The sequence below is a fragment of the Streptomyces sp. NPDC008092 genome (assembly GCF_042957285.1).
GTDB lineage: Bacteria > Actinomycetota > Actinomycetes > Streptomycetales > Streptomycetaceae > Streptomyces.
In genome coordinates, this window is sequence record NZ_JBIBHY010000007.1 from 1 (window position 1) to 112337 (window position 112337).

At 72.1% G+C, this 112337-nt stretch carries 106 protein-coding genes, 1 rRNA gene and 1 riboswitch (1 of these 108 running past the window's edge); of the genes, 64 read left to right on the top strand and 43 right to left on the bottom strand.

The annotated features are described in order from the left end of the window. From rrf to ACFZB3_RS23070, 11 genes are all read left to right on the top strand, one after another. Window positions 1-95, top strand: a 5S ribosomal RNA gene (rrf, locus tag ACFZB3_RS23020); the annotation flags it as partial. Window positions 96-207: 112 nt separating this feature from the next. Further along, entirely contained in the window at window positions 208-816 is a 609-nt protein-coding gene (locus ACFZB3_RS23025; protein WP_391377884.1) for a CDP-alcohol phosphatidyltransferase family protein, read from the top strand. A 127-nt stretch (window positions 817-943) separates the two neighbouring features. Beyond that, window positions 944-3439 (top strand): sugar phosphate nucleotidyltransferase, encoded by a 2496-nt coding sequence (locus ACFZB3_RS23030; RefSeq protein WP_391377885.1) that lies wholly within the window; start codon window positions 944-946, stop codon window positions 3437-3439. Between the two features lie 106 nt (window positions 3440-3545). Beyond that, window positions 3546-4457 (top strand): DUF881 domain-containing protein, encoded by a 912-nt coding sequence (locus tag ACFZB3_RS23035; RefSeq protein WP_391377887.1) that lies wholly within the window; start codon window positions 3546-3548, stop codon window positions 4455-4457. Then, on the top strand, window positions 4454-4786 hold the full coding sequence (locus ACFZB3_RS23040; RefSeq protein ID WP_046727248.1) for a small basic family protein: 333 nt from the start codon (window positions 4454-4456) through the stop codon (window positions 4784-4786). The genes ACFZB3_RS23035 and ACFZB3_RS23040 overlap by 4 nt, the downstream gene beginning before the upstream one ends. Window positions 4787-4791: 5 nt before the next feature. Beyond that, window positions 4792-5628: a DUF881 domain-containing protein gene (locus tag ACFZB3_RS23045; protein WP_391377889.1), complete on the top strand. Its 837-nt coding sequence runs from the start codon at window positions 4792-4794 to the stop codon at window positions 5626-5628. 190 nt (window positions 5629-5818) lie between these two features. Continuing rightward, a complete protein-coding gene (locus ACFZB3_RS23050) occupies window positions 5819-6649 on the top strand; it encodes an FHA domain-containing protein (protein ID WP_390047467.1) in 831 nt (276 codons plus the stop codon). Between the two features lie 40 nt (window positions 6650-6689). Continuing rightward, entirely contained in the window at window positions 6690-7427 is a 738-nt protein-coding gene (locus tag ACFZB3_RS23055) for a MerR family transcriptional regulator (RefSeq protein WP_391377891.1), read from the top strand. A gap of 91 nt (window positions 7428-7518) precedes the next feature. Beyond that, window positions 7519-7992, top strand: coding sequence for a bifunctional nuclease family protein (locus ACFZB3_RS23060; RefSeq protein WP_026253112.1), 474 nt, complete (start codon window positions 7519-7521; stop codon window positions 7990-7992). 307 nt (window positions 7993-8299) lie between these two features. Beyond that, window positions 8300-8944: a MerR family transcriptional regulator gene (locus ACFZB3_RS23065; RefSeq protein WP_391377893.1), complete on the top strand. Its 645-nt coding sequence runs from the start codon at window positions 8300-8302 to the stop codon at window positions 8942-8944. A gap of 73 nt (window positions 8945-9017) precedes the next feature. Continuing rightward, entirely contained in the window at window positions 9018-10382 is a 1365-nt protein-coding gene (locus ACFZB3_RS23070) for a DNA polymerase IV (RefSeq protein ID WP_391377895.1), read from the top strand. A gap of 170 nt (window positions 10383-10552) precedes the next feature. Here the strand turns inward: ACFZB3_RS23070 and ACFZB3_RS23075 are convergent, their stop codons facing one another. Beyond that, window positions 10553-10933: a PRC-barrel domain-containing protein gene (locus ACFZB3_RS23075; protein ID WP_391377897.1), complete on the bottom strand. Its 381-nt coding sequence runs from the start codon at window positions 10931-10933 to the stop codon at window positions 10553-10555. 113 nt (window positions 10934-11046) lie between these two features. After that, window positions 11047-11140: riboswitch (glycine riboswitch) on the top strand. A 177-nt stretch (window positions 11141-11317) separates the two neighbouring features. On the opposite strand from ACFZB3_RS23075, the gene gcvP reads away from it, so the two are divergent. Continuing rightward, the gene (gene gcvP / locus ACFZB3_RS23080) at window positions 11318-14203 is read left to right on the top strand and encodes an aminomethyl-transferring glycine dehydrogenase (RefSeq protein ID WP_391377899.1); all 2886 of its coding nucleotides are present in this window, start codon (window positions 11318-11320) and stop codon (window positions 14201-14203) included. A 47-nt stretch (window positions 14204-14250) separates the two neighbouring features. On the opposite strand, the gene ACFZB3_RS23085 is transcribed toward gcvP, so the two are convergent. The 3 genes from ACFZB3_RS23085 to modA are packed head-to-tail and all read right to left on the bottom strand — an operon-like array spanning window position 14251 to window position 17043. Further along, window positions 14251-15348: an ATP-binding cassette domain-containing protein gene (locus ACFZB3_RS23085; protein ID WP_391377901.1), complete on the bottom strand. Its 1098-nt coding sequence runs from the start codon at window positions 15346-15348 to the stop codon at window positions 14251-14253. 25 nt (window positions 15349-15373) lie between these two features. Further along, window positions 15374-16222: a molybdate ABC transporter permease subunit gene (gene modB, locus ACFZB3_RS23090; RefSeq protein ID WP_391377903.1), complete on the bottom strand. Its 849-nt coding sequence runs from the start codon at window positions 16220-16222 to the stop codon at window positions 15374-15376. Further along, window positions 16219-17043: a molybdate ABC transporter substrate-binding protein gene (gene modA / locus ACFZB3_RS23095; RefSeq protein ID WP_391377905.1), complete on the bottom strand. Its 825-nt coding sequence runs from the start codon at window positions 17041-17043 to the stop codon at window positions 16219-16221. The genes modB and modA overlap by 4 nt, the downstream gene beginning before the upstream one ends. 207 nt (window positions 17044-17250) lie before the next feature. Here modA and ACFZB3_RS23100 point away from each other — a divergent pair, with 207 nt between their 5' ends. Further along, window positions 17251-17739 (top strand): molybdopterin-dependent oxidoreductase, encoded by a 489-nt coding sequence (locus ACFZB3_RS23100; protein ID WP_391377907.1) that lies wholly within the window; start codon window positions 17251-17253, stop codon window positions 17737-17739. On the opposite strand, the gene ACFZB3_RS23105 is transcribed toward ACFZB3_RS23100, so the two are convergent. Next, complete coding sequence (locus ACFZB3_RS23105; RefSeq protein WP_391377909.1) at window positions 17654-20392, bottom strand: molybdopterin cofactor-binding domain-containing protein; 2739 nt, start codon at window positions 20390-20392, stop codon at window positions 17654-17656. The genes ACFZB3_RS23100 and ACFZB3_RS23105 overlap by 86 nt on opposite strands. After that, window positions 20389-21234: an FAD binding domain-containing protein gene (locus tag ACFZB3_RS23110; protein ID WP_391377911.1), complete on the bottom strand. Its 846-nt coding sequence runs from the start codon at window positions 21232-21234 to the stop codon at window positions 20389-20391. Before ACFZB3_RS23110 ends, ACFZB3_RS23105 begins: the two co-directional genes overlap by 4 nt. A 185-nt stretch (window positions 21235-21419) precedes the next feature. On the opposite strand from ACFZB3_RS23110, the gene ACFZB3_RS23115 reads away from it, so the two are divergent. After that, window positions 21420-22907: a helix-turn-helix domain-containing protein gene (locus ACFZB3_RS23115; protein WP_391377913.1), complete on the top strand. Its 1488-nt coding sequence runs from the start codon at window positions 21420-21422 to the stop codon at window positions 22905-22907. Between the two features lie 5 nt (window positions 22908-22912). Here the strand turns inward: ACFZB3_RS23115 and ACFZB3_RS23120 are convergent, their stop codons facing one another. The 4 genes from ACFZB3_RS23120 to ACFZB3_RS23135 all read right to left on the bottom strand — a co-directional run bounded on the left by ACFZB3_RS23120 (window position 22913) and on the right by ACFZB3_RS23135 (window position 26389). Further along, on the bottom strand, window positions 22913-23308 hold the full coding sequence (locus ACFZB3_RS23120; RefSeq protein ID WP_391377915.1) for a TOBE domain-containing protein: 396 nt from the start codon (window positions 23306-23308) through the stop codon (window positions 22913-22915). Window positions 23309-23374: 66 nt separating this feature from the next. Continuing rightward, on the bottom strand, window positions 23375-23896 hold the full coding sequence (locus ACFZB3_RS23125) for a hypothetical protein (RefSeq protein ID WP_391377917.1): 522 nt from the start codon (window positions 23894-23896) through the stop codon (window positions 23375-23377). A 104-nt stretch (window positions 23897-24000) separates the two neighbouring features. Next, on the bottom strand, window positions 24001-25956 hold the full coding sequence (locus ACFZB3_RS23130; protein WP_391377919.1) for an amino acid transporter: 1956 nt from the start codon (window positions 25954-25956) through the stop codon (window positions 24001-24003). Window positions 25957-26125: 169 nt separating this feature from the next. Next, the gene (locus tag ACFZB3_RS23135; protein WP_391377922.1) at window positions 26126-26389 is read right to left on the bottom strand and encodes a hypothetical protein; all 264 of its coding nucleotides are present in this window, start codon (window positions 26387-26389) and stop codon (window positions 26126-26128) included. A 609-nt stretch (window positions 26390-26998) separates the two neighbouring features. Between ACFZB3_RS23135 and ACFZB3_RS23140 the strand changes: the two genes are divergently transcribed. Continuing rightward, entirely contained in the window at window positions 26999-28411 is a 1413-nt protein-coding gene (locus tag ACFZB3_RS23140; RefSeq protein WP_391377924.1) for a hypothetical protein, read from the top strand. 7 nt (window positions 28412-28418) lie between these two features. Here ACFZB3_RS23140 and ACFZB3_RS23145 read toward each other — a convergent pair whose 3' ends face one another. After that, window positions 28419-29978: a Na+/H+ antiporter gene (locus tag ACFZB3_RS23145; RefSeq protein WP_391377927.1), complete on the bottom strand. Its 1560-nt coding sequence runs from the start codon at window positions 29976-29978 to the stop codon at window positions 28419-28421. Between the two features lie 207 nt (window positions 29979-30185). Between ACFZB3_RS23145 and ACFZB3_RS23150 the strand changes: the two genes are divergently transcribed. The 3 genes from ACFZB3_RS23150 (at window position 30186) to ACFZB3_RS23160 (ending at window position 35482) form a co-directional block, all read left to right on the top strand. Continuing rightward, on the top strand, window positions 30186-32684 hold the full coding sequence (locus ACFZB3_RS23150; protein ID WP_391377929.1) for an ATP-binding protein: 2499 nt from the start codon (window positions 30186-30188) through the stop codon (window positions 32682-32684). Continuing rightward, entirely contained in the window at window positions 32681-33475 is a 795-nt protein-coding gene (locus ACFZB3_RS23155; RefSeq protein ID WP_391377931.1) for a DUF4118 domain-containing protein, read from the top strand. Before ACFZB3_RS23150 ends, ACFZB3_RS23155 begins: the two co-directional genes overlap by 4 nt. A 183-nt stretch (window positions 33476-33658) precedes the next feature. Next, window positions 33659-35482: an NAD-binding protein gene (locus ACFZB3_RS23160; RefSeq protein WP_391377933.1), complete on the top strand. Its 1824-nt coding sequence runs from the start codon at window positions 33659-33661 to the stop codon at window positions 35480-35482. On the opposite strand, the gene ACFZB3_RS23165 is transcribed toward ACFZB3_RS23160, so the two are convergent. Then, window positions 35460-35960 carry a hypothetical protein gene (locus ACFZB3_RS23165; RefSeq protein ID WP_391377937.1) on the bottom strand — a complete coding sequence of 167 codons (501 nt, stop codon included), beginning with the start codon at window positions 35958-35960 and terminating at the stop codon, window positions 35460-35462. The genes ACFZB3_RS23160 and ACFZB3_RS23165 overlap by 23 nt on opposite strands. Window positions 35961-36273: 313 nt before the next feature. Between ACFZB3_RS23165 and ACFZB3_RS23170 the strand changes: the two genes are divergently transcribed. From ACFZB3_RS23170 to ACFZB3_RS23200, 7 genes are all read left to right on the top strand, one after another. Beyond that, window positions 36274-38115 (top strand): amino acid permease, encoded by a 1842-nt coding sequence (locus tag ACFZB3_RS23170; RefSeq protein ID WP_391377940.1) that lies wholly within the window; start codon window positions 36274-36276, stop codon window positions 38113-38115. 298 nt (window positions 38116-38413) lie between these two features. Next, entirely contained in the window at window positions 38414-38503 is a 90-nt protein-coding gene (gene kdpF, locus ACFZB3_RS23175) for a K(+)-transporting ATPase subunit F (RefSeq protein ID WP_016434100.1), read from the top strand. A 7-nt stretch (window positions 38504-38510) separates the two neighbouring features. Continuing rightward, window positions 38511-40175: a potassium-transporting ATPase subunit KdpA gene (gene kdpA, locus ACFZB3_RS23180; protein ID WP_391377942.1), complete on the top strand. Its 1665-nt coding sequence runs from the start codon at window positions 38511-38513 to the stop codon at window positions 40173-40175. A 29-nt stretch (window positions 40176-40204) separates the two neighbouring features. Continuing rightward, a complete protein-coding gene (gene kdpB / locus ACFZB3_RS23185; RefSeq protein WP_391378849.1) occupies window positions 40205-42304 on the top strand; it encodes a potassium-transporting ATPase subunit KdpB in 2100 nt (699 codons plus the stop codon). Between the two features lie 5 nt (window positions 42305-42309). After that, a complete protein-coding gene (locus ACFZB3_RS23190; RefSeq protein WP_391377944.1) occupies window positions 42310-42978 on the top strand; it encodes a potassium-transporting ATPase subunit C in 669 nt (222 codons plus the stop codon). Next, the gene (locus ACFZB3_RS23195; RefSeq protein WP_391377946.1) at window positions 42978-43661 is read left to right on the top strand and encodes a response regulator; all 684 of its coding nucleotides are present in this window, start codon (window positions 42978-42980) and stop codon (window positions 43659-43661) included. The genes ACFZB3_RS23190 and ACFZB3_RS23195 overlap by 1 nt, the downstream gene beginning before the upstream one ends. Window position 43662: 1 nt before the next feature. After that, a complete protein-coding gene (locus tag ACFZB3_RS23200) occupies window positions 43663-46203 on the top strand; it encodes an ATP-binding protein (protein WP_391377948.1) in 2541 nt (846 codons plus the stop codon). A gap of 30 nt (window positions 46204-46233) precedes the next feature. Here ACFZB3_RS23200 and ACFZB3_RS23205 read toward each other — a convergent pair whose 3' ends face one another. Further along, the gene (locus ACFZB3_RS23205) at window positions 46234-46770 is read right to left on the bottom strand and encodes a universal stress protein (protein ID WP_391377950.1); all 537 of its coding nucleotides are present in this window, start codon (window positions 46768-46770) and stop codon (window positions 46234-46236) included. Between the two features lie 312 nt (window positions 46771-47082). Between ACFZB3_RS23205 and ACFZB3_RS23210 the strand changes: the two genes are divergently transcribed. The 10 genes from ACFZB3_RS23210 (at window position 47083) to ACFZB3_RS23255 (ending at window position 57654) form a co-directional block, all read left to right on the top strand. After that, window positions 47083-47439, top strand: coding sequence for an SAV_915 family protein (locus ACFZB3_RS23210; protein WP_391377952.1), 357 nt, complete (start codon window positions 47083-47085; stop codon window positions 47437-47439). A 23-nt stretch (window positions 47440-47462) separates the two neighbouring features. Next, window positions 47463-48797: a diaminopimelate decarboxylase gene (gene lysA, locus ACFZB3_RS23215; RefSeq protein ID WP_391377954.1), complete on the top strand. Its 1335-nt coding sequence runs from the start codon at window positions 47463-47465 to the stop codon at window positions 48795-48797. A gap of 250 nt (window positions 48798-49047) precedes the next feature. Then, on the top strand, window positions 49048-49140 hold the full coding sequence (kdpF, locus tag ACFZB3_RS23220; protein WP_391377956.1) for a K(+)-transporting ATPase subunit F: 93 nt from the start codon (window positions 49048-49050) through the stop codon (window positions 49138-49140). After that, the gene (locus ACFZB3_RS23225) at window positions 49137-49904 is read left to right on the top strand and encodes a potassium-transporting ATPase subunit KdpA (RefSeq protein ID WP_391377958.1); all 768 of its coding nucleotides are present in this window, start codon (window positions 49137-49139) and stop codon (window positions 49902-49904) included. Before kdpF (ACFZB3_RS23220) ends, ACFZB3_RS23225 begins: the two co-directional genes overlap by 4 nt. Then, the gene (locus ACFZB3_RS23230; RefSeq protein WP_391377960.1) at window positions 49874-51691 is read left to right on the top strand and encodes an amino acid permease; all 1818 of its coding nucleotides are present in this window, start codon (window positions 49874-49876) and stop codon (window positions 51689-51691) included. The genes ACFZB3_RS23225 and ACFZB3_RS23230 overlap by 31 nt, the downstream gene beginning before the upstream one ends. 100 nt (window positions 51692-51791) lie before the next feature. Further along, entirely contained in the window at window positions 51792-53297 is a 1506-nt protein-coding gene (locus tag ACFZB3_RS23235; RefSeq protein ID WP_391377962.1) for a family 43 glycosylhydrolase, read from the top strand. A 148-nt stretch (window positions 53298-53445) separates the two neighbouring features. Next, window positions 53446-54738: an extracellular solute-binding protein gene (locus tag ACFZB3_RS23240; RefSeq protein WP_391377964.1), complete on the top strand. Its 1293-nt coding sequence runs from the start codon at window positions 53446-53448 to the stop codon at window positions 54736-54738. Window positions 54739-54746: 8 nt separating this feature from the next. After that, entirely contained in the window at window positions 54747-55742 is a 996-nt protein-coding gene (locus tag ACFZB3_RS23245) for an ABC transporter permease subunit (RefSeq protein WP_391377967.1), read from the top strand. Next, window positions 55739-56572, top strand: coding sequence for an ABC transporter permease subunit (locus ACFZB3_RS23250; RefSeq protein ID WP_391377969.1), 834 nt, complete (start codon window positions 55739-55741; stop codon window positions 56570-56572). Before ACFZB3_RS23245 ends, ACFZB3_RS23250 begins: the two co-directional genes overlap by 4 nt. A 29-nt stretch (window positions 56573-56601) precedes the next feature. After that, window positions 56602-57654, top strand: coding sequence for an endo-1,4-beta-xylanase (locus ACFZB3_RS23255; RefSeq protein ID WP_391377972.1), 1053 nt, complete (start codon window positions 56602-56604; stop codon window positions 57652-57654). Between the two features lie 108 nt (window positions 57655-57762). Here ACFZB3_RS23255 and ACFZB3_RS23260 read toward each other — a convergent pair whose 3' ends face one another. Further along, complete coding sequence (locus tag ACFZB3_RS23260; RefSeq protein WP_181807334.1) at window positions 57763-57969, bottom strand: DUF5999 family protein; 207 nt, start codon at window positions 57967-57969, stop codon at window positions 57763-57765. A gap of 276 nt (window positions 57970-58245) precedes the next feature. Beyond that, window positions 58246-58830 carry a hypothetical protein gene (locus ACFZB3_RS23265; RefSeq protein WP_391377974.1) on the bottom strand — a complete coding sequence of 195 codons (585 nt, stop codon included), beginning with the start codon at window positions 58828-58830 and terminating at the stop codon, window positions 58246-58248. A gap of 558 nt (window positions 58831-59388) precedes the next feature. Between ACFZB3_RS23265 and ACFZB3_RS23270 the strand changes: the two genes are divergently transcribed. Together ACFZB3_RS23270 and ACFZB3_RS23275 are read left to right on the top strand one after the other, a co-directional pair. Then, the gene (locus tag ACFZB3_RS23270) at window positions 59389-60909 is read left to right on the top strand and encodes a glutamate--cysteine ligase (protein WP_391377976.1); all 1521 of its coding nucleotides are present in this window, start codon (window positions 59389-59391) and stop codon (window positions 60907-60909) included. Window positions 60910-61122: 213 nt separating this feature from the next. Next, window positions 61123-61923: a CPBP family intramembrane glutamic endopeptidase gene (locus ACFZB3_RS23275; RefSeq protein ID WP_390644357.1), complete on the top strand. Its 801-nt coding sequence runs from the start codon at window positions 61123-61125 to the stop codon at window positions 61921-61923. Here the strand turns inward: ACFZB3_RS23275 and ACFZB3_RS23280 are convergent. Together ACFZB3_RS23280 and argG are read right to left on the bottom strand one after the other, a co-directional pair. Continuing rightward, complete coding sequence (locus ACFZB3_RS23280; protein ID WP_391377978.1) at window positions 61913-62725, bottom strand: PhzF family phenazine biosynthesis isomerase; 813 nt, start codon at window positions 62723-62725, stop codon at window positions 61913-61915. The two genes, ACFZB3_RS23275 and ACFZB3_RS23280, sit on opposite strands and share 11 nt — an antisense overlap. Before the next feature lie 364 nt (window positions 62726-63089). After that, window positions 63090-64538, bottom strand: a complete 1449-nt coding sequence (gene argG, locus ACFZB3_RS23285; RefSeq protein WP_361299571.1) for an argininosuccinate synthase — start codon at window positions 64536-64538, stop codon at window positions 63090-63092. Between the two features lie 190 nt (window positions 64539-64728). Here argG and ACFZB3_RS23290 point away from each other — a divergent pair, with 190 nt between their 5' ends. Then, on the top strand, window positions 64729-65364 hold the full coding sequence (locus ACFZB3_RS23290) for a helix-turn-helix transcriptional regulator (protein ID WP_391377981.1): 636 nt from the start codon (window positions 64729-64731) through the stop codon (window positions 65362-65364). 78 nt (window positions 65365-65442) lie between these two features. Here the strand turns inward: ACFZB3_RS23290 and ACFZB3_RS23295 are convergent, their stop codons facing one another. Together ACFZB3_RS23295 and ACFZB3_RS23300 are read right to left on the bottom strand one after the other, a co-directional pair. Continuing rightward, window positions 65443-65871: an SRPBCC family protein gene (locus ACFZB3_RS23295; protein WP_089105600.1), complete on the bottom strand. Its 429-nt coding sequence runs from the start codon at window positions 65869-65871 to the stop codon at window positions 65443-65445. A gap of 114 nt (window positions 65872-65985) precedes the next feature. Beyond that, the gene (locus ACFZB3_RS23300; RefSeq protein ID WP_391377983.1) at window positions 65986-66177 is read right to left on the bottom strand and encodes a hypothetical protein; all 192 of its coding nucleotides are present in this window, start codon (window positions 66175-66177) and stop codon (window positions 65986-65988) included. 200 nt (window positions 66178-66377) lie between these two features. Between ACFZB3_RS23300 and ACFZB3_RS23305 the strand changes: the two genes are divergently transcribed. Further along, complete coding sequence (locus tag ACFZB3_RS23305) at window positions 66378-67001, top strand: Clp protease N-terminal domain-containing protein (protein ID WP_391377985.1); 624 nt, start codon at window positions 66378-66380, stop codon at window positions 66999-67001. 46 nt (window positions 67002-67047) lie between these two features. Beyond that, the gene (locus tag ACFZB3_RS23310) at window positions 67048-68025 is read left to right on the top strand and encodes an EamA family transporter (RefSeq protein WP_391377987.1); all 978 of its coding nucleotides are present in this window, start codon (window positions 67048-67050) and stop codon (window positions 68023-68025) included. A 109-nt stretch (window positions 68026-68134) separates the two neighbouring features. Here the strand turns inward: ACFZB3_RS23310 and ACFZB3_RS23315 are convergent, their stop codons facing one another. Then, the gene (locus ACFZB3_RS23315; protein WP_391377989.1) at window positions 68135-68824 is read right to left on the bottom strand and encodes a pyridoxamine 5'-phosphate oxidase family protein; all 690 of its coding nucleotides are present in this window, start codon (window positions 68822-68824) and stop codon (window positions 68135-68137) included. 36 nt (window positions 68825-68860) lie between these two features. On the opposite strand from ACFZB3_RS23315, the gene ACFZB3_RS23320 reads away from it, so the two are divergent. Then, window positions 68861-70189 (top strand): aminotransferase class I/II-fold pyridoxal phosphate-dependent enzyme, encoded by a 1329-nt coding sequence (locus tag ACFZB3_RS23320; protein WP_391377991.1) that lies wholly within the window; start codon window positions 68861-68863, stop codon window positions 70187-70189. A gap of 160 nt (window positions 70190-70349) precedes the next feature. Here the strand turns inward: ACFZB3_RS23320 and ACFZB3_RS23325 are convergent, their stop codons facing one another. Further along, complete coding sequence (locus tag ACFZB3_RS23325; RefSeq protein WP_391377993.1) at window positions 70350-71294, bottom strand: EamA family transporter; 945 nt, start codon at window positions 71292-71294, stop codon at window positions 70350-70352. Between the two features lie 74 nt (window positions 71295-71368). Here ACFZB3_RS23325 and ACFZB3_RS23330 point away from each other — a divergent pair, with 74 nt between their 5' ends. Further along, the gene (locus ACFZB3_RS23330) at window positions 71369-72271 is read left to right on the top strand and encodes a LysR substrate-binding domain-containing protein (protein WP_391377995.1); all 903 of its coding nucleotides are present in this window, start codon (window positions 71369-71371) and stop codon (window positions 72269-72271) included. A gap of 21 nt (window positions 72272-72292) precedes the next feature. Here the strand turns inward: ACFZB3_RS23330 and ACFZB3_RS23335 are convergent, their stop codons facing one another. After that, window positions 72293-72760 carry a pyridoxamine 5'-phosphate oxidase family protein gene (locus tag ACFZB3_RS23335; protein ID WP_293994619.1) on the bottom strand — a complete coding sequence of 156 codons (468 nt, stop codon included), beginning with the start codon at window positions 72758-72760 and terminating at the stop codon, window positions 72293-72295. Window positions 72761-72849: 89 nt separating this feature from the next. Here ACFZB3_RS23335 and ACFZB3_RS23340 point away from each other — a divergent pair, with 89 nt between their 5' ends. Continuing rightward, the gene (locus ACFZB3_RS23340) at window positions 72850-73497 is read left to right on the top strand and encodes an isochorismatase family protein (RefSeq protein WP_391377998.1); all 648 of its coding nucleotides are present in this window, start codon (window positions 72850-72852) and stop codon (window positions 73495-73497) included. Window positions 73498-73500: 3 nt separating this feature from the next. Here the strand turns inward: ACFZB3_RS23340 and ACFZB3_RS23345 are convergent, their stop codons facing one another. Continuing rightward, window positions 73501-74001 (bottom strand): Rieske 2Fe-2S domain-containing protein, encoded by a 501-nt coding sequence (locus ACFZB3_RS23345; RefSeq protein WP_391378000.1) that lies wholly within the window; start codon window positions 73999-74001, stop codon window positions 73501-73503. A gap of 317 nt (window positions 74002-74318) precedes the next feature. Next, window positions 74319-75119, bottom strand: coding sequence for a helix-turn-helix domain-containing protein (locus ACFZB3_RS23350; RefSeq protein WP_391378002.1), 801 nt, complete (start codon window positions 75117-75119; stop codon window positions 74319-74321). 242 nt (window positions 75120-75361) lie between these two features. Between ACFZB3_RS23350 and ACFZB3_RS23355 the strand changes: the two genes are divergently transcribed. The 7 genes from ACFZB3_RS23355 to ACFZB3_RS23385 all read left to right on the top strand — a co-directional run bounded on the left by ACFZB3_RS23355 (window position 75362) and on the right by ACFZB3_RS23385 (window position 81527). Beyond that, window positions 75362-76126 (top strand): HipA family kinase, encoded by a 765-nt coding sequence (locus ACFZB3_RS23355; protein ID WP_391378004.1) that lies wholly within the window; start codon window positions 75362-75364, stop codon window positions 76124-76126. Between the two features lie 29 nt (window positions 76127-76155). Then, entirely contained in the window at window positions 76156-76572 is a 417-nt protein-coding gene (locus ACFZB3_RS23360) for a DUF3037 domain-containing protein (RefSeq protein WP_391378852.1), read from the top strand. A 137-nt stretch (window positions 76573-76709) separates the two neighbouring features. Next, window positions 76710-77471 (top strand): 3-oxoacyl-ACP reductase FabG, encoded by a 762-nt coding sequence (gene fabG / locus ACFZB3_RS23365; RefSeq protein WP_089105586.1) that lies wholly within the window; start codon window positions 76710-76712, stop codon window positions 77469-77471. Between the two features lie 31 nt (window positions 77472-77502). Continuing rightward, the gene (locus ACFZB3_RS23370) at window positions 77503-78264 is read left to right on the top strand and encodes a glucose 1-dehydrogenase (RefSeq protein ID WP_391378006.1); all 762 of its coding nucleotides are present in this window, start codon (window positions 77503-77505) and stop codon (window positions 78262-78264) included. Window positions 78265-78475: 211 nt separating this feature from the next. Then, a complete protein-coding gene (locus ACFZB3_RS23375) occupies window positions 78476-80053 on the top strand; it encodes an ABC transporter substrate-binding protein (protein WP_391378008.1) in 1578 nt (525 codons plus the stop codon). Between the two features lie 93 nt (window positions 80054-80146). Continuing rightward, window positions 80147-80833: a uracil-DNA glycosylase gene (gene ung, locus ACFZB3_RS23380; RefSeq protein WP_391378010.1), complete on the top strand. Its 687-nt coding sequence runs from the start codon at window positions 80147-80149 to the stop codon at window positions 80831-80833. A 193-nt stretch (window positions 80834-81026) separates the two neighbouring features. Further along, complete coding sequence (locus ACFZB3_RS23385) at window positions 81027-81527, top strand: hypothetical protein (protein WP_391378012.1); 501 nt, start codon at window positions 81027-81029, stop codon at window positions 81525-81527. Between the two features lie 15 nt (window positions 81528-81542). Here ACFZB3_RS23385 and ACFZB3_RS23390 read toward each other — a convergent pair whose 3' ends face one another. Continuing rightward, window positions 81543-82016, bottom strand: coding sequence for a hypothetical protein (locus tag ACFZB3_RS23390; RefSeq protein ID WP_391378013.1), 474 nt, complete (start codon window positions 82014-82016; stop codon window positions 81543-81545). 112 nt (window positions 82017-82128) lie between these two features. Continuing rightward, window positions 82129-82641, bottom strand: coding sequence for a DUF664 domain-containing protein (locus ACFZB3_RS23395; protein WP_391378015.1), 513 nt, complete (start codon window positions 82639-82641; stop codon window positions 82129-82131). 105 nt (window positions 82642-82746) lie between these two features. Between ACFZB3_RS23395 and ACFZB3_RS23400 the strand changes: the two genes are divergently transcribed. Further along, window positions 82747-83658, top strand: a complete 912-nt coding sequence (locus ACFZB3_RS23400) for a Gfo/Idh/MocA family oxidoreductase (protein ID WP_391378017.1) — start codon at window positions 82747-82749, stop codon at window positions 83656-83658. Here ACFZB3_RS23400 and lnt read toward each other — a convergent pair. Together lnt and ACFZB3_RS23410 are read right to left on the bottom strand one after the other, a co-directional pair. Beyond that, on the bottom strand, window positions 83576-85150 hold the full coding sequence (lnt, locus tag ACFZB3_RS23405) for an apolipoprotein N-acyltransferase (RefSeq protein WP_391378019.1): 1575 nt from the start codon (window positions 85148-85150) through the stop codon (window positions 83576-83578). The genes ACFZB3_RS23400 and lnt overlap by 83 nt on opposite strands. A 76-nt stretch (window positions 85151-85226) precedes the next feature. Beyond that, a complete protein-coding gene (locus tag ACFZB3_RS23410) occupies window positions 85227-85712 on the bottom strand; it encodes a nuclear transport factor 2 family protein (protein WP_391378021.1) in 486 nt (161 codons plus the stop codon). Window positions 85713-85969: 257 nt separating this feature from the next. Between ACFZB3_RS23410 and ACFZB3_RS23415 the strand changes: the two genes are divergently transcribed. Continuing rightward, window positions 85970-86827 (top strand): phosphotransferase, encoded by an 858-nt coding sequence (locus ACFZB3_RS23415; RefSeq protein ID WP_391378023.1) that lies wholly within the window; start codon window positions 85970-85972, stop codon window positions 86825-86827. A gap of 83 nt (window positions 86828-86910) precedes the next feature. Further along, complete coding sequence (locus ACFZB3_RS23420; protein WP_391378025.1) at window positions 86911-87651, top strand: SDR family oxidoreductase; 741 nt, start codon at window positions 86911-86913, stop codon at window positions 87649-87651. A 12-nt stretch (window positions 87652-87663) separates the two neighbouring features. On the opposite strand, the gene ACFZB3_RS23425 is transcribed toward ACFZB3_RS23420, so the two are convergent. Next, complete coding sequence (locus ACFZB3_RS23425) at window positions 87664-87843, bottom strand: hypothetical protein (protein ID WP_362585333.1); 180 nt, start codon at window positions 87841-87843, stop codon at window positions 87664-87666. 306 nt (window positions 87844-88149) lie between these two features. Beyond that, window positions 88150-88974 carry a helix-turn-helix domain-containing protein gene (locus ACFZB3_RS23430; RefSeq protein ID WP_391378028.1) on the bottom strand — a complete coding sequence of 275 codons (825 nt, stop codon included), beginning with the start codon at window positions 88972-88974 and terminating at the stop codon, window positions 88150-88152. 133 nt (window positions 88975-89107) lie between these two features. Between ACFZB3_RS23430 and ACFZB3_RS23435 the strand changes: the two genes are divergently transcribed. Further along, window positions 89108-89815: an alpha/beta fold hydrolase gene (locus ACFZB3_RS23435; protein WP_391378031.1), complete on the top strand. Its 708-nt coding sequence runs from the start codon at window positions 89108-89110 to the stop codon at window positions 89813-89815. Between the two features lie 53 nt (window positions 89816-89868). Beyond that, a complete protein-coding gene (locus ACFZB3_RS23440; protein WP_391378033.1) occupies window positions 89869-90243 on the top strand; it encodes a DUF4440 domain-containing protein in 375 nt (124 codons plus the stop codon). A gap of 42 nt (window positions 90244-90285) precedes the next feature. On the opposite strand, the gene ACFZB3_RS23445 is transcribed toward ACFZB3_RS23440, so the two are convergent. Next, window positions 90286-91161: an undecaprenyl-diphosphate phosphatase gene (locus ACFZB3_RS23445; protein ID WP_391378035.1), complete on the bottom strand. Its 876-nt coding sequence runs from the start codon at window positions 91159-91161 to the stop codon at window positions 90286-90288. 321 nt (window positions 91162-91482) lie between these two features. On the opposite strand from ACFZB3_RS23445, the gene ACFZB3_RS23450 reads away from it, so the two are divergent. Both ACFZB3_RS23450 and ACFZB3_RS23455 read left to right on the top strand, forming a co-directional pair. Next, a complete protein-coding gene (locus tag ACFZB3_RS23450) occupies window positions 91483-92658 on the top strand; it encodes a Gfo/Idh/MocA family oxidoreductase (RefSeq protein WP_391378037.1) in 1176 nt (391 codons plus the stop codon). After that, on the top strand, window positions 92655-93584 hold the full coding sequence (locus tag ACFZB3_RS23455; protein ID WP_391378040.1) for a DUF6807 family protein: 930 nt from the start codon (window positions 92655-92657) through the stop codon (window positions 93582-93584). Before ACFZB3_RS23450 ends, ACFZB3_RS23455 begins: the two co-directional genes overlap by 4 nt. 70 nt (window positions 93585-93654) lie before the next feature. On the opposite strand, the gene ACFZB3_RS23460 is transcribed toward ACFZB3_RS23455, so the two are convergent. Further along, the gene (locus tag ACFZB3_RS23460) at window positions 93655-94125 is read right to left on the bottom strand and encodes a winged helix-turn-helix transcriptional regulator (RefSeq protein ID WP_391378042.1); all 471 of its coding nucleotides are present in this window, start codon (window positions 94123-94125) and stop codon (window positions 93655-93657) included. A 115-nt stretch (window positions 94126-94240) separates the two neighbouring features. Between ACFZB3_RS23460 and ACFZB3_RS23465 the strand changes: the two genes are divergently transcribed. Then, the gene (locus ACFZB3_RS23465) at window positions 94241-95413 is read left to right on the top strand and encodes an acetyl-CoA C-acyltransferase (RefSeq protein ID WP_391378043.1); all 1173 of its coding nucleotides are present in this window, start codon (window positions 94241-94243) and stop codon (window positions 95411-95413) included. Between the two features lie 142 nt (window positions 95414-95555). Here the strand turns inward: ACFZB3_RS23465 and ACFZB3_RS23470 are convergent, their stop codons facing one another. Continuing rightward, window positions 95556-96320, bottom strand: a complete 765-nt coding sequence (locus ACFZB3_RS23470) for a VTT domain-containing protein (RefSeq protein WP_391378045.1) — start codon at window positions 96318-96320, stop codon at window positions 95556-95558. Between the two features lie 51 nt (window positions 96321-96371). Between ACFZB3_RS23470 and ACFZB3_RS23475 the strand changes: the two genes are divergently transcribed. The 3 genes from ACFZB3_RS23475 (at window position 96372) to ACFZB3_RS23485 (ending at window position 98743) form a co-directional block, all read left to right on the top strand. Continuing rightward, window positions 96372-96539, top strand: coding sequence for a hypothetical protein (locus ACFZB3_RS23475; protein ID WP_361299625.1), 168 nt, complete (start codon window positions 96372-96374; stop codon window positions 96537-96539). 95 nt (window positions 96540-96634) lie between these two features. Continuing rightward, window positions 96635-97804: an elongation factor Tu gene (tuf, locus tag ACFZB3_RS23480; RefSeq protein WP_391378047.1), complete on the top strand. Its 1170-nt coding sequence runs from the start codon at window positions 96635-96637 to the stop codon at window positions 97802-97804. Between the two features lie 93 nt (window positions 97805-97897). Continuing rightward, window positions 97898-98743, top strand: coding sequence for a fused MFS/spermidine synthase (locus ACFZB3_RS23485; protein WP_391378049.1), 846 nt, complete (start codon window positions 97898-97900; stop codon window positions 98741-98743). Here ACFZB3_RS23485 and ACFZB3_RS23490 read toward each other — a convergent pair. Together ACFZB3_RS23490 and ACFZB3_RS23495 are read right to left on the bottom strand one after the other, a co-directional pair. Next, a complete protein-coding gene (locus tag ACFZB3_RS23490; RefSeq protein WP_391378051.1) occupies window positions 98705-100033 on the bottom strand; it encodes an MFS transporter in 1329 nt (442 codons plus the stop codon). The two genes, ACFZB3_RS23485 and ACFZB3_RS23490, sit on opposite strands and share 39 nt — an antisense overlap. 129 nt (window positions 100034-100162) lie before the next feature. Next, window positions 100163-101179, bottom strand: coding sequence for a hypothetical protein (locus ACFZB3_RS23495; RefSeq protein ID WP_391378053.1), 1017 nt, complete (start codon window positions 101177-101179; stop codon window positions 100163-100165). A gap of 134 nt (window positions 101180-101313) precedes the next feature. Between ACFZB3_RS23495 and ACFZB3_RS23500 the strand changes: the two genes are divergently transcribed. Continuing rightward, window positions 101314-101751, top strand: coding sequence for a DUF4442 domain-containing protein (locus ACFZB3_RS23500; RefSeq protein ID WP_391378854.1), 438 nt, complete (start codon window positions 101314-101316; stop codon window positions 101749-101751). Window positions 101752-101854: 103 nt separating this feature from the next. On the opposite strand, the gene galU is transcribed toward ACFZB3_RS23500, so the two are convergent. Next, window positions 101855-102805 carry a UTP--glucose-1-phosphate uridylyltransferase GalU gene (gene galU / locus ACFZB3_RS23505; RefSeq protein ID WP_391378055.1) on the bottom strand — a complete coding sequence of 317 codons (951 nt, stop codon included), beginning with the start codon at window positions 102803-102805 and terminating at the stop codon, window positions 101855-101857. Window positions 102806-103219: 414 nt separating this feature from the next. Between galU and ACFZB3_RS23510 the strand changes: the two genes are divergently transcribed. Next, entirely contained in the window at window positions 103220-105106 is a 1887-nt protein-coding gene (locus tag ACFZB3_RS23510; RefSeq protein WP_391378057.1) for a ricin-type beta-trefoil lectin domain protein, read from the top strand. Between the two features lie 28 nt (window positions 105107-105134). Here ACFZB3_RS23510 and ACFZB3_RS23515 read toward each other — a convergent pair whose 3' ends face one another. Genes ACFZB3_RS23515 through ACFZB3_RS23530 form a run of 4 tightly spaced genes read right to left on the bottom strand, consistent with a single transcriptional unit; the run spans window position 105135 to window position 108934 of the window. After that, window positions 105135-105824 carry a DUF169 domain-containing protein gene (locus ACFZB3_RS23515; RefSeq protein WP_391378059.1) on the bottom strand — a complete coding sequence of 230 codons (690 nt, stop codon included), beginning with the start codon at window positions 105822-105824 and terminating at the stop codon, window positions 105135-105137. A 40-nt stretch (window positions 105825-105864) separates the two neighbouring features. Next, the gene (locus ACFZB3_RS23520; protein WP_391378061.1) at window positions 105865-107430 is read right to left on the bottom strand and encodes a hypothetical protein; all 1566 of its coding nucleotides are present in this window, start codon (window positions 107428-107430) and stop codon (window positions 105865-105867) included. Further along, window positions 107430-108059 carry a hypothetical protein gene (locus ACFZB3_RS23525; protein ID WP_391378063.1) on the bottom strand — a complete coding sequence of 210 codons (630 nt, stop codon included), beginning with the start codon at window positions 108057-108059 and terminating at the stop codon, window positions 107430-107432. Before ACFZB3_RS23525 ends, ACFZB3_RS23520 begins: the two co-directional genes overlap by 1 nt. Beyond that, window positions 108056-108934 (bottom strand): alpha/beta fold hydrolase, encoded by an 879-nt coding sequence (locus ACFZB3_RS23530; RefSeq protein ID WP_391378065.1) that lies wholly within the window; start codon window positions 108932-108934, stop codon window positions 108056-108058. The genes ACFZB3_RS23525 and ACFZB3_RS23530 overlap by 4 nt, the downstream gene beginning before the upstream one ends. 444 nt (window positions 108935-109378) lie before the next feature. On the opposite strand from ACFZB3_RS23530, the gene ACFZB3_RS23535 reads away from it, so the two are divergent. Next, window positions 109379-110038, top strand: a complete 660-nt coding sequence (locus ACFZB3_RS23535; RefSeq protein ID WP_391378067.1) for a DUF1707 domain-containing protein — start codon at window positions 109379-109381, stop codon at window positions 110036-110038. A 31-nt stretch (window positions 110039-110069) separates the two neighbouring features. Here ACFZB3_RS23535 and ACFZB3_RS23540 read toward each other — a convergent pair whose 3' ends face one another. The 3 genes from ACFZB3_RS23540 to ACFZB3_RS23550 all read right to left on the bottom strand — a co-directional run. Beyond that, complete coding sequence (locus ACFZB3_RS23540; protein WP_391378069.1) at window positions 110070-111347, bottom strand: DUF6980 family protein; 1278 nt, start codon at window positions 111345-111347, stop codon at window positions 110070-110072. Window positions 111348-111433: 86 nt separating this feature from the next. Then, entirely contained in the window at window positions 111434-112222 is a 789-nt protein-coding gene (locus tag ACFZB3_RS23545) for an enoyl-CoA hydratase-related protein (protein ID WP_391378072.1), read from the bottom strand. Window positions 112223-112254: 32 nt separating this feature from the next. Further along, window positions 112255-112337 carry the 3' portion of an alpha/beta fold hydrolase gene (locus ACFZB3_RS23550; RefSeq protein WP_391378074.1) on the bottom strand. It continues 811 nt past the right edge of the window, so the window shows 83 of its 894 coding nt (coding positions 812-894); its start codon lies off the right edge, out of view — the gene reads right to left on this strand; its stop codon occupies window positions 112255-112257.

A 112337-nucleotide genomic window follows, 5' to 3' on the forward strand; every position in this document is an offset into this window, starting at 1 on the left:
AAACGCCCGGTTACATTCCGAACCCGGAAGCTAAGCCTCACAGCGCCGATGGTACTGCAGGGGGGACCCTGTGGGAGAGTAGGACACCGCCGAACTCCTTTTAGAGCTCTGGCTCTTGGGCAACAAGCCCAAGAGCCAGAGCTTTTTTGCGTTGAGGTAGGGTCAGGGAGCAAAGTTGGCTCGTTTCCCACCACAGGAGGCCCCCGGGTGGAGGTCCAGGAGACGCGTGTCCAGACGGACCGTGTCCTCACCATCCCGAACATCCTCAGCATGGCGCGTCTGGTCGGCGTACCCGTCTTCCTGTGGTTGATCCTCAGGCCTGAGTTCGGCGGGCCCAAGAGCGACGGCTGGGCCCTGCTGGTACTGCTCTTCAGCGGCGTCAGCGACTACCTGGACGGCAAGCTCGCCCGGCGCTGGAACCAGATCAGCAGTCTCGGCCGGCTGCTCGACCCCGCCGCGGACCGGCTCTACGTGCTGTCGACGTTGGTCGGGCTCACGTGGCGCGAGATCCTGCCGCTCTGGCTGACAGCCGCGCTGCTGCTGCGTGAGCTGGTTCTGCTGGTGATGGTGGGGATCCTCCGCCGGCACGGCTATCCGCCACCCCAGGTGAACTTCCTGGGGAAGGCCGCCACGTTCAATCTGATGTACGCGTTCCCGCTCCTGCTCCTGAGTGACGGAAGCGGCTGGATCTCGTCACTCGCTGCTATTTTCGGATGGGCGTTCGCAGGGTGGGGTACAACGCTCTACTGGTGGGCAGGAGTGCTCTACGTGGTGCAAGTCCGCCGCCTCGTCCGCGCGGACGCCACAGCCGATTGAGCTCGGCGATTGTCCGGACGTAGTGGCCCCTCGATTGCTCTCGATGGCCCGCGGCGGAAAAGTGCGGGACAATCTGGACGGGTGAAGTCGGCTAGACCGTCATCTCTTAGAGGAGGACGCTTCCGACATGAAGGCCGTCGTGATGGCCGGTGGTGAAGGCACACGCCTTCGCCCCATGACCTCCAGCATGCCCAAGCCACTCCTTCCGGTCGTCAACCGACCGATCATGGAGCATGTGCTTCGGCTGCTCAAAAGGCATGGGCTCACCGAGACCGTCGTCACTGTGCAGTTCCTGGCATCGCTGGTCAAGAACTACTTCGGGGACGGCGAGGAGCTCGGTATGGAGCTCACCTATGCCAACGAGGAGAAGCCACTCGGTACCGCCGGAAGCGTCAAGAACGCCGAAGAGGCGTTGAAGGACGATGCTTTCCTCGTCATCTCCGGCGATGCGCTGACCGACTTCGACCTCACCGAGCTGATCAACTTCCACAAGGCAAAGGGCGCGCTCGTCACGGTCTGCCTGACGCGGGTGCCCAATCCGCTGGAATTCGGCATCACCATCGTCGACGAAGAGGGCAAAGTCGAGCGCTTCCTCGAGAAGCCGACCTGGGGCCAGGTCTTCTCCGACACGGTGAACACGGGCATCTATGTCATGGAGCCCGAGGTATTCGACTATGTCGAGGCCGACGTTCCCGTCGACTGGTCCGGCGATGTCTTCCCGCAGCTGATGAAGGAAGGCAAGCCGATCTACGGCTACATCGCCGAGGGCTACTGGGAGGACGTCGGTACTCACGAGTCGTACGTGAAGGCGCAGGCCGACGTCCTGGAGGGCAAGGTCGACGTCGACATCGACGGCTTCGAGATATCCCCCGGTGTATGGGTCGCCGAGGGGGCGGAGGTGCACGCGGACGCCGATCTGCGCGGGCCGTTGTACATCGGTGACTACGCCAAGGTCGAGGCCGGCGCGGAAATCCGGGAGCACACCGTCGTCGGGTCCAACGTCGTCGTGAAGAGCGGCGCCTTCCTGCACCGGGCCGTCGTCCACGACAACGTGTACGTCGGGCAGCACAGCAACCTGCGGGGCTGTGTCGTCGGGAAGAACACCGACATCATGCGGGCCGCGCGGATCGAGGACGGGGCGGTCATCGGTGACGAGTGCCTGATCGGTGAAGAATCGATCGTTCAGGGCAATGTCCGGGTCTATCCCTTCAAGACCATCGAAGCCGGCGCCTTCGTCAACACCTCGGTGATCTGGGAGTCCAGGGGGCAGGCGCACCTGTTCGGCGCCCGGGGCGTTTCCGGGATCCTGAACGTCGAGATCACGCCGGAACTGGCCGTACGGCTGGCCGGCGCGTACGCGACCACCCTGAAGAAGGGGTCCACCGTCACGACGGCCCGTGACCACTCCCGCGGTGCCCGTGCGCTCAAGCGGGCGGTGATCTCCGCGCTCCAGGCCAGTGCCATCGACGTACGCGACCTGGAGAACGTGCCGCTGCCCGTGGCCCGGCAGCAGACCGGGCGGGGCAGCGCCGGCGGGATCATGATCCGGACCTCGCCCGGGGTGCCGGACTCCGTGGACATCATGTTCTTCGACGGGCAGGGCGCCGACCTCTCCCAGGCCAGCCAGCGCAAGCTGGACCGGATCTTCGCGCGGCAGGAGTACCGGCGCGCGTTCCCCGGCGAGATCGGCGACCTGTACTTCCCGGCCAGCGTCTTCGACTCGTACACCGGGTCGCTGCTGCGGAACGTCGACACGACCGGGGTCGCCGAATCGGGCCTCAAGGTCGTCGTGGACGCCTCCAACGGCAGCGCCGGGCTCGTGCTGCCGAGCCTGCTCGGCAAGCTCGGTGTGGACTCGCTGACCATCAACCCGGGCCTGAACGAGGCGAGGCCCACGGAGACCGCCGACCAGCGGCGGGCCGGGCTGGTACGGCTCGGCGAGATCGTGGCGTCGTCCGGGGCCGCGTTCGGTGTGCGGTTCGACCCGGTCGGTGAGCGGCTGTCCCTGGTGGACGAGAAGGGCCGCATCATCGAGGACGACCGTGCGCTCCTTGTGATGCTCGACCTGGTCGCCGCCGAGCGGCGCAGCGGCCGGGTGGCGCTTCCGGTCACCACGACCCGGATCGCCGAGCAGGTGGCGGCGTACCACGGTACCCAGGTCGAGTGGACGACCACCTCTCCCGACGACCTCACGCGCGTGGGGCGTGAGGAGGGCACCATCTTCGGTGGTGACGGCAAGGGCGGATTCATCGTCCCGGAGTTCAGCAGTGTCTACGACGGTACGGCCGCGTTCGTACGCCTGATCGGTCTGGTGGCGCGGACGCAGCTCACGCTCAGCCAGATCGACGCCCGGATCCCGAAGGCGCACGTCCTCAAGCGGGACCTGGCCACACCGTGGGCTGTCAAGGGGCTGGTCATGCGGCGTGTCGTCGAGGCGGCCGGTGATCGGTTCGTCGACACGACCGACGGGGTGCGGGTCGTCGAGACCGACGGGCGCTGGGTGATGGTGCTGCCCGACCCGGCCGAGGCGGTCACCCATCTGTGGGCCGAGGGGCCCGACGACGCGTCGGCGCAGGCTCTGTTGGACGAGTGGTCGGCGACAGTGGACAGCGCCGGACGGTAAAACCGCTGCACGCGTGCGTGCCGGACATGTGTCCCCACGGGGGCCGGTCCGGCACGCCGGTGGGGCCGTTCGGAGGTACTGGTCGCGACGTGCGACGATGTGCGGCATGCCGCAGCAACCCCCCGTTCGGAGCAGCGCCGCCCGGCCGTCGCGTCCGGACGCCTCCATGTCGTTGATCACCAACGTCATGGACCACAGCCTCGACGACGGGTACGCCGAGGCGGCCGCCCGGAAGCGGGCCCAGGGGGAGGGCGGCGGCATGCCGAAGACCCTCCGGGCCCGGCTGGGCCTCGCCGGCGGTCTGGTGCTGGCGGCCCTCGTGGTGACCGTGGGAGCGGCGCAGGCGCGCGTGACGGCGCCCGTGGTGGCCAAGGAGCGCCAGGAGCTCATCGACAGGATCGACCGGGAGACGGCGGCCGCGGACAAGCTGGAGACCGGTGTCGACAAGCTCCGGGACGACGTCAGCGCCCGCCAGCGCGCCGCACTGAACGAGAGCGGCGGCAGCGGGCAGGCGGACCTGGTGGACGTCCTGTCGGGCGCCACGGCGGTGCACGGCCCCGGTGTGAAGCTGGTGGTGAACGACGCCAAGGAGGCCTCCTCGGGCGGCGACGCCGGCAATCCCCGGGAGACCTCCGGGTTCTCCGACACCGGCCGGGTGCGGGACCATGACATGCAGCGCGTCGTGAACGGGCTGTGGGCCTCGGGCGCCGAGGCGGTCTCGATCAACGGGCAGCGGCTGACCGCCCTGTCCGCGATCAGGGCCGCGGGGGACGCGATACTTGTCGACAACAGGCCGCTGGTACCGCCGTACACGGTGCTGGCGGTGGGGGACGGGCAGAAGCTCGGCTCCAGGTTCCAGGACAGTCCCGACGGGCTGTATCTGCATGCCCTGGAGGAGAACTTCGACATCCGGGCGACCATCTCCACGGAGAGTGACGTCCGGTTGCCCGCCGCGCCCAGCGTGATCGTACGTACAGCACAGCCGTACACCGAGAAGACTGAGAAGGGCACATCGTGATCGCCGTACTTGGCCTCGTCGTGGGCGTCGTGGCCGGACTGTTGGTCCGGCCTGAGGTTCCGGCGGTCGTCGAGCCGTATCTGCCGATCGCCGTCGTCGCGGCGCTCGACGCCGTCTTCGGCGGTCTGCGGGCCATGCTGGACGGGATCTTCGACGACAAGGTCTTCGTGGTGTCCTTCCTGTCGAACGTGGTGGTGGCCGCGCTGATCGTCTTCCTCGGCGACAAGTTGGGTGTGGGCTCGCAGCTGTCCACGGGGGTCGTGGTCGTCCTTGGTATCCGCATCTTCTCCAACGCCGCGGCGATCCGACGGCACGTCTTCCGGGCGTGAGCGGCATGGGCGAGCACGAGAAGGAGCCGGAGCACCGGCTGCGCAGAGAACTCCCGGCCGAGGTGCCCGCCGCGGCGCCGGAGGCCGGTTCCGCCGCCGAGCCGAAGCCGGAGGCCGGGCTGACCGGCCGCGAGAGGCTGGTCCAGGGGCTGTGGCCGCCACGCGTGAGCAGGGCCCAACTGATCGTCGCCGTGCTGCTTTTCGGGCTCGGATTCGGGCTCGCCGTGCAGGTGGCGTCGAACAGCGACAGCGACAGTGCGCTGCGTGGCGCCCGGCAGGAAGATCTTGTTCGTATCCTCGATGAACTGGACGACCGTACTCAGCGTCTTGAGGACGAGAAGACAGGACTCGAGAAGCAGCGCGAGGAGTTGCAGAGCAGCTCCGACCAGGCGGCGGAGGCCCGCAGGCAGACGGCCGAGAAGGAGCGGCAACTCGGTATTCTCGCGGGCACCGTGGCGGCGCAGGGTCCTGGCATCACGATGACGGTCGACGACCCGAAGGGGACGGTGCAGGCGGACATGCTGCTCGACGCGATCCAGGAGCTGCGCGCGGCCGGCGCGGAGGCGATCCAGGTCAACGGGGTCCGGGTGATCGCCGGTACCTATCTCACCGACTCCGGGAAGAGTGTGAGCGTCGACGGGAACAAGATCACCCAGCCTTACGTTTTCAGGGTGATCGGCAAGCCGCAGGACCTCGAACCGGCCCTGAACATCCCCGGAGGCGTGGTGCAGACCCTGGAGAAGGAGCAGGCGACTGTGACCGTCGAGCGATCCGCCAAGATCGTCGTGGATGCCTTGCGACCGGCGAAGCAGCCTGACTACGCTCGGTCGTCCTCACAGTGAACCGGCGGTGCATGGGGGACGTCCGGCGAGGGCATGAGGATGCGGGGGGTCGGCGCACCGGGGAACCGGAGCGTGGTGGAAACTGTCTGGTGGATACGGACGTTGTGTGGTTGTCCGGGTCGGCCGGTTTATTCAGTCAGGGTTCGTCCTGCCCCACGGGCGGGTCTGTTTCGGTCAAGGGGAATCGCCCGTGAAGTTGTTTGCGAAGTTGTTCGGCAAGAGCGCGCGAGAGGGTAGCGACAACGCGACCGCGCGCCATCGGGCACAGCCCGACGCGGAGGGCCAGCGCCCGCTGTTCCGGGACCAGGTGGCTGGTCCGGGGGGTGACATTTCGGGAGGTCAGGGCGCGCCGTCAGTTGACCCGTCCCAGTCCGGCGGCATAGGTTTCGGGCAACCGTCAACCTCAGGTACGGGTGGAGGGTTCGCCTCCGGCCCGTACGCGTCCAACGCCCCGGCGGGGCAGCCGCGGCAGGAGGATCCGTCCATGTCGGCCCTGGTTTGTACGAGGTGCGGTAACCGCAACGCGGAGAACGCCCGCTTCTGTTCCAACTGCGGAGCCCCGCTGCGTGCGGGCGCCGTACCCGAGCGTGCGTCGGAGACGACGTCCACGATCTCGATCTCCGGCCTGGAGGCCTACGACGCCGAGGTCACCGGCCAGACCCAGATGCCGTCGCTCTCGCCCGAGGCGCAGGCGGCGGTCGACGCGCTGCCGCTCGGTTCCGCGCTGCTGGTCGTGCGCCGGGGCCCGAACTCGGGCAGCCGGTTCCTGCTGGACAGCGACCTGACCACGGCCGGCCGTCACCCGCAGAGCGACATCTTCCTCGACGACGTGACGGTCTCGCGTCGGCACGTGGAGTTCCGCCGCCAGCCGGACGGCTCGTTCACGGTGGCCGACGTCGGCAGCCTCAACGGCACGTACGTCAACCGGGAGCGCATCGACCAGGTCGCTCTGTCGAACGGTGACGAGGTCCAGATCGGCAAGTACCGGCTGGTCTTCTACGCGAGCCGGCAGGGCATCTGACCCTCCGGAGCTCGCCTGGAGGACCCAGGGAAGAAGGTCCATGCTGCACACACCGAGCGGCGGTACCGGTCACGGCACCGCCGCCACGGAATCCGGGCTGATGAGCATCGGCACGGTGCTGAACGTGCTGCGCGACGAGTTCCCCGAAGTCACCATCTCCAAGATCCGTTTTCTGGAGTCGGAGGGGCTCATCGAGCCGCGCCGTACCCCTTCCGGGTACCGGAAGTTCAGCGCCGGGGACGTGGAGCGTCTGGGACACGTCCTGCGGATGCAGCGGGACCACTATCTGCCGCTCAAGGTCATCCGGGAGTACCTGGAAGCCATGGAGCGCGGCGAGGCGGTGCAGCCGCCCGTGCTGGGGCGGCAGCGGGACGGTGAGGCCGTGCCGATGGCTCCCGAGGTGTCCACGGTGGCGCGGATCGGCCGGGACGAGCTGCTCGCGGCCGCCGACATCGACGAGAGTCGCCTCGCGGAGTGGGAGTCGTACGGACTGATCGCTCCGCTGGAGGACGGCGTGTACGACGCCGAGACGGTCACCGTGGCTTCGCTCGTGGCCGAGCTGGGCCGGTTCGGGATCGAGCCGCGTCATCTGCGGGCGATGAAGGCCGCCGCCGACCGGGAGGCAGGCCTGGTGGACCAGGTGGTGGCGCCGCTCAAGCGGCACCGCAACCCGCAGACCAGGGCCCATGCGGAGGCCCGCACGAAGGAGCTGGCGGCGCTCACGGTGAAGCTGCACGCCGCGCTGATGCAGACGGCGCTGGGGGTGCGGTTGCCGTGAGTACGTCGACAGGACCCGGGCGGAGGCCGGATCGGGCGCGCGTTCCGGGCCCGACTACCCAAACGTCCCGGGCACGGCCTAGGGTTGCTGTGTGAACGAGCTCGATGTCGTAGGTGTCCGGGTGGAAATGCCCTCCAACCAACCGATCGTGCTCCTGCGCGAAGTGGGAGGCGACCGTTACCTCCCCATCTGGATCGGGCCGGGGGAGGCGACGGCGATCGCGTTCGCCCAGCAGGGCATGGCGCCTGCCAGGCCGCTGACCCACGACCTGTTCAAGGACGTGCTGGAGGCCGTCGGCCAGGAGCTCACCGAAGTGCGCATCACGGACCTGCGTGAAGGCGTCTTCTACGCGGAGCTGGTCTTCGCCAGCGGGGTCGAGGTCAGTGCCCGTCCGTCCGACGCCATAGCGCTGGCGCTGCGCACCGGAACGCCGATCTACGGCAGTGACACGGTGCTGGACGACGCGGGCATCGCGATCCCGGACGAGCAGGAGGACGAGGTGGAGAAGTTCCGCGAGTTCCTCGACCAGATCTCGCCCGAGGACTTCGGCACCAGCAGCCAGTGAGGGACCACAGCGGCCCGTCACCCGCCAGGAGGTCGGTGACGGGCCGGTTCGTGACAGAAGTCCGGTGACGGGCCGGTTCGGGCTTGGTCGGGGGCTGGTCGCAGCCGAAACTCATGGGCAATTGCCAGCGGCCATTGAGAGCGTCCTACGGCCTCCCGCCAGAGCATTCGGCTAGCCTTTCCCCGCGGTGGGGCACGGGAAACCACTCCTAGGGTGATTATCACTCGGCGTGCCGAGTGTGGCGATCGTTGACGCACCCCTGGTGACTGCCTACCGTCGAGAAGGCAGGTCAAGGACGGAGGTCGGCGTGAGAAGCAGCGGCGACGGTATGGCTGGGGGTGCCCCCGGACGCGGTTTCGGGGAGAGCGGTCCGTCCCCGCTTCACAGCAGCATTGCCGGTCACGCCCCACAGCGGCCGACCGCAGTGCACAGCGGCGGAGGGGCGGCGTCCATGGCCACCGAGGAGATCGGCTACCGCGGGCCCACGGCCTGCGCGGCGGCCGGCATCACCTACCGGCAGCTCGACTACTGGGCCCGCACCGGCCTTGTCGAGCCCAGTGTGCGGCCGGCCCACGGGTCGGGCACCCAGCGTCTGTACAGCTTCCGGGACGTCGTCGTCCTGAAGATCGTCAAGCGGTTCCTGGACACCGGGGTCTCTCTCCAGAACATCCGCACCGCCGTCCAGCATCTGAGGGAACGCGGTTTCCGCGATCTGGAGCGGATGACCCTGATGAGCGACGGTGCCACGGTCTACGAGTGCAGCTCGCCCGACGAGGTGCACGCCCTGCTCCAGGGCGGTCAGGGCATCTTCGGGATCGCGGTCGGCGTGGTGTGGCGGGACGTGGAGAGCGCGCTTTCCCAACTGCACGGCGAGCGCGTCGACACCGGGGAGACGCTCGTCGGCCACAACCCCGCCGACGAACTGGCACGGCGGCGCAACCGGGCGGTCTGAAGGCCTCATGTGATGCCCCGGCACGGGACACCGTGCCGGGGCATTGTCAGTGCTGTGGTGCAGCATCGGAGATGTGAGAAACGCGCCCACGATCCTGCATCTCGACATGGATGCCTTCTTCGCCTCGGTGGAGCAGGCGTCCAAGCCGAGCCTGCGCGGGAAGGCCGTGGTCGTGGGCGGGCTCGGACCACGCGGTGTGGTGGCCACCGCGTCGTACGAGGCCCGGGTGTTCGGGGTGCACTCCGCGATGCCGATGGGGCAGGCACGGCGGCTGGCGCCGAACGCCGCGTACCTGGTGCCGCGCTTCGGCCTGTACCGGTCGATCAGCGAGCAGGTGATGGGGCTGCTGCGCGGCCTCTCGCCGCTGGTGGAGCCGCTCAGCCTGGACGAGGCCTTCGTGGACCTGGAGGCCGGTGAGGTGGCCTGGGACGCCGCGTCGGCCCTGCTGGTGGGGGAGAGGCTGCGCGCGGACATACGGGCCGTCACGGGGCTCTCCGGGTCGGTCGGGCTCGCCGCCTCCAAGATGCTCGCGAAGATCGCCTCCGAGCAGGCCAAGCCGGACGGGCTGGTGCTGATCGAGCCGGGCACGGAGCGGGCGATGCTGGGGCCGATGACGGTTCGGACCCTGCCGGGGGTGGGGCCGGCGACGGGGGACCATCTGCGGCGGGCCGGGATCACCACGGTCGACGAGATCGCCGAGGCCGGGGAGGACGAGCTCGTCCGGCTGCTGGGCAAGGCCCACGGGCACGCCCTGTACGCGATGGCGCTGGCCCACGACGAGCGGCCCGTGGTGGCCGAGCGGGAGACCAAGTCGGTGTCGGTCGAGGACACCTATGACGTGGACATCCACGACCGGCTGCGGGTGGGTCTCGAGGTGCAGCGGCTGGCCGACCGGTGTGTGCGGCGGCTGCGCGGTGCCGGGCTGTCGGGGCGGACCATCGTGCTGAAGGTACGGCGGTACGACTTCTCGACGCTCACCCGGTCCGAGACGCTCAGGGGGCCGACGGACGACCCGGCGGTGGTGCGGGAGGCGGCGGCGCGGCTGCTGGACTCGGTGGACACGACGGGGGGTGTGCGGTTGCTGGGGGTGGGGGTGTCGGGGCTGGCCGACTACACCCAGGAGGACCTGTTCGCGCAGGCGGCGGCCGGGGAGGGGGCGGCGGAGTTCACGACGGAGGAGGACGTTTCGGAGACGGTTGCGGAGGAGGAGGTGGTGACCGAGCGGCGATGGCCCGCGGGGCACGATGTGCGGCATGCCGAGCACGGGCACGGGTGGGTGCAGGGGAGTGGGCTGGGGCGGGTGACGGTGCGGTTCGAGACGCCGGGGTCGGCGGGGCCGGGGAGAGTGCGGACGTTTCGGGTCGAGGATCCCGAGCTGGAGCCGGCGGAGCCGTTGCCGTTGGTGCCGGGGGTTTCGGCGGACGGGGTGCGTATGTGACCGGCGTGGGGCCGGGCGGGGGTGGGGACGCTCACCGGCGCTTGCCGGGTGTCTCCCCCAGCCTTCGGCCGGGGGACCCCCAGCGCCCACCCGTGCCGCCCCAGCGGCACGACTGCCCGCACGGGTAGAGCCGGGTAGCCAGGCGGCTGGGCAGCGTCCCGGCGTCGGCCCTACGCCCCGGCGTCCTCCGTGCCTGCCAGTTTGCCGAAGTCGTGGTCCGGGCGGTCCGGTGGCGGGGCGGTCGTGTCCAGGCCGTAGTGGTGGTAGAGCTGGAGTTCCTGTTCCGGGGAGAGGTGGCGGCCCACGCCGAAGTCGGGGGCGTCTTTGATCAGGGCGCGGTCGAAGGGGACCTTGAGGGTGCCCTCGACCAGTTCGCTGGGCTCCAGGGGCACGAAGGCGTCCCGGGAGAACAGGCCGGTGCGTATGGCCGCCCACTCCGGCACGCCCGTCGCGTCGTCGAGGTACACCTCGTCGATCGTGCCGATCTTCGTGCCGTTGCGGTCGAACGCCTTGCGGCCGATCAGGTTGCGCGGATCGATGTCGGTCTGCACGGGCCCTCCACTTGGTCGCAACTCATCCGTAAGCACTACAAAAGAGCACATTGAAGGAGGCGGCCACTCGAAGGCTCCGGTGTTGCCCTCGCTGGTAGGCTGGCAGCGGCTGCTGACCCCGTGCGGGAGAGTCCTCCGGGCAACCGGAGGCGCCGAAGGAGCAAATCCTCCCCGGAATCTCTCAGGCTCACGTACCGCACGGACGAGGTCACTCTGGAAAGCAGGGCGGATGTCGACGGCGTCCGCCCTCACCGACGGTGAAAACCGGTGGTCCGCGAGGGCGCACCGGTGAAGCTCTCAGGTCAGATGACAGAGGGGGAGGCCGTCGGGGTACCCGTGCCGGGGTACCCCTCGAAGGTCGCGTCAGACCAGGAGGCCTCCGTAATGACCGCCCAGCGCATCCCGCTCTCCGAACTTGAGCAGGGGATTCCCTTCGAGCAGCGCCACATCGGCCCCGATCACGAGGCCCGGGCCAAGATGCTCGCCCAGGTCGGGTACGGCTCGCTCGACGAGCTGACCGCCGCCGCCGTGCCGGACGTGATCAAGAACGCCGACCGCCTGCAGCTGCCGGACGCCCGGACCGAGGCCGAGGTCCTGGCCGAGCTGCGGTCGCTGGCCGACCGGAACCAGGTGCTCGACTCGATGATCGGCCTGGGGTACTACGGGACCTTCACGCCGCCCGTGATCCTGCGCAACGTGATGGAGAACCCCGCCTGGTACACGGCCTACACGCCCTACCAGCCGGAGATCTCCCAGGGCCGGCTGGAGGCGCTGCTGAACTTCCAGACCGTGGTCGCCGACCTCACCGGACTGCCCACCTCCGGTGCCTCGCTGCTCGACGAGGGCACGGCCGCCGCCGAGGCCATGGCCCTGTCGCTGCGCATGGGCAAGAACAAGAAGGGCGTCTTCGTCGTCGACGCGGACGCGCTGCCGCAGACCATCGCCGTGATCCAGACCCGGGCCGAGCCCACGGGCGTGGAGGTCGTGGTCGCCGACCTCACCGACGGCATCCCGGCGGACCTCGCCGGGCGGGAGATCAACGGGGTGCTCGTCCAGTACCCCGGCGCCTCCGGAGCCGTACGCGACATCAAGGGCGTCATCGAGCAGGCCCATGAAGCCGGTGCGCTCGTCACCGTCGCCGCCGACCTGCTCGCGCTGACCCTGCTGGCGTCGCCGGGCGAGCTCGGCGCCGACATCGCCGTCGGCACCACCCAGCGGTTCGGCGTGCCGATGGGCTTCGGCGGGCCGCACGCCGGTTACATGGCGGTCCGCGAGAAGTTCGCGCGCAGCCTGCCCGGACGGCTCGTGGGCGTCTCCGTGGACGCCGACGGCAACAGGGCGTACCGGCTGGCGCTGCAGACCCGCGAGCAGCACATCCGGCGGGAGAAGGCCACCAGCAACATCTGCACCGCGCAGGTGCTGCTCGCCGTGATGGCCGGCATGTACGCCGTCTACCACGGTCCCGAGGGGCTCAAGGCCATCGCCCAGCGGACGCACCGCTACGCCACGATCCTCGCCGCGGGCCTCAGGGCCGGCGGTGTCGGGATCGTCCACGGCGCCTACTTCGACACCCTCACCGCCCGGGTGCCCGGCAAGGCCGCCGAGATCGTCGCCGCCGCCCGCCGGGGCGGCGTCAACCTGCGGCTCGTCGACGCCGACCACGTCTCCATGGCCTGCGACGAGACCACCACCCGCGCCCAGCTGAGCGCCGTCTGGACGGCCTTCGGCGTCGAGGGCGACGTCGCGGCGCTGGACGCCGTCACCGAGGACACGCTGCCCGAGGCGCTGCTGCGCACCGACGGCTACCTGACCCACCCCGTCTTCGAGCAGCACCGCTCCGAGACCGCGATGCTCCGCTACCTGCGCCGGCTCGCCGACCGGGACTACGCGCTGGACCGCGGCATGATCCCGCTGGGCTCCTGCACCATGAAGCTCAACGCGACCACCGAGATGGAACCGGTCACCTGGCCCGAGTTCGGCCAGCTGCACCCGTTCGCCCCCGCCGAGCAGGCGCAGGGCTACCTCACCCTCATCCGGGAGCTGGAGGACCGGCTCGCCGAGGTCACCGGGTACGACAAGGTGTCCCTGCAGCCCAACGCCGGATCGCAGGGCGAGCTGGCCGGGCTGCTCGCCGTACGCGCGTACCACCGCGCCAACGGCGACGCGCAGCGGACCGTGTGCCTGATCCCGTCGTCCGCGCACGGCACCAACGCCGCGAGCGCCGTGATGGCGGGCATGAAGGTCGTCGTCGTGAAGACCGCCGAGGACGGCGAGATCGACGTCGCGGACCTGCGGGCGAAGATCGAGCAGCACCGCGACGAGCTCGCCGTGCTGATGATCACCTACCCGTCCACGCACGGTGTGTTCGAGGAGCACGTCGCCGACATCTGCGCGCAGGTGCACGAGGCCGGCGGTCAGGTGTACGTCGACGGGGCCAACCTCAACGCCCTGGTCGGGGTCGCCAAGCCCGGCCACTTCGGTGGCGACGTCTCCCACCTCAACCTGCACAAGACCTTCTGCATCCCGCACGGCGGCGGCGGTCCCGGTGTCGGTCCGGTGGCGGTGCGCGCGCACCTCGCGCCGTACCTGCCGAACCACCCGATGCAGCCCGCCGCCGGGCCGGAGACGGGCGTCGGGCCGATCTCGGCCGCGCCGTGGGGCTCGGCGGGCATCCTGCCGATCTCGTGGGCGTACGTCCGCCTCATGGGCGGCGAGGGGCTGAAGCGGGCCACGCAGGTGGCCGTGCTCAGCGCCAACTACGTCGCCAAGCGGTTGGAGCCGCACTTCCCCGTGCTCTACACCGGGCCCGGCGGGCTGGTCGCGCACGAGTGCATCATCGACCTGCGGCCGCTGACCAAGGCGACCGGAGTGAGCGTCGACGACGTCGCCAAGCGGCTCATCGACTACGGCTTCCACGCGCCGACGATGTCCTTCCCGGTGGCCGGCACGCTGATGATCGAGCCGACCGAGTCCGAGGACCTCGGCGAGCTGGACCGGTTCTGCGAGGCGATGATCGCCATCCGTGCCGAGATCGACAAGGTCGGGGCGGGGGAGTGGTCCGCCGACGACAACCCGCTGCACGGTGCCCCGCACACCGCCGGGGCGCTGGGCGGCGAGTGGAAGCACGCGTACAGCCGGGAGGAGGCCGTCTTCCCCGCCGGGGTGTCCGCCGCCGACAAGTACTGGCCGCCGGTGCGCCGGATCGACCAGGCCTTCGGTGACCGGAACCTGGTGTGCTCCTGCCCGCCGCTGGACGCGTACGAGGACTGACGCACCGGCACAGAACGAGAGGCCCCGCTTCGGCGGGGCCTCTCGCGTCATGCCGGGTACGCGTGCGTCTGGGTCGCTTTCACCGTCGCCCAGACCGTGGCGCCGGGATGCAGGTCCAGTTCTGCGGCTGCGACGGTGGTCAGGTCTGCGGCGAGGGCGAGTTCGCCGGTCAGGTCGGCGCGGATCTGGTCGCCGTGGGTCTCCAGGCCGGCGACCTCGCAGCGCCAGAGGTTGCGGGCGCTGGCGCCCGTGGGGCGGTCCCGGAAGAGGGTGACGGCGCTCGGCGGGAACGCGACGAAGACGTCGCCGACGAGGACTTCGGTGGTGGTGATGGCGGTGGTGTTCGAGGGGCCCGAGTCCAGTTCGACCGTGTGGCCGTCGGCCCGGCCCCGGTAGAGGTTGAGGCCGACCAGGTGGGCGATGTAGTCGGTGCGCGGGTGGCGGGCGATGTCGGCGGGTGTGCCCTCCTGGACGACCCGGCCGTCCTCGATGACGATCAGGCGGTCGGCCAGCACCATGGCGTCCAGCGGGTCGTGCGTGACCAGCACCGCGACGGCCTCGAACTCGGACAGGTGGCGGCGGAGTTGGGACCGTACGTCGAGGCGGGTGCGGGCGTCGAGGGCGGCGAGCGGTTCGTCCAGGAGGAGGAGACGGGGGTGGGTGGCCAGGGCGCGGGCCAGTGCCACGCGCTGGGCCTGGCCGCCGGAGAGACGGCGGGGTTTGACGCCGGCGTGTTCGGCGAGGCCCATGCGGTCCAGCCAGGCGGCCGCCCGGGCGCGGGCCTCGGCCTTCGTCGCACCCTGGCAGCGGGGGCCGAAGGCGACGTTGTCGAGGGCCGTGAGGTGGGAGAAGAGGAGGTAGTCCTGGAAGACGACGCCCACCGGGCGGGATTCGGGGGGCGTGCGGTCCAACTCCGTTCCGTCGAGGCGGAGGTGGCCGGTGGTGAGGGGGGTGAGGCCGGCGAGGGCGCGGAGGGCGGTGGTCTTTCCGGCGCCGTTCGGGCCGAGGAGGGCGACGACCTCGCCGGGGGCGGCGGTGAGGGTGATGTCCAGGTGGAAGGCGGGGCGGGTGACGACGAGGTGGGCGTGGAGGCCGGGGGTGGTCGGCTTGGCGTCGTCCGGTGCCGTGGGGTGTGGGTTTGTCATCTGGGCGTCGTCCACCGGGTCGTCCTCATGATGCCGTCATCCAACGGTCCCGCAACGCCGCCAGCACCGCGATCGACACCGCCAGCAGCACCAGGCTGAGCGCGATCGCCGCGTCGGGGTCGTTCTGCAGGGCGAGGTAGACGGCGAGCGGCATGGTCTGGGTGCGGCCGGGGAAGTTGCCGGCGAACGTGATCGTCGCTCCGAACTCGCCGAGTGCGCGGGCCCAGGCCAGGACCGCGCCGGCCGCGATGCCGGGGGCGATGAGGGGGAGCGTGACCCGGCGGAACGCCGTGAAGCGGGAGGCGCCCAGGGTGGTGGCCGCCTCCTCGTAGCGGGGGTCGGCGGCGCGGAGCGTGCCCTCGACGCTGATCACCAGGAACGGCATGGCGACGAAGGACTCGGCGACCACCACGCCCGCGGTGGTGAAGGGGAGGGTGATGCCGAACCAGGCGTCCAGCCACTGGCCGACCACCCCGTTGCGGCCCAGCGCGAGGAGCAGGGCCACACCGCCGACCACCGGGGGCAGCACGAGCGGGAGGGTGACCAGTGCGCGGACGAAGCCCCGGCCGGGGAACTCCGTGCGGGCCAGCAGCCAGGCCAGGGGGACGCCGAGGACCAGGCTGACGGCCGTCGCCGCCGTGGCGCAGACCAGGGAGAGCTGGAGGGCCTGCCACACCTCCGTGCTGGTGAGCAGGGACGGGAGGCTGCGCCACGGGGCCCGGACCAGCAGGGCGACCAGCGGCAGGAGCAGGAAGACCAGGGCTACCGCTCCGGGGAGGAGGAGCGGTAGCGGTACGGCTGCCCGAACGCGCCGGCGCCGCGGACCGCCCGTGCGGGGGCCGGCCGCGGCGCCGGACCGGTCGGCCTGCGTCACGGCTTGAGGAACCCGGCCTCGTTCAGGACCTGCTGGCCCTCGGCGGACTGCACCAGGGCGATGAACGCCTTGGCCACCGCCGGGTTCGGGGCGTTCTTGAGGAGGGTGATCGGGTAGTCGTTGATCGCGTTGGCGGACTCGGGGAACTCCACGCCCTCCACCTTGCTGCCGGCGGCCTTCACGTCGGTCTTGTAGACGACCGCCGCGTCGGCCTCCTTGAGGACCACCTTGTTGAGGGCGGACTTCACGTCCTCCTCGTAGGAGACCGGGGTGAGCTTGAGCTTGCTGGCGTCCAGGGCCTTCTGCGCGGCGGCGCCGCACGGCACCGTCTTGTCGCAGAGGACGACCTTGAGCGAGGACTTGGTGAGGTCCTTCAGCGAGGAGATCTTGTCGGGGTTGCCCGGCAGGGTGGCGATCTCCAGCTGGTTGCGGACGAAGGTGGCCGGCGTGGTGGCGTTGTCCTTCTTGTCCGTGACGATCGCCATGGTCTTGGGGCTCGCGGAGGCGAAGACGTCGGCCGGCGCCCCGCCGGTGATCTGCGCGGCCAGGGTGTCGCTGCCGCCGAAGCTGAAGTCGACCTTGGTGCCCGGGTGGGCCTTCTCGAAGTCGGCCTTCAGGGTCGTGAAGCTCTCCTGCAGCGAGGCCGCCGCGAACACGGTGATCGAGCCCGACAGCTTGGGCGTGGCCGCCGCCGACGTGTCCGACTTCGTCGTCGCGGACGAGTCGTCGGAGGACGAACAGGCGCTCAGGGCCAGCAGGGCCGCGACCGAGGCGCCGGCCACCTGGAGCGTCCGCCGGGTCCGGCGCACGGAACGGGTCATCACGAGTGAACTCCTCTGGATTCTATGAACAATCTGTCGCGCCCTGCTGCGATCTGTCTATCAGTCCGCGTGGCGATGATACTGCCGCAGTTGCCAGGCGTAAGTCTTCTGTCACATCGCATGAGCTGCATACTTTCGGATTGGGGCTGGCATGTGCGTTTGTACGGTGACGTGCCGCGGGTACCGTCATCCGGGAGGTGGCCGCACATGACGCTCGCCGAACTCGTCCTCACCGGAGACCTCGCACGACCGGCCCGGCTGACCGTGCCCGACCTCCTGCGCTGGCCCCAGCACCGGGTGCGGTCCAGCTTCGAGTGCGCCACCAGCGGCATCCGGCACCACGCCTTCACCGGCCCACGGCTGTACGACGTCCTCACCGCCGCCGGACCCGGATTCGACCCCGGCCGGCGCAAGGACCGGCTGCGCTTCCTCATCGCCGTCTCCGGCGCCGACGGGCACCACGCGCTGCTCTCCTGGGCGGAGATCGACCCCGATTTCGGCCGTGCCACGGCTCTGCTCGGCGTCAGCATCGACGACACCCCGCTGGACCGGGCCGGTCCGCAACTGGTGCTTCCCCAGGACCGCTGCGGGGCCCGGCACATCAGCGGCATCAGGGAGATCCGGGTGGACGGGGGCTACGGCGGCTGGCATCCAGTTCCCGCCACACCCGGTCGCGCGTCAGCGGCAGCTCCCTGAACCGGACGCCCGTCGCGTCCCGCAGCGCGTTGGCGAGCGCCGGGGCGACCGGGTTGAACGGGCTCTCGCTCATCGACTTGGCGCCCAGCGGCCCGATGGCGTCCGTGGTCTCCATGAAGTGCACCTCGGTGCGCGGGATGTCGGCGTACTGCGGCAGCCGGTAGCGGCGGAAGGCGGCCGTCTCCACCTCGCCGCGCGCGTCCAGCCGTACGTTCTCGAAGAGGGTCGCGCCCAGCGCCTGGGCCACCCCGCCCTCCACCTGGCCGCGGCACTGCATCGGGTTCATCACCTTGCCCGCGTCGGCCGCGTGCACGCTGCGCAGGATGCGGATCTCCCCGGTGCCCGGGTCCACGGCCACCCGGAACCACTGCGCGTTGAAGGCGACCGAGCGCGGGGTGCCGCCGAAGTGGCCGTCGGCGGCGCACTCGACGCCGACCGAGCGGGCGGCCGCGTACAGCTCCTTGAGCGGCAGCCGCCCGCCGGGGTGCAGCACGGCCTCCTCGGCCAGACGGCAGTCGGCGCGCGCCACGCGCAGGTGGGCCGCGGCGAAGTCGAGGAGCAGGTCGGCGAGGGCGCGGGCGGCGCGCAGGGTGGCCTTGCCCGCGACCACGGTGCCGGTGGAGGCGAAGGCGCCGGTGTCGTGCCGTACGACGTCCGTGTCGGACTGGCGGACGGTGATCCGGTCGACGGTGGTGGCGAGTTCACCGGCCGCGATCTGCCGGTGGACGGTCGTGGTGCCGTTGCCGAACTCGGCCGTGCCGACGGCCAGATCGAAGCCGCCGTCGGGGAGCAGGGCGGCCCTGGCGTCGGCGATGTGGCCGCCCGGCGGGCCCGTCGCGATCATCGCCAGTGCCGCGCCCTCGCCGACCAGCCAGCCGTCGGGGGCCGGATCGCAGGGTTCCGCCTGGGCCCGGCGGACGATGGACACGCACTGGTCGAAACCGTAGCTCGCGATGTGCAGGTCCTCCTCGTGACCACCGGGGGTGAGCATCGAGTCGCCCGGGCCGATGATGTTGCGGGCCTTGAAGCCGACGGGGTCCAGGCCGAGTTGCCGGGCCAGTTCGTCCAGGGCGGACTCGACCGCGAACAGCACCTGGCCCAGGCCGTAGCCGCGGAAGGCGCCCGCCGGGACGGTGTGGGTGTAGACCGAGTAGGCGTCGACCTTCTTGTGCGGGGCCCGGTACATCGCCGTCGACTCGCCCACGCTGTGGAACATGACGGCGGGGCCGTGGTTGCCGTACGCGCCGGTGTCGGAGACCACCCGCAGCTGGAGCGCGGTCAGGGTGCCGTCCCGGCGGGCGCCCGCCTTCACGCGGACGGTGAAGGGGTGCCGGGTGGTGGCGCCGTAGAACTGCTCGGCGCGGGTGTACTCCAGCTTCACCGGCCGGCGCAGCCGCAGCACGGCAAGGGCCACGATGTCCTCGACCAGCATCTCCTGCTTGCCGCCGAAGCCGCCGCCGACCCGGCCCGCGACCACCCGGACCTGCTCCGGCGGCAGGTCGAAGAGCGCGCACAGGGCGCGGCGGGTGAGGAACGGGGTCTGGGAGCTGGTGCGGACGGTGAGGCGGCCGGCCTCGTCGAGCCAGGCGACCGCGCCGTGCGTCTCCAGGCTGGCGTGCTGCACGCGCTGGGTGCGGAACGTCTCCTCGTAGACCGCGTCGGCCTCGGCGAAACCGGCCTCGACGTCACCGATCTCGCCGTGCGCCTCGCCGACGACGTTGGCGTGCGGGCGGGAGATGCGGGCGGTCGAGGGGTCCTTGTCGTGGACGACGGGGGCGCCGGGGAGCATGGCCTCCTCCGGGTCCAGGACCGCTGGTGCGATGTCATATACCACTGTGATGCGGCGGCAGCCCTCCTCCGCCGCCGCCTCGCTGTCCGCGACCACCGCCGCCACCCGCTGGCCGATGTAGCGGACCGTGTCGTCGAGCAGGCGGGTGTCGGCCGGGTCCTCCTCGGGGTGTTCGTGGCGGGCGGTGGAGTAGTGGCGTTCCGGGGCGTCGTGGTGGGTGAACACCGCGTGCACGCCCGGCACGCGGAGCGCGGCCGAGGTGTCGATCGAGGTGATGCGGGCGTGCGCGTGCGGGGAGCGCAGCAGCTTCATGTGGAGCAGGCCGGGCACGTCGACGTCGAAGGTGTAGCGGGCGGTGCCGGTGACGACCTGCGGTCCGGCGGGGGCGGGCAGGTTGCGGCCGACGGACTCGCCGGCGGACGGCTCCTCGACGTGCCTGACCCCGCGTACGGCGTCCTCGATGGCCCGGTAGCCGGTGCAGCGGCACAGGTTGCCCTTGAACGCCCGGGGGAGGTCGGTGAGCTGGTCGTCGGTGAGGGCCGCCGTGGTCATCAGGAAGCCCGCCGTGCAGAAGCCGCACTGGAAGCCCTGGGCGTCCAGGAACCGCCGCTGTACGGGGTGGAGTTCGCCGTCGGGTGAGGCCAGGCCCTCGACGGTGGTGACCGTGCGGCCGTCGGCGCGGAAGGCCGGGTAGAGGCAGCTGTGCACCGGTTCGCCGTCCACGTGGACCGTGCAGGCTCCGCAGTCGCCCGCGTCGCAGCCCTTCTTCACCCCGAACCAGCCGCGCTCGCGGAGATAGGTGCGCAGGCACTGGCCGGGGCGCGGTTCGTCGTCGTGGGACCGGCCGTTGACCTCGATCCTCATCGTTCCCCCAGGTCGCGTGGTTCGCGCAGCTCGCGGCGGATCTGCTCCGCGAAGTGGTATGTCATATGGCACCGCCATTCCGGCAGCCCGTGGATGTCGTCGAACCACTCCCCGCCCCCGACCCCCGCCCCGACCCCCGCCCCGATCGCCGCCCGCAGCGCCCCTGCCGTCGGCACCAGCGGGAACCACAGCCGCACCGGCCGTACGGTCGACGCCGTGACCGTCAGCGCGAACGAGCCGTCGGCGGGGTCCAGCGTGCCGATCACCAGCACACCGGAGCGGCCCAGGCCGTAGAGGGAGGCCTGGCGGAACGCGGTACGGCGGCCGAGTGCGCGGGCCGGGACGGTGACCGAGCGCAGCAGTTCGCCCTCGGCGAGGTCCTTGCGGCCCGCGCCGGTCACGAAGCCGGCGACCGGGACCCGTCGGCGTACGCCGTCCTGGGCGATCAGCAGGCACTCCCCGTCGAGCGCGGCCGTGAGGGAGATCATCGGGCCGGCCGGGAGGGCGTTGCAGAGGTTGCCGCCGACCGTGGCCATGTTCCAGATCTTGAAGGAGGCGAGGAAGGCCCGGCAGCACTGCTCGAAGAGCGGGGCGGCCGCCGTCGGCAAGGTCCGTGCGTACCGGGAGAGCTGGGCCACGGTGCAGGTGGCGGCGATCTCCAGGGCACCGTCGGGGGTGCGGTGCACGGGGGTCCAGCCGGTGCGGCTCAGGTCGACCAGGCGGCGCAGGTGCGGCTGGGGCTCGGAGAAGAGGTAGGTCCCGCCGCCGAGCCAGGCGTCGCCGGGCCGCCAGGGAGCCGGGTCCCTGGCGTCGCGGATCTCCACCACCGTGTTCAGGTCCATGACGGTCAGTGAAGCAACGCGCGGGGGACCCGCACGACTGGTGCCGGGCACGGAAAAAACGAGGCGGACGGGGCCGGTCCTGGATGATTCACCAAGAGACGTTCCGTGCGGAAAGACTTGCATTTACGATGCTGTAACTCGCACTCACCTGGTGAATGCGAGGCTGGCGCAAGGAGTCTGAGTACATGCACGTCGAACACCTCCTGACGGACCGCTCGCTCGGGCTGCGTCCCCTGTGGGCGCAGGACGCCCTGCTGGCCCGGGAGATCAGCGGGGTGACGGTCACCGACCTGGAGGACCCGGCCCGCTTCGTGCGGCCCGGCGAGGTGGTGCTCAGCGGGCTGGTGTGGTGGGCGCCCGGAAAGGCGGAGCGGTTCGTGGCGGCCCTCAAGGCGGCCGGGGCCGCGGCGCTGTTCGCCGGGGAGGAGACCCACGGGGGCGTGCCCGGGGAGCTGGTGGAGGCCTGCGTACGGCACGGCGTCCCGGTCGCCGGAGTACCGGCGCACATCATGTTCCGGACGATCACGGACACCGTGTACCTGGGGCAGTGGGGCGAGCTGAGCCGCAGGCAGGCGCTGCCGGAGAACGCCCGGGTCCGGCTCAGCAGGCTGCTCGCCCAGGAGGCCGGGCCCGCGGACCTGCTCGCGGCGGCCTTCGCGCATCTGGACCGGACCGCCGCGTACGTCTTCACGCCGTCGGGGCGGACCGTCGCGGCCACGGCCGCCGCACCGGGGGTGCCGGCCGGGGAGGCCGCGAAGCTGGTCGCGGACGGGCGCGGGATGACGGTGTCCGTCGCCGCCGACAGCGTCTCGCCGTACGAGCGCTGGCTGCTGTACCTGCCCGACCCGGACAGCGCGCCGGCCGGGATGCTGCACGAGGTGGCCGCCGCGCTGGGCCGCTGCCAGGAGACGGCCGTCCGGCGCCGGTCGGCCGAGCGGCAGGCGGCCGACGAACTGGGCGCGTTGCTGGCCGGCGCCGCGGCCGGGGCGGCGGAGGGGATTCTGCAGGCCGCGGTGCGGGAGTGCGGGCTGCCCGCCGACGGACCCTACCGGGTGGTCGTCGCCGACACCGGGGCCCGGCGGGCGGGGCTCGCCGAGGGCGCGCTGGCGGAGGTCGCGGGGCATGTCGCGGCGCACGCGGCGGTGGGCCGGTTGCCGGACGGGTCGGCCTTCGCGGTGCTGCCCGCCGCGGCGGACCCGCTGGACGAGGTCTGGTCACTGGTGGCCGGCAGCGACCCCGGCGTCCCGCTGCACGGCGGAACCGGGGTGGCGGCGGCCGGGCCCGGCGGGCTGGCCGGTGCGCTGGCGCAGGCGCGGTACGCGCTCACCTCGGCCCGCGCCACCGCGCCGGACGCCTCCGCCCTCACCGACGCCACCGCGCTCACCAGCCTCGACGCGCTGCTCACCGGGGTGCCGGCCGATGTCCGCGCGGCCTACAGCCGTACGGTCCTCGGCCCGCTGGTGACCGGCGGACGCGCCGCCTCGGCGGTGCTGCTGAGCACTCTGGAGACCTTCCTGGCCTGCGACGGCTCCTGGGCGCGGACGGCGGAGGCGCTGCACCTGCACGTCAACACCGTGCACTACCGGATGCAGCGGGTGGAGCACTTCACCGGCCGTGACCTGTCCCGGCTGAGCGACCGGCTGGACCTGTGGGCCGCCCTGCTGTGCAGGTGACCCCGTCAGAAGCGGTCGATGTGCACGTTCGTGGACTTCACCCGGGCGGTGGCCTCCATGCCGACCTCCAGGCCGAGTTCCTCCACCGCCTCCCGGGTCAGGAGGGAGACCAGCCGGTGCGGTCCGGCCTGGATCTCGACCTGGGCGGCGACGTCGCCGAGCTTGATCGCGGTGACGATGCCGGGGAAGGCGTTGCGGACCGAGGTGTAGGAGGCGTCCTCCTCGGCGGTGCCGGCCTTGGCCAGTTCGACGGAGAACGCGGCGAGGTCCGTGCCGTCGATGAGCCGTCGGCCGCCCTCGTCCCGATGGGTGGTCATCCGGCCCGCGTCGGCCCAGCGGCGGGCGGTGTCCGGGCTGACGCCGAGCAGCCGTGCCGCCTGGCCGATCGTGTAGGAGGGCATGCGCTCACCATAGGGCCAGGTGGCGGGATACGAGGTCGCGGGGTCGCGGGGTCGTGTGGTCGCCGGTCAGGTGAGGCCGGACGCCTCGAGAACCGCGCGTGCGTTCGTGTCGTCGATCTCGTGGCCGAGCCGGGCCAGCACGTCGGTGCCCCGGCGCAGGGTGCCGCGCTCCAGGGAGCGGCGGACGCCGGTGTCCAGTTCGTGCCAGAGCAGGGGGTTGGCGTGCAGGACGCCCGGGTCCAGCTCCAGCCGGTTGCCCAGGGTGTCGCGCAGGACCAGATGCTCGGCGACGTCCCCGTACTGGCCGACGTAGACGAGGGAGTCGGTGCGGACGGTGCGGCGGCGGAGCGGGCCGCGGACGGCCAGCCAGCCGGGGCCCGCCGTGACGCGGGCCGGCAGCAGCATGACGAGGATCGCGGCCGACAGGGTCACCCAGAGCAGGGCGCGGGCCGGGGTGAGGGTGCCGGCGTCCCAGTCGACCATGAACGTCAGCCCGCCGAAGCCGAGGGCGGAGCCGACGGCCAGGCGCGCGCTGCCGTGCCAGGTGCGGTCACCGGCTGCCCGGACCCTGCGTCTTCTGTCCTCCATGAGGCCGACGGTAGGGGCCGGTGGCGGCTCGGGAGCGACCGCTGACAGGGTTCTTATGCGGACCGTGCGGTTATTGACGGGATTCTTACGCCGGTGTGCTGTCCTCAGCCCGTGTGGACGCGCGGCCGCCGGGCGCGGTCCGGCTCCGCCTCGCGCAGCACCTCGCGGGTGACCGGGGCGACCTCGCCCTGGCCGAAGAGGAAGAAGCGCAGGAAGTTGGCGAACGGGCTGCCCTCGGTCCACTCGAAGTAGATGTGCGGGATGCAGCCGGTCTCGTCCCGGACGTGCAGCAGCAGCGCCGCCAGGGCGTTGGGGATGGAGGCCGACTCCAGGGTCAGCACGCGGTAGCGGTTGTGCAGGACCTCGCCGCGGACGGTCAGGCCCGCCTCGAACTCGGAGGGGTCGGTGACCGTCACCTCGACGAAGACGAAGTCCTCCTGCTCGGGCATGTCGTTGTCGGCCCGGATCTGCTCGATCTTGTCGCGGTACTCGGCCTTGTCGCGCCGGTCCGGCTCGTTGGCGATGAACCGCATCTTCCGGCTGGCCATGTCGCGGATGAATCGTTCCGCCATGTCGTCGAGGGCCACGCTGGTCACGCGCAGCTCGAAGGCGCGGGCGAGGCGGGAGAGCAGGGAGACGAGCATGATGCCGACGATGAAGCAGGCACCGATCTTCACGCCGTCCGGGCGCTCGATGACGTTCACGACGGTCGTGTAGAGGAACACCGCCGAGATGATCCCGAACCCGATCGTCCACTTGCGCTGCCCGGCCTTGCGGGCGGCGATGGTCACCGCGATCGCCGCGGAGCTGATCAGGACCAGCACGCCGGTGGCGTAGGCGCCGCCCTGCGCGTCGACGTCGGCGTCGAAGATCCAGGTCACCAGGAAGGCGATCAGGGTGAAGACGATGACCATCGGGCGCACGGCACGGGCCCAGTGCGGGGCCATGCCGTAGCGGGGCAGGTAGCGGGGCATCAGGTTGAGCAGGCCGGCCATCGCGGACGCGCCGGCGAACCACAGGATGCAGATGGTCGAGACGTCGTAGACCGTGCCGAAGGCGTTGCCGAGGTACTCGTGCGCCAGGTAGGCGAGCGCACGGCCGTTGGCGCTGCCGCCGGACTTGAACTCGTTCTCCGGGATCAGCAGTGTGGTGATGAAGCTGGTCGCGATCAGGAAGCAGCTCATGATGACGGCCGCGGTGGTCAGCAGCTTCCTGGTGTCCCGGATCCGGCCGGCGGGGCGCTCCTCGGTGTCACCCGGATCGCCCTCGACGTGCGGCATGACCGCGACGCCGGTCTCGAAGCCGGACAGGCCCAGGGCGAGTTTCGGGAAGACGATCAGGGCGACGCCGATCATGACGAAGACGTTGCCGTGTTCCTGGGTGAGGGCGCTGGTCCAGTCGGTGACGACGTGCTCGGCGGTGAGGACGTGGTAGAAGCCGACGACCACGACGACGACGTTGAGCGCGAGGTAGATGCCGACCAGGACGACCGCGACGCCGATCGCCTCCAGGAAGCCCTTGAGGAAGACCGCGCCGAGCAGGGCCACCAGGAACAGCGTGATCACCATCTGCTTGCCCTGCAGGAAGTCGGTCAGGTGCGGGTTCTCCACCAGGTGGGTGGAGGCGTCCGCGGCCGACAGGGTGATGGTGATCAGGAAGTCGGTGGCGGCGAAGCCGAGCAGGGTCAGCACGAAGAGCTTGCCCTGCCAGAAGGAGAGCAGCCGCTCCAGCATGGCGATGGAGCCCTCGCCGTGCGGGCTCTCCTCGGCGACGCGGCGGTAGACCGGCAGGGCGCCGGCCAGGGTGACTATGACGAGCACGATGGTCGCGATGGGCGACAGCAGGCCGGCCGCCAGGGCCGCGATGCCCGGCTGGTAGCCGAGGGTGGAGAAGTAGTCGACACCGGTCAGGCACATGACCCGCCACCAGCGCTGGCCCTGGTGCGCGGGTTCGGGCTGTGCGTGGGGGTCGGTGTGGCCGCCGCCCTTGCCCATGTCGGACAGCCCCTCCAGCATCCAGGCGCGCAGGCGACTGGGAGGGGGGTGTTCGGTCGTGGCCATGGGGTCGGCTCCTGGTGTCCGGCGCGGTGTGGTGCGGCGCAGTTCGATTCCGGCCATCACGCGGACGGCGGCACCAGCGTAAGCAGAGAGTGACGCGTGGGCCCACGGATCGGAGCGGGCTGGGCGTCAAGCTTGCGTTAAGAATGCCCTGACAGGCGGCGGTCGGGCATCAAGAAAGGGTGGCCCGGAGACCGCGGGGGGACATTGGGCTGTACGGGGGGCGGCGGGTGGGTGCCGGGTTCCGGACACCGAGCGTTATCCAGGAGGTGCAGGCGACGGCGAGGACCCGGCCGGTGCGGCTCGCGGTGGCCCGGGCGTGCCCGGAGGCGGCCAGGCGCGGCGGTCCGCTCCAGCCGGCGGAGGGGCAGGAGGCGTCCGGGCCGAGGGCGAGCGCCGCGTCGGAGCCGGCCGGCTCCGGGCGCCGTACCGTCACGCCGGCCGGGATCCGGGCGGGCTGCGGTTAGGCCTGGAGCGTCCAGATCGTCCGTTCCCGGCGGGTGAGCCGTTCGAAGGCGGCGCCGAGCGCGGGCAGGGGGGCCGGCGGGAGCGTCGATCCGGGTACCGGAGAGCGGGGCCGGGGTCTCGGGTGCGAGCGCGTCCGCGGCGCCCCGCGGGACGACGCGACCGGCACAGGACGCGGCGATCGCGCGCGGTCGTACCGCGCGGTCCCGACGAGCATGGTCGGTTCTGCACAGCGCGCCGGGAAGGAGTGGGCCGCGCGGGCCGTGCCTGTTCGGTGCGGGATCCGCGGATCCTGTACGGGCGTCCCGAGCGGGGCATCAAGGGGCCGTCAAGCGGGCCTGAAGGGGCGTCAGGAAGCCGTCAAGGCCGGGCGTTCGTGGCCGGATCCGGTCGCAGACTGATCGGCACGGGGGACGGGCGACCGTCCGTGGCGGGTACCTGGGAGGGGACCGTGACCATCACGGCCGGCACACCACACAGACCTCCGGCGGAGGCTGTCGAAAAGCCGCCGCAAGCCACGGTCGTCCCGCCGCCCGTACCGGCCCCGGGGCCGCGGCAGCCGCGCCCGGGGAAGCGGGTCGTGGCCGCGCGGGCCGCTCTGCGCCGCCGTGTCCGGGCCACCGTGCCCGCACGGCTGCGCCTTCTGCGCGCGGCCACGCTCCTGCTCGCCGTCGCCCTCGGTCTGCTGCTGCTCGTCGCCGGCCTCGCCGCGAACGGCACCTGGGACGACGTGGCCGGCCGCGACGCCCCCCGCACCACCAGCGCGGCCGACCTGAACCTGGCCCTCAACGACATGGACGCCCAGGCCGCCAACATCCTGCTGTCCAGCGGGGACGGCGGAAAGGGCGGGCTGGAGACCCCGCACGCCAAGGCCGTGGGCATGTACGGCGACGCCCGCCGCGAGATCGGCCACGACCTGCGCACCCTCTCGGCCGCCGCGCAGGGGGACCGGTCCGACGAGAAGACCGTCGAGGCGATCACCGACGACTTCGCCGAGTACCAGGAACTCATCGGCCGGGCCCTGGAGAACGACCGCCGGACCGACGGCAAACCGGACGCGCTCACCGACTACCGCGACGCCACCGACCTGCTGCGCGACAGCCTCCTGCCCGACGCGCGCACGCTGGTCTCCGCCAACGACGCGGCCTTCGACTCCCAGTACACCGCGGCCCGTTCGGCACTCTCGGCGCAGCTCGCCGCGGTCCTCGTCCTCGGTCTGCTGCTCCTGGCCGTCCTCGGCGCCCTGCAGTGGTACCTGGCCCGCCGCTTCCGGCGCACCCTCAACCCCGCCCTCCTCGCCGCCACCGGGTGCGCCCTGGCCGCCGTCGTCCTCGGCGCCCAGCTCCTCTCGGCCTCCGCCGGGCACCTGAAGGTCGCCCGGCGCGACGCCTTCGACTCCGTCGTCGCCCTCTCCCGGGCCCGCGCGATCGCCTACGACGCCAACGCCGACGAGAGCCGCTACCTCCTCGACCCGCAGCGCCGCACCCGGTACGCCGACTCCTTCCTCGCCAAGTCCCAGCAGCTGTACGGCATCCGGGGCGCCACGCCGGCGACGTACGACGCCCGGCTCGCCGCCACCTGGCGGGACTACCGCGCCGACGCCGCCGACCTGCGCTTCACCGGCGAGTTCCGGCGCGAGCTGGACAACATCACCTTCCCCGGCGAGCGGGCCGCGGCCGAGAGGACGGTCGACGCGTACGCCGTCTACGAGCGCGACGACCGCAGGATCCGCGCCCTGCTCGCCGCCGGGAAGGAGCGGCAGGCGGTGGAGTTCTGCATGGGATGGGAGGCGGGCACGTCCAACGCGCACTTCGGCGCGTGGATGACCGCGCTGGACGAGGTGACCGGCATCAACCGGGTCCACTTCACCTCGTCCGTGGCGGCGGGCCGCGCCGAGCTGACGGGCCGGCTGCCGTGGGCCGGCGGGCTGTTGCTGCTGGCCGTGGGGCTGACCGGGCTGGGGCTGCGGCCCCGCCTCGCGGAGTTCCGCTGACGGGACGCTACGCGTCCGCCAGCCGCGCCTCCTCCAGGTCCAGCGACCGCTGCAGCCGTCGCCGGGTCGTGTCGCTGATCGTGTGCTCGTCGTACAGCCGCCGCAGCTCCGCCGCCTCCACCGCTATGAGGTCGCGCCGCAACTGCCGGTAGACCAGGTCGGCCGACTCGACCGTGCTGTCGGTCAGCCGGTCGCGGGCGTCGTCGAGGCGGGCGTTCAGGCCGCGCCGGAGCCGGTCGAGGACCACGTCCGGTACCGCCTCCAGCTCGGACAGCTCCTCCAGGCGCCGGATGCCCGCGTCGGCCAGCCGGCAGCGGGCGGCGGCCTCCTCGCGCTCGGTGTGGTCGGGCTCCAGGGCGATCCCGGAGCGGCGCACCACCGAGGCCAGGGAGAAACCCTGCACGACCAGGGTGACCACGACCACCGAGGTGGTCAGGACCAGGACCAGCGGCCGCTCGGTCAGCGCCGAGCCGTCCTTCGCCGCCACCGGGATCGACAGCGCGGCCGCCAGCGGCACCACGCCCCGGGTGCCGGCCCAGGTCAGCACCACCGGGACCCGCCAGTTCGGCCGCTGTATGCCGCCCTTGCGCTGCACCACCGCCGACAGCGGCGCCAGCCACAGCAGCCGTACCGCGATCAGCGTGCCGGCCACCGCCAGCGCGTACAGCGGCCACAACCGGTCACCGTCGGAGAGCGCCCGCACCTGGGCGGGCAGCGCGAGCCCTATCAGGCTGAAGACCACGCTCTCCAGCAGGAAGACCACCGTGCCGTAGACGGCGTGCAGCTGGAGCCTTATGCGGGCGTTGGTGAGCCGGTCGCCGCGGCCGCCGAGGACCACGCCGGCCACGACCACCGAGGTGACGCCCGAGGTGTGCGCGGCCTCGGCCAGGACGTAGGCCGTGTACGGCGTGACCAGGGAGATCACCGTTTCCAGGACCGGGTCCTCGGTGCGCCGCCTGATCGCCGTGACGACCATTGCGACGAGCGCGCCGATCAGCGTGCCGCCGCCCGCCAGCAGCAGGAACTCGCCGCCGGCCGCGCCCCAGTTCGCCGCCGCCGAGGCCACGGCGACGCTCACCGCGACCCGGTAGAGGACCAGGGAGGTCGCGTCGTTGAAGAGGCTCTCCGCCTGGACCAGCATCTGCACCTTCGGCGGCAGGGCGAGCCGGCGGCCGAGCGCGGTCACCGCGACCGGGTCGGTGCTGGCCAGGATCGCGCCCAGGACCAGCGCCATCTGCCAGGACAGCGGGGTGACCAGCGAGGCGACCGCACCGACGGCCGCCGCCGAGGCCAGCACCAGGCCGACCGCGAGCACGCCGACCGGCTTCCACACCACCCGCAGCTCGCGCCAGGAGAGTTCCTCCGCGCTGGCGTACAGCAGCGGCGGGAGCACGACGAGACCGATGACCTCCGGGCTGATCTGGATCGTCGGAGTGCCCGGCAGCAGGGCCACGGCGAGACCCGCGACCACGAGGAGGGAGGGGGCCGGAATCCGCCACCGGCGGGCGAAGGTCGCCACCACCGTGGCCAGTACCACGAGTGCGAGAACCGTACCCACGCCGCGCATGCCGTCCCCCTGGGGCCCAGGGCCCGTCTCCAGGGACGGGCCCGACAGGAGCCACCCTGACTCCCGGCCGACCAGACTTCCCGGCACACCGCCTTCACCCTATCCGGCCAAGGGCCGTCAAGACAGTGTCAACGTCCTCGTCAACGGCGCCAGAGACACGTCAAGACGGCGCTCCCCGGGCCGGCCGGCGCGCTTGTCTTTGAGGTGATGAACGACGTACCGCGCGGACGACTGAAGGTCTACCTCGGGGCCGCCCCAGGGGTCGGCAAGACCTACCGCATGCTCGACGAGGCCCGGCGCCGTGCGTCCCGGGGCGCGGACGTGGCGGTGGGGTTCGTGGAGTGCCACGGGCGCCCCTGGACCGAGGCCATGACCGACGGCCTGGAGGTCGTGGCACGGTTGCGCTGCGACTACCGGGGCGGCGAGTTCGAGGAGATGGACGTCGCCGCCGTACTGGCACGTCGCCCCGGGGTGGCGATCGTCGACGAGTTCGCGCACACCAACATCCCGGGCGGCGGCCGGCACCCCAAACGCTGGCAGGACGTCGAGGACCTGCTCGCGGCCGGCGTGGACGTGATCACCGCCGTCAACATCCAGCATCTCGAATCACTCAAGGACGTCGTCGAGAAGATCACCGGGGTGCCGCAGCACGAGACGGTGCCCGACGAGGTGGTCCGCAAGGCGGACCAGATCGAGTTCGTCGACATCCCGCCCGAGGGCCTGCGCCGCCGCATGGCGCACGGCAACATCTACGCGCCCGAGAAGATCGACGCGGCCCTCGCCAACTACTTCCGCCCCGGCAACCTCACCGCCCTGCGCCAGCTGGCCCTGCTCTGGGTCGCCGACCGCGTCGACGAGGCCCTCCAGTCGTACCGCGCCGAGCACGCCATCGGCGGGGTCTGGGAGACCCGGGAGCGGGTGGTGGTCGCGCTGACCGGCGGCCCGGAGGGCGACACCCTGGTACGACGGGCCGCCCGCATCGCCGACCGGTCGGCGGGCGGCGACCTGCTCGCCGTGCACGTGGCCCGCAGCGACGGCCTGGCCGCCGGCGTCTCGCACGCCTCGCTGGCCCGGCAGCGCCGGCTGGTCGAGGACCTCGGCGGCAGCTACCACTCGGTGGTCGGCGACGACGTGGCCACCGCCCTGGTGGACTTCGCGCGCGCCGAGAACGCCACCCAGCTCGTCCTCGGCACCAGCCGCAGGGGCCGTCTGGAGCGCTTCCTCACCGGACCCGGCACGGGGGAGACGGTCACCGCGCTCTCCGGCGACATCGACGTCCACCGGGTGACCCACGAGCGGGCCGGCCGCGGCACCCTGCTGCCTTCGCGCCGCCGCACCCTCTCCACCCGCCGCCTGATCGCCGGTCCGGTCGCGGGGCTGGTGCTCCCGGTGCTGCTGACCGTCGCCCTCGCCCAGGTGCGCGGCACCGTCAACCTGACCAGCGAGGCCCTGCTGTTCCTGCTCGCCGTGGTGGGCGTGGCCTGCATAGGCGGGGTCGCCTCGGCCGTCATCGCGTCCGTCACCGCGTCCCTGCTGCTGAACTACTGGTTCATACCGCCCGTCGGCCAGTTCACCCTCGACGATCCCAACGCCCTGCTCGCGCTCGGGGTGTTCGCGGTCGTGGCCGCCACCGTCGCCGCGGTCGTCGACCGCTCGCTGCGCCTGTCCAGACGCGCGGCGCGGGCCACCGCCGAGGCGGAGACCATGTCGTCGCTGGCCGGCAGCATCGTGCGCGGCGGCCAGACCATCCCGGCGCTGCTGGAACGCACCCGCGAGACCTTCGGCATGGACTCCGCCGAACTCGTCGACGAACCGCCGGACGGCGCCGACGCCACCGCCGTGCCCGCGGGCCCCGGCAACTACCTGGTGCTGCGCGGCCGTACGCCCTCGTCGTCCGAGCGGCGGGTGCTCGCCGCGTTCGCCGCGCACGTCGGGTCGGCGGTGGAACGGGCCCGGCTCGCCCAGGCCGCCGCCGAGGTGGAACCGGTGCGTGCCGCCGACCGGATGCGCACCGCGCTGCTGCGGGCCGTCGGCCACGACCTGCGCACCCCGCTCGCGGCCGGCTGGGCGGCGGTCACCTCGCTGCGCAGCCGGGAGGTGGAGTTCTCGCCGGAGGACCGCGACGAACTCCTCGCCACCGCCGAGGAGTCCATGGCCCGGCTGAGCCGACTGGTCGACAACCTCCTCGACCTCAGCCGCCTGGAGGCCGGCGTCCTCACCCTCAACCTGCGGGCCACCGCGCTGGAGGAGGTGCTCCCGACGGCCCTGGCGGACACCCCGGCCGTCGAGGTGCACGGCGAGCCGGAGAACATGCCCCCGCTGCTGGCCGACCCGCCCCTGCTGGAGCGCGTGATCGCCAACCTGGTCGGCAACGCGGCCCGCTACAGCCCGCCCGGCACCCGGGTGCTGGTGACGGCGAGCGTGCTGGCGGGGCGGGCCGAACTCCGGATCATCGACCGGGGTCCCGGCCTGCCGGCCAACGGCCGCGACCGCCTCTTCGAGCCCTTCCAGCGGCTCGGCGACACCGACAACACCACCGGCCTCGGCCTCGGGCTCGCCCTCGCCCGGGGGCTCACCGAGGCGATGGACGGCACCGTGACACCCGAGGACACCCCGGGCGGCGGACTGACCATGGTCGTCTCGCTGCCCCTGGCCGATCGGGCCCATCCCTTCCGGACGCCGCAACGCGTAGGAGGTACCCCATGAGCAGCACGCACGCCGGCTTCGGAGCGAGCTTCGGGCGGCCCGTCGCGGTCCCGCCGGCCCGGGACCGGACCGCACTCGCCGCCGGCCTCCTCGCCCCCTTCCTGGTCTCCCTCGTCCTCGTCCCGTTCCGCTCCGACCTGTCCCACACCAACGCGGCGCTGGTCCTCGTCGTGGTGGTCGTCGCCGTGGCCGCGCTGGGCAGCCGCCTCGCCGGAGCGGTGGCGGCGCTGTCGGCGGCGGCCTGGTTCGACTTCTTTCTCACCCGGCCGTACGAGACCTTCGACATCAGTGCCGGCGCCGACGTCGAAACGGCCGTGCTGCTGCTCGTCGTCGGCCTGGTCGTGGCCCGACTCGCGGCCCACGCCCGGAAGCTGGAGGTCGTCACGGTGACCGACGAGGGCTACCTGGCCCGGATCCACACCACCGCCGACCTGGTCCGGTCCGCCAAGTCCGCCGACACCGTCGTCGACCACGTGCGCGGCGAACTGACCGCGCTGCTCGGGCTGTCCGGCTGCCGCTTCGAGTACGGCACCCTGCTGGGACAGCCGCCCCGGCTGGGCAAGGACGGCGGGATCACCGTCGGGCGCCGGGCCTGGGACCTGGAGCGGAGCGGCTGGCCGGCGGGCGAGACCGAGCTGCGCGCCTACGGCAACGGGCACTACCTCGGCCGCTTCATGCTCACCCCGGGACCCGGGCCGGTGCCCCCGTTGCCGGCGCGGCTGGTCGCGGTGACGCTGGCCGACCAGACCGGGGCGGCGCTGGACACGGCGGGGCCGGTGAACACGGGCTGACCCGCGGGCCGGAGCACCGCCGTCGTACGCCTGCTCCCGCTCCCTCTCCTTGACATGTTCTTGGCGGAGTTTTGAACGGCGGGCGGCGGTCCGGCCGGAACCGGCGCCACGACCGGTGCCGTTCAGGCTGATGTGACGTCAACTCTGCTCGTACCAGCGGCATCCGGAGAGAGAACCGGCCACATGGTGATCTGCGGCGACGACGGCCTCGCGCACCGGCTCGCCGTCGAACTGGACGCCGTGTGCGGCGAGATCGTCACCGTGGTCCTGCCGACCGACGACGACGAGCACGGCGCCCGGGTCGCCGCCCTGCACCGCGACCCGACGTCCGCCGTCCACCTGCACCTCTCGGCCCGCCCGGACGAGGCCACCCTGCGCGCGGCCGGTGTGGCACGGGCCGCCGCGCTCGCCCTGACCTACCGCGACGACCAGGTCAACGTCACCGCGGCCCTGGTCGCCCGCGCGGTCAACCCCTCCGTACGGCTGGTCGTGCGGATGTTCAACCGGGAGCGCGGCAGCCATCTGGAACGGCTCCTCGACCGGGCCGCCGGCCTGTGCGACGCCCCCGCGCCGGACACCTCCACCACCGTGCTCTCCGACGCCGACACCGCCGTACCGGAACTGGTCGCGGCGGCCGCCGTCGGGCACGGCCACACCCTCCAGGTCGAGGGCAAGGTCTTCCGCGGCGTCGTACGGCCCGCGGGCACCCCGACGCACGCCACCGACCTCGCCACCCTCGCCGTGCTCTCCGGTGCGCACGAGGACGACCCGGCCAGCCAGGACAGCGCCGAGACGCCGGGTGAGGACGGCACCCTGCTGCTGCCGGACGACCGGACCGCGTACCACCGGCAGTTCACGCACGGCCGGCTGATGCTGGAGGAGGTCGTGCACCTCGACACCGCCGAACCGGCGCGCCGTGCCTGGCGGTTCCGGCCGGTGCGCTGGGTCCGGGCCCGGTTCGCCCATCTGCCGTGGCGGGTCTTCCGCTCCCGGCAACTGGCCGCCGTCTACGGCTCGCTGGCCGCCGTGGTGGTCGCGCTGTCCACCGCCACCGCGCTCTTCGCGGACGAGCATCCCTGGTGGAAGAACTTCTACCTGCCCCTGCTCGACATCTTCACGATGGGTGATCCGGCGACCGAGGAGTCGCCCGCCCGCCGCATACTCCAGCTCATCGCCGGTTTCGTCGGGCTCGCCGTGCTGCCGCTCGTGGTCGCCGCGACCATGAACGCCACCGAGGCGTTCCGCACCGCCTCGGTGAACCATCCGCCCGGCGACGACGTCAGCGGCCACATCGTCCTGGTCGGGCTCGGCATGGTCGGCACCCGGGTGCTGGACCGGCTGCGCACCACCGGCCACCAGGTCGTGGCCATCGAGCGGGACCCGCGGGCGAGGGGCGTCGCGCTCGCCAGGGAACTCGGCGTCCCGCTGGTCCTGGAGGACGCCACCGCCCCCGGCGTCCTCGAACTGGCCCGGGTCCGGCAGTGCGGCTCCCTGCTCGTCCTCACCCGCGACGACGGCCAGAACCTCGACATCGTGATGGCCGTCCGGGAGGCCAATCCCGAGGTACGGGTGGTCACCCGGCTGTACGACGACGGCTTCGCCGCGACCGTCCAGCGCACGCTGCGGGCGTCCTACCCGGACGCGCTCACCCGGAGCAGAAGCGTTTCGGCGCTGGCGGCGCCGTCGTTCGCCGCCGCGATGATGGGGCGCCATGTGCTCGGGGTGATGCCCGTGGAGCGCGGGTCGCTGCTGTTCACCTGCGTGGACGTGGCCGGCCATCCGGAGCTGGAGGGACGCTCGGTGCACGAGGCGTTCCGGCGGCGGGAGTGGCGGGTGCTGGCGGTGGGCCCGGTCGGCGGGGGCGCCCCGGGACAGCCGGCCTTCGACTGGCGGCCGGCCCAGGGGCGGGTGCTGCGGGCGGGGGACCGGGTGGTGATGGCCACCACGCGGCGGGGGCTCGACGTGCTGATGACGGGGGTGGGCGCTAGTCCAGGCCCGACGCCCTGAAGACGCCCAGCGCGTTCTCGCGCTCGACCTGTTCGCCGAGGCGGCTCAGGGCGGTCGAGCCGCAGAGCAGGGTGCCGGCCGCCGCGGCCCGGCGGGCGCCCGCGTCGACGCGCAGCCACAGGTCGGGGTTGTCGACGAGGACCCGCGGATCGATCTCCAGCCGGCCGCCGAAGGCGTCCCGGAGGAGCAGGCGCGGCGAGATGCCGTCGAGACGGCGGACCGAGACCAGGCGGTCGGTGCGGACCCTGCGGGTGCGCAGCAGCCTGCGCGAGGTGAGCCAGCCGTCGCCGGCGCGGACCCTGGCGGGGCACAGGACGCCGAAGAGGAGCAGGGCGAGGGTGGTCCACAGGGTGCCGCGCCACCAGCTGAACGTGCCCGACCCCCAGTCGATCAGGAGGAGCAGGGCGAGCAGGGCGCCGGCGCAACGGGCCGATGCGTAGACGTCTTTGGACCAGCGGGGGTCCTCGGAGTACTGCATGGGGTGAAGGTAGGGAGCGGCGGTGCTCGGCGTCAGTAGGTGGGGCATGTCTTTGACGGGACCCTGACGGTTGCGGGTCCGTGCGGACCGGTGGGGGTCGAGCGCGCAGTTCCTCCCCCAGCCTTCGGCCGGGGGTACCCCCAGCGCCCCTCACAGGGCGCTGCCGTCAAGGGAATGTCAAAGTCGCACCCTCCCGCGCGAAGAACGCGCAAGGAATCGCCGGACCTGGCCGGGGCGGGACAGAACCTGGTCGCATCGCGCGCGGTACTCCCGCGCGCGAAGGCATGTCCCGTTCGTTAAGGAGCACCCGCCCATGTCCGTACTGACCGCCGAGCCGGGGGCCGTGCCCGCCGGTGAGGAGCCGCCCGATACCGGTGAACGGCACCGGCTCACCGCTGTCACCGGCCTCGCCGCGCTGTCGCTGGACGCGATGGCGTCGGTGGCCTACGGACCGGAGGCCATCGTGCTCGTGCTGGCCGCCGCCGGCGCGCACGGCCTCGGCTACACGCTGCCCGTCACCCTCGCCATCGCGGCCCTGCTGGCGGTGCTCGTCGCCTCCTACCGGCAGGTCATCGCGGCCTTCCCGGACGGGGGAGGGTCCTATGCCGTGGCCCGGACCCACCTCGGGGTGCGGACCAGCCTGGTCGCGGCCGCCTCCCTGGTGCTCGACTACGTCCTCAACGTCGCCGTCGCCGTCACCGCCGGTGTCGCCGCCCTCACCTCGGCCTTCCCGGCGCTCTACCCGCACCGGCTGTGGCTGTGCCTGGCCGTGCTGGTGCTGATCACGGGCGTGAACCTGCGCGGCATCGTCGAGTCCGCGAAGGCGTTCATCGTGCCGACGGCCGTGTTCGTCGCGTCGATCCTCGTGCTGATCGTCGTGGGGCTCTTCCGCTCCTCGCCGGCCAGCACGGTGAGCGCGGCCGGACACGCCTCCGAGCTCGCCGGCAACGCCTCCACCGTCGGCGCCCTGCTCCTGCTGAAAGCTTTCGCCTCCGGTTGTGCCGCCCTCACCGGCGTCGAGGCCATCGCCAACGCCGTGCCCTCCTTCCGGGTGCCGCGGGTCAGGCGGGCCCAGCACGCGGAGATCGCCCTCGGGGCCGTGCTCGGCGTGATGCTGATCGGCCTTTCGGTGCTGATCTCCAGGTTCCACCTCCAGCCGGTGGCGGGCGTGACCGTCCTCGCGCAGCTCGCCGACGCCTCCCTCGGCCACAACTGGGGCTTCTACGTCATCCAGTTCGCCACGATGATCCTGCTGGCGCTGTCCGCGAACACCAGCTTCGGCGGGCTTCCGGTGCTGCTGAAACTGCTCGCCCGGGACAACTACCTGCCGCACGTCTTCGCACTCAAGGCCGACCGGCAGGTGCACCGGCACGGCGTGCTCGCCCTGGCCGTGGTCTCGGCCGCGCTCCTGGTGTTCTCCGGCGGCGACACCAACACCCTCGTGCCGCTGTTCGCCATCGGCGTCTTCGTCGGCTTCACCATCGCCCAGGTGGGGATGGTGCGGCACTGGCGGCTGGAGCGCGGACCCGGCTGGCGGGGCAAGGCACTGCTCAACGGCTTCGGGGCGGTCCTGACCGGTGTCGCGACCGTCGTCGTCACCGCCGGCAAGTTCGCCGAGGGCGCCTGGCTCGTCGTGCTGATGCTGCCGCTGCTCGTCGGCGCCTTCGTCGCCGTGCACCGCGCCTACGGGCGGATCGGGGACCGGCTCGGGCTCGGGCGGATCCCGCAGCCGCCGCACCGCGAGCGCTCGGTCGTGATCGTGCCGGTGTCGTCCCTGTCCCGGCTCACCTCCCAGGCGCTCTCCGCGGCCGCCTCCCTCGGCGACGAGGTGCGTGCCGTCACCGTCTGCCATCCCGACCCCGAGGACCGGGCCCAGCTGCACGCCCTGGAGCGCGCCTGGGCCGAGTGGGACCCCGGGGTGCCGCTGGTCCGGCTGGCGTGCGAGCGGCGCACGCTCGGCCGTCCCATCGCCGCGTACGTCCGTGAGGTGGCCGCGGCCGAGCCGGCCACCCAGGTGACCGTGCTGATCCCGGAGACCGAGCCCGAGCGGCTCTGGCAGCGGCTGCTGCAGAACCAGCGCGGTGCCGTCGTGGCGCACGCCGTGCGCCGGGAGACCGACGCCGTGATCTGCCGGCTGCGGTTCCGCCTGTCCTGACACCTCCGATGCGCCTGAGGCCGACGTTCCCCCAGCTCAGGGGGGTTTCGTCGGCCGAACGGCGGTTCCCGGTCGCGGGTCGGTCGAGCCCGCGTAAGAGTCCCGTCAAAGGCGCGAACGCCGCCGTAAGGGACCCGTCAACGGGGGCCGAATCCGGCCGGAAAGACGCTTTCCTCTAACAGTCCAAGTCCGTTCCGAACCTCATCCAGGAGTTCACGATGGCCGATCTGGCCTTCGTCGTCACCGTGCTCGCGGGTTTCGCACTGGTGGCCCTCGTCGCCAAGGGGGTGACCAAGCTGTGACCGCCGAGAACATCGTCGGCCTCGTCGTGGCCGTCGCCCTGCTGGGCTATCTCGTCCTCGCCCTGATCTTCCCGGAGAGGTTCTGAGACAGACATGGGTCCCGTAACCGCCGCCGTGCTCCAGCTCGTCGCGCTCATAGGCGCGCTGGCGCTCTGCTACATCCCCTTCGGCAACTACATGGCCAAGGTCTACTCCTCCGACAAGCACTGGCGTGTCGAGAAGTGGATCTACAAGGGCATCGGCGCCAACCCCGACACCGAGATGCGCTGGCCCGCCTATCTGCGCGGAGTCCTCGCCTTCTCCCTGATCGGCGTCCTCTTCCTCTACCTGCTGCAGCGGATCCAGGGCATCCTGCCCGGCTCGCTCGGCTTCTCCTCGGTCAACCCGGCGCAGTCGTTCAACACGGCCGTCTCCTTCGTGACCAACACGAACTGGCAGTCGTACTACGGCGAGCAGACCATGGGCCACGTCGTGCAGACCGCCGGCCTGGCCGTGCAGAACTTCGTCTCCGCGGCCGTCGGCATCGCGGTGGCGGTGGCGCTGGTGCGCGGGTTCTCGCGCTCGCGCACCGGTGAGATCGGCAACTTCTGGTCCGACCTGGTGCGCGGCACGATCCGCATCCTGGTCCCGTTCGCCGCGATCGCCGCGGTGATCCTGGTCGCCTGCGGCGCCATCCAGAACTTCTCCGGCATCCACGAGGTCGGCCAGTTCATGGGCGGCTCGCAGCAGTGGAACGGCGGCGCCGTGGCCTCTCAGGAGGCCATCAAGGAACTGGGCACGAACGGTGGCGGCTACTTCAACGCCAACTCCGCCCACCCGTTCGAGAACCCCACGCCCTTCACCAACCTCTTCGAGATCTTCCTCATCCTGCTGATCCCGTTCGCGCTGACCCGCACCTTCGGTGTGATGGTCGGCTCGGTGAAGCAGGGCTACGCCATCCTGGCCACGATGTTCACCATCTGGCTGGGCTTCGTCGCCCTGATGATGTGGACCGAGTTCGCCCACCACGGCCCGGCGCTCCAGATCGCGGGCGGCGCGTACGAGGGCAAGGAGGTCCGCTTCGGGGTCGGCGGTTCGTCGATCTTCGCGGTGTCGACCACGCTCACCTCGACCGGTGCGGTGGACTCCTTCCACTCCTCCTTCACCGGCCTCGGCGGCGGCATCACCCTGCTGAGCATGATGCTGGGCGAGATCGCGCCCGGTGGTACCGGCTCCGGCCTCTACGGCATCCTGATCATGGCGGTCATCGCGGTGTTCATCGCCGGTCTGATGGTCGGCCGTACGCCCGAGTACCTGGGCAAGAAGATCGGTGCCCGAGAGATCAAGCTGTCGGCGATCTACATCCTGATCACCCCGGCGCTCGCGCTCGTCTTCACCGCGGCCTCCATGGCCCTGCCGACCCCGCCGCACTCCATGCTCAACTCCGGGGCGCACGGGTTCTCCGAGGTGCTGTACGCCTTCACCTCGGCCGCCAACAACAACGGCTCGGCGTTCGCCGGCCTGAACGCGAACACCGACTGGTACAACACCATGACCGGGCTCGCGATGCTGTTCGGCCGCTTCCTGCCGATGGTGTTCGTGCTGGCGCTGGCCGGCTCGCTCGCCGAGCAGAAGCCCGTCCCCGTCACCGCAGGCACCCTGCGCACCGAGAAGCCGCTGTTCACCGGCCTGCTCGTCGGCGCGATCCTGATCATCACCGGTCTCACCTACTTCCCGGCGCTGGCGCTGGGCCCGCTGGCCGAGGGGCTGGCGTCGTGAGCACCCGCACAGACAACGAAGAGGACTCGATGTCCACAGCCACCCCGACCCGGGCGCCGCACAGCGACGTGCCCACCGGTCACAAGTCCGCCGAGGGCCGTGTCGGCGCCGGCCTCTTCGAGCCCAGGCAGCTCCTGAAGTCGCTGCCGGACGCCTGCCGCAAGCTCGACCCGCGGGTGATGGTCAAGTCGCCCGTGATGTTCGTGGTGTGGGTCGGCTCGATCCTGACCACCGTCTTCTCCTTCAAGGACCCGGGCGACTGGTTCGGCTGGGCGATCAGCGCCTGGCTGTGGCTGACCGTCATCTTCGCCAACCTGGCGGAGGCGGTCGCCGAGGGCCGCGGCAAGGCCCAGGCGGACACCCTGCGCAAGGCCAAGACCGACACCGTCGCCCGCCGGCTCGCCGGGGGCACCGAGGAGCAGGTTCCGGGCACCGAGCTGAGGATCGGCGACCTGGTGGTCTGCGAGGCCGGCGACATCATCCCCGGCGACGGTGACGTCGTCGAGGGCGTCGCGTCGGTCGACGAGTCGGCGATCACCGGTGAGTCGGCTCCGGTCATCCGCGAGTCCGGCGGTGACCGCAGCGCCGTGACCGGCGGTACGAAGGTGCTGTCCGACCGGATCGTCATCAAGATCACGACGAAGCCGGGCGAGACCTTCATCGACCGGATGATCAGCCTCGTCGAGGGCGCCGCCCGGCAGAAGACGCCCAACGAGATCGCGCTGAACATCCTGCTGGCGTCGCTGACCATCGTCTTCCTGCTGGCCTGCGCCACGCTGCCGCCGCTCGCGGACTACGCGGGCACCCACCTGACGATGGTCGTGCTGGTCGCCCTGCTGGTCTGCCTGATCCCGACCACGATCGGCGCGCTGCTCTCCGCGATCGGCATCGCGGGCATGGACCGCCTCGTCCAGCGCAACGTCCTCGCGATGTCCGGCCGTGCGGTCGAGGCCGCCGGTGACGTCTCCACGCTGCTGCTCGACAAGACCGGCACCATCACCCTGGGCAACCGCCAGGCCGCCGAGTTCCTGCCGGTGCGCGGGACGACGGAGGCCGAGGTGGCCGACGCCGCCCAGCTGTCGTCGCTGGCCGACGAGACGCCCGAGGGCCGTTCGATCGTCGTCCTCGCGAAGGAGAAGTACGGCCTGCGCGAGCGGCACCAGGGCGAGCTGGCGCACGCCGAGTGGATCGCCTTCACCGCCCAGACCCGGATGTCGGGTGTGGACGTCGACGGCAGGAAGATCCGCAAGGGCGCGGCCGGTTCGGTCATCGCCTGGGTCCGCGAGGAGGGCGGCACGGTTGCGGAGGACGCGGACGGCATCGCCAACCGCATCTCCGAGGCCGGCGGTACGCCGCTGCTGGTCGCGGTCAGGGACGAGCGGGGCGCCCGGGTCCTGGGCGTCATCCACCTCAAGGACGTCGTCAAGGAGGGCATGCGCGAGCGGTTCGAGGAACTGCGCCGCATGGGCATCAAGACGGTCATGATCACGGGTGACAACCCGCTGACCGCCAAGGCGATCGCCGAGGAGGCGGGCGTCGACGACTTCCTCGCGGAGGCCACTCCCGAGGACAAGATGGCGCTCATCAAGCGGGAGCAGGCCGGCGGCAAGCTGGTCGCGATGACCGGTGACGGCACCAACGACGCGCCCGCGCTCGCGCAGGCCGACGTGGGCGTCGCGATGAACACGGGTACGTCGGCCGCCAAGGAGGCCGGCAACATGGTCGACCTCGACTCCAATCCGACCAAGCTCATCGAGATCGTCGAGATCGGCAAGCAGCTGCTGATCACCCGCGGTGCGCTGACCACGTTCTCCATCGCCAACGACGTCGCGAAGTACTTCGCGATCATCCCGGCGCTGTTCGCGGCGGTCTACCCGGGCCTGGACAAGCTCAACATCATGCACCTGTCCTCGCCGGACTCCGCGATCCTGTCCGCGGTCATCTTCAACGCCCTGATCATCATCGCGCTGGTGCCGCTGTCCCTGAAGGGCGTGCAGTACCGGCCGGTGAGCGCCGACAGAATGCTGCGGCGCAACCTCACGATCTACGGCATCGGCGGTCTGATCGCCCCGTTCATCGGTATCAAGATCATCGACCTGCTCATCTCCCTCATCCCCGGGATCGGCTGAAGGCCATGAACAACTCCGTTTCGAACACCGCCCGGTTGCTCTGGGCGGGCCTGCGGGCCCTCCTCGTGCTGACCCTGGTCACCGGTGTGATCTACCCGCTGGTCGTCACCGGCATCGCCCAGGCCGCGTTCCACGGCAAGGCGAACGGCTCCGAGGTCAAGGCGGACGGCAAGGTCGTCGGCTCGTCCCTGATCGGACAGTCGTACAACCTGCCGCTGAAGAAGGGCCAGGAGACCCCGGACGCGGACCTGCAGTGGTTCCAGGGCCGCCCGGCCAACGGGCTCGGGAGCAACAGCATCAACACCCGGTACAAGCTGATCCTTTCGGGCGCGACCAACCTCGCCGCCGACAGCAAGGTGCTGATCCAGCAGGTGAAGGACGCCAAGGCCGCGGTCGTCAAGGACAACTCGGTGCCCGGCTACACGGTCACGCCCGCCCAGGTGCCGGCCGACGCCGTGACCTCCTCGGGCTCCGGTCTGGACCCGGACATCTCCCCGGCCTACGCCGACATCCAGGTCCACCGGGTCGCGGCGAAGAACGACCTCTCCGTCGCCCGGGTGGAGAAGCTGGTGAAGGACCACACCGAGGGCCGCACCCTCGGCTTCATCGGCGAACCGCGTGTGAACGTCCTCGAACTCAACATCGCGCTCAAGGAACTGATCAAGGGCAACTGATGACCCGGGTGCTGGTCGTGGAAGACGACCCACAGCTCGTACGGGCACTCGTGATCAACATGCAGGCACGCCAGTACGGAGTGGACGCGGCGCCGGACGGCGCCACGGCCCTCCGGCTGGCGGCCGCGCGTCAGCCGGACGTGGTGATGCTCGACCTCGGACTGCCCGACATGGACGGGGTCGACGTCATCAGGGCGCTGCGCGGCTGGACCCGCGTACCGATCCTGGTGCTGTCGGCCCGTCAGGCGTCCGACGAGAAGGTCGCCGCGCTGGACGCGGGCGCCGACGACTACATCACCAAGCCGTTCAGCATGGACGAACTCCTCGCCCGGCTGCGCGCCGCGGTCCGCCGCACCGAGGACACGCCCCTCGCTCCCGAGACCACACGGGTGGAGACGGACGGGTTCACCATCGACCTGCTCGCGAAGCGGGTCGTCCGGGGCGACCGCGACGTGCGGCTCACCCCCACCGAATGGCACCTCCTGGAGATACTGGTGACCAATCCGGGGCGTCTTGTCACACAGAAGCACCTGCTGCGCGAGGTGTGGGGCGCCTCGCAGAGCAACAAGACCAACTACCTCCGGGTCTACATGGCCCAGCTCCGCCGCAAACTGGAGGCGGACCCGGCCCACCCCCGCTATCTGATCACCGAGCCCGGCATGGGCTACCGCTTCGAAGGATGACATGGCACGCGGCAGGCTTCGGATCTACCTGGGCGCCGCCCCCGGCGTCGGCAAGACCTATTCGATGCTGTCCGAGGCGCATCGCCGCGTGGAGCGGGGCACCGACTGCGTGGTCGCCTTCGTGGAGCACCACGGCCGGCCGCGCACCGAGGTGATGCTGCACGGCTTGGAGGAGATCCCGCGCAGGGAACTGGAGTACCGCGGCGCGGTGTTCACCGAGATGGACATCGACGCCGTCCTGGCCCGCCGCCCGCAGGTCGCCCTCGTGGACGAGCTGCCGCACACCAACGTCCCGGGCTCGCGCAACGCCAAGCGCTGGCAGGACGTGGAGGAACTGCTCGCGGCCGGCATCGACGTCGTCTCGACGGTCAACATCCAGCACCTGGAGTCGCTGGGCGACGTGGTGGAGTCCATCACGGGGGTACGGCAGCAGGAGACGGTGCCGGACGAGGTGGTACGGCGCGCCGACCAGATCGAGCTGGTGGACATGTCGCCGCAGGCGCTGCGCCGCCGGATGGCGCACGGCAACATCTACCAGCCGGACAAGGTCGACGCGGCCCTCTCCAACTACTTCCGGCCCGGAAACCTCACCGCCCTGCGGGAGCTGGCCCTGCTCTGGGTCGCCGACCGGGTCGACGAGTACCTCAACGCGTACCGCAGCGAACACCGGGTCTCGACCATCTGGGGTTCGCGCGAGCGGATCGTGGTCGGCCTCACCGGCGGGCCCGAGGGGCGGACGCTGATCCGGCGGGCCGCCCGGCTCGCCGAGAAGGGCGCCGGCGGCGAGGTGCTCGCCGTCTACATCTCCCGCAGCGACGGCCTGACCTCGGCCTCCCCGAAGGAACTCGCCGTCCAGCGCACCCTGGTGGAGGACCTCGGCGGCACCTTCCACCACGTCGTCGGCGACGACGTCCCCGCCGCCCTGCTGGACTTCTCACGCGGCGTCAACGCCACCCAGATCGTGCTCGGCGTCTCCCGGCGCAAGAGCTGGCAGTACGTCTTCGGGCCGGGCGTCGGCGCCACGGTGGCCCGGGAGTCGGGGCCCGATCTCGACGTCCACCTCATCACCCACGACGAGGTCGGCAAGGGGCGCGGACTGCCGGTGGCCCACAGCCGGCTCAGCCGAGCGCGGATCCTGTGGGGCTGGCTGGTCGGCGTGCTCGGCCCGGTGCTGCTCACGCTCCTGCTCACCACCGCGGCACCCGCGGTCGGCCTCGCCAACGACATGCTGCTGTACCTGTCACTGACGGTCGCGGCGGCCCTGCTCGGCGGACTGCTGCCGGCGCTCACCTCGGCGGTGGTGGGCTCGCTGCTGCTCAACTGGTTCTTCACCCCGCCGGTTCACACGCTGACGATAGCGGACCCCGAGAACATCGTCGCCATCGCGATCTTCGTCGGCGTCGCGGTGTCGGTGGCCTCCGTCGTGGACCTCGCCGCCCGCCGCACCCACCAGGCCGCCCGGCTGCGCGCCGAGTCGGAGATCCTGTCCTTCCTCGCGGGCAGCGTGCTGCGGGGCGAGACCAGCCTGGAGGCACTCCTGGAGCGGGTCAGGGAGACCTTCGGCATGGAGTCCGTGGCATTGCTGGAGCGGGCGAGCGACGTGGAGCCGTGGACCTGCGCGGGCAGCGTGGGCCTGCGGCCGTGCCGGACGCCGGAACAGGCCGACGTCGACATGCCGGTCGGCGAGCACCTGACCCTGGCGCTGTCCGGACGCGTGCTGCCCGCCTCCGACCGGCGGGTGCTTGCGGCCTTCGCCGCGCAGGCGGTCGTCGTACTGGAACGGCAGCGCCTGCGGCACGAGGCCGACCAGGCCAAGGAACTGGCCGAGGGCAACCGCATCCGCACCGCGCTGCTCGCCGCGGTCAGCCACGACCTGCGCACCCCGCTGGCCGGCATAAAGGCCTCGGTGTCGTCGCTGCGCTCGGACGACGTCGAGTGGTCCGAGCAGGACCGGGCGGAACTCCTGGAGGCCATAGAGGCGGGCGCCGACCGGCTCGACCACCTCGTGGGCAACCTGCTCGACATGTCCCGCCTGCAGACCGGTACCGTCACGCCGATCGTCCGCGAGGCCGACCTGGACGAGGTGGTGCCGATGGCGCTCGGCGGGGTTCCCGAGGACAGCGTCGAACTGGACGTCCCGGAGACGCTGCCCATGGTCGATGTCGACAAGGGGCTGCTGGAGCGGGTCGTCGCCAACGTGGTCGAGAACGCGGTCAAGTACAGCCCCGCGGGCACCCCCGTCCTCGTGAAGGCCAGCTCCATGGCCGACCGGGTGGAGGTGCGGGTCGTGGACCGCGGACCCGGCGTCCCGGACGAGGCCAAGGAACGCATCTTCGAGCCCTTCCAGCGGTACGGCGACTCGCCGCGCGGTGCCGGGGTGGGCCTCGGCCTGGCCGTGGCCCGGGGCTTCGCCGAGGCGATGGGCGGCACGCTGACCGCCGAGGACACGCCGGGCGGCGGGCTCACCATGGTGCTGAGCCTGCCGCCGGCGCAGGGACGGCGACCGGGGCGGCCGGATCTGTCGGCCGCGGTGACGTCGTAGCTGTCCCGCCCGCTGTCGCGTCGTCACACCTCAGGACGACAACTGCCGTACGTCCAGCGGCAGATGCCAGCTGTTGCGGCGGTGTGCCGACGCCAGGGTGTCCTCCAGCGGGGACGGCGGTATCGCGAGCACCGGACAGTGCGCGTGGGTCAGGCAGTAGCGGGTGACGCGGCCCGAGAACGGACGGTGCCAGCCGCGCCGGCCCGCGCCGACGACCAGGATGTCGTCGTCCCGGTCGGCCGTCTCCACCAGGGCCAGACCAGGGGTCGCGCGCACCACCAGGCCGTGCAGCGAAACGTCCGGACGGGCGTCGCCGAAGACCTGGTCCAGGACGTCGAGCAGCCGCTCGCGCGCCGTCTGCTGCCACTCCGCGACCAGCGGCGGCGGAGCCGGGGAGCGGCGCGCCGCCAGTTCCCCGCCCGGCGGTTCCCAGGCCAGTACCGGCCACAGCTCGGCCTCCCGCCGCCGGGCCTCGGCCGCCGCCCGGCACAGGGCCGTGACGCTGCCCAGCGAACCGCTCACGCCGACCACGACCCGAGCGGGCGCGGAGGCGTCGTAACCGGACATGACTCCACCGTTCTTCCGCAGCGGCCCCCGGGCGTTCCCCGAGGGCGGACCGGCGTACCGGACCGCTTCCATGACACTGCGCCGAACGGGTGACGGCCAGTCCGTCCGCCACTTCTTGGCACGCCTCTGACACCCGCGACCAGCACCGACGACACCTACGTCAGCGTCCCGTCAACGTCGCCGGGATCACCGTCAGCGTCGCGTCATGGGCCATCGGAAGAGTGCCCGGGGCGGGCATAGCGTCTTGGCAGAGCCCCGGTCGGCCTCCCCGCCCCTGGGGCGCTCAGCTCCTTCCGATCCAGGAGGCATCCCATGCCAGAACTCTTGTGCGGTGACGATCCGGAACCCTCCGATCGCTTCCCGGCCGGTCCCCTGTTCGTACCGGTCCGGCCGGGACCCGCGGGGTGCGCGGCGCGGCTCTTCCGCACCCCCCTGGGCGAGCGCACCGCCGTCGGCTTCACCTCGCCCAGCAGACTCGCCGCCACGCTCGGCCCCGACCAGGCCTGGATCCGGCTCGCCGAACCCGCGCTGCGTGCCCTGACCGCGCCGCTGGGCGTCACCACCGTCACGGTCGACCCCCAACTCACGGCCCCCGCCCCCGCCTCGACACCGGCCCCGGCGCCGAGGCGGCCCGTCGCGCCCGTCGCGGTGTCCCTGCGGATCGCATGAATCGCACCAGAGGGGAGCGATCGATGACCACCCTGCACGAACCCGTCGTCACCACCACGCCCGCCGACCTTTCGGTGTGGCCCGCCTCCACCACCGAGCCCCGGCCCGGTGACCTGGCCGTGGGCGGAGTTCCGCTCGCCGAGGTCGCCGACCGGTTCGGCACCCCCGTCTACGTCCTCGACGAGGACGAGATCCGGGAGCGCTGCCGCACCTACCGCAACGCCTTCCCCGACGCCGAAGTCCTCTACGCCGCCAAGGCGTTCCTGTGCCGCGCCATGGTGCACTGGATGGACGAGGAGGGCCTCGGCCTGGACGTCTGCTCGGCCGGCGAGCTGGAGCTCGCGGTCACCACCGGGTTCCCGCCCGAGAAGATCGTGCTGCACGGCAACGCCAAGTCGCCGCGCGACCTGGAGACCGCGCTGCGGCTCGGCGTGGGCCGGATCGTGATCGACAGCCCGTCCGAGATCGCCCGGCTGGCCGCCGCCGTCGGCCCCGGGGGCCGGCAGAAGGTCATGGTCCGGGTGGTGCCCGGCATCAGCGCCGGCGGGCACGACAAGATCCGCACCGGCACCGAGGACCAGAAGTTCGGGCTGTCCATCCGCGACGGCTACGCCCAGCACGCCATCGCCCGCATACTCGACCAGCCGCAGCTCGAACTCACCGGCCTGCACTGCCACCTGGGCTCGCAGATCACCAGCGTCAAGCCGTACCTGGCGGCCGTGCGCCGCCTGGTCGGTCTGATGGCCCGCCTCAAGGAGCAGCACGGGCTGGTGCTGCCCGAACTCGACCTGGGCGGCGGCCACGGCATCGCCTACCGCCCCGGCGAGGAGGCCCTCGACCTGACCATGCTGGCCCGCAAGGTGCGCGCCGAGCTGACCGAGTCCTGCACGGCCGCCGGACTTCCCGTGCCCCGGCTGATCATCGAGCCGGGCCGGGCCGTGGCGGGTCCCGCGGGCATCGCCGTCTACCACGTGCTCGCGGTCAAGCGCACCGGCGCGACCACGTTCGTCGCCGTCGACGGCGGCATGAGCGACAACCCGCGGCCCGCGCTGTACGGCGTCCGCTACGCGCCCCGCCTGATCGGCCGCGCGAGCACCGGGCCCATGGCCCCGGTGACCGTGGTGGGCCGGCACTGCGAGGCCGGCGACGTCCTCGCCGCCGACGTCGAACTGCCCGCCGACGTACGCCCCGGCGACCTCCTCGCGGTGCCCGTCGCCGGCGCCTACCAGCTGTCCATGGCCTCCGGCTACAACCTGGTCGGCCGCCCGCCGGTCACCGCCGTGCACGACGGCCAGGCCCGGCTCCTGGTGCGCCGGGAGTCCCTGGACGACATCCGCCGCCGGGACGTGGGCCTGTAAGGGGAGACACTCCCCGGCCCGACCGGCGACCGGTCGGCGTCCGCCCGACGCCACCCGCCGAGCGCGCGTACCGCGCGCCTTGTGCCCACCTCCGGGCGGGAGACTGCCCGGCCCCCGCCCGGAGGTGATCCATTCCCGTGTGCGCAGGCATCTGCCCATCGCTGCCTGACGTCCCCTGTGTCCACGCGAACTACCCGAATCCCCCGAACTGTTCGAACGACATGTGTCCCGCCCGACAAGTGAGGTGGCCGTGACGGCCGAGAACATCGCCGGGCTGATCGTCGCGATCGGCCTGCCGGCCTACCTCGTGGTGGCCCTGATCGAACCGGAGCGCTTCCGATGACCGCCCCCGCCCCCGTGAGAGAGAAGCCCGCGGGCGAGGTACGACCACCCGACGCGGGACCCGCCCGCCCGATCGGCGGCGGGCTGCTCGACCCGAAGCAGCTGTGGCTCGCCCTGCCCGCCGCGCTGCGCAAGCTCGACCCGGTCACCCTGTCCCGCAACCCGGTCATGTTCGTCACCGAGATCGGCGCCGCCCTGACCACGGGCCTGGCGATCACCCACCCGTCCGGCTTCGGCCGGCTGATCAGCGCGTGGCTGTGGCTCACTGTCGTCTTCGCCAACCTCGCCGAGGCGGTCGCCGAGAGCCGCGGCCGCGCCCAGGCCGACACCCTGCGCGGCATGCGACGCCAGACCGTCGCCCGGCGGCTCGTCGACTGGACCCCGGGCGCCCGGGACGCCGCGGAGGAGAGCGTCGGGGCGGGGGAGCTGCGCCGCGGTGACCTCGTGGTCGTGGCCCGGCAGCAGCCCGGTGTCGTCACCGTGGGCACCCTCCAGGCCCGGGGCGTCAACTTCGTCGCCCTCGCCACCGGAGCCGCCCTCGTCCTGGCCCACCTGGACTTCCTGCCGGCCCTCTCCCTCGGGACCCTGGCGGAGGGCCTGCTCCAGGAGACTCCCGGGCGGGCCGGCCTTCTCCCCCTCACGCCGGCCGGCCCGCCCGGGCCCGCCCACGGGCGGGCGGACACGGCGCAGAGGACACTGTTGCCGACCGTCCCACCGGCCGTGATGAGGTACCGATGGCGTATGGCCTGGCACGCCGCGAACTGAGACCGAGGGTGCCGCTGCGCCCGGGTGAGGGCGAGAAACACCGTCTGACCAGCCTGGAAGGCCTGGCCGCGCTCTCCCTGGACGCGCTCAGCTCGGTGGCGTACGGACCCGAGGCGATCGTGCTGGCCCTGGTGGTCGCCGGAACCGGGGCCCTCACCGCCACCCTGCCCATCACCCTCGCGATCACCTTCCTGCTCGCGGCGCTCGTCGTGTCGTACGGGCAGGTCATCGCCGTTCACCCGGACGGCGGTGGCGCCTACGCCGTCGCCAAGACCGACCTCGGTGCCACCGCGAGCCTGCTGGCCGCCGCCAGCCTGGTCGTCGACTACGTGCTCACCGTCGCGGTCAGTCTCGCCGCGGGCGCCGACGCGCTCGCCTCCGCCTTCCCGGCCCTCGCCCACGACAAGCTGCTCGTCTGCCTGATCGGTCTGGCCCTGCTGGCGGCCGTCAACCTGCGCGGCGTCACCGAGAGCGCCCGGGTGCTGATGCTGCCCACGCTCCTGTTCATCGTCGCGATCCTCGGTGTCGTCCTGCTCAGCCTGTTGCGCGGGCATCCGGTCGCGGTCGTCGGCACCGCCCGGCCCGTGCACGCGACCGAGGCACTGACCGCGCTGGTGATCCTGAAGGCGTTCTCGTCCGGCTGCTCGGCCCTGACCGGCGTCGAGGCCATCGCCAACGCCGTACCGACCTTCCGCACCCCCAGCGTCAAGCGCGCCCAGCGCACCGAACTGATGCTCGGCGCGCTGCTCGGGGTCATGCTGATCGGCCTGGCCGTCCTGATCCACCGCGACCACGTGGCCCCGCGCGGCGGGGTGACCGTCCTCGCCCAGCTCACCGCGGGCGCGTACGGCACCGGCTGGCCCTACTACGCCACCAACCTGATCGTCACCCTCGTCCTCGGTCTTGCCGCCAACACCAGCTTCGGCGGCCTGCCGGTGCTGATGAGCCTGCTCGCCCGCGACCACCGGCTGCCCCATCTCTTCGGCCTGCGCGCCGAACGCCCGGTCTACCGCTACGGCGTGGTGGCTCTGGCGCTGCTGGCCGCGCTGCTCCTGCTGGCCACCGACGCCGACACCCACCGACTGCTGCCGCTCTTCGCCATCGGGGTCTTCATCGGCTTCACCCTCAGCCAGACCGGCCTGGTCCGGCACTGGGCGACGCAGCGCCCGGCCGGCTGGAAGCGCCGCGCCCTCATCAACGGCACCGGCGCCGTGCTCACCACCCTGGCCGGGGTCATCCTGCTGTTCACCAAGTTCCTCTCCGGCGCCTGGGTGGTCGTGATCGCCGTCCCGCTGATGATGCTGCTGTTCGCCCGCATCCAGCGCTACTACACCGAGGTGGGCGAGGAGCTGGGCCTCGGCCGGGTCCCGGAGCCGCCGGCCCGGCGCACCGCCAGCCTGGTGATCGTGCCGATCGGCGAGGTCAGCAAGCTCGCCCGGCACGCCCTCGGGGCCGCCCTCGCCCTCGGCGACGAGGTGGTCGCGGTCGCGGTGCACGGCGACCCGGCCAGGTCCCGGGCGCTGGAGGAGGCCTGGGCGCGCTGGAACCCGGGCGTGCGCCTCGACATCATCGACAGCCCGCACCGCTCGCTGGTGCAGCCGGTCGTCGACTACGTGCAACGGGCCGCGGCGGACGGCCGTCAGGTGGCCGTGCTCATCCCCGAGGTGGAACCCCGGCACCGGCGCTACGAGATCCTCCAGAACCAGCGCGGCCTGCTCCTCGCCACCGTGCTGCGGGCCCGTACCGACGTCGTGGTGTGCCTGCTGCCGTACCGGTTGAAGCTGTGACGGCCGCCTTGTCGGCCCCTTGAGCGGGCTCCTACAGTGCGCCCCGTAATGTTCGCCGACCACGCCGAAACTTTCGGCGCGGCCCGGGAGGGGCACACACATGCGGACCTACGGCAACCCGGTCATCCCCGGCTTCCACCCCGACCCGAGCGTGTGCCGGGTCGGGGACGACTACTACCTCGTCTGTTCCAGCTTCGAGTACTTCCCCGGCGTCCCGCTCTTCCACAGCCGGGACCTGGTGCACTGGCGGCAGCTCGGCAACGTCCTCGACCGCCCCGGGCAGTTGGCCCTGCCCGACGACACCCCGGCCTCGGGCGGGGTGTACGCCCCGACGATCCGGCACCACGACGGGCTCTTCCACGTCGTCACGACCAACGTGAGCGCCGGCGGCAACCTCCTCGTGACCGCCGAGCGGCCCGAGGGGCCCTGGTCCGACCCGGTGTGGATCGACGTCCCCGGCATCGACCCCGACCTCGCCTGGGACGAGAACGGCGACTGCTGGTGCGCCGTGGCCGGGGTCGCGGTCGCCCGGATCGGCAAGGTGCTGGAGGGGCCGCTGCCGATGTGGTCCGGGACGGGACTGCGGGACCCGGAGGCACCGCACCTGTACCGGGTCGGTGAGTGGTGGTGCCTGCTGGTCGCCGAGGGCGGCACCGCGCTCGGGCACGGCGTGTCCGTGGCCCGGGCCCGCTCGCCGCGCGGGCCCTGGGAGCCGGCGCCCGGCAATCCGCTGGTCTCGCACCGGGGCACCCGGGAGCCGGTCCAGTGCACCGGGCACGCCGACCTGGTCCGGGCGGCCGACGGCAGCTGGTGGGCGGTACTGCTCGGTACCCGGCCGCGCGGCTGGTTCCCCGAGTTCCACGTGCTCGGCCGCGAGACCTTCCTGGCCCCGGTGGAGTGGGCGGACGGCTGGCCGCGCATGGGCCCGGTACGGGAGCGGCACGAGGCGCCGGCCGCCTGGCACCCGCTCGAACAGCCGCCCGCACGGGACGACTTCACGGCTCCCGCCCTCGCGCCGCACTGGATCTCCCCGCGCAGCCGGCCGGACGGGTCCTGGTCGCTGACCGAGCGGCCCGGGTGGCTGACGCTCACGGCCACCGGGGACAGCCTCGACCGCGCCGGGCACACCCTCGTCGGCCGGCGCCAGCAGCACGCCGACTGCCGGGCCGCCGCCCTGCTCGACCCCGGACCGGGGCGCGCGGGCCTGACGGTCCGTATCGACGAGGCGCACCACTACGACCTGGAGGTGAGCGGGGGAGTGGTGAGCGCGGTCGTACGGATCGGGCCGGTTCGGCAGCGGATCGCCGAACGCGCGGTGCCGCCGGGGCCGTTGACCCTGGTGATCGAGATCCGTACCGGCCGGGTTCCGGTGCCCACCGCCACCGAACCCGGGGCCGCCGGGGACGCGACCGGCGTCCGCCCCGCCGGGCCCGATGCCGTGACCCTTTCGATCGAAACGTCCGGTGGTGTCGTTCGGCTGGCCGAACTCGACGGCCGTTATCTCTCCACCGAGGTGGCGGGCGGGTTCACCGGCCGGGTCATCGGCATGTACGTCACCGAGGGGCGGGCCGCCTTCGACTGGTTCGCGTACCTGCCGATGAGCTGATGCGCGACACCTTGACGCTCCTGATGCGCCTTTCTAGAGTCGCCGTTCGGAACGTTCGGTGAAAACACCGAATGTTTCGAAAACGGCGGCCCCAGAGCACCACCGAACCAGGACGGCGTCGGTCGTCCCGTACCCCAAGGAGCGCATCATGGGCGACCCGGCACTGTCCCGTCGCGGTTTCCTGGCGGCCACCGCGGCCGCCGGTCTGGGCATGACCGCCCTCAGCGGCTGCGGCGGCTCGGACTCGGGGACGTCGGGGGGAACCACCACCGTCGAGTGGTGGAACATCTCCACGACCAACCCGGCGAAAGGCGTCTGGGCGGCCCTCGCCAAGAAGTTCGAGGCGCAGAACCCCAAGGTCAGGATAAAGATCGTCCAGCTGGAGAACGACGCCTACAAGACGAAGATGACCGCCCTGACCGCCTCCGGGAAACTCCCCGACATCTTCCACACCTGGGGCGGCGGCGTCCTCCAGCAGCAGGTCGACGCCGGGCTGGTCAAGGACCTCACCGCCCCCACCAAGTCCTGGGCCGACGGCCTGCTCCCGGTCGCCAAGCAGCCGTACATCCTGGACGGCAAGACCTACGGCATCCCCTTCGACATCGGCATGGTCGGCTTCTGGTACAACAAGGCGCTCTTCAAGAAGGCCGGCATCAGCACGCCCCCGACCACCTGGAGCGGCTTCCTCGACGCCGTGAAGAAGCTGAAGGCCGCCGGTGTCACCCCGCTCGCCCTGGCCGGCAAGGAGAGCTGGACCGGCATGTACTACTGGGCGTACCTCGCGATGCGCACCGCCGGCATCGACGCCCTCAAGAAGGCGAACGACGACAAGGACTTCACCGGTGCCGGGTTCGTCGAGGCCGGACAGCACCTGAAGGACCTGGTCCAACTCCAGCCTTTCCAGAAGGGGTTCCTGGGCGCCGCCTACTCCACCCCGACCGGCCAGGCCGCCACCGTCGGCAACGCCAAGGCCGCGATGGAGCTGATGGGCCAGTGGGCGCCGAGCGTCGAGGCCGACGCAGGCAAGGGCATCGGCGCCGACCTCGGCTTCTTCCCGTTCCCGGCCGTCGAGGGCGGCAAGGGCACCATCACCGAGGTCTTCGGAGGCGGCGGCGGACACGCCCTGCGCGCCGACGCCCCACAGGCCGCCGTCGACTTCCTGGAGTTCTTCGCCTCCCAGACCACCGACGTGGAGCTGGTGAAGAAGACCGGCGTGCTGCCCGTCCTGCCGGCCGCCGAGAGCGCCCTGACCGACACCAACCTCAAGCTCGTCCAGGCCCAGTTGAAGGCCGCCACCGGATTCCAGCTCTACCTCGACCAGGCGTACGCGCCGGCCGTCGGCCAGCAGGTCAACGACAGCGTCGCCGGGCTGATCGCCGGGTCCAAGTCGCCCGAGGACGTCACCCAGGCGATCACCAAGACCGCGAAGGAAGAGCAGTAGGCCGCCCGATGACCTCGACCTACCTGCCCGGCACGCGGTCGGGGCCGGACGCCGCGCCGCAGCCGCTCCCGACCGCGGGCCGGGCCCGCTCCCGGCGCCGGCTGCTGCACTGGCTCACCGCGATGGGCTTCCAGCTGCCCGCCCTGGTCCTGTTCGGCGTCCTCGTCCTGCTGCCGATCCTGTTCGCGCTGTACGCCTCGTTCTTCCGCTGGGGCGGCTTCGGCATGCCCTCCGACTACACCGGCACCGACAACTTCACCCGGCTCTTCCAGGACGACGTCTTCCTCGGCGACCTGTGGCGCTGCCTGCTCCTGGTCCTGCTGTCCCTGGCGCTGCAACTTCCGTTCGCGCTCGCCATGGCGGTCCTGCTCAACCAGCGGATCCGCGGCCGGGCCGTCTACCGGATGCTGTTCTTCGCGCCGTACGTGCTCTCCGAGGCGATCACCGGTGTCCTGTTCGGCATGATCTTCGCCCCCGGCGACGGCCTCGCCGACCACGTGCTGAGCGACCTCGGCCTCGGCGCGCTCGGCGGGAAGTGGTTCGCCGACCCCTCCACCGTCATGGCCACCCTCTTCCTGGTCATGACCTGGAAGTACTTCGGCTTCCACATGATGCTCTACCTGGCCGGACTCCAGTCCATCCCGGCCGAGTTGACGGAGGCCGCGACCGTCGACGGCGCCTCGCCCTGGCAGCGCTTCCGGCACGTCACCCTGCCGCTGCTCGCCCCCACCCTGCGGATCAGTGTCTTCCTGTCGGTGATCGGCTCCATCCAGCTCTTCGACCTGGTGTGGGTGGTCACCGCGGGCGGCCCCGACCACCACTCGGAGACCATGGCCGTGACCATGTTCCAGTACGGCTTCAAGCGCTACCAGGTCGGCTACGCCAGCGCGATCAGCGTCGCCATGTTCGCCGTCAGCCTCGTCTTCGCCCTCGCCTACCAGCGGTTCGTGCTCCGCCGCGACCTGGCCGGCGCCACCACGAATATGCGGGGGGACGGCGCATGAGCGGCGACCGCAAGACCGTACGGACCCTTCCGCTGCACCTGGTCCTCGTCGTGGTCGGCGCGCTGATGGTCGTACCCCTGCTGTACGCCCTGCTCTCCGGGTTCAAGACGACCAGCGAGCTGTCCCGCAACCCGGTCGGGCTGCCCGAGTCCTGGGTCACCGCCAACTACACCGGCATCCTCGGCTCCGGGGCGTTCTGGCGGCTGGTCGGCAACAGCACGCTGATCGCGGTCGCCACCACCGTCCTGGTGGTCGCGGTCTCGGCACTCGCCGCCTTCTCCTTCGCGCGGTTCGCGTTCCGCGGGCGGGAAGTGCTGTTCACCGTGTTCACGATGGGCCTGATGTTCCCCTTCGCGGTGGCCGCCCTGCCGCTGTTCCTGCTGCTGCGCTCGATGAACCTGCTGGACAACCCGCTGGGCGTGATCCTCCCGCAGGCCGCGTTCGGGCTGCCGATGACCATCATCATCCTGCGCGGCTTCTTCCGGGAGATCCCCGGCGAGCTGGAGGAGGCGGCCACCCTGGACGGCTGCGGGCCGTTCGCCTTCTTCTGGCGGATCCTGCTGCCCATGGCCCGGCCGGCGCTCGGCACGGTCTCCGTGCTCGCGGTCGTCACCAGCTGGAACAACTTCTTCCTGCCGCTGCTGGTCTTCACCGATCCGAAGTGGTGGACCATCCCCATCGGCGTGCAGCAGTTCCAGGGCCAGTACGCCACCGACACCGCCCGGGTCTTCGCGTACCTGGTCCTCGCCATGGTCCCCGCCCTGGCCTTCTACTCGGTCGCCGAGCGCCAGCTGGTCGGCGGCCTCACCGCAGGCGCCACCAAGGGCTGAACACCCCTTCCACGGACAGGAGTCGCACGATGTCCCGCACGCGTCTCGGACTCGCCGGTGCCCTCACGGCCGTACTCATGGCGGCCGGAGCGGCCACCGGCCCGGCCGCCCAGGCCCACGACCGGCCGCCCACCCTCGCCGAACTGGCCCAGCGCCACGGCCGCTACTTCGGCAGCGCCACCGACAACCCCGAACTCACCGACACCGCCTACACGAAGCTCCTCGGCACCGAGTTCGACATGATCACGCCCGGCAACGGCATGAAGTGGTACGCGACCGAACCCCGGCAGGGCGTCTTCGACTGGACCAACGGCGACCAGATCGTGAACCTGGCCCGCAAGAACCACCAGCGGGTCCGCGCCCACACCCTGGTCTGGCACAGCCAGCTGCCCGACTGGCTCACCTCCCGCGACTGGACGGCCACCGAACTGCGGGCGGTCCTGAAGAAGCACATCCAGACCGAGGTACGGCACTACCGGGGCAAGGTCTACTCCTGGGACGTCGTCAACGAGGCCTTCAACGAGGACGGCAGCTACCGCGAGACCCTCTGGTACAAGACACTCGGACCCGGCTACATCGCGGACGCGCTGCGCTGGGCCCACCAGGCCGACCCGCACGCGAAGCTCTACCTCAACGACTACAACATCGAGGGCCTCGGCGCGAAGAGCGACGCTTACTACGCGCTCGCCCAGCAGCTGAAGGCCGAAGGCGTCCCGCTGGACGGCATCGGCCTCCAGGCCCATCTCGCCCTGCAGTACGGCTATCCGGCCACCCTGGAGGACAACCTCCGCCGGTTCTCCCGCCTCGGCCTGGACACCGCGCTCACCGAGGTGGACGTACGGATGCAGCTGCCGGCCACCGACGGGAAGCTGGCCGAGCAGGCGGCCTGGTACGCGGATCTGACCAAGGCGTGTCTCGCCGTGCGCAGGTGCGTGGGGATCACCGTCTGGGACTACACGGACAAATATTCGTGGATCCCGGCGTTCTTCCCGGGCGAGGGCGCGGCCCTGCCCTGGGACGAGCAGCTCGCTCCCAAACCGGCCTACTTCGCGCTGCGCACAGCGCTCGGCTACACCGGGTGACCGTGCCCGGACGCACGTCGGGGCCGGTGCGCACCATGTGTGTGCGTCCGGCCCCTGCGGGTCACCGGGCGGAGCGGCGGGGCCGCCCGGGGTGGTGCGGCAGCTCTCTCAGGCGGCGGTCACCACGCGGCCGGCACCGAGCGGGCGGTGCGGCGCGATGATCTGGCCGTCGGGCAGGAGCTCACCGGTGTCCTCGAACAGGAGAACGCCGTTGCACAGCAGGCTCCACCCCTGCTCCGGGTGGTGCGCCATGAGGCGGGCGGACTCCCGGTCGGCGGATTCGGCTGTCGGACACGGCGGCTGGTGCTGGCACATGGATAGGGTCTCTCGCTCGGTCGTGGTCATGTCGTCCCCCGTGGTGATGCTTCGGTCGAAACCAGTGTTGCCTTCCTGGCGTTGCTCCGCAGGGATTTCGCTGCACCGCTTCTCACAGGTTGGAGACGCGTCACCCGCGCGGACGGTTCATCTCCACCGGGTTGTCAATTCGGATGGTTTCGCATGGCCGGATGGGGCTAGTCCGGACGGTGGGCCCCCGTACACGCCTCCGCCCCGCCACTCGTCCGGACGTGGCGGGGTGCGGCGGTGCCGGGCTCAGGCGGGCGTGATGAGCAGGGGTGCCGAGGTGATCCGGTGGGTCAGCACCGGGAGCAGTTCGGCGACCAGGTGCGGCCGGTGGGCCGCGATCCCGGGCGGGGCGGGTGCCAGCGGCACGAGCAGGTCGGTGGCGGCCGGGTGCCCCTCGGCGCCGTCCGCCGTGCAGTCGCCGTGCAGCCACAGGGTGAGCATGTAGAGGCCCGGAAGGGACAACAGGCGCGGCTGGTACGTCTGTTGCAGGGCCTCGGCCTGGTGCAGGGCCCGCTCGGTGGAGGTGATGTAGGGGCCCTCGAAGAAGTGCGAGAAGGCCCAGCCGTCCGGGGTGAGCATCGTCTCGGCCGCGGCCACCGCCCGGTCGCCGCAGCGGATCAGGAAACGCCAGCCGGTCAGCCGGGTGGCGGACACGCCCTCCGGGGTGATCCGGTCCATCACGTGCACGGGAAGGGGGAGATCGGGGGTCGCGGGTCCCTGGGCGTTGCGCAGGGAGGGGGTCCGGGCCTCGCGGACCGCGGTGGGGGAACCGAGGGCGGTGAGGACGGAACGCAGTGCGGGCGCGGGGGCAGGAGGGACTTGCAGCGGCATGGTGGGTCGCCTCTCATTCGACAGGCGCGGCGGCGCGAGGGCAGGGGCGGACGGCGCTGTCAGCTCACAGGAAGTCAGAGAGGCGGGGGCCCGGTGCGGTGACGAGAGGTGCGTGCGTTGCCTGCCGCACGTCACTCGGGCGGCAGGAACCAGACCGTGGGCGCCAGCCTTCTGCCTTGTTCGCGGAGTTTATACGACGCCTGTTCAGGTGGTGTTTCACCGGGATGTTCCACAGAAGAGAGCAAGGCGCAATTCGGCCGTTGATTCGTCTGGAATCCTCCCGATTTCCAGCCCGCCGGAACCCCGCTGACCTCGGTTTACGAGGCTGTCGCGGTCGGCCGGATGTCATCGGCGTTTTTCACGAGGGGTAAGGGGAACCCGAAGTTGCATACGGCGTCATGCCTCGTGAATGTGCCGCGGGACACATTCCAACAGAGTAGCGGGTGCCGGTGGCGCGCGCGACGTTATCGATCGCCTCCGCTGGGCATCATCCCACCTGGACTCGGGACACCGCGGCGGCCGGAAGCCCGGCCCGCCCATTCGAGGAGGGACGCTTCGATGGGGGAGAAGGTCGTGGCGGGCCGGTTCGACCTGTCCGATCGCCGGCACTACCGCGAAAAGCTCCAGGACTGCCTGACGGGGCTGGAGCGGCTGCTGGTGGAGAAGCGGTTCGACCGCCCCAAGAACCTCATGGGTGTCGAGATCGAATTGAATCTGGCGGGTTCCGACGGCATGCCGAGAATGTTGAACGGACAGGTTCTGGAACGTATCGCGAGCCGTGATTTCCAAACAGAACTCGCCATGTTCAATCTTGAGGTGAACATAGCCCCACACCGGCTCGGCGGCCGGGTTTTCGACCGGCTCGCGGAGGAACTCCGCACCTCGCTGGCGTACGCCGACCGCAAGGCGGGCGAGGTGGACGCCGGGATCGTGATGACCGGCATCCTGCCCACCCTGGAGCGGGACGATCTGGTCTCCGCGAACCTCTCCGAGGTGGACCGCTACACCCTGCTCAACGACCAGATCGTGGCCGCCCGCGGGGAGGACTTCCTGCTCGACATCGAGGGCGTCGAGCACCTCGTGTGCACATCGAAGTCGATCGTCCCGGAGGCCGCCTGCACCTCCGTGCAACTGCACCTCCAGGTCACCCCGGCCCGCTTCGCCGACGTGTGGAACGCGGCGCAGGCGGCGGTCGCCGCGCAGATCGCCGTGGGCGCGAACTCCCCGTTCCTCTTCGGCCGCGAACTGTGGCGGGAGTCCCGCCCCCCGCTGTTCCTCCAGGCCACCGACACCCGCCCGCCGGAGCTCCAGGCACAGGGCGTACGGCCGCGCACCTGGTTCGGCGAACGCTGGATCAGCTCGGCGTTCGAGCTGTTCGAGGAGAACCTGCGCTTCTTCCCGGCCCTGCTCCCGATCTGCGACGAGGAGGACCCGCTGGCCGTCCTCGACGCGGGCGGGGTGCCGAAGCTCGCGGAACTCGTCCTGCACAACGGCACGGTGTACCGCTGGAACCGGCCGGTCTACGGCATCGCCGACGGCGTCCCCCACCTGCGGGTGGAGAACCGGGTGCTGCCGGCCGGGCCCACCGTCACCGACGTCGTCGCCAACGCGGCGTTCTACTACGGCCTGGTGCGCGCCCTCGCGGAGGAGTCCCGCCCGGTGTGGACGCGGCTGCCGTTCGCCGCGGCCGAGGCGAACTTCGACGCGGCCTGCCGCCACGGCATCGACGCGCGGCTGGTCTGGCCGCGGCGGGCGCGGTACGGCGGCGGTACGGCCGAGGTGGACGCGGTCACCCTGGTCCGCGACGAGCTGCTGCCGCTGGCCCAGGCCGGTCTTGACGCGTGGGGGGTGGAGCCCGCCGACCGGGACTTCTACCTCGGCGTGATCGAGGAGCGGTGCCGCAGGCGGGTCAACGGGGCGTCCTGGCAGGCGGCGACGTTCCACCGGGCACGGGAGCAGGGGCTGCCGAGGGACGCGGCGCTGGCGGCGATGACGCGGCGCTATGCGGAGCTGATGAACGCGGGGGATCCGGTGCATACGTGGCCGGTGGGGTTGTTGGAGCCGGTGCCGTTGGGGTGAGGCCGACGGGGGCGCGCCGTGCGTGGTGCGGTGGGCTGCCGGGCGCGGCGCCGTCTCGGCTGGTCGCGCAGTTCCTCCCCCAGCCTTCGGCCGGGGGGACCCCCAGCGCCCCTTTCGGGGCGCTGTGGTGGGGGTCGGTCGTGCCTGCTCCAGGTTGATCGGGCAAGCTGGGACGTCCTATGGGGCGGCGGGTTTGCTCGGCTGGAGGCAGGAGTGCAGGTGGAGGCGGATCAGGTGGCCGGTGCTTATCCACTGGAGCGGCCCTCGCAGCGCATGTTCAGGGACGAGACGCTGCTCGTGCTGGGGCTCTCGCTCGGTGCGAGCGGAGTGTCCGCGCTGATCAGCTTCATCGGCTCGGTGACCAAACCGGGCGGCCTCAAGGACCAGGCGGCGACCCTCAACGCGTCGGCCGCGCCGGGCCGCCCCTGGCTGGATCTGGCCTGGCAGCTCTTCGGCATCGCGACGGCACTCGTCCCCGTCCTCCTCGTCGCCCACCTCCTGCTGCGCGAGGGCGCGAGCCTGCGCACGCTGGGCTTCGACCGCACCCGCCCCTGGCCCGATCTGGGGCGGGGCGCCGCGATCGCCTCGGTGATCGGCAGCGCCGGCATCGCCTTCTACCTGGCCGCACGCGGCCTCGGCTTCAACCTCACGGTGGTTCCGGAGGCGTTGCCCGACGTGTGGTGGAAGTACCCCGTGCTGATCCTCTCCGCGATGCAGAACGCGATCCTCGAAGAGGTCATCGTCGTCGGCTACCTGCTGCGCCGCCTCGACCAGTTGGGCTGGACCGCCGGCACGGCGCTGGTGGCCAGTTCCGTGCTGCGCGGCTCATACCACCTCTACCAGGGGATCGGCGGCTTCGTCGGCAACATGGTGATGGGCGTGGTCTTCGTCTACCTGTACCGGCGGTGGGGCCGGGTAGGGCCCCTGGTGGTGGCGCACAGCCTCCTCGACATCGGCGCCTTCGTCGGCTACGCGCTGCTCGCCGGCAAGGTGGGCTGGCTGCCTACGGCGTGAGCAGTTCGCCGTCGACGACGGTGACCGCGCGCCCGGTCAGCAGGGTGCGGTCACCGCGCAGCGTGGTCCGGACGAGCCCGCTGCGCCGGGAGGCCTGCAGCCCCGTCAGGTCGTCCCTGCCGAGCCGTCCGGCCCAGTGCGGCGCGAGCGCGGTGTGGGCACTCCCGGTCACCGGGTCCTCGTCGATCCCGACGTTCGGGAAGAAGCAGCGGGAGACGTAGTCGTACCCCTTGGCCGGGTCCTGGGCGCGGGCGGTGGCGATGATCCCGCGCGTGGAGTGGGCGGTGAGGGCCTTGTGGTCGGGGGAGAGGCCGAGCACGGTCTTCTCGTCGGCGAGTTCGAGGAGCAGGTCGCCGACGTTCGGCCCGGTGTCGAAGGCGGCGACCGGTTCCGCGCCGAGCGCGCCGGCCACCCCGTCGGGCACGTCGACCCGGGTGAGCGGGGCGGTCGGAAAGTCGAGGGTGACCGACCCGTCCCCGCCCGGCGTGGCGACCAGCACCCCGCTCCGGCTGGCGAACCGCACGGTCCCGGTGTGCGTCCCCGTGCTGTGCAGCACGTGCGCGGTGGCCAGGGTGGCATGCCCGCACATCGCGACCTCCGTGACGGGCGTGAACCACCGCAGCGCCCAGTCGGCGACGCCGCCCTCGGGCAGGGGGTGCGCGAACGCGGTCTCGGCGTGGTTCACCTCCATGGCGACGTTCTGCATCCACCCGTCGTCGGGAAAGGAGTCGAGCAGCACGACCCCGGCCGGGTTCCCGGTGAAGGGCCGCTCGGCGAAGGCATCAACGATTCGAATCCGCATGAACCAGACGGTAGGGCCTGCCCACCGCCCCCACCCAAGGCCAATCGCGGAACCCTGGCCCGGTTTTCACGAGGTGCGGCCAAATGGGGGGAGGGGGGACGCTTACCGGCGCTGGCAGTGTGCCTCCCCCAGCCTTCGGCCGGGGGGACCCCCAGCGCCCACCCGTGCCGCCCTGCGGCACGCCTGCCCGCAGCTGGGTGGCTGTGAAGCGCCCCGTAAGGGGCGCGGGGAACTGCGCGAGCAACCACGACGGCGCCGCACCGGCCGGTCAACCGTCAGTTCTCGCGGCGCCGATGCCCCGTCACGCCGCCGGCAACGAAGAGGGGCCGACCCGTCGCCGAGTCGGCCCCCCTGAGCGGAACGCTCAGTCCGTGCCGAGTTCCATCGCCGCCCGGTCCAGCAGCTCGTCGGCGTCCGTCGCGGCCTCCCCGCGGGACGCGATCGCCTCGGCGCCGCCCTCCGGCATGCTGCCGATCAGGCCCGTCGCCGCCGCCTGCGCCGCACCGATCGCCGGGTTGGCGGAGCCGATCAGGCCCAGCCCCGCGTACTGCTCCAGCTTCGCGCGGGAGTCGGCGATGTCGAGGTTCCGCATGGTCAGCTGGCCGATGCGGTCCACCGGACCGAACGCCGCGTCCTCGGTGCGCTCCATCGACAGCTTGTCGGGGTGGTAGCTGAACGCCGGCCCCGTCGTGTCGAGGATCGAGTAGTCCTCGCCGCGCCGCAGCCGCAGCGTCACCTCACCGGTGACGGCCGCGCCGACCCACCGCTGCAGGGACTCGCGGATCATCAGCGCCTGCGGGTCCAGCCACCGGCCCTCGTACATCAGCCGACCGAGCCGCCGGCCTTCGTTGTGGTACTGCGCGACCGTGTCCTCGTTGTGGATCGCGTTGACCAGCCGCTCGTAGGCGGCGTGCAGCAGCGCCATGCCGGGCGCCTCGTAGATGCCCCGGCTCTTGGCCTCGATGATCCGGTTCTCGATCTGGTCGGACATGCCGAGGCCGTGCCGGCCGCCGATCGCGTTGGCCTCCATGACCAGTTCGACGGCGGTCTCGAACTCCTTGCCGTTGATCGTGACCGGTCGGCCCTGGTCGAAGCCGATCGTCACGTCCTCGGGCAGGATCTCGACCTCGGGGTCCCAGAACCGCACGCCCATGATCGGCTCGACGGTCTCGATGCCGTTGTCCAGGTGCTCCAGGGTCTTCGCCTCGTGCGTGGCGCCCCAGATGTTGGCGTCGGTGGAGTACGCCTTCTCGGTGCTGTCCCGGTACGGCAGCCCGTGGGCCACCAGCCACTCGGACATCTCCTTGCGGCCGCCGAGCTCGGTCACGAAGTCCGCGTCCAGCCAGGGCTTGTAGATCCGCAGGTGCGGGTTGGCGAGCAGCCCGTACCGGTAGAACCGCTCGATGTCGTTGCCCTTGAAGGTCGACCCGTCGCCCCAGATCTGGACGTCGTCCTCCAGCATGGCCCGCACCAGCAGCGTGCCGGTGACGGCACGGCCGAGCGGGGTGGTGTTGAAGTACGCCCGCCCGCCCGAGCGGATGTGGAACGCACCGCAGGTGAGCGCGGCGAGGCCCTCCTCGACCAGCGCGGCCCGGCAGTCCACCAGACGGGCGATCTCGGCGCCGTAGGTGTGCGCACGGCCGGGCACCGAGGCGATGTCGGGCTCGTCGTACTGGCCGATGTCGGCGGTGTAGGTGCACGGGACGGCGCCCTTGTCGCGCATCCACGCGACCGCGACCGAGGTGTCGAGCCCACCGGAGAAGGCGATGCCGACGCGCTCGCCGGCGGGAAGGGAGGTGAGGACCTTGGACATAGGAAGATTATGCATGAGACCGCATGGTCATGCAACGTCCCTGTTGAGTCGCCCCGGGCGGCGGGGTCCGTGCCCTGACCTTGCCCGGCGGGACCCGTCGGGAAGGGTCTTGCCATCCGAACGCTTCCGATATATCGTCGAGACATCGCGAAAGATACGCGACAGATCAACGATGGATGGAGTGATTGAGATGCGTTCCCACGGATTCGAGCGTGGACATGGTCAGGCCGGCCCTCGCCCGCAGGGGCGGGGCGGCTTCGGTGGACGTGACGGCCTGCGGGCGGCGTTCGGGCCCTTCGGCCCGGGTGGCCCCGGCTTCGGCCCCGGCGGGCCCGGTTTCGGACCGGGTCACTGGGGGCCGCGCGGGCGCGGTGGTCCCAGGGGGAGGGCGCGGCGCGGTGACGTGCGGGCCTCGATCCTGGCCCTGCTGAAGGACCGCCCGATGCACGGTTACGAGATGATCCAGGAGATCGCCGAGCGCAGCGGCGGCGCGTGGAAGCCGAGCCCCGGCTCGGTCTACCCGACCCTGCAGCTGCTGGAGGACGAGGGCCTGATCGCCAGCGAGAGCGAGGGCGGCAAGAAGCTGTTCTCCCTCACCGACAGCGGCCGTACCGCCGCCGACGAGGGCCCCGACGCCCCCTGGGAAGAGGCTTCCCGCGGGGTGGACTTCGAGGCCCTGAGCGAGATCCGCCAGGCCGGCTTCGGCCTGATGGAGGCCTTCGGGCAGGTCTGGAAGACCGGCAGCAAGGAGCAGCGCGAGAAGGCGCTGGCCGTCATCAACGAGACCCGCAAGAAGCTGTACCTCATCCTCGCCGACGAGGACTGACCCTCGGGCGCGAGGCGGGACCCGGCGCGCCCCGCGGAGTGATCCGCGGGGCGCGCTTCCGTGTCCGCGGGCAGGCCGTTAGGCCACCAGGCCGCCCAGCTTGCGCAGCGACTCGTTGAGGGCCGCCGTCGCCGAGTCCTTGAGCTTGCCCGCCATCAGCGACACGGCCGCGCCCGTGAACTCGCCGTCGATCCGCACCCCTGTCGCGTCTCCGTCCGGGGTCAGCGTGTAGCGCGTGGCGACGGTCACCGCCATCGGGCCCTTGCCGCGGATCGCCAGCACCCGCGCCGGCTCCAGTTCCTCGATGGTCCACTCGACCTCCGCCGGGAAGCCCATCAGCTTCATGTTCTCCTGGAAGGTGCCGCCCACCGCCAGGGTCTCGGGCCCGCCCTTGGGGAAGTTGGTGTGGGTCGCGTTCCACTCGCCGTACGCCGACCAGTCGGTGAGCTGTGCCCACACCTTCTCGGCTGGTGCCTGGATGCGTGCCTCCGCGCTGACTTCGGCCATCGGGCCACCCCTTCGTGTCGGGCTACGGTGTCGCGGAACGTAGCCGCAGGGCCTCGAACATTCAATACTGATGAACCGTCAGGAAATGTGCCGATCCGGTGGCGCCCCGGCCGCTCAGCCGACCCGGCGGATCAGCGCCGCGTCGAACAGGTCCCAGGCGCGCGGCAGCGTGCTCTCGTCGTGGCAGTGCCAGGCGTCCCAGAACAGGTCCGCGGGCAGTGCGTCCGCCGGGGCGTAGACCCGGTACACGTACTGCCTGCCGTCGACCGCCGGCAGCGCGACCAGCCAGCAGCACCCGCTCTCCACGTCAGTGGGAGACGTACGGCGGGTGCGCGACGGTTGCGTGAGGGGCGCGCGGCAAGGCGGCGCGCGCCCCGGTGGCCGGAATCGGTCTGATCTCATCCGCAAGGAGGAGATTCCGGCCATCCGCGTCCACTCTGCGTGGGACGCGAAAATGCTTCCCCCCGCCGATGACTCAGGTCTCCGGAATTGATGGGGTAGGGGGTGTGCAACCCCGTATTCCCCGCCAGCCCGCCCAGGACCAGGGCAGTATCCACGCGGACGACGATGCCGGGCTCGGTGCCGAGTCGGCAGCGGTGGTCGCCGGTGCCCGCCGCCGGGCCGTGCGGGACGGGGACCGCCAGGTCGACACCGCCCATCTGCTGCACTCGCTGATCGAGTACGACCCCGAGGTCCGCTCCGTCATCGGTGACACTTCGCAGCTCGCCCGCCTGCTCGGCTACCTCGTGCAGCGCAGCATCGGCTACGGCCTGCGCTGGCAGAGCGGGGTCGAGGACTCCGGCGCGCTGCCCGCCCTTGCGCACGCCGGGCGGCGAGCCGAGGGCAGGGGCGACGGCGCCTGGTCGCCGGTGGCCGCGGCCGCCCTGGAGTACGCCCGCAGCCGCGCCCGGCGCCGCGGCGCGGCCCACCCCGACGGCATCGACCTGCTCGCGGGCCTGGTCCTCGACCCGGAGTCCCGGGCCGTGGAGGTGCTGGAGCGGGCCGGGGTGGCCGCCCGTGGACTGGCCGTGCGGATAGACGGCGACGGAGCGGTCGGGCAGGCAGGGCAGGTCGGGCAGGCCGGCGCGGTCCGGGACGCCGAGGCGGAGCGCCGCACGTCCGGCCGTTGAGACAGGTGCCAAAGGGGGTGACGCTCATGTCGCCTGCTGGCATCATGTGCCGGTGCACACCACTGACAGCAGCCATGGAAAGGGCCTCGGGCTCTCCCTCGCCCTCGGGTCGGCGCTCGCCTTCGGCGGCTCCGGCGTCGCGGCAAAGCCCCTGATCGAGGCCGGGCTCGCACCGCTGCACGTGGTGTGGCTGCGGGTGGCGGGCGCCGCCCTGGTGATGCTTCCGCTCGCCGTCCGCCACCGCGACCTGCCGCGCCGCCGGCCTGCGCTGCTCGCCGGGTTCGGCCTGCTCGCCGTGGCGGGCGTCCAGGCCTGCTACTTCGCCGCCATCTCCCGGATACCCGTGGGGGTGGCGCTGCTCGTGGAGTACCTCGCCCCCGCGCTGGTGCTGGGCTGGGTCCGGTTCGTGCAGCGGCGGCCGGTCACCCGCGCCGCCGCGCTCGGTGTGGCCCTCGCGGCGGGCGGCCTCGCGTGTGTGGTGGAGGTCTGGTCGGGGCTGCGGTTCGACGCGCTGGGGCTGGTGCTGGCGCTGGGCGCGGCATGCTGCCAGGTGGGGTACTTCGTGCTCGCCGACCACGGCGGGGGCGGCGGGGGCGAGGAGGCGGATCCGCTCGGGGTGATCGCCTACGGGCTGCTGGTCGGGGCGGGCCTGCTCACGGTGGTGGCCCGGCCGTGGGAGATGGACTGGTCGGTGCTGGGCGGCTCCGCGCGGATGAACGGGGTGGGCGTGCCCGCGGCGGTCCTGCTGGCGTGGATCGTGCTCGTCGCCACGGTCGTCGCGTACGTCACGGGTGTGGTGTCGGTACGGCGGCTGTCTCCGCAGGTGGCGGGGGTGGTGGCCTGCCTGGAGGCGGTGGTGGCGACCGTGCTGGCGTGGGTGCTGCTGGGGGAGCGGCTGTCGGTGCCGCAGCTGGTGGGGGGAGCCGTGGTCCTGCTGGGCGCGTTCATCGCGCAGTCCTCGACTCCGGTGCCGGAGTCGGTGGTGAGCCAGAGCACGGCGAAGGAGCCGGTCGCCTCGGCCTGAGCGCTTCGGCTTGAGCGCTTCGGCCGGGGTGCCCCCAGCGCCCCTGCGGGGCGCTGCCGAGCGGGCTCGCGCTCCCGGAGGAGCGCGTCGGTCCCCGTCGGGGCCCGTCTCAGGCGCCCGTCAGGTAGGGCGGCAGCGGAACGTCTGCCGCCAGGTCGTCGTTGGCCACCGGAGTGCCGTACCCCTTCCGCAGCGGCAGCACGCCCGCCCAGTGGGGGAGGCCCATGTCCTCCGGTTCGTCGTACGCGCCGCCCGTGCGGGTCTTGGCGGAGACCTCGTCGAGGTCGAGACGGATCACCGCCGTCGCGGCCAGTTCCTTCTTGTCGGCGGGCCGGGAGTCGGCGGACCGGCCCGGCACCACGTGGTCGACCAGGGCGTCCAGCGCGCGGCGCTTCTCCTCGGGGTCGGTGACCTGGTGGGCGATGCCGTGCACCACCACGGAGCGGTAGTTGACCGAGTGGTGGAAGGCCGAGCGGGCCAGCACCAGGCCGTCGACATGGGTGACCGTCACGCACACCGCGAGTCCGGGGTCGGCCTGGCCGGTCATCCGCAGCGGACGCGAGCCCGTCGAGCCGTGCAGGTACAGGACCTCGCCGACCCGGCCGTACAGCGTCGGCAGCACCACCGGCGCGCCGTCGCGCACGAAGCCGAGGTGGCAGAGGTAGCCCTCGTCGAGGATCGCGTGCACCAGTTCCCTGTCGTACGACGCCCGCTCGGCGGAACGGGTGGGGACGTTGCGGTCGGTTCTCGGGTAGGCGGCGGGCTGGGCCGGGACGGTCCCCTGTACGGCTGTCTCCATTGCGTTTCTCCATTGCACTAGTGCATAATGTCGTTTGTGCTAGGAGAATATCCGATCGAAGGGCGCGGCGCAGCAGAGATTGCGGCCAGCGTCGAGCGCGCGGTGGGTGCCGGGTCGCTGGAACCGGGGCAACTGCTCCCCCCGATGCGGGAGTTGGCGAGCAGGCTCGGGGTGAATCCCAACACGGTCGCGGCCGCGTACCGCACCCTGCGCGAGCGCGGGGTCATCGAGACCGCCGGCCGTCGGGGCAGCCGGGTCCGGCCGAAGCCGGCCACCACCGGCCGGGACCAGCTTCCCGACGTCCCGGCCGGAGTGCGCGACCTGTCCTCCGGCAACCCCGACCCCGCCCTGCTCCCCGCCCTCGCGCCGGTGCTGGCCGCGGTGGCGGAGGAGTGCGACCGCGACCCGGTCCTCTACGGCGCCGACCCCGTCGAGCCGCAGCTGGAACGGATGGCGCGCGCCGAGCTGGCCGCCGACGGCGTGCCCGAGGGGCCGCTCACCGTCACCTCCGGCTCCCTGGACGCCGCCGAACGCGTCCTGCTGGCGCACCTCAAGCCCGGTGACCAGGTCGCCGTCGAGGATCCCGGCTGGGGCCGCACCCTCGACCTGATCCCCGCGCTGGGGCTGCGCACCGTCCCGGTGGCCGTCGACGACGAGGGGCCGCGCGCCGACGCCCTGCGCCGGGCCCTGGAGTCCGGCGCGCGCGCCCTGATCGTCACCGCCCGGGCGCACAACCCCACCGGCGCCGCCGTGAGCGCCGCACGCGCGCGTGCCCTGCGGGCCGTCCTGCGCGCACACCCGCACACCCTGCTGATCGAGGACGACCACGGCCACGGCATCGTCGACCTCCCCCTGCACCCCCTGGCCGGCGTCACCCACCACTGGGCCTTCGTCCGCTCGGTCGCCAAGGCCTACGGCCCCGACCTGCGCCTGGCCACCCTGACCGGCGACGAGGTAACGGTCGACCGGGTGCGGGGGCGCCAGCGCCTGGGCCCGGGCTGGGTGAGCCGGCTGCTGCAGCGCACGGTGGTCCGGATGTGGGCCGACGGCGCGGTGAACGGCGCGGAGGTCGCGGCGACCTACCGGGCCCGCCGCGACCTCCTCGTCGGCGCGCTCGCGGACCACGGCGTCGAGGCGCACGGGCGCAGCGGCATGAACGTGTGGGTCCCGGTGCCGGACGAGACGGCCGCGGTGTCCCGCCTGCTGCTCGAAGGGTGGGCGGTGGCGCCGGGGGCGCGCTACCGGTTGTCGTCCCCGCCGGCCGTCCGCGTCACCGTCTCGACGCTGACACCCGGGGAGGCCGGTCCGCTGGCGGCGGCGGTGGCGAGAGCGGTGGCGCCGGCGAAGGGCCGGATCCAGGCGTGAGCGCTCCGCTGGAAGTGCCGCGATGTGCCGTCCGCGGCGCCGTCGTGGCTGGTCGCGCGGTTCCCCGCGCCCCTGAAGGGGACGCCTGGGCTGACGCCCCTGAAAGAGGCCCGGGGAACCACGCGACCGGCCCACCACCACCCGCACCCGCCCATGTGCCTCAGGACGCACGCCTCTTCGGCCGAACCTGCGTCAGTGCGGCCCCCGCCAGCACGACCGCCGCGCCCACCGGCGTGCTCCAGCGCAGCGACTCGCCCAGCACCGCGACCCCCGCCGCGGCGGCGATGACCGGGATGAAGTACGTGACCATCTGGGCGGTGGTCGGCCCCACCTCCGCCACCAGCCCGTACTGGACGAGCACGGCCAGCCCCGTCCCCAGCGCGCCGAGCGCGGCGATCGCCAGCAGCGGGACCGGGGCGAAGCGCGCCGGGAACGACGTGAACAGGGGTGTCACCACGGCCAGTTGCGCCGTCGCCAGCAGCAGCTGCGCGCCGGTCATCGCCAGATGCGGGTCACCCGTCCCGGCCAGCGTCCGCCGGACGTAGATCCAGCCGATCGGATAGCTCAGCGAGGCAAGCAGCGCCATGACGGTCCCCGTGACGTCCAGGCCGTGGAAACCCTCCCAGGCGCCCAGCACCGTCAGGACACCGATGAACCCCAGGCCCAGTCCGGCGAACCGGACCCGCGTCGGGCGGTCCTCCGACAGGGCCACCAGCGACAGCACCATCCCCCACAGCGGCGAGGTCGCGTTGCAGATCCCGGCCAGCGTGGACGGGATCGTCAGCTCCGCGTAGGCGAAGAGGGAGAACGGCAGCGCGTTGAGCAGGAACGCGGCGACCGCCAGATGCCCCCAGGTGCGGGCCCCGCGCGGCAGCCGCTGCCGCTTCACGGCCATCGCCGCCGCCAGGACCGCCGTACCGAACACCAGCCTGCCCAGCGTGACCTGGAACGGTGCGTAGCCCTCCGTCCCCACCTTGATGAAGAGGAAGCTGAAGCCCCAGATCAGCGAGAGGGCGCCGAAGCGCAGACGCCAGTCGAGGCGGGGGCGGGAAGGGGCGTCGGCAAGCGTCGGCTCGCTGGTCGCGGCGGTGGTCACGGTGCTCATGACCTCCACGATGAGGGAAGCGACCTCGTAGCACAATCGAGACTTCCCGCCGGGTACCTCTTAGAATCGCTTACATGTTGAACCTGGAGCGCCTGCGCACCCTCGACGCCCTCGCCCGGCACGGCTCGGTCAGCGGCGCCGCCGAGGCCCTGCACGTCACGACGTCGGCGGTGTCGCAGCAGATGGGCAAGCTGGAACGCGAGGTGGACCAGCAGCTCCTCGCCAAGAACGGCCGGGGCATCCGGCTCACCGACGCCGGGCGGCTGCTCGCCGAGCACGCGGCCCGGATCCTCTCCCAGGTCGAGCTGGCCCAGTCCGACCTGGAGGCACACCGGGGCCAGGTCGTCGGGGAGCTCCGGCTGTCCGCGTTCCCGACGGCCGCCCGTGGCCTCTTCCCGACCGCACTGGCCGCCCTGCGCACCCGGCACCCCGCGCTGCGCGTCCGCTCCAGCGAACTGGAACCGGAGAACGGCGTCGCCGGGGTCGTCCGCGGCGACCTCGACCTCGCCGTCGTCCTGGACTGGTACAACAAGCCGATGCCGGTGCCCGACGGGCTGGTCAAGGCGCCGCTGCTGGACGACCCCGCCGAGGTGGCGCTGCCGGCCGGGCACCGGCTCGCCGACCGCGAGGAGGTGGATTTGGGGGAGTTCGCCGAGGACGAGTGGATCACCTGGGGCGAGGGCGAGTTCTGCCACGAATGGCTGATGTTCACGCTCCGCTCACGCGGCATCGAGCCCATCGTCGGACACCGCGCGGCCGAGACCCACACACAGCTCAACCTGGTCGCGGCCGGGCTGGGCGTCTGCATCGCCCCGCTGCTGGGCCGTCACCCGGTGCCGGACGGCGTGGTCATGGTGCCGCTGAAGCAGCGGGTGCGCCGCCATGTGTACGTCGTCTGGCGGGCCGACGCCGACCGCCGCCCCTCGATCCGGGCGGCGGTGCAGGAGCTGCGCGGCGCGGCCGAGGCGATCGCCTGAACCGGTCCTCCCCGAACAGCCCTACGCGGAGCCGAGCTTGCGGAAGTCCCAGGAGGCGGTCTTCGTCGGGGTGAGCCGCGCCCAGGCGTGCCGGCCGTCGTGCGGCATCTCGTCCAGGCCGAAGTTCTTGCGGGCGAACACCGTCTCGATGTAGTCGAGTTCGGCGACCAGTTCGCCGGTGCGCGGGACCTCGCCCACGAACTCGACGGTCCCCCTCAGCTCGACGCCGCGCAACTGGTCGTACTCCTCACCGGAGTCGACGACGACCGCCACCCGCGGATCGCGGCTGAGGTCCTTCCAGCGCTGGCTGCGCACCACCGAGTAGAGCCACAGGGACGTGCCGTCCCAGGCGAACCACAGGGCGCTCACGTGCGGGGCGCCGGACGCCGAGACGGTCGCGACCCGGCAGGTGCGTTGTGTGGTGAGGAACTCGTCCAGCTCACCGGGCGTCATCATGATCTTCCGGCCCCGGCGCTGAGTGACGGTCATGCGGCCCCCTACTTCTGCTGTCTCTTCTTCCGTTCCCGCGCGATGGCGGTTAGTGTCACCCGCCCCGCACCAAGGCGGAAGGGGGCGTCATGGCATCGTCGTACGAACGGCTCGCGGAACTCCTCGACCCCGCGAGCACCGTGCTGCTCACCGTCGAGTGCCAGCAGGGCGTGCTGGGCCCGGAGAGCGCCCTGCCCGAACTCGCCCGTGAGGCACGGGCGTCGGGCGCTCTCGGCAACATCGCCCGGCTGGTCGCCGCGGCGCACGACACCGGCGTCCAGGTGATCCACGCGGTCGCCGAACGCCGCCCGGACGGCCGCGGCGCCAACCGCAACGCCCGCCTGTTCCGCGCCGCCGAACGGCTGCCCGTCCAGCAGCTCTCCGGCACCACGGCGGTCCGCGTCGCGCCCCCCATCGAGGTCTCGGAGGAGGACCTCGTCGTACGACGGCTGCACGGCCTGTCGCCGATCCAGGGCACCGACGTCGACCCCCTGCTGCGCAACCTCGGCTGCCGCACCCTGGTCGTCACCGGTGTCTCGGCCAACGTGGCCATCCCGAACACGGTGTTCGACGCGGTCAACCGGGGCTACACGGCCGTCGTCCCGGCCGACGCCGTCGCGGGAGTGCCCTCCGAGTACACCCCCGCGATGGTCCGCAACACCCTCGCGTTGGTCGCCACGGTCGCGACCACGGACGAGGTGCTCGGCTGCCTCAAACAACCGCGCCGGCGGTCCTGAGGATCAGGCCAGCGAGATCTGGTCGCCGGAGACCGTGATGTTGGCCGCCGTCAGACCCGTGGTCGCCGGGCCCTGCTTCACGCTGCCGTCCGCTATGGCGAACTTGCTGCCGTGACACGGGCAGACGATCTCGCCGGAGGCGACGCTGGTCACCGCGCAGCCGGCGTGCGGGCACTTCGTCGAGAACGCCTTGTACGTACCCGACGTCGGCTGGGTGACGACCACGGCCTGGTCCTTGTAGATCGTGCCGCCGCCCTCCGGGATGTCCGTGGTCTTGGCGAGCGCGGTGCCACCGGCCGCGGCCGTGGAGCCGCCGGCCGAGCCGTTGCTGTCCTGGGTGGTGGAGCCACCGCCCGCGTTGCCGTTCGTGGTGGTCGTGCTGGACGACGAGTCGTCCGACGACCCGCAGGCGGTCAGCGCGGCGGCGAGCCCTGCGGCTCCGGCCGCCGCCATCACGGTGCGGCGAGCCGGGTTGGCCGAGGGGTTGAGCGGTGCGCTGGTCATGTGAGGGGTTCCCTTCCGCGGAGCTTCTCGTTGATCCGTCCAGGGGTACGGTCTTCGGGCACCACCTGTTCAGACGGCATCCAGATAGTGACCACCTGGACATGAGGCTTCGGTAAAACCGCGCTGTCGGTTCGCTGTCGGTCTTGACCTGCGCCGAAGCCGGGCCGCCGGCCCTCGGCGCCGGCGCACCGGACGGGCCGGGCGGAAGGGCGCCGTGACCTGGCCCGCCGGGGACGGCCGGTCCGCGAGGCGGCCGAGACCGCCGTCGAAGACGCCGGCTCCGGTCACGATCCGGCCTGCTTCCTGCCCGGACCTGTTTACCCGGATTCGTCCTTTCCGGCAGGCAGGAAGACCATGAGCGACAGCTTTTCGTCACGGGCGTCCGCCAGTCTCAGCTGTTCCAGGTCGACACGTCCGAGCCGCGGGTGCCGCAACTCCTTCCGGGCGGAGGCGAAGCCGCTGACGCTCCGCTCGTCCCACAGCGCACGGAACACGTCGGAGGCGTCCAGCAGCGACTCCAGCAGCTCGGGGCCGCGCGGATCGTCGGGATACCGGGCGAGCGCCACCCGCAACTGGCCGGCGAGGGAGCGTGCCTCGCCGGGCCAGTCGACGAACAGTCCCGGCCCCCGCGACTCGGTGAAGGTGATCCAGAGGATGTTGCGCTCGTCCGCCGCACGCCGGTCGAGGCCGCCGAGCAGCTCGGCGTACGCGTCGTTGTAGGCCAGCAGGTCCCACCACGGGTTCGTCACGTAGGCGGGCCTGGGGGACAGTTCCCGCACCAGCCGTTCGAGGAGGGGATCGACCTGCACGGGCCCGGGGCCCGCGGGCGGCGGCACCAGGGCGGCCAGGGTGAACAGGTGCGTGCGCTGCGGCCCGGAGAGCCGCAGCGCACGGGCCAGGCTTTCGACGACCTGCCTGCTCACGCTGATGTCGCGGCCCTGTTCGAGCCACGTGTACCAGGTGACGCTCAGCCCGGCGAGCTGCGCCAGTTCCTCGCGGCGCAGCCCCGGGCTACGGCGCCGCGGCCCGGACCGGAAGCCTGCCGCCGCCGGGTCGGTCGCCTCCCGCCGGGCGCGGAGAAAGGCGCCCAGTTCGCCGCGCTGGACCAGGTCTGCCATGGGCCGAACTCCTCCTGGACGGTGGTTCCACCCCTCACCGTAGGAGCCTCCGTGACCATGACGCCAACGAGAGTTGGGAACAGGTGGTATGCGGCGGCCGCATGGCGGGGCCGTACGGTGACCTCGGTGCGGGGCCGGGGCGCACCTCGCCCGCTGTCACGCTCGGTTACTATGCTCACTTCGCGCCGGAGGTCACCCCCGGTCGCCGACTGCCTGGTTGAGAAGCTGGATGGCCTGGGAAAATGCTGCGAGAAGTCACCGCGACCCGCTACATCACGCCCCTGCGGGAGGGCGGTTCGCTGCCGGGGCTCGTCGAGGCCGACGACCTCGGCACGTACGTCCTGAAGTTCACCGGCGCGGGGCAGGGCCGCAAGACGCTGGTCGCCGAGGTCCTCTGCGGTGAACTCGCGCGCCGGCTCGGGTTCCGGATGCCCCGGCTGGTCACCGTCGAGCTGGATCCGGTGCTGGGGCTCGGCGAACCCGAGCAGCAGGTGCAGGACCTGCTGCGGGGCAGCGGCGGCACCAACCTCGGCATGGACTTCCTCTCCGGCGCCCTCGGCTTCGACCCGCTCGCCTTCGCGGTGAGCCCCGAGGAGGCCGGGCGGATCGTCTGGTTCGACGCGCTGGTCAACAACGTCGACCGCTCCTGGCGCAACCCCAACCTGCTGGTCCACCGCGGCGACCTGTGGCTCATCGACCACGGCGCCACCATGATCTGGCAGCACAACTGGCCGTCGGCGGAGGCGTCCGCGGCCCGCCCGTACGACGCCGCCGACCACGCGCTGAGCGGGTTCGGCCCCGACGTCCGGGCGGCCGCCGCCGAGTTGGCGCCCCGGGTCACCGAGGAACTGCTCGCCGAGGTCACCGCCGAGATCCCGGACGTCTGGCTCGCCGCCGAGCCCGGTTTCGACACCCCCGACGACCTGCGGCGCACCTACGCGCGGCCGCTGCTCGCCCGGGCCGCCGTCATCCACGAACGCATCACCGGCATCGAGGGGGCCAAGTGAGCGAGACCCACATCAACGTGGCCGGACACATGACCGAGCGCCACATCACCCGGACCGGCCAGGGCGGCGACCGGGACGTCTTCGAGTACGCCCTGCTGCGCGTCGTACCCCGGGTGGAACGCGGCGAGTGCATCAACGCCGGGGTGCTCGTGTACTGCCGGGCCAAGGGCTACGTCGGCGCCCGCACCCACCTCGACGAGGCCCGGCTGCTGGCCCTGGACCCGGACGCGGACGTCGCCGGGGTACGGGCCGCGCTCGGGGCGGTGGAGGGTGTCTGCGCGGGCGGGGCGGCGGCGGGGCACGCGGCCGGGGACGACCCGGGGCGGCGCTTCCGCTGGCTGGTCGCGCCCCGCTCCACCGTCGTCCAGCCGGGACCCGTGCACACCGGGCTCACCCGCGACCCGGCCGCCGAGACGGAGCGGTTGGTGGACCTCCTGGTGAGGTAATGGATCACACTGCGCGGCGTGACGTTGACACCGCGTGCCAGGGCTTCTAGCGTCACGTCTGTCGAAGGTACTAAGCGGTCGCTCACCAGCCGGCCGGGCTCTCGATCAGGCGTTCTCAAGGGCGAGGAGAAACAGCAATGTCCAGCACTGAGCAGCGGGTGGCCGTCGTCACCGGTGCCGCACGTGGCATCGGCGCCGCCACCGCCGTACGACTGGCCGCCGAGGGCCGCGCGGTCGCCGTGATCGACCTCGACGAGGCCGCCTGCAAGGACACCGTCGAGAAGATCACCGCGGCCGGCGGCAAGGCGATCGCGGTCGGCGCGGACGTCTCCGACGAGGCCCAGGTCGCCGCCGCGATCGCGCGGGTCGTCGAGGAGCTGGGCGCCCCGACCATCCTGGTCAACAACGCCGGCGTGCTCCGCGACAACCTGCTGTTCAAGATGTCCGCGTCCGACTGGGACACGGTCCTCAACGTGCACCTGCGCGGCTCCTTCCTGATGACCAAGGCGGTCCAGCAGCACATGGTCGAGGCCGGCTGGGGCCGGGTCGTCAACCTGTCCTCCTCCTCGGCGCTCGGCAACCGCGGCCAGGCCAACTACTCCGCCGCCAAGGCCGGTCTGCAGGGCTTCACCAAGACCCTCGCCATCGAGCTCGGCAAGTTCGGCATCACCGCCAACGCCGTCGCCCCCGGCTTCATCGCCACCGAGATGACCAAGGCCACCGCCGAGCGCGTGAAGATGGGCTTCGAGGAGTTCAAGGCCGCCGCCGCCACCCAGATCCCCGTGCAGCGCGTCGGCGAGCCCGAGGACATCGCCAACGCCATCGCCTTCTTCACGAACGAGGCCGCCGGCTTCGTCTCCGGCCAGGTCCTGTACGTGGCCGGCGGACCGCTCGACTAGCAGCACACCGGGGAACCTGGGGAACACTGACATGACTGAACTGCCCGAGCTGTCCGGCAAGGTCGCCGTCATCACCGGCGCGAGCCGCGGCATCGGCTACGGCGTCGCCGAGGCGCTGGTCGCCCGCGGCGACCGCGTCGCCATCACCGGCCGCAACGAGGAGGCGCTCAAGGAGGCCGTCGAGAGCCTCGGCGCCGAGCGCGTCATCGGCATCGCCGGCAAGGCGCACGACCTGGCCCACCAGAGCGAGGTCGTCGAGCGCACCATGGCGGCCTTCGGCCGCGTCGACTACCTGGTCAACAACGCCGGCACCAACCCGGTCTTCGGCCCGATCGCCGACGTCGACCTGGACGTGGCCCGCAAGGTGTTCGAGACCAACGTGGTCTCCGCCCTCGGCTTCGCCCAGAAGACCTGGCACGCCTGGCAGAAGGACAACGGCGGCGCCATCGTCAACATCGCCTCCGTCGCCGGTCTGTCGGCCTCGCCGTTCATAGGCGCGTACGGCATCAGCAAGGCCGCGATGATCAACCTGACCCAGCAGCTGGCGCACGAGTTCGCCCCCGGCGTCCGGGTCAACGCGATCGCCCCCGCGGTCGTCAAGACCAAGTTCGCCGAGGCCCTGTACGAGGGCCGGGAGGCGGAGGCCGCCGCGGGCTACCCGCTCAAGCGGCTCGGCGTGCCCTCCGACATCGGCGGCGCCGCCGCGTTCCTCACCTCGGAGCAGTCCGACTGGATCACCGGCCAGACGCTCGTCGTCGACGGCGGCATCTTCCTGAACGCAGGCATGGCCTGACGGACCCTCGGGCGTCGTTTTCGTCACAGATATTTGCCGCATGTGTGAGGAAAACGGCGCCCCCGCGGTCGTACGAGATCCGCACAGTCGGATGACAACGTCGTCATAGCACATTCGATCAACGCCCGTGTTTCCGGGGTGCTTCAAGGCGCGCAACGCTGCGGTAAGGTCTGCCGCCGACCCCTGGTATGGCGGATCGAGGAGCGAGCGCGTGTTCAACCGCAACCGAGGCCTGCGAAGAGTCGCCGCTGTCGCGTCCATCTCCCTCGTGGCCGGGTGCGGGGTGCTCTCCGGCAGCAGCGCGGGCAACAGCGGGCCGATCGTCGTCGGTACGACCAGTGCCCCCAGCACCCTCGACCCGGCGGGATCGTGGGACGGCTCCTGGGAGCTGTTCCGGAACATCTACCAGACCCTGCTCGCCTACCCCGACGGTGCCACCACCCCGCAGCCCGACGCCGCGCAGAAGTGCGCCTTCACGGACTCGGGCGACCGCACCTACCGCTGCGAACTACGCTCCGGGCTGAAGTTCGCCGACGGCGACAAGCTCGACGCCGCGGCCGTCAAGTACTCCATCGACCGGATCCGCAGCATCAACGCGCCCAGCGGCCCGGCCGGACTGCTCGGCAGCCTCGACCGGGTGGAGACCACCGGTGACCGCGAGGTGGTCTTCCACCTCAACAAGGCGGACGCCACCTTCCCGTTCGTGCTCGCCACCCCGGCCATGTCCGTCGTCGACCCCGACGACTACCCCGCCCACTCGTTGCGCAAGGACGCCTCCGTGCACGGCTCCGGGCCGTACACCCTCAAGTCGTACACGGACGGCAAGCGCGCCGAGCTGGTCCGCAACGACAACTACCAGGGCTTCGCGCAGCGCCAGAACGACGCGGTGACCATCCGTTACTTCCAGGACTCGGCCACCATGGTCAAGGCCCTGCGCTCCGGGGACATCGACGTCACCTACCGCGGTCTCGCCGCCTCCGACATCGTCGCCCTGCAGGCGCACCGCAGCACCGACCTGCAGCTGCTCGACGGCACCGGCACCGACATCAGCTACCTGGTGTTCAACCCCGAGGACCCGTGGGCCAAGCTGCCCGCGGTGCGCAGGGCCGTCGCCCAGCTCGTCGACCGGGCCGCCATCGCCCACACCGTCTACAAGGACACCGTCGACCCGCTGTACTCCATGGTCCCGGCGGGCCTGACCGGCCACACCACCGGCTTCTTCGACGACTACGGCGACCCCAGCACCTCCAAGGCCCACAAGATCCTCGCCGACGCCGGCATCACCCGGCGGGTCCCGCTCACCTTCTGGTACACCACCGACCGCTACGGCTCCGAGACCGGCCAGATGTTCCAGGAGCTCAAGCAGCAGCTCGACGACTCCGGGCTGTTCACCATCACCCTCAAGAGCCGGCCCTGGAAGACCTACGTCGTCGGCTACCAGAAGGGCGAGTACCCGGTGTTCGGCCGCGGCTGGTTCCCGGACTTCCCCGACGCCGACAACTTCATCGCCCCCTTCGTCGGCGAGCAGAACGCCCTCGGCACGCCCTACCCGTCCCCCGTGATCACCGGCAAGCTGCTGCCGCACTCCCGCGGCGAGAGCGACCGCGGCGAGGTCGTCAAGGACTTCGAGGAGGCCCAGCAGATCCTCGTCAACGACGCCCGGCTGATCCCGCTGTGGCAGGGCCGGCAGTACGTCGCGGCCAGCGACGACATCTCGGGCGGCGAGAAGGCCCTCGACCCGTCGACGATCATGATGATGTGGGAGCTGCACCGCAAGACCAGCTGGTGAAACCGCCGTCCGGCACCGGTTGTCAGTGGTCGCCTGTAGGTTTTTCGGTATCAGCAGGAACTGCAAGTGACCGCAATTCGTGAGGACGTTGACGTGACCGACACCGCCATGCTGCCCGAGTCCTGGCGCGGGGTTCTGGGCGACGAGCTGCAGCAGCCCTACTTCAAGGAGCTGACCGAGTTCGTCGAGGAGGAGCGGGCGAAGGGCCCCGTCTACCCGCCGCGGGAGGAGGTCTTCGCCGCGCTGGAGGCGACGCCGTTCGACCAGGTCAAGGTGTTCGTCCTCGGCCAGGATCCCTACCACGGCGAGGGCCAGGGCCACGGACTGTGCTTCTCCGTCCGCCCCGGCGTGCGGATCCCGCCGTCCCTGCGGAACATCTACAAGGAGATGCGCGAGGAGCTGGGCTGGGAGTCCGTGCCCGACAACGGCTACCTGATGCCGTGGGCGCGGCAGGGCGTGCTGCTGCTCAACGCGGTCCTCACGGTCCGTGCCGGTGAGGCCAACTCGCACAAGAACAAGGGCTGGGAGAAGTTCACGGACGCGGTGATCCGTGCGGTCGCCGAGCGTCCCGACCCGGCCGTCTTCGTCCTCTGGGGCGGTTACGCGCAGAAGAAGCTCCGGCTGATCGACGAGACCCGGCACGTGGTGATCCAGGGCGCGCACCCGTCCCCGCTCTCCGCGAAGAAGTTCTTCGGCTCCCGCCCCTTCACCCAGATCGACGAGGCGGTGGCGGCCCAGGGCCACGAGCCGATCGACTGGCGGATCCCCGACCTGGGCTGAGCACATACAGAGGGCGCCTCGAAGCCGGCCGGGGGGGGCAACCCCCTGGGGCGCGAGGAACTGCGCGATCAACCCCCACCGGCCGGCAAGTCGACCACCGGACCTGCGGTCCAACGGCGCCGCCTGACAAGAAAAACTGACGGCGCCGTTTACCGTCGGCACCACACAACGGCTTACCAGCCCGGAGGGCCTAGTGGTGGAGCGACAGGAGCGGACGGCACCCGACGCCGTGCTCACGCGGATCGGGCAGGTCGTGATGCTGCACCACGCCGGGGACCGCGAGGAGGCCCGCCGGCGCCTGCTCGACCTGTGGGCGGAGCTCGGCGAGCACGGCGAGCCGCTGCACCGGTGCACCCTGGCCCACTACCTGGCCGACACCCAGGACGACCCGTCCGACGAACTCGCCTGGGACCTGCGGGCGTTGTCCGCGGCGGACGAGGCTGAGGGAGACGGGCAACTGCGCGGCTTCTACCCCTCCCTGCACCTGAACCTCGCCGCCGACTACGTGAAGCTCGGCCGTGCCGAGGCCGCCCGCAGCCACCTGCACCGGGCCCGCGGCGCGGCCGCCGCACTCGGCGACGACGGGTACGGCGACGGGGTCCGGGCCGCGATCAGCCGCCTGGAACTACGGCTCGGGGACGACGGCGACCCGGGCGCCGACTCCTGGGGCCCGCCACGGCAGCGGCCCGAGTAGGGCCGCGCCGACGGCTCAACGCCCGTACGTCTGTTCGCAGATCCGCGCCTGCGGGCTGTCCGCGTCCCAGCCGCCGTACTGCTTGCCCAGGGCGCACACGTCCGGGGTCTTCGGGACGGAGGGGGAGAGGCCGGGAAGGCCGGCCTGCGGGCTCCGCGACCGGGGCACGGCGTGGGGGTGCGGGGTAGCGGCGCGCGGGGCCGCCGGGGCGCGGTGCTGGGCCGGGGGAGCGGGCGCCGGGGCGTGGGAGGCGGCCGGTGCGGCCCGGTGGGCCGGGCGGGACGGCCCGACCATCTCCAGGGCCTCCTTGACCGGCGCCTGCACCACCCGCGGCTCGGCGCTGCCGTCCGGGCGGGGCACCGAGGGCAGCGTGCTCGCCGTACCCGGAGGCGGGCCGGGCACCCCTGGGCGCTGGACCGTCACACAGCCGGAGAGGGCCGAGACGGTCACGGTGACCAGGAGCGCTGCGGTGGTCGTCGTTCGATGCACCCGCGCAACTCTGCTGGGTCGGCCCGGAGGTTGACACCGCCGACAGGACTTTCGTGCCCCGCACGGGTGATCTCGTGCCCCCTACGGGGGACGGACGGGTGCCGGGCTGACGTCAGTCGCCGGTCGCGCCGTCGATCCGCTCCCGGATCAGGTCGGCGTGGCCGTTGTGCCGGGCGTACTCCTCGATCATGTGGGTGTGGATCCAGCGCAGGTTGAACTGCTCGCCGGTACGGCGGTGGCGGCCCTTGGAGAGGTCGTCCAGGCCGAAGCCGGCCGCGGCGTGCCGGGCGGCCTCGATCTCGGCCCGCCAGGCCGCGTGCGCCTCCTGCCAGGTGTCCGCCTCGGTGAGATGGAAATCGCCGTCCGGGTCCGCGTCGCTCCAGTAGAGCGGCGGCGCCTCCGCACCGGTGAGGATCCTGCGGTACCAGTTCCGCTCCACGTCCGCCATGTGCCGCACCAGCCCCATCAGGGACAGCGGGGACGGCTCCACGGAGGCGGTCCGCAGCTGGGCGTCGGTCAGGCCCTCGCACTTCACCGCGAGGGTCTCTCGGTGGAACTCCAACCAGCCTTCCAGCATGGTGCGTTCGTCGGCGTCGACGTCGGGTGCGCGGCGTTCGGTCGTCATGTCCGGCATCCTGGCCCACCCCGGCCGATCCCACCACGGATTATCGGCCCGTATCCTGCCCTTCAGGCACGCGCGGGCAACCGCAGGCAACCAAGGGGAGCGTCAGTGAAGGTCGGCTGCATCGGACTCGGCGACATCGCGCAGAAGGCGTACCTGCCGGTGCTGGCCACGCAACCCGGGCTCGAACTCCACCTGCAGACCCGCACCCCCGCCACCCTCGACCGGATCGCCGACAGCCTGCACCTGCCCGCCGGCCGCCGGCACGCGACCCTCGACGACCTCCTCGCCCAGGATCTCGACGCCGCCTTCGTGCACGCGGCCACGGTCGCCCATCCCGAGATCGTCGCCCGGCTGCTGGAGGCGGGCGTACCCACGTACGTCGACAAGCCCCTCGCCTACCGGCTCGCCGACTCCGAGCGGCTCGTGGCGCTCGCCGAGGCGCGGAACGTGTCGCTCTTCGTCGGCTTCAACCGGCGCCACGCCCCCGGCTACGTGCAGTGCGCCGACCACCCGCGCGAGCTGATCCTGATGCAGAAGAACCGCATCGGGCTCCCCGAGGAACCCCGCACCATGATCCTCGACGACTTCATCCACGTCGTCGACACCCTGCGCTTCCTCGCCCCGGGACCGGTCGACGACGTGACCGTCCGTGCCCGGGTCGCCGACGGCCTGCTGCACCACGTCGTCCTCCAGCTCGCCGGGGACGGCTTCACCGCGCTCGGCGTGATGAACAGGCTCAGCGGCTCGGCCGAGGAGATCCTGGAGGTCTCCGGCCAGGACACCAAGCGCCAGGTCCTCAACCTCGCCGAGGTCATCGACCACAAGGGCCAGCCGACGGTCCGGCGGCGCGGCGACTGGGTGCCGGTGGCCCGGCAGCGCGGCATCGAACAGGCCGTACTCGCCTTCCTCGACGCCGTCCGCGCCCGGAAGGTGCTCAGCGCCCGGGACGCACTGGCGACCCATGAGCTGTGCGAGCAGGTGGTACGAGAGGTTCGGCGGCACTCCGGCGCAGCCTGACCGTCCGCAGCCCCTCGGCCAGGCAGTACGCGGCCAGCACCAGCAGCGCGCCGTCCACCGGCCAGTCGCCGTACCGCACGAACGGGGTGACCCCGCGGGCGATCGGCACCTCGTAGACCTGTGCGGTGCTCGCGTCGGTGCCGAGCCAGGAGCCGATGCGCTCGCCGCCCGGGCCGTACACCGCGGAGACCCCGGTCAGGGTGGCGTGGACCATCGTGCGGCCGGTCTCGGCGGCCCGGAGCGCGGCCAGCGAGGCGTGCTGCTCGGGGGCCCAGCTGTCCTGGAACGAAGAGGTCGACGTCTGGCCGATCAGCACCTGCGCGCCGTCCTGGGCGAGATGCCGGCTCATGTCGGGGAACGCCGTCTCGAAGCAGATCATCGGGCCGATCCGCAGTCCGTGGCCGACGTCCATCACCACCTGCTCGGTGCCGCGCCGCCGGTCCTCGCCGGCCGCCTTGCCGACCGAGGTGGCCCAGCCGAGCAGGGAGCGGGCCGGTATGTACTCCCCGAACGGCACCAGGCGCATCTTGTCGTACCGGTCGCCGGTCGGGCCGTCGGCGCCGACCAGTAGGGAGCTCTTGTAGATACCGGGCCGGTCGGAGCGCCGGGCGTCGACGTTGACCAGGATGTCCGCGCCGGTCTCCCGGGAGAGGGCCGCGATCCGCCGCGCGAGATCGGGCCGGTCCCCGAGGTCGTACCCGACACTGCTCTCGCCCCAGACGATCAGATCGGGATGCTGCCCGGCCAGCTGCCGGGTCAGCTGCTCCTCGCGGTCGAAGCGCCGGACGCCGCTGTCGGTGCCGTCGACGATGCCGGGCTGTACGACGGCGATCCGGACGTGGCCGTCGACGTCCGGGCGCGGTGACCACATCCAGGCCGCCGAGGTCGCGGCGGCCGTCGCCACCAGCGAGGCCACCGCGGGCAGGCGGGCCTCCCGCACGGCCAGCAGCACGGCCACCGCCACGTTGACGGCCACCACCAGGAAGCTCAGCAGCCACACCCCGCCGACCGAGGCCAGCCGCAGCGCCGGTGTCACCTGCCACTGGGTCGCGCCGAGCATGCCCCACGGCCCGCCGAGCCCCTGCCAGGACCGCACCAGCTCCACCATCAGCCAGCCCGACGGCAGCACCAGCACCGCGGCCGCGGCCCGCCCCGGCGACGGCACCCCGCCCAGCAGCCGGCGCGTCACCCAGCCCCATGGCGCCCAGAACACGCTCAGCAGCCCGGCGATCAGGAAGATGAAGACGTGCAGGCTCGGCAGCAGCCAGTGGTGCACGGCGACCATGAACCCGAACCCGCCGCACCAGCCGTCGTACGCCGCCCGCCGCCCGGTCGGCGCCGAGCGCGCCAGCAGCAGCCACGGCACCAGCGCGACGTACGCGAACCACCACAGCGACGGCGCCGGAAAGGCCAGCACCGGCAGCGCGCCCGCCAGCGCCCCGGCGCAGGAACGCCGCCAGGGGGAGGTGAGCCAGCGCTCGACGGTCCTCATCCATCGCCTCCTGACCGCGGGTCCTTCCAGTGTGCGGGACCGGGCGGGATCCCCGACAGGGGGCACGGGCGCGGGCTCAGTCGGACACGGCCACCGCACGCGGGTCCGGCAGCCGGCGCCACCGCTCCTCGACGACCACCTGACGCAGCCGCCAGCCGTCCCCGGTGCGCAGGAACGCGAACGAGTAGCGGCCGCCGCACACGAAGTCCGGGGCGGAGGAGGTGCCGTCGCCGCCGGCGAAGCGCATCGGGTTGACGTAGTCGGCCTGCAGGTGGGCGGTGTCGCCGGTGTCGTGGTCCAGGATCCCGAACCGCACCAGGCGGTTGACGATCAGATGCTGCCGCATCTCGAAGAGGGTCAGGTTCTCCGCGAGCCACCCGGCCACCTGCCCGGCATCGCCCTCGATCCCCCCGGCGGAGCGGTAGTCGGCCCGCCCGTCCGCCGTGAACAGCCTCCGGTACGCCGTCCAGTCACCGTCGTCGACGGCCACCGCGTACTCGGTGACCATCTCGTCCACGGCCAGCCGGTCCATCACGGTCGCGAGCTCCACGCGCTGCGTCATCGGCTCAGTGTTGGGCACGGGGCGGGCGGAGCCAAGGGGCACGGGCGATATTCGGTGATGTTCGAGCCGACCGCCCCCGGCCCCGGCCTCATGAACAGTCAGTCCGTCGAACAGGAAACCGAGTTCCGCATCCGTGGCCACCTCGTCGGGCCGGTGGACACGGCCCGGCCCCGCACCCCCGGGCCGGATTGGTAGGGTGCGCGGATCGCACCGCCCGGGGTGTCGTGGCACCGGGCGGGGAAAGGGGCCAGGGGACGATGCAGCCTTCGGAGGCCCGGCGCGCAGTGGCCGCGGCCGTCTCGGTCGCCGTGTCGCTCGGCCTGACCGCCGACGACGCGGTCGTTCTCCAGGACTCCAACAAGCTCACCGTGCGGCTGCTGCCGTGCGACGTCCTGGCCCGGGTGGCGCCCGTGGCGCATCAGGTCGCACGGTTCGAGATGGAGCTTGCCCGGCGGCTCGCCGCGTCCGGGTGCCCGGTGGCTGCGCTCGAACCGAGAGTGGAGCCGGGCGTCCACGAGCGTGACGGCTTCGAGGTCACGCTGTGGACCTACTACGAACCCCCGGCCCCGCCTCGCGAGGTCCCGGCGGCCGACTACGCCCGGGCACTGGAGCGGCTGCATGCCGGCCTGCGCGAGATCGACGTCCCGGCGCCGCACTTCACGGACCGCGTCGAGCGGGCCCGGCGACTCGTCGCGGACCGCGACCGTACGCCGGCGCTCGCCGACGCGGACCGGGAACTGCTCGGCGACACGCTCCGAAGCCTGGGACGGGCGGTCGGCGAGCGCGGCGGCGGCGCCGAGCAGTTGCTGCACGGCGAGCCGCACCCGGGCAACGTGCTCGCCACGGAGAACGGGCTGCTCTTCATCGACTTCGAGACGTGCTGCCGTGGACCGGTCGAATTCGACCTCGCGCACGCACCCGAAGAAGTCGGCGAGCACTGTCCGGGGGCCGACCGGGAGCTGCTGCGCCAGTGCCGGATCCTCGTGCTCGCGATGATCACCGCATGGCGCTGGGACAAGGACGACCAGCTCCCCGACGGGCGCCGGCTGGGCACGGAGTGGCTCGGCCGGATCCGGGCGGCACTTGATCGCAACGGCCCGGAGATCCGGCGCTGAGAGCCGGTGCGGGCCGGTGCGGGCCGGTACTCGCGCCCGCGTGGCCGTAAGATCGTCGTCCGGTCGGTCCGAGGAGGTCTGCGATGGCACGTCCCGTCACGGTGGTCACCGGCGGCAGCCGGGGAATCGGCGCGGCCACCAGTCTGCGGCTCGCGGCCGACGGGCACGACGTGGTGATCGGCTACGTCCGGGACGGGGACGCCGCCGAGGCGGTCGCGGAGGAGGTGCGCAAGGCCGGGGCGCGCTGTGCCGTCGTCCGGGTGGACACCTCCGTGGAGGCCGAGGTGGAGGGGCTGTTCGACGCGGCGGAGCGGGAGCTGGGGGCCGTCACAGGGCTGGTGAACAACGCCGCCGTGACCGGGCCGTTCGGGCGGCTGGCCGACGCGGCGACCGCGGATCTCCGCCGGGTGGTGGAGGTCAACCTGCTGGGCACGCTGCTGTGTTCACGCCGTGCCGCCCGGCTGATGGCGGCACGGGGGAGCGGCGCGATCGTGAACGTGTCCTCGGCGGCGGCCACCCTCGGCAGCCCCGGCGAGTACGTCCACTACGCGGCGACCAAGGCGGCCGTCGACGCCCTCACCGTGGGCCTCGCCAAGGAACTGGGCCCCGACGGCGTGCGCGTCAACGCCGTGGCACCCGGCGTGATCGAAACGGAGATCCACGCGGCGATGGGCGACCCCGGCCGGGCCGAACGGGTCGGTCTCACCACGCCGTTGGGCCGCGCCGGCCGGCCCGGGGAGATCGCCGCCGCGATCGCCTGGCTGCTGTCGCCCGAGGCCTCCTACACGACCGGCACGGTGCTGCGCGTCTCCGGCGGCCGCTGAACCCCCGGCCGGTCAGGCCGCCTCGATGATCTGCTCGCGGATCGCCGCGGCCCACTCGACCACCAGCAGTTCGTACTCCGCCCGCTCCTGGGCCGACAGAGTTCCGCCCGCACGCAGCCACAGCGCCCGGATGTGCTCGTTGACCTCGGCAGCAGACCGCACGGAACCAGGGGTTCGGGAATCGGGGGACATGAGAAACAGCGTAGGGGCAAGAACTGACCGTGCGCTACCGGGCCACTACGCAGACCGTATGGGGTTGGTCACGGGCGATACGGCGGGCGGGTGGCCACGCCTTGGCATTTGCCAGGCGGCTCGTCCCGGCTCCCACCGGCCCGGGTGCCCCTGTGCAGGACTTCGCCCTTGCCGGAGCGGGTGCGACGGCCCCAAACCCCTGGAGTACGAGGGCAGTCGGGGGTTGGCCGAGATGCGGCGCCCGGCCGTGGTCGCCTGGCCGCCCCCTCACCGACCTCTCACTGCCCCCTCGTTGTCCCCTCGCCGTCACCCCGTCGGCAGCGCCGAGGCGAGCAGCGCGAGCTTCTCGGCGCTGCCGCTGCCCGGGTCCGGGTGGTAGACGACGAGCGTCTGCCCCGCCGCCCCGCTGACGCTCAGCCGCTCGCGGTTCAACCGCAGCCGGCCGACCTGGGGGTGGTCGACGACCTTGGCCGCGCCGTCGCAGGACGCCACGTCGTGGCGGGCCCAGAGACGGCTGAAGTGCGGGCTGGCGAGGGAGAGTTCACCGACGAGGTCGATGACGCGCGGGTCGTCCGTGTCGGTCCCGACGGAGCGCCGGAACCCGGCGACCATGCCGGCACCTGCCTGCTCCCAGCCGGGGTGGAGGGCCTGCTCGGCGGGGTCGAGGAAGATGTCCCGGAGCCGGTTGGCGCCGACCGAGAAGCGCGGTGACAGCGCGGTCGCGAGGGCGTTGACGGCGAGGACGTCGAAGTACCGGCCCTCGACCAGCGCGGGCAGCGGGAGAGCGACGACGAGTTGGGCGACGCCCGGCGGGACGGTCTCCTTCCGGGCCCGGCGCCGCCGCCGGCGGGGCCGGGCGCTGCCGAGGCGGAGCAGATACGCCGTCGCGTCCTCGTCGAGCCGCAGCACGCGCGCGAGGGACTCCAGGACCTGCACGGAGGGGTTGCGGTCGCGGCCCTGTTCCAGGCGCAGGTAGTAGTCGGCGCTGATGCCCGCCAGCATCGCGACCTCCTCCCGGCGCAGGCCCGGCACCCGCCGTGTCCCCAGCGCGGGGATGCCGGCCTGTTCCGGCGTGACCAGCTCGCGGCGGGCGCGCACGTACGAGCCCAGCAGGTTCGGTTCGTCGGTCATCCCGCCACCGTAATGCGGCCACCGCGCCCGTGCCTGGTCCTGTCACCCCCAGGACCGGCAGGGCTCTGCCCCGGTCCGGGGCCGGGCCGCAGCGTGGTCGGTGACAGCGACGAGCAAGCCGAGGAGCACGATCATGTCGACGTATCTGCTGGTACACGGTGCCTGGCACAGCGGGGAGTGCTGGGAGCGGGTGGTCCCCCTGCTGACGGCGGCGGGGCACCGGGTGTACGCACCCTCCCTGACCGGGCACGGTGAGAAGGCCCGTCTGCTCGGACCCGAGGTCGGTCTCGACACCCACGTGGCCGACGTCGTCGGGCTGATCAGGGACGAGGACCTGACCGGCGTCGTCCTCGTCGGGCACAGCTACGCGGGGCTGGTCGTCTCGGCCGCCGCCAACGAAGTCCCCGACCGCGTCGGGCATCTGGTCTACCTCGACGCGATGGTCCCGGAGCACGGCGAGAGCGCGGCCGACGTCCAGCCCCTGACCCGGGGGCTGATCGACAGCGCCCTCGCGTCCGACAGCGGCTGGCGGGTCCCGCCGCTGCCCGAACTGCCGCCGCCCCACGGCCTGTTCGGGGTGACCGAGGCGGCGGACGTGGCGTGGCTGCGCGGCATGCTGTCCGACCAGCCGGTGCGCAGCCTCCAGCAGCCGGTGCGCCTGGACGATCCTGCCGTGGGCGCGATCCCGCGGACCCACATCCACTGCGTGGCGAACGTCCCGGAGGGCATCGTCCGGCGGCCGGTCCCCGCCACCGACCAGGTGTGGGAACTGCCCACCGGCCACGACTGCATGATCACCATGCCGGCCGGACTCGCCGACCTCCTGCTCAAGCTGGGCTGATCCCGGGCGGATATTCGCTGGGTCCGGCAGCCGCGGGTCCGTAGGGTCGGCGCATGACGGACGGGAACCAGCGGGCGGTACAGGCGGCGGTCGACGCGGAGCTGCGGCTCCTCGATCCCGGGGTGCGCGCCCGCCCGGACCTCGTCCTGGAGCTGCTCGATCCGGAGTTCACCGAGGTCGGGGCGTCCGGCCGCCGCTGGGACGCGACGTCCATCCTGACGGTGACCGGCGACGGCTCGGTGTCCCCGGAGTCACCGGTCGAGGTGACCGAGATGTCCGGGACCGTCCTGGCCCCGGGCATCGTGCACCTGACGTACTTCGCGGACAACCAGGGCCGCCGGGTCCGGCGCAGCTCCCTGTGGCGGCTCACGGAGACGGGCTGGCGCCTCTTCCACCACCAGGGCACCCCGGTGGCCGGCCGCGCCTGAGCACACGGCCGACGGCGCGTCGTGGCGCTTTCCGTGGAGCGCCTAGCTCGCCGACTCCGCCGCGTGCGGGCTCAGTACGTCCGCCGAGACCAGGGCGATGATCACGATACCGAGGGCGACGCGGTACCAGACGAACGGCATGAAGCTCTTGTTGGAGATCCATTTCATGAACCACGCGATCACCGCATAGCCCGACGCGAACGCGATCACCGTCGCGAACAGGGTCGGCCCCCAGGCCACGTGGCCCTCGCTCACCGAGTCCTTGACCTCGAAGGCGCCGGAGGCCAGCACCGCCGGGATGGCGAGCAGGAAGGAGTAGCGGGCGGCCGCCTCGCGCCTGTAGCCCATGAACAGGCCCCCGCTGATGGTGGCGCCGGAGCGGGAGACGCCGGGGATCAGGGCGCAGGCCTGGCAGAGGCCGAAGATCAGGCCGTCCTTCACGCTCAGGTTCTCCAGCGTCTTGCGCTGCTTGGGGGCCCGGTGCCGACGGCCCGCCTCGTCGCGGGCGGCCAGCCGGTCGGCGATGCCGATGACGACGCCCACGACGATGAGCATGGTCGCGGTGATGCGGAGGTCGCGGAACGGGCCCTCGATCTGGTCCTTCAACGTCACGCCCAGCAGGCCGATCGGGATCGAGCCGACGATCACCAGCCAGCCCATCTGCGCGTCGTGGTCCCGGCGCATCGCCTTGTCGAACAGCGACCTGAACCAGGCCGAGACGATCCGCCCGATGTCCTTGCGGAAGTAGATCAGCACCGCGGTCTCCGTGCCGATCTGGGTGATCGCCGTGAAGGCGGCCCCAGGGTCCTTCCAGCCGGAGAAGGCCGCGGTCAGCCGCAGATGCGCGCTGGAGGAGACGGGCAGGAACTCGGTCAGCCCCTGGACGAGGCCGAGGACCAGCGATTCAAACCAAGACATGAAGGTACGGCGTCCCAGGGTGAGGAAGGGGCTGGCGGTCGCTCGGGCACGCGTGCTCACGCGGCCGTGCGTCGGCACACGGGTGCACGTGTGCCCGTGATCATGCGCGTGCCACCGCAGCGTAGCGGGCCGGGGTGACGGCGCGGACACAGGGGTTCGACAGGCGGCCGGGCGGCAACGGGGTGTTGACCGGTCAAGGTGCCGCCGCTTACGTTTCAGCAGGGGAAAGCGCTTGCTCCGTACATCGGGGTGCGGTGCGGCGCACCTCGGGCGGGAGTTCGCCCATCGCCGGTACACGCCCGAGGAGTGCTGATCACGTCCATGCCCCGCTCCCCCCGCTCCGCGGACCCCTTCGGCGGCCGCCGCATCCGGGCCGCCGTCGTCGGCGCCGGCGCCATCGGGCGCGGCTCCCATCTGCCCGCCCTCGCCCGGCTGGCCGCGGAGGGTGAGACCGAGGTCGTCGCCGCCGTCGACATCGATGCCAGAGCCGTCGAGGAGTTCCGCGCCGAGGCGGGCATCCCGCACGCCTACACAGACCTGGACCGGATGCTCGCCGAACAGCGGCCCGACCTGGTCACCATCGGCACCCCGCCGACCCTGCACCGGGACCAGACGGTGGCCGCGCTGCGGGCCGGCGCCTGGGTGTGGTGCGAGAAGCCGCCGGTACCGAGCCTCGCCGACTTCGACGCGGTCGAGGCGGCGGAGGGCACGGACGGCGGGCCGTACGCGTCCATCGTCTTCCAGCACCGGTTCGGCTCCGGGGCGGCCCACGTGCGTCGGCTGCTGGCCGAGGGGGCACTGGGCCGTCCGCTGGTCGCCCACTGCCAGACCACCTGGTACCGGGACACCGCTTACTACGCGGTGCCCTGGCGGGGCCGCTGGGCGACCGAGGGCGGGGGCCCGGCGATGGGCCACGGCATCCACCAGACGGATCTGCTCCTCGACCTGCTCGGGCCGTGGAGCGAGGTGCGGGCGATGGCCGGCCGGCTGGTGCACGACGTGGAGACCGAGGACGTCTCCACCGCCCTGCTCCGGTTCGCGAACGGCGCCCTGGCCACCGTCGTGAACAGCGTGCTCAGCCCCGACGAGGTGAGCCGCATCCGCATCGACTGCGAGCGCGCGACGGTCGAACTGACCCATCTGTACGGGCACGCCAACGACAACTGGCGCATCATCCCCGCCCCGGGCGTCCCCGCCGAAGAGGCGGCCGCCTGGCGGGACTTCGGCCCGGACGTGCCCAGCTCGCACCTGGCCCAGCTGCGTGAGCTGATCGCCGCCATGCGGGCGGGGGAGCGGCCGCGCAGCAGCGGCGCCGACGGGCGCACCAGCCTGGAGCTGGTCACCGCGCTGTACAAGGCGGCGTTCACCGGTACGACCGTCCGCGCGGGCGAGATCGGTCCGGGTGATCCCTATTACACGGCCCTGCACGGGGGCGCCCCGGGCTGGGCGCCGGTCGAGCGTGAGGAGCCGGTCGAGCGCGAGGAGGTGTCCGCGTGAGCGGCGAACTGCGGATCACGCACACCCACGGCGACCGGGTCACCGTGACCGAGCCGGTCACCGGGGTGCAGCTCTTCTCGTACGTCTACCGGCCCGAGGCGGCCTGGGAGGCGCCGAGGCCCTACCTGCACCCGGTCCGTACCCTCGGCGGGGACGTCGTCACCGACTACCGGCCCAACGACCACCGCTGGCACAAGGGCCTCTCCCTGACCGCCTCGCACCTGTCGGGCGCGAACCTGTGGGGCGGCAACTCCTATGTGCACGGCGAGGGTTACCTCGCCATCCCGGAGCGCGTCGGCTCGATGCGGCACGCCGGCTTCGACGAGCTGTCGTCGGCCGACGGCCGCCTGGTCGTCGCGGAGCGGCTGACCTGGCATCCGTACGACGGGACGCTGTGGGCGGAGGAGCGGCGCCGCATCGAGGTCCACGACGTGGACCCCGGGTCCCGTTCGTGGGCGCTCACCTGGACGAGTGCGATCACCAACCGCCGTACCGAACCGCTGCTGTTCGGCAGCCCGACCACGGCCGGGCGCGAACAGGCGGGCTACACCGGCCTGTTCTGGCGCGGCCCGCGTGCCTTCCGGGACGGCCGGATCGTCGGCCCGGCGGGGGAGGGTCCGGAGGCCATGGGCTCGCAGTCCCCCTGGCTGGCGCTGTCCGGCGAGCACGACGGCACCGACGGCCATGCCACCGTCGTCTTCGAACACGCCCCGGAGAACGACCACTCGGGTGCCCGCGGCAGCCACCCCGCGCACTGGTTCGTGCGCAACGACCCGTTCGCCGGCATCGCCCCCTCCTGGGCCTTCCACGACGAGCTGGAGCTGGCCCCGGGCGACACCCTGCGGCGCCGCTACCGGGTCGTCGTCGCCGACGGTGCCTGGGAGCGCGCGGAGATCGCCAAGTACCTGGAGGCGCACCCCTGGTGAACGGGCGGGGAGGTCGCGCGCGGGGGGCGGCCGGGCGGCCCGGCGCGAGCGGCCGGGGGAAGTAGGCCGCTCAGGCGGCTTCCGGTCCGCTGACGGTCCAGCCCGGTGCCTGCGGGTGGGCCGTCAGGTCCTCGTGCCGTACCGGGTCGCCGCAGGCCTCGCAGACGACGACCGCCGCGAGCGTCTTGCCGCAGCTGTGCTCGATCACCATCGGGCGGTCGCCGCCCGGGTGCAGGTGGCGGTCGCCCCAGGCCATCAGGGTCATCAGGACCGGCTCCAGTTCGAGGCCCGCCTGGGTGGCCCGGTACTCGAAGCGCTGCGGCCGCTCGCTGTAGACGCGTTTGGTGAGGATCCCCGCGTCGACGAGCCGGCGCAGCCGGGTGGCCAGGATGTCCCGCGGGGCACCGATGTTGCGCACCAGCCGGTCGAAGCGGCCGTTGCCCAGGTACACCTCCCGCAGGACCAGCAGGGAGTACTTCTCGCCGACCAGCGCCAGGGCGTCGGCGATCGAGCATGGGCGGGGGTCCTTGGGGGCGGCCATGGGGTCAGTCTAGTGGAGGGTTGGATTTTCAAACCCTCGGAGTTATGGTGGGTTCGGATTTCCTACTCACCGGTAATCGAGCCGGTGGTCGAGACTGGCAATCGAGGTCCCCGTGATGCGTGACGCAGTCATCGTCGAAGCCGTGCGCACCCCCGTCGGCAAGGGCAAGCCGAACGGGTCCCTGGCGCACGTCCACCCTGTCGAACTCCTCGCCCACACCCTGCGCACCCTCGTCGAGCGCTCCGGCGTCGACCCCGCCCTCGTCGACGACGTGATCGGCGGCACCGTCGACCAGGTCGGCGAGCAGGCCATGAACACCACCCGGTACGCCGTCCTGTCCGCGGGCTTCCCCGAGACGGTCCCGGCCACCACGGTGGACCGCCAGTGCGGCTCCTCCCAGCAGGCCGTGCACTTCGCCGCGCAGGGCGTCATGTCCGGCGCCTACGACATCGTCGTCGCCTGCGGCGTCGAGTCGATGAGCCGGGTGCCGATGTGGTCCAACGTGCCGGCCGGCAAGGACCCCTTCGGTCCCGGAGTCGCCGCGCGCTACCCGGAGGGCCTGGTCCCGCAGGGCATCAGCGCCGAGCTGATCGCCGCGAAGTGGTCCATCGGACGGGAGGAGATGGACGCCTTCGCCGTCTCCTCGCACCGGAAGGCGGCGGCCGCGTGGGAGGCGGGGCTGTTCGACGCGCAAGTCGCTCCGCTGGACGGCGTCGCCCGCGACGAGTCGGTACGGCCCGGCACCACCGCCGAGGTCCTCGCCGGACTCAAGCCCGCCTACTACGACCCCGGGTTCGCCGAGCGGTTCCCGCAGATCGAGTGGAACGTGACGGCGGGCAACGCGAGCCCGATCAACGACGGCGCGTCCGCGGTTCTGATCATGGCCGAGGAGACCGCGGCCCGGCTCGGGCTGCGCCCGCTGGCCCGGCTGCACTCGTTCGCCGTGACCGGCTCCGACCCGCTGCTCATGCTGACCGGCGTGATCCCGGCGACGGAGAAGGTGCTGCGGCGGGCGGGGCTCGGCATCGAGGACATCGACCTGTTCGAGGTGAACGAGGCGTTCTCCAGCGTGGTGCTGGCCTGGCGGCAGGAGACCGGGGCGGATCTCGCCAGGGTGAACGTGCACGGTGGGGCGATCGCGCTGGGGCATCCGCTGGGGGCGAGCGGGACTCGGCTGACGACGACGCTGGTGCATGCCATGCGGGAGCGTGGGGCGCGGTACGGGTTGCAGACCATGTGCGAGGCGGGTGGGTTGGCGAACGCGATGATTCTGGAGGCGGTGCGGTAGGGACTGTGCGCCCCATGGGGTGCCGCTCGGTGTCGGTGGGCGGCCGGCGCGCCGTGGGGGCTGGTCGCGCAGTTCCTCCCCCAGCCTCCGGCCGGGGGTACCCCCAGCGCCCCTGTCGGGGCGCTTCAGTGACGGGGCGTTGCTACCGCTTGGGGCGTAGGTGGTGGCGTTTTCTCCAGGCGACCACTGCTCCGGCCACCGCCGGTACGACGATCGCCGCCACCGAGATCAGGAACACCGGGGACGTCGGGGTCGAGGCGCGGGCGCCTGCCACGACGTAGGCGGCGACGTTCGGGATCGAGCCCAGGGCGGTCGCGACCAGGAACGGGGTGTACCGCATGCGGGAGACGGCGGCCGCGTAGTTCGCCGCCCAGAACGGGACGCCGGGGAACAGCCGTACCGCCAGCATCGAGCGGAAGCCGTGCTTGCTGAACTGGTTGTCCGCCGCCTTCAGCAGCCGGCCGCGCAGCAGCGGGCGCAGCGCCTCCTGGCCGAGCATCCGGCCGAGCGCGAAGGAGAGCCACGCCCCCAGCACGGTGCCGGCCATGGCCGCGCCCATGCCCAGCGCCGAACCGAACAGCGCGCCGGCCGCCAGGTTGAGGAGCGGCCGGGGCACGAAGGCCACCGTGATCAGGCCGTACGCCACGGCGAAGACCACCACCGCGGTGGTGCCCGCCACATGCGGCGGCCAGCCCTGTGTCATCAGCTTCTGCGGCTCGAAGAGCAGCACCGACGCCCCGGCCGCCGCCAGCAGGGCGAGGAGCAGGGACAGCCGGGACCACGGCGACAGCAGCACGCGGGTGCAGCGTGCGCCGAAGCTCGGGGGAGCGGGCACGGTGACGGTCAGCTCCTTGGCGGCGGCCCGGGGAGGGGCCGTGGCGGTGCCAGAGCGGTTGGCATCGAGCATTCGGCGACACTAACCGAAGCGGATGTGTGATCGCCGTATGGTTCCCGTCCCTTGGGTGAAATCGGCGCCGCGGAAAACCGTTCGACGTGGGGCGACGCGTCGGACATGATCTGTGTCATGTTCCGGTTCGCCTTCCTCGTCGCAGCATCCGCAGTCGCGGATGCGCCGAAGGCTGCCGTTCCCGTTCTCGCGGCCGCTGTCGACGGCGCCCGAAGCTGACCCTCCCCGGAAAGTCCGGCGGACCCCGCAGGGGGAGGGTCGGCCGGTTCCTCGGGGTCCCCGCTCTTCCTACGGACAAGCTTCGAGGTACAGCCATGCCCAAGACGGCATACGTCCGCACCAAACCGCATCTCAACATCGGCACGATGGGCCACGTCGACCACGGCAAGACCACCCTGACCGCCGCCATCACCAAGGTCCTCGCCGAGCGCGGCACCGGCACGTTCGTGCCCTTCGACCGCATCGACCGGGCCCCCGAGGAGGCCGCCCGCGGCATCACCATCAACATCGCGCACGTCGAGTACGAGACCGACACCCGGCATTACGCCCACGTGGACATGCCGGGCCATGCCGACTACGTCAAGAACATGGTCACCGGGGCCGCGCAGCTGGACGGCGCGATCCTCGTGGTCTCCGCGCTCGACGGGATCATGCCGCAGACCGCCGAACACGTGCTGCTCGCCCGGCAGGTGGGCGTGAACCACATCGTGGTCGCGCTCAACAAGGCCGACGCGGGGGACGAGGAGCTCACCGACCTCGTGGAGCTGGAGGTGCGGGAACTGCTCACCGCGCAGGGCTACGGCGGCGACTCCGTGCCCGTCGTACGGGTCTCCGGGCTCAGGGCGCTGGAGGGCGACCCGCGGTGGACGGCGTCCATCGAGGCGCTGCTCGACGCGGTGGACACCTACGTGCCGATGCCCGAGCGGTACCTGGACGCGCCGTTCCTGCTGCCGGTGGAGAACGTGCTCACCATCACCGGGCGCGGGACCGTCGTGACCGGTGCCGTCGAGCGGGGGACCGTGCGGGTCGGGGACCGGGTGGAGGTGCTCGGCGCCGACGTCGAGACCGTCGTCACCGGGCTGGAGACCTTCGGGAAGCCGATGGACGAGGCGCAGGCCGGGGACAACGTGGCGCTGCTGCTGCGGGGCGTGCCCCGCGACGCGGTGCGGCGGGGGCACGTGGTGGCGGCGCCGGGGAGCGTGGTGCCGGCCCGGCGGTTCTCGGCGCGGGTCTACGTCCTGTCGGGGCGCGAAGGGGGTCGTACGACTCCTGTCGCGACGGGGTACCGGCCGCAGTTCTACATCCGTACGGCGGATGTGGTCGGGGACGTCGACCTCGGTGAGACGGCGGTCGCCCGGCCCGGGGACACGGTGGAGATGACCGTGGAGCTGGGACGCGACGTTCCGCTGGAGGCGGGGCTGGGGTTCGCCATCCGTGAGGGCGGCCGGACCGTCGGCGCCGGGACGGTGACCTCCGTGGAGTGAGGTCGCGGTGGGCGGGGGACTGCGGGCCGGCGGGGGCCGGTCGCGCAGTCCCCCGCGCCCGTGGGTCCGGTACGGGCGCCGCACAATGGAGGAGTGAACGAAGCCATACCTGTCGTGCGTGTCACCGGGCACGGGACCGCCAAACTGATGCCCGACGTCGACCGGGAGCGGGCCTGGCTGCTGACCGTCGACGGGGCGCCGCAGTCGTACGTGGATCTCGACGAGCCGACGCATCTCGAGTTCGAGTACGCCCGGCGGCTCGGGTACGTGCTGGACGCGGTGGCGGAGGCCGGCGCGCCCCTGGACGTGCTGCATCTCGGCGGCGGCGCCTGCACGCTCCCGCGGTACGTGGCGGCGACCCGGCCCGGGTCCCGGCAGGACGTCGTGGACGCCGACCGGGAGCTGCTGGAGCTGGTCACCGAGCATCTGCCGCTGCCGGAGCGGGCCGGGATCGCGGTGCACGCCGCCGACGCGCGCGGCTGGCTGGAGGCGGCGCCCGCGGACTCGGCGGACGTGCTGATCGCGGACGTCTTCGGCGGGTCCCGGATCCCCGCGCATCTGACCTCGCTGGGCTACGCGCGGGAGGCCGAGCGGGTGCTGCGGGCTGACGGGGTCTACCTCGCGAACCTCGCGGACTCGGCCCCCTTCGGCTTCCTGCGCTCCCAGCTCGCCACGTTCGCCGTCGTCTTCGAGGAGCTGGCGCTCATCGCCGAACCCGGTGTGCTGCGCGGACGGCGGTTCGGGAACGCGGTGCTCATCGCCTCGCACCGGCCGGTCGACGCCGGCCGGCTGGCCCGTCGTACGGCCGCCGACGCCTTTCCGGCGCGGGTCGAACACGGCGCCGCGCTGCGGGAGTTCGTCGGCGCGGCCCGTCCGGTCGGGGACACGGACGCCGTACCGTCACCCGAGCCCCCCGGCGGAGCGTTCGGGATCGGGTGAGGCGGCCGACGGCCGTGTGGTGACCGGGACCGTGCGGCGGGTCAGGTTGCGTACGTCCGGGACGAGGAGGACCGCGGCCGTGACGGCGACGACCAGGCCCGCGCAGCCCCACAGGGCCGGGCCCCGGCCGAAGGCCTGCTCGGCGGGGCCCGCCAGCGCCATCGCCAGGGGCAGCAGGGAGACGGAGCCGAACCAGTCGTAGGCCGAGACCCGGGAGAGCTTCTCCTCGGGGATCTCCTGGTGCAGTGCGGTCATCCAGGAGACGCCGAAGACCTCGACCGTACTGCCCGCCGCGAACATCACCGCGCAGAGGACTCCCACGGGGGCCGGTATCGCGAGCGCCGCGGCGGGCAGCGCGAGCGGGAAGATGCAGAGGGTGCCGACGAACAGGAGCCGGCGGGGTTTCCAGCGGGTCATCAGGAGGGCACCGGCCACCGTACCCGCGCCGAACGCGGCCAGCGCCAGGCCCCAGGGGCCGGGTCCGCCCAGGCTGTCGCGGGCGACCAGCGGGCCGTAGACCGAGTCGGCGGCGCCCACCACCGCGTTCGCGATCGAGAACTGCACGACGATCCCCCACAGCCACGGGCGGCCCGTGAACTCCCGCCAGCCCTCCCGGAGATCGGCCAGCATCCCGCCGCCCGGGGCGCGCGGCGGGACATGGCTGACGTCGAGGAACGAACGCAGCGCACCGGCGACCGCGAACGCCGCCGCGTCCACCGCCAGCACCCAGCCGGGGCCCACCGCCGCCACCAGCGCGCCGCCCAGGGCCGCGCCGCCGAGGGCGGCGCTCTGCATCGCCATCCGGAACACGGCGAACGCCCGGCCCGCCTGCTCGCCGCTCACCGAGGACAGCAGCATGCCCTCCGCCGCCGGGCTGAAGAACGCCTGGCCGGTGCCGCCCAGCGCGGTGAGCAGCATCATCTGCCACAGGCGGGGGCTCCCGGTGAGCACGAGGACGGCGAAGGTGCCCTGGGAGAGGAAGTTGAGGGCGTTCGCCGCGACCATCACGCGGTGGCGGGGGAAACGGTCCGCCACCGCGCCGCCGACGAGCAGGAACAGCACCAGCGGGAAGGTGCGGGCCGCGGCCACCAGTCCGACGTCCCCGGCGTCGCCGCCCGCGTCCAGCACCGCGAACGCGGCAGCGATCAGCGAGCCGTTGGCGCCCAGGCTCGTCACGATCGTCGCCGCGGTCAGCAGGCTGTAGTTGCGGCCCGCCCAGGCGGGCCTGCGCAGGCGGGAGGCGGTGCCGGGGGCACCCGAGGGGCCGGGGGAGCCGGAGGCTGAGGTCACCGCCCGACTATCCCCGCCGGGAGCCCGCGCTGCCAACCCGATTCCCGGGCATCCGATTCCCGGACATTCGGTCCGCGGGCGTCCGGTCCGCGGGCGTCCGTTCCACGGCCGTCCGGTCCCCGGGCGCGGTCAGCTTCCGGTCGGGGTGCCGTGCAGCCGGACCGTGCTGAGGATCTTCATGATCGTCGCCGTCGGGACCTCTCCGTTCACTCCCCGGGCGCCGTAGAAGTCCCACGACACCAGGTCGCCCGCGGAGTTCTCGAAGCCGAAGGTGATCGCCTTGCCGTCGCTCGCGCACTTGCCCTTCTGCGGGCTGTTCGCCGAACGCGCCCAGGCGTAGGCGCCCTTGAGGCCCGACGCGGTGGTGTAGGCGGTGGCCTTCTTGTCGTAGGTGATGGTCTTCTTGTCCGGGTACGTGTAACCGCCGTACACCCACCAGGGGACCTCCGTGACGGCCGCGTCGCCCGGGGTCTTCGCGCCGCTCTCGCCCTTGGTGCCCACCCCCGCCAGTGACGTGTCCTCGGTCCTGCCGTCCTTGTCGTCGTCGCTCGTGCACCACTTCGACCTGAACTGGGCGGGCGCCGACATCGTGATGATCGGCTTGCCCTCCTTGTCCTCGAAACCGATGGACGTTCCCGGGGTGAGGACCTCCCAGTCGGCCGGTACGTCGAAGGCCGTGCCCCACTTGGGGTTCACGACGGTCTTCCAGCCCGCGATCGTCGGCTTCCCGGTCCCGCCGCCACCGCGCGGGTCGTCGTCCGCCGACGCGGAGGCAGAGACGGAAGCGGAGGCGGAGACCGCCGGCGAGTGGGTCGCCTGCTGGTTCCTGCCGGTGTCCGCCTTGTCGTCCTTCTTGCCGCCGAGGACCAGGAAACCGGTCACCCCGGCCGCCACCACGACGGCCGTCGCCGCGATGATCGCGACCAGCTTCGTGCGGTCGCCGCCCCCGCCCCCGCCCTGCGGTGGCTGCGGAGCGCCGGCGGGCCCGGGCGGGCCCCACTGCGGCTGCTGCCCGTACCCGCCCTGCTGCGGATACTGCTGGTAGCCCGGCTGCTGATACGGATTCGGCTGCTGGTAACCCGGTTGCTGATACGGGTTGCTCTGCGGGTACTGCTCGCCCCCTGGCGGCTGCTGTTCTGGCCACATGGCCCGTAACCCTAGTGCCGCCCGGTCCGGTCCGCGGCGAGGGCCGTCGCCCGGCCCATGACGACGGTCACTGCGACCGCTCTGGCCAGACTCTGCTACTCGCTAGTAACATGTTCGTCATGAGCACTGACCAGATGTCGATCGGCGAGATGCTCGCCGCCACGGTCCCGATGGTGCGGACCCTCAACCTGGAGTACCTGGAGACGACTCCGGAGCGGGCCGTGCTGTCCCTGCCGGACCAGGGAGACTTCCACAACCACATCGGCGGACCGCACGCGGGCGCGATGTTCACCCTCGCCGAGTCCGCGAGCGGCGCGGTCGTGCTCGCCGCCTTCGGCGACCAGCTCTCCCGTGCCGTGCCGCTCGCCGTCAGCGCCGAGATCGCCTACAGGAAGGTCGCTCTCGGCCCGGTCAAGGCCACCGCGACCCTGGGCCGCCCGGTCGCCGACGTCGTCGCCGAACTCGACGAGGGCAAGCGCCCCGAGTTCCCGGTGGCCGTCGCCATCACGCGCGAGGACGGCGCGGTCACCGGTGAGATGACCGTCGTCTGGACGCTGCGTCCCAACAGCTGACCGGCGGACCGGTGCCGACGGCGCGACGTCGTCGGCCGCCGCTGTCGCACGTCGGACGGGGTGAGGGTCGCCGGACCCTCGCCCCGTCCTGTGCCGGGGCCGCTCAGGCGGCGCGGCTCTCCTCGCGCCCGGCCCCCGCTTCCGTCAGGCCCGCCACGAACTCCTTGAGCCACGCCGTGAACTCCGGGCCCAGGTCCGGACGTTCGCAGGCGAGCCGGACCACCGTGCGCAGGTAGTCGGCCTTGTCGCCGGTGTCGTAGCGCAGCCCGTCGAAGACCACCCCGTGGACCGTGCCGGCCGCGGCCAGGTCCTGCAGCGCGTCCGTCAGCTGGATCTCGCCGCCGCGGCCGGGCGCGGTCCGCTCCAGGACGCCGAACACCTCGGGGTCGAGGACGTAGCGGCCGATGACCGCGTAGTTGCTGGGCGCCTTCTCCGGGGACGGCTTCTCCACCAGCCCGGTCACCCGGACCACACCGTCCTCGCCGGTCGGCTCGACGGCGGCGCAGCCGTAGAGGTGGACCTGGGACGGGTCGACCTCCATCAGCGCGACGACACTGCCCTGGTGGCGGTCGCGGACGTCCAGCATCCGGCTGAGCAGGGTCTCGCGGGCGTCGATCAGGTCGTCGCCGAGGAGCACCGCGAAGGGCTGGTCGCCCACGTGGTGCCTGGCGCACAGCACCGCGTGGCCGAGGCCGAGCGGGTCGCCCTGGCGGATGTGGTGGATGTCGGCGAGCCGCGCGGGATCGCGTACCGCGTCCAGACGCACGGTGTCGCCCTTGGCGGCCAGCGCCTGTTCCAGCTCGAAGGCGTTGTCGAAGTGGTCCTCGATGGCCCGCTTGTGCCGGCCGGTGACCATGAGGATGTCGTCGAGCCCGGCCTTGGCGGCCTCCTCGACGACGTACTGGATGGCCGGCTTGTCGACGACCGGCAGCATCTCCTTCGGTGTCGCCTTGGTGGCGGGCAGGAACCGGGTGCCGAGCCCGGCCGCCGGGACGACGGCCTTGCGGACCGGCCGGGGGGACGAGGGGGCGGGGGCGGAGTGGGGGGCGATCATGCGGCACATGCTGGCCCACCGGGATGAGAGGGGGCCGGGAGAATCGTGGGAGGCGGCTGTGCAACCCGGCGTTCCGCCATGGGTGACCCCGGCTGTCCGGAAGTTGAAGATTTCGTGTGCCATCGGGGCCGTGACGCACACAAGTTGAACCTGTGCGGCCGCTGAATCCCGGCCGGATGCGGATACCGACGGTAACTTATCTGAATTCCCGCCTCTTTGAACTTCGGTCACCTCAACTTCTTGTTTCCTGTGAGGCCTGTGTGCAAAGGTGAGCCACCCCGCGGGAGGGTCCGGAGAACGGTACGGCCATCAGGCCGGCCGTTATGGACCCCAAAAGGTACGCACCAATCAGCACTGCATTCCGTCAGGGCGCCATTTCGCATGCCGTCCTGCGGCTCGGAAGGAAATGGTTCAGTGCATTCCCCCTACCCCCCACGCCCGCCTTACCCGCCTCGCCCCGGTTCGACCCCGGGGGAGTCCGACCGCAATCTCGTCGCCCAGCTCACCGGAGATCCCGCGGCCCGGCATCATGCCGTCGCCCTGCTGCTGGCCCGGCACTGGCGCGCCACCTGCGACTACGCCGTGGTCTGCCTCGCCGCCGCCACGCCCACCGCCCAACTCGTCGCCAGCGCCGCGTTCGAGCGCGTCCTCGGCCGGCTGGCCGGCGGTGCGGTGGGCGGCGCCCTGCGGCCGCAGCTCCTCGTGGCGGTTCGGGAGACCGTCCGGGCATGGGCCGCCGACGAAGCCATTTCGGTGGTCGCACCGGAACTGCGCAAGACCACCGGCGGCCGCGGACTCAGTGCCGCGAGACCCGGCACCCCCGAAAGACGGCAACTCGCCGAACGTGCTTTCCAGGCTCTTCCGGGGGCCTCGCAATGCCTCCTCTGGCACACCGAGGTCGAAGCCGAACCGATAAACATACCCGCTGGTCTGCTCGGTGTCGACACCGCTACCGCGACGGCCGCCCTCGACCAGGCCCGCGAACAATTCAGGACCGGATTGGTGCGCGCCCACCGGGAACTCGCGCCCTCGAAGGAATGCCGCTTCTACAACCGGCTCCTCGACGTCCCCATTCGCCGGGGCGGCGCTCTGCTCCCGGATGTGCAACGGCATCTCACCGACTGCCGGTACTGCCGGCACGCCGCCGAACAACTCAGCCATTTCGAAGGCGGCCTTGAGGTGCTGCTCGCCGAGACCGTGCTGGGCTGGGGCGCCCGCCGCTATCTGGAGTCGCGGCCCGGACCCGGCGCGGTCGTCGAGGCCTGGCCGGCCGGCGGCGAGGCCGCGGGCCCGGCGGCGGTGCCCGGCGGACGGCACCGCACCGTGACCGAGAGCGGACGGCGCAAGGCCGTGCTGGCCGGTGCCGGCCTGGTCTCCCTGGCACTGCTCGCCACCGTGCTCGTGACCAAGGGCTGGTCCGACGACAACGGTGTCCCGCACCCCGGCACCACCGCCTGGGGAGCCCCCGGCACCGGCACCACCCGGTCCGCCCCCGCCGCGAACGCGCCCTCCTCGGGCTCCCCGTCCCCGGCCTCCGTGGGCGAGCCCGTCGAGATCGCCCACGGCAGGCTGCGCAGCCTCGACGCCGGACACTGCCTCGACGTGCGCGGGGGCAGCGTACGGACCGGGGCGGAACTGCGGCTCGGCCCCTGTTCGGACGCCGGGTCCCAGCAGTGGTCGTACCAGGACGACGGCATGCTGCGCAGCGCGCTCGACCCCACCCTGTGCCTCGCCGCCGACCCCGGTGCGCGCCGGGTCGTGGTCTCCGGCTGCCTGGTGCACGCGGGGGAGGTGTCGTACGACCTGACGGTGCGCGGCGAGCTCGTGCTCCGCTGGGACAAGGGCCTCGCGCTGGCCGCGGACGGCACCCGGGTGGTCGTGGCCGCGCGGAACGGGTCGGTCCGGCAGCGCTGGGACCTGGAGTCCGGGAGCGGCGCCGCGTCGGTGACGCCCGGCGGGCCGGGCGCCACGCCCCCCGCACCATCCGTGCCCCGCGAGACCGGGCCGTCGGGGATCCCCGCGCCCCCGCCCGTTCCGCGGGAGCAGTCCGGTGAACCGGGGGATCCGTACGGCACACGGGTCGCGCAGGCCGCGGACCGGAAGCCTCCCGTGGCCGTCACACCGACCGAACCCCGGGAGCCCGGGGGGCCGGGCCCGGACTCGGGCTCGGACTCGGACTCGGGCTCGGGATCGCTCGGCGAGGCGGTCGGCGATGTCCTGGACTCCGTACCCGTGACGGTGACGGACGTTCTGGACTCCGTTCCGGACGTCGTGAACGGAGTGGGCGGCCTGCTCGGCTGAGGCCGGGGCGGCCCGGGTCCGGGCCGGATCAGGCGGGTCGGTCGACTGCGGCGAAGCGGCGGCGGTCGGCGGCGGCGTAGTCGGCGACCGCCCGGTCGGCGGTGACGGCCCGCCGCAGGCGGTCGACGACGGCGGGCAGGTGCGCGGCGGGCAGTGCGCAGGTCAGCTCCTGCGCGGGCAGGCCGGTGCGGGCGCGGCTGACCGCGCATCCCGGGCTGACCGCGACCTGGCCGCCGTAGGCCAGCGGGACGATCTGGCACTGCGGTCTGGAGGCGAGCCGCAGGTCCGGGCACGCGCCCTGGAGGGTCATGAGCGAGGCGGGCGAGAGGCGGACGAGCACGACGTCCGCGCCGGCCGCGGAGGCCAGCGGCGCGTAGCGGATCGACGTGGGCCGGAACGGCAGGCGGGCGACGGAGCCGAGGTCGGCCGGGGTGATCCAGCCGCTGTCGACCAGGGCGGCGGTGTCGGCGCCCGAGGCGGCGTCGGCCTGGTCGATCAGGCCGTGGGTGTAGCTTCCGGTGCTGCAGTGGGCGTGGTCCGCGGGGCGGGTGTCGAGCGGCTGTCGCTGGGCGGGTTCCCAGAAGCAGCAGCCCGCGGGCTGGGCGGGGGGACTGCCGTCGCCGGCGGCGGGCCGGGTGTCGAAGGTGATCGCGACCGGCGGGTGGACGAGGCCCAGGAGCTCGGTGAGCGGGGCCGCCCATGCGGATGCGGGCGTCATAGGGGCACCTTTCGTGTGCGCTTCGCGCGCAGGAGGTGTTTCACCGCGACCCGCCGCCTGGGAAGGCGATGCGGATCCGGTGGGTGTCGATGTCGAGGTCGAGCCGGATGGAGTCGGCACCGGTGACGTGCCAGCCGGCCGTGTCCCGGTCGTCGACGGTGACCGAGACGTCGGCGGGGGCGGGGAGCCGGTCGACGGTGAGACTGGTGGGTGCGCCGCGCCGGGACGGGGTGGCGGCCGTGGTCTCGATGTCGAGGACGCGGTGGACCATGTCGTTGCGGGCGCGCCGGATGCCGAGGGCGGGATAGTCGACGCCCCTGAGCCGCGGTTCCGACGCCGGAGCGGGCAGGGGGTCGTTGAAGATCCGCCACCAGGCTCCCGGTGTGCCGCTCTCGACGAGCATCAGGATGGCGTTGATCTGTCCGCGGGGCCATGTGGAGTCGTAGCCGAACCAGAATCCGAACCGGTCCTTCTCCGCGCCGAAGAACCGGGGCTGGTACTCCCTTTCGACGTACTCCCGGATGCGGGTCTCGGTGGCGGTGTCCCCTGTCTCGTGCGCCATCCACAGGGCCGTGCTGAGGTGGTTGGGGTCGGCCCGGAGCCTGCCCAGCGGGAGATCCGGGTCCAGCCAGCCGAGCCGGCGCATCGCCAACTCGTAGATCCACAAGGAGAACTCGCGGTCCTGCGGGTACATGTACAGCAGGCAGGGGAACACCCCGTGCGCCACGGACGGCCCGGGCAGCGAGTGCAGGCGCTGCTCCATCGGGTCGTAGTAGAGGGCGAAGGTGCGCAGTTCGCCGGAGCGGGTCAGGCTCATGTAGTGCCGGCGCAGGTACGCGAACCAGCGCGGGACCGGCTCGCTCAGGTCGGTTCCGAGCTGCGCGTCGTAGAGCTTGAGCCCGAGCCCGGTGGCGCTGACGCAGAACGGCCAGATCTTGGTGTTCTCGCAGTGCGGGCCCTGGGGGCGGCTGCGGAACTGGGCGGAGATGAACTCGGCGATCCGCGCGTGGGTCCAGGTGAACCGGCGGCTCTGGTACCCGGTGATCTCGAACGGCCGGTGCTCGGTGGCCTCGCCCGAGACGTAGCGGCGGATGCCGAGGACCAGGTTCAGCCAGCCCCGGTAGAAGACGTTCCCGTCGGCGCCGCACGGGTCGGGCTGCAGTCCCCACGGTTCGATCCCGTTCCCGGTCCAGCCCGGTACCGGGTAGCGGCCGCGCAGCTCTTCGGGGATGAAGGCCTGCCACGCGGGGGGATACCGGTCCGCGCCGGGGTCGGGACCGATCAGCGTGCACCAGTCGACCGCGCCCCAGAACGAGGTGTAGCGGCGTACGAGTTCGTCCGCGATGCGGGTGTAGACCTCCCGCCAGGCCGGGGTCGATTCGAGCAGGACCGGCAGGACGTAGGCCATGTTGTGGACGTCGAACCGGGGGAAGGAGCACATGGGCGGCGCGGTGTAGCGGTCCCACCACGGCAGCGGTTCGCCCTGGTCGCTCCAGTCGTCCGGGGTGGTGGCCTTGTCCCAGATGTAGCGCAGCCAGCCCAGGGCGCGGTCGTTCAGCGCGGGTGCGGACGCCGCCGTCCGGGGGGTCACGGCATGGGTGCCCATCACGGCTCCCGCAGCGGTTCCCCGTTGGTCCCGCGTACGATCCACAGCTTGGCCCGCGCGTTCCAGCCGCCGGTCCACCGCGGGTCCAGCCGCTGCTCGGCCGGCTCGACGACGATCTTCTCGACGCCGTTGGCGGCCGGGTCGTGCGCCACATAGGCACCCGGCAGAGCACGCCGGGGCGGACCGGCCCCGCCGATGGGCACCACGCTCCGCAGCAGGCCGCGGAACCACATCAGGAGCAGGTGGTTGCCCTCGACGCGGACGGTCCCCCCGATGCGGTCGCGCATGACGGCGTCGACGGCATCCGGCGAGACCAGGTCGCGCAGTGCGTGACCGCTGCCGGGGAAGCGGACCGCGAGGTCGGGGGCGGCGGCCCGGCCCGCCGAGGTGGAGACGCCGCGCCGCTGCCCGTCGAAGTCCCAGTGCCGGGCGGGACCGTCGTCGGCGGAGATCTCCACCGTGAGACCGCGCGTGATCTGGGACCGGAGCGCCGCGCTGCACCGCACCGCCAGCACCAGCCCGTGCCCGAGCCACCACAGCAGCACCCGCAGCCCCGCGACCGCCGCCGCGTGCGACGCCCGCTCCAGCCCGCGCACCTGGTCGCGCCCCCGGCCGGTCGTGTCCATCACGGAGCCTTTTCCTCGCCCGCGCCGGACAGGAAACTGTGGATCAGCGCGGCGAACTCCTCGGGCCACTGCCACAGGAAGCCGTGCCCGGAGTCGGGGTAGATCCTGACGCGCGCGTTGGGCAGGTGGTCGGCCAGCAGCCAGGTGTTCGGCGTCGGGATCATGATGTCGTTGTCACCGTTGGCGAGCAGCACCGGCTGGGTGATCCCGGCCAGCCGGTCCAGCTGGGCCGGGTCGGGGATGCCCCAGTCGGTGATGGCGTCCATCTGCGCGTCGCGGGCCTGCAGACCGGCCGGCTTGTCCCGGTCCTCGGTCCGGGCGGCGCGCCGCTCCAGGAACTCCCGGCCCTTCTGCTGGCTGGTCGGGGTGACCTCGAAGAACAGGGAGAGCAGGTCCTCGGGATGGTTGTCGGCGACGTTGGCGAGGGACTGGACGTCGTTGATCCAGCCGTGCATCAGCACACCGCTGCGCGGCCCGGTACCGGCCAGCACGAGCCGGCGGACGAGCTGGGGACGGATGAGGGTGAGTTCCTGCGCGACCATCCCGCCGATGGAGAACCCGAACAGGTCGATCCGGTGCAGTCCGAGCGCCTCGACGAAGGTGATGGCGTCGCGGGCCATCCCGGTGATGGTGTTCGGCACCGTGCCGGTCGACAGGCCGACCCCGGCGTTGTCGACCGGGATGACCTCGCGGTGGGCGGCGAGCGAACCGAGCAGCAGCGGATCCCAGTTGTCCAGGTTGCCGCGGAAGTGCTGCAGCATCACCAGCGGCAGCACGCCGTCGGAGGCGGTGCCGAACCGCCGGTAGGCGTACGTGACCCCGTTGGCACCCTCGACGAACTGATTCGGCGCGGTCAGCGCGATGTCGCTGTTCGACATGATCGATCAACTCTTCCGTCTCGGTCGCTTCTGGGGTCCCGGCTCGCGACGCGCGGGCAGGCGCGCGGATCGGCGGGGACGGGCGACCACGGTCGGGAAGGCGGCCCGCCGCAGCGCGGCCGGCCGAGCGGGGCCAGGTGTGCTCGGGCCGGATCCGTCGCGGCCGCGTCGTGCCCTGAATGCTGTGCCGAAAGGGAGACGAACCGGTCACCGAACCCGCCCGCGCACGGGCTGGCCTCTCGCCGCACGGAGTGGGAACTGCCGGCATCGCCTCGGGGCGGCGCACCACTCGACCCTACGGCGCCGCATGTCACGTCGCATCTCGGGCCGCACCGGCTGCACGGGGTGCCGCCGACCGGGAGCGGTGTCGCGATATGGCGTTAGTCTGCTGTCCGCGTCGCCGCCCGCGTCGCGCGGACTCGTTTCGACAGGACCAGGGGAACCATGCCGGAAGAGATCTCGCCCACCGGGAAGGAGTCCGGCTCCGTCTCGCCGCCCGACCTGCGGGCCTCGCACGCCGACCGGGACCGGGTGGTGGACGTGCTGCGTGTCGCGGCGGGGGACGGCCTGCTGACCGCGGACGAGCTGGACGAGCGCCTGGAAGCCGCCCTGTCGGCCCGGACGCGGAGCGAACTGGCCCCGCTCACCGCCGACTTGCCGCCCGTCTCGGCCGAGGTCGGGGCGCTCGGAGCGGAAGTCAAGGACGTGGTACGGATCGAGCAGGTCCACAGCGGCGCGGTCGAGCGCGTGGGGCGCTGGGTGGTACCGCGCAGGCTGGAACTGGCCGTGACGTACTGCGCGGTGACACTCGACTTCACGGATGCCGTGATCACGCACGACACCCTGCGTATCGACGTGGCCATGACCGGGAAGGCGCTGACGCTGATCACCAGGCCGGGCGTCGTGGTCGACACCGACGGTCTGCAACTGGTGCACACCAAGGTCGACTACCGTCAGGCGCCCGCGAGTCCGGCGACGCCGCCCACGCTGCGCGTGGAACTGGTCGGCCACAAGGCCCACGGCCGCGTGGTGGTGCGGCCCCCGCGGCGGACCTTCGCACAGTGGCTGCTGCGCAGGCCCGCTACCGGTCCCGCGGGCGCCTGACTCCGGCCGGGACGGCCCCGGCGGCGGTCCTTCACTCTCCTCGGGCCGGCCGGCGCTCGTCGCGGAACCCGGCGGGGACCTCGTCCTCCCGCGGATCGATGCCACGGCGTTCGGGTTCGTCGAACCACCGGCCGCGCTGTGACCCGGGGAGACGACTGCCGCACCAGGGGCAGAACCCGATGGCGACGGTCGAGGTGCCGCCGTCATGGACGACCAGGCCGTTCGGTTCTCTGTCGGTCGGGGTGCTGCCCAGCAGTGGACCAGAGTCGCCGTCCGCTACGAGGCCGCGCCCCGGACGGGAGCGTCGAGTGCGGGGCGAGGGGGGCGCCGGGCTCTGCTCGGTGGAGCGGAAGGCCAGCAGGACCGCGGACCCCGCCGCCCACAGGACGAGGGTCGCCAGCGGGGCGAGGACGTGGGAGCCCTGGAAGTAGCTGAGGTCGGCGATGGCGCGGACGGCGGCGCCGGGCGGCAGCAGTTCCGACAGGGCCCGGGCGCCGCTGGGCATCAGGTTGATGCCGATGGTGGCGCCGCTGGTGGAGTTGCCGACGGTCAGCAGCAACAGGGTGGCCAGCGGAATGCCGAGGGGGCCGACGTAGGTGGCCAGCATCTTCGTGGTGAAGGCCGCGGCGGCGGCCAGCAGCGCCAGGACGAAGGCGAGGGGCAGGTACGGCGCGGGGACGGCTCCGAGGACGGGGCCGGCGATGGCGGCCGCGACCAGGCCGGACGCCGCGGCGAACGCGGCTATCAGGGCGAAGCGGTGCCGCAGCCGGAGCAGGCCGCTGAGTCCCACGACGTTCTGGGCGAGGGCGAAGCCGGAGAGGGTCACTCCGAAGGAGACGTAGAACCCGGCCAGGCCGCGGGCGTCGTACCGGTCGAGCGGCACGATGTCGGAGACGCCGAGGTGCCGGTCGGCGCCGTGCGCGTAGGCCGTGGCGAGCTTGGTGACCGCGGTGGTCGTCGACAGGCCGTTCGCGCTCGCGACGTCGAGTTCCAGGCCCTTGCCGTGCGGGCCGTGGCCGAGCACGGCCACGACGTCGCGGTGGCGCAGCGCATCGCGTGCCTCGGCGGCCGAGCGGGCGTGCCGTACGTCGAGCGAGTCGCCCAGGGCCTGCTGGACCTGGTCCGCCAGTGCGGGAGTCGTGACCGCCACGGGGATCCGGTGCGGCTGGGGGTCGCGCATGAGCCCGATGTAGCAGCTGACGAACGCCGAGACGATGACGAGGCCGATCACGAACGGCTGCAGCCACACCCGGACGGGACGGCGGCGCCTGTGCTGCGGGGGGTGGGGCGGGTGGGACTGGGGATGCACTCCGGGTTTCTCCATGACTGGTGGTGGACCGACGGCGGCGGGACCGTGTCCGACGGGGCGGACCGGGCGGGGCGGGGTCGGGGCGGTCAGCGGCCCTGGAAGTCGACCGGGGGCCGGGGCTGCTTCGCCTTGAAGGCCTTCACGGCGGAGGCGAGGCCCTTGGTGACGTCGTCGGTCGTGAACAGCGGCATGGCGATGTCGAACATCGCCTCGTCCGCCGCAGCGACCCCACCGACGGCCCAGGCGCGCAGCAGGGCCTTGTGCGCGGCGTAGGCGCGGGTGGGGCCCTGGGCCGCCTTGCGGGCGAAGGCGGTCGCCTCGGCCGGCAGGGCGTCGTCGGCGACGACCCGGTTGACGACACCGGCGTCGGCCATGACCCTGGCCGGCACCTGCTCGGAGGTGATCGCCCATTCCGCGGCGCGAGCCCGGCCCGCGCGCTCGGCGACCCGGTAGACACCGCCGAGCAGGGTGACGATGCCCAGGGTCTGCTCCGGGTGGCCGAACCGCGCGGTCTCGGCGGCGAAGATCACGTCGGCGCGCAGGGCGAGTTCGAGACCTCCGCCGAAGCACAGTCCCTGGACGGCCGCGATCACCGGCAGCGGGAGCCGTTCGAGCTGGTTGAAGACCTGCATGTAGCGCTCGAAGAGGGCCCGCAGCGCGCGCGGGTCCGTGTCCGGCCAGTCGACGATGTCGCCGCCGAAGCTGAAGTCGGGGCCCTCGGCACGCAGCAGGACCGCGCGGGCGTCGCTCTGGCCGATCGCCTCCAGGGCTTCGGCGAGTTCGGTGGCCAGCTGCGGGTCGATGCGGTTCTGCGGCGGGTTGGCCAGGACCAGGGTGGCGAGGCCGTCCTCGACGGCGTAGGTCAGGTGGGGCATGGTTCGTCCTCGGGCTGTGTCGTGGGTGTCTGTCAGGAGAGGTGCCGGCGGAACCAGTCGAGCGCTGCGGCGCTCGACCGCTCGAACTCGGTGGTGTACGGGTCGAAGTGGCCGC

Bases quoted from the DNA above. Each gene is read 5' to 3' on its own strand.
- ACFZB3_RS23030 (WP_391377885.1), top strand. From the start codon at position 944: ATGAAGGCCGTCGTGATGGCCGGTGGTGAAGGCACACGCCTTCGCCCC.
- ACFZB3_RS23035 (WP_391377887.1), top strand. From the start codon at position 3,546: ATGCCGCAGCAACCCCCCGTTCGGAGCAGCGCCGCCCGGCCGTCGCGT.
- ACFZB3_RS23045 (WP_391377889.1), top strand. From the start codon at position 4,792: ATGGGCGAGCACGAGAAGGAGCCGGAGCACCGGCTGCGCAGAGAACTC.
- ACFZB3_RS23055 (WP_391377891.1), top strand. From the start codon at position 6,690: ATGCTGCACACACCGAGCGGCGGTACCGGTCACGGCACCGCCGCCACG.
- gcvP (WP_391377899.1), top strand. From the start codon at position 11,318: ATGACCGCCCAGCGCATCCCGCTCTCCGAACTTGAGCAGGGGATTCCC.
- ACFZB3_RS23085 (WP_391377901.1), bottom strand. From the start codon at position 15,348: ATGACAAACCCACACCCCACGGCACCGGACGACGCCAAGCCGACCACC.
- modA (WP_391377905.1), bottom strand. From the start codon at position 17,043: ATGACCCGTTCCGTGCGCCGGACCCGGCGGACGCTCCAGGTGGCCGGC.
- ACFZB3_RS23100 (WP_391377907.1), top strand. From the start codon at position 17,251: ATGACGCTCGCCGAACTCGTCCTCACCGGAGACCTCGCACGACCGGCC.
- ACFZB3_RS23105 (WP_391377909.1), bottom strand. From the start codon at position 20,392: ATGAGGATCGAGGTCAACGGCCGGTCCCACGACGACGAACCGCGCCCC.
- ACFZB3_RS23110 (WP_391377911.1), bottom strand. From the start codon at position 21,234: ATGGACCTGAACACGGTGGTGGAGATCCGCGACGCCAGGGACCCGGCT.
- ACFZB3_RS23115 (WP_391377913.1), top strand. From the start codon at position 21,420: ATGCACGTCGAACACCTCCTGACGGACCGCTCGCTCGGGCTGCGTCCC.
- ACFZB3_RS23120 (WP_391377915.1), bottom strand. From the start codon at position 23,308: ATGCCCTCCTACACGATCGGCCAGGCGGCACGGCTGCTCGGCGTCAGC.
- ACFZB3_RS23125 (WP_391377917.1), bottom strand. From the start codon at position 23,896: ATGGAGGACAGAAGACGCAGGGTCCGGGCAGCCGGTGACCGCACCTGG.
- ACFZB3_RS23130 (WP_391377919.1), bottom strand. From the start codon at position 25,956: ATGGCCACGACCGAACACCCCCCTCCCAGTCGCCTGCGCGCCTGGATG.
- ACFZB3_RS23145 (WP_391377927.1), bottom strand. From the start codon at position 29,978: ATGCGCGGCGTGGGTACGGTTCTCGCACTCGTGGTACTGGCCACGGTG.
- ACFZB3_RS23150 (WP_391377929.1), top strand. From the start codon at position 30,186: ATGAACGACGTACCGCGCGGACGACTGAAGGTCTACCTCGGGGCCGCC.
- ACFZB3_RS23155 (WP_391377931.1), top strand. From the start codon at position 32,681: ATGAGCAGCACGCACGCCGGCTTCGGAGCGAGCTTCGGGCGGCCCGTC.
- ACFZB3_RS23160 (WP_391377933.1), top strand. From the start codon at position 33,659: ATGGTGATCTGCGGCGACGACGGCCTCGCGCACCGGCTCGCCGTCGAA.
- ACFZB3_RS23165 (WP_391377937.1), bottom strand. From the start codon at position 35,960: ATGCAGTACTCCGAGGACCCCCGCTGGTCCAAAGACGTCTACGCATCG.
- ACFZB3_RS23170 (WP_391377940.1), top strand. From the start codon at position 36,274: ATGTCCGTACTGACCGCCGAGCCGGGGGCCGTGCCCGCCGGTGAGGAG.
- kdpA (WP_391377942.1), top strand. From the start codon at position 38,511: ATGGGTCCCGTAACCGCCGCCGTGCTCCAGCTCGTCGCGCTCATAGGC.
- kdpB (WP_391378849.1), top strand. From the start codon at position 40,205: ATGTCCACAGCCACCCCGACCCGGGCGCCGCACAGCGACGTGCCCACC.
- ACFZB3_RS23190 (WP_391377944.1), top strand. From the start codon at position 42,310: ATGAACAACTCCGTTTCGAACACCGCCCGGTTGCTCTGGGCGGGCCTG.
- ACFZB3_RS23195 (WP_391377946.1), top strand. From the start codon at position 42,978: ATGACCCGGGTGCTGGTCGTGGAAGACGACCCACAGCTCGTACGGGCA.
- ACFZB3_RS23200 (WP_391377948.1), top strand. From the start codon at position 43,663: ATGGCACGCGGCAGGCTTCGGATCTACCTGGGCGCCGCCCCCGGCGTC.
- ACFZB3_RS23205 (WP_391377950.1), bottom strand. From the start codon at position 46,770: ATGTCCGGTTACGACGCCTCCGCGCCCGCTCGGGTCGTGGTCGGCGTG.
- ACFZB3_RS23210 (WP_391377952.1), top strand. From the start codon at position 47,083: ATGCCAGAACTCTTGTGCGGTGACGATCCGGAACCCTCCGATCGCTTC.
- lysA (WP_391377954.1), top strand. From the start codon at position 47,463: ATGACCACCCTGCACGAACCCGTCGTCACCACCACGCCCGCCGACCTT.
- ACFZB3_RS23225 (WP_391377958.1), top strand. From the start codon at position 49,137: ATGACCGCCCCCGCCCCCGTGAGAGAGAAGCCCGCGGGCGAGGTACGA.
- ACFZB3_RS23230 (WP_391377960.1), top strand. From the start codon at position 49,874: ATGGCGTATGGCCTGGCACGCCGCGAACTGAGACCGAGGGTGCCGCTG.
- ACFZB3_RS23235 (WP_391377962.1), top strand. From the start codon at position 51,792: ATGCGGACCTACGGCAACCCGGTCATCCCCGGCTTCCACCCCGACCCG.
- ACFZB3_RS23240 (WP_391377964.1), top strand. From the start codon at position 53,446: ATGGGCGACCCGGCACTGTCCCGTCGCGGTTTCCTGGCGGCCACCGCG.
- ACFZB3_RS23245 (WP_391377967.1), top strand. From the start codon at position 54,747: ATGACCTCGACCTACCTGCCCGGCACGCGGTCGGGGCCGGACGCCGCG.
- ACFZB3_RS23250 (WP_391377969.1), top strand. From the start codon at position 55,739: ATGAGCGGCGACCGCAAGACCGTACGGACCCTTCCGCTGCACCTGGTC.
- ACFZB3_RS23255 (WP_391377972.1), top strand. From the start codon at position 56,602: ATGTCCCGCACGCGTCTCGGACTCGCCGGTGCCCTCACGGCCGTACTC.
- ACFZB3_RS23260 (WP_181807334.1), bottom strand. From the start codon at position 57,969: ATGTGCCAGCACCAGCCGCCGTGTCCGACAGCCGAATCCGCCGACCGG.
- ACFZB3_RS23265 (WP_391377974.1), bottom strand. From the start codon at position 58,830: ATGCCGCTGCAAGTCCCTCCTGCCCCCGCGCCCGCACTGCGTTCCGTC.
- ACFZB3_RS23270 (WP_391377976.1), top strand. From the start codon at position 59,389: ATGGGGGAGAAGGTCGTGGCGGGCCGGTTCGACCTGTCCGATCGCCGG.
- ACFZB3_RS23280 (WP_391377978.1), bottom strand. From the start codon at position 62,725: ATGCGGATTCGAATCGTTGATGCCTTCGCCGAGCGGCCCTTCACCGGG.
- argG (WP_361299571.1), bottom strand. From the start codon at position 64,538: ATGTCCAAGGTCCTCACCTCCCTTCCCGCCGGCGAGCGCGTCGGCATC.
- ACFZB3_RS23290 (WP_391377981.1), top strand. From the start codon at position 64,729: ATGCGTTCCCACGGATTCGAGCGTGGACATGGTCAGGCCGGCCCTCGC.
- ACFZB3_RS23295 (WP_089105600.1), bottom strand. From the start codon at position 65,871: ATGGCCGAAGTCAGCGCGGAGGCACGCATCCAGGCACCAGCCGAGAAG.
- ACFZB3_RS23315 (WP_391377989.1), bottom strand. From the start codon at position 68,824: ATGGAGACAGCCGTACAGGGGACCGTCCCGGCCCAGCCCGCCGCCTAC.
- ACFZB3_RS23325 (WP_391377993.1), bottom strand. From the start codon at position 71,294: ATGAGCACCGTGACCACCGCCGCGACCAGCGAGCCGACGCTTGCCGAC.
- ACFZB3_RS23330 (WP_391377995.1), top strand. From the start codon at position 71,369: ATGTTGAACCTGGAGCGCCTGCGCACCCTCGACGCCCTCGCCCGGCAC.
- ACFZB3_RS23335 (WP_293994619.1), bottom strand. From the start codon at position 72,760: ATGACCGTCACTCAGCGCCGGGGCCGGAAGATCATGATGACGCCCGGT.
- ACFZB3_RS23340 (WP_391377998.1), top strand. From the start codon at position 72,850: ATGGCATCGTCGTACGAACGGCTCGCGGAACTCCTCGACCCCGCGAGC.
- ACFZB3_RS23345 (WP_391378000.1), bottom strand. From the start codon at position 74,001: ATGACCAGCGCACCGCTCAACCCCTCGGCCAACCCGGCTCGCCGCACC.
- ACFZB3_RS23350 (WP_391378002.1), bottom strand. From the start codon at position 75,119: ATGGCAGACCTGGTCCAGCGCGGCGAACTGGGCGCCTTTCTCCGCGCC.
- ACFZB3_RS23355 (WP_391378004.1), top strand. From the start codon at position 75,362: ATGCTGCGAGAAGTCACCGCGACCCGCTACATCACGCCCCTGCGGGAG.
- ACFZB3_RS23360 (WP_391378852.1), top strand. From the start codon at position 76,156: ATGACCGAGCGCCACATCACCCGGACCGGCCAGGGCGGCGACCGGGAC.
- fabG (WP_089105586.1), top strand. From the start codon at position 76,710: ATGTCCAGCACTGAGCAGCGGGTGGCCGTCGTCACCGGTGCCGCACGT.
- ACFZB3_RS23370 (WP_391378006.1), top strand. From the start codon at position 77,503: ATGACTGAACTGCCCGAGCTGTCCGGCAAGGTCGCCGTCATCACCGGC.
- ACFZB3_RS23395 (WP_391378015.1), bottom strand. From the start codon at position 82,641: ATGACGACCGAACGCCGCGCACCCGACGTCGACGCCGACGAACGCACC.
- lnt (WP_391378019.1), bottom strand. From the start codon at position 85,150: ATGAGGACCGTCGAGCGCTGGCTCACCTCCCCCTGGCGGCGTTCCTGC.
- ACFZB3_RS23410 (WP_391378021.1), bottom strand. From the start codon at position 85,712: ATGACGCAGCGCGTGGAGCTCGCGACCGTGATGGACCGGCTGGCCGTG.
- ACFZB3_RS23415 (WP_391378023.1), top strand. From the start codon at position 85,970: ATGCAGCCTTCGGAGGCCCGGCGCGCAGTGGCCGCGGCCGTCTCGGTC.
- ACFZB3_RS23420 (WP_391378025.1), top strand. From the start codon at position 86,911: ATGGCACGTCCCGTCACGGTGGTCACCGGCGGCAGCCGGGGAATCGGC.
- ACFZB3_RS23425 (WP_362585333.1), bottom strand. From the start codon at position 87,843: ATGTCCCCCGATTCCCGAACCCCTGGTTCCGTGCGGTCTGCTGCCGAG.
- ACFZB3_RS23430 (WP_391378028.1), bottom strand. From the start codon at position 88,974: ATGACCGACGAACCGAACCTGCTGGGCTCGTACGTGCGCGCCCGCCGC.
- ACFZB3_RS23435 (WP_391378031.1), top strand. From the start codon at position 89,108: ATGTCGACGTATCTGCTGGTACACGGTGCCTGGCACAGCGGGGAGTGC.
- ACFZB3_RS23440 (WP_391378033.1), top strand. From the start codon at position 89,869: ATGACGGACGGGAACCAGCGGGCGGTACAGGCGGCGGTCGACGCGGAG.
- ACFZB3_RS23445 (WP_391378035.1), bottom strand. From the start codon at position 91,161: ATGTCTTGGTTTGAATCGCTGGTCCTCGGCCTCGTCCAGGGGCTGACC.
- ACFZB3_RS23450 (WP_391378037.1), top strand. From the start codon at position 91,483: ATGCCCCGCTCCCCCCGCTCCGCGGACCCCTTCGGCGGCCGCCGCATC.
- ACFZB3_RS23460 (WP_391378042.1), bottom strand. From the start codon at position 94,125: ATGGCCGCCCCCAAGGACCCCCGCCCATGCTCGATCGCCGACGCCCTG.
- ACFZB3_RS23465 (WP_391378043.1), top strand. From the start codon at position 94,241: ATGCGTGACGCAGTCATCGTCGAAGCCGTGCGCACCCCCGTCGGCAAG.
- ACFZB3_RS23470 (WP_391378045.1), bottom strand. From the start codon at position 96,320: ATGCTCGATGCCAACCGCTCTGGCACCGCCACGGCCCCTCCCCGGGCC.
- tuf (WP_391378047.1), top strand. From the start codon at position 96,635: ATGCCCAAGACGGCATACGTCCGCACCAAACCGCATCTCAACATCGGC.
- ACFZB3_RS23495 (WP_391378053.1), bottom strand. From the start codon at position 101,179: ATGTGGCCAGAACAGCAGCCGCCAGGGGGCGAGCAGTACCCGCAGAGC.
- ACFZB3_RS23500 (WP_391378854.1), top strand. From the start codon at position 101,314: ATGTCGATCGGCGAGATGCTCGCCGCCACGGTCCCGATGGTGCGGACC.
- galU (WP_391378055.1), bottom strand. From the start codon at position 102,805: ATGATCGCCCCCCACTCCGCCCCCGCCCCCTCGTCCCCCCGGCCGGTC.
- ACFZB3_RS23515 (WP_391378059.1), bottom strand. From the start codon at position 105,824: ATGACGCCCGCATCCGCATGGGCGGCCCCGCTCACCGAGCTCCTGGGC.
- ACFZB3_RS23520 (WP_391378061.1), bottom strand. From the start codon at position 107,430: ATGGGCACCCATGCCGTGACCCCCCGGACGGCGGCGTCCGCACCCGCG.
- ACFZB3_RS23530 (WP_391378065.1), bottom strand. From the start codon at position 108,934: ATGTCGAACAGCGACATCGCGCTGACCGCGCCGAATCAGTTCGTCGAG.
- ACFZB3_RS23535 (WP_391378067.1), top strand. From the start codon at position 109,379: ATGCCGGAAGAGATCTCGCCCACCGGGAAGGAGTCCGGCTCCGTCTCG.
- ACFZB3_RS23545 (WP_391378072.1), bottom strand. From the start codon at position 112,222: ATGCCCCACCTGACCTACGCCGTCGAGGACGGCCTCGCCACCCTGGTC.